This window comes from uncultured Nostoc sp., assembly GCF_964247315.1.
Lineage (GTDB): Bacteria > Cyanobacteriota > Cyanobacteriia > Cyanobacteriales > Nostocaceae > Nostoc.
Genome location: NZ_CAXTTT010000003.1, coordinates 1 through 115,343, shown reverse-complemented (window position 1 = coordinate 115,343; position 115,343 = coordinate 1). Strand labels below are relative to the sequence as shown.

The 115,343-nt window shown below is 41.2% G+C and carries 113 protein-coding genes and 4 pseudogenes (1 of these 117 running past the window's edge); 57 read left to right on the top strand and 60 right to left on the bottom strand.

Features of this window, described 5'->3' with window-relative positions:
- The 8 genes and pseudogenes from sir to ACFE93_RS02095 form a co-directional block, all read left to right on the top strand.
- Positions 1–1,062, top strand: the 3' portion of a protein-coding gene (gene sir / locus ACFE93_RS02130) for a sulfite reductase, ferredoxin dependent (RefSeq protein WP_375471800.1). It extends 855 nt beyond the left edge of the window; the window shows 1,062 of its 1,917 coding nt (coding positions 856–1,917); its start codon lies beyond the left edge, outside the window; its stop codon occupies positions 1,060–1,062.
- A gap of 112 nt (positions 1,063–1,174) precedes the next feature.
- Positions 1,175–1,819 (top strand): annotated as a pseudogene (locus tag ACFE93_RS02125) (Uma2 family endonuclease).
- 13 nt (positions 1,820–1,832) lie between these two features.
- Entirely contained in the window at positions 1,833–2,540 is a 708-nt protein-coding gene (locus ACFE93_RS02120) for a 16S rRNA (uracil(1498)-N(3))-methyltransferase (RefSeq protein WP_375471799.1), read from the top strand.
- A 68-nt stretch (positions 2,541–2,608) separates the two neighbouring features.
- Positions 2,609–3,673 carry a tol-pal system YbgF family protein gene (locus ACFE93_RS02115; protein WP_375471798.1) on the top strand — a complete coding sequence of 355 codons (1,065 nt, stop codon included), beginning with the start codon at positions 2,609–2,611 and terminating at the stop codon, positions 3,671–3,673.
- Positions 3,674–3,762: 89 nt separating this feature from the next.
- Positions 3,763–4,041 (top strand): VIT domain-containing protein, encoded by a 279-nt coding sequence (locus ACFE93_RS02110; protein ID WP_375471797.1) that lies wholly within the window; start codon positions 3,763–3,765, stop codon positions 4,039–4,041.
- Between the two features lie 86 nt (positions 4,042–4,127).
- Positions 4,128–5,132 carry a VWA domain-containing protein gene (locus ACFE93_RS02105; protein ID WP_375471796.1) on the top strand — a complete coding sequence of 335 codons (1,005 nt, stop codon included), beginning with the start codon at positions 4,128–4,130 and terminating at the stop codon, positions 5,130–5,132.
- A 3-nt stretch (positions 5,133–5,135) separates the two neighbouring features.
- The gene (locus tag ACFE93_RS02100) at positions 5,136–5,309 is read left to right on the top strand and encodes a hypothetical protein (protein WP_375471795.1); all 174 of its coding nucleotides are present in this window, start codon (positions 5,136–5,138) and stop codon (positions 5,307–5,309) included.
- A 57-nt stretch (positions 5,310–5,366) separates the two neighbouring features.
- Positions 5,367–5,618, top strand: coding sequence for an after-VIT domain-containing protein (locus ACFE93_RS02095; protein WP_375471794.1), 252 nt, complete (start codon positions 5,367–5,369; stop codon positions 5,616–5,618).
- 34 nt (positions 5,619–5,652) lie between these two features.
- On the opposite strand, the gene ACFE93_RS02090 is transcribed toward ACFE93_RS02095, so the two are convergent.
- Positions 5,653–6,216: a hypothetical protein gene (locus tag ACFE93_RS02090; RefSeq protein WP_375471793.1), complete on the bottom strand. Its 564-nt coding sequence runs from the start codon at positions 6,214–6,216 to the stop codon at positions 5,653–5,655.
- A 518-nt stretch (positions 6,217–6,734) separates the two neighbouring features.
- Between ACFE93_RS02090 and ACFE93_RS02085 the strand changes: the two genes are divergently transcribed.
- Positions 6,735–7,370, top strand: a complete 636-nt coding sequence (locus ACFE93_RS02085) for an esterase/lipase family protein (RefSeq protein WP_375471792.1) — start codon at positions 6,735–6,737, stop codon at positions 7,368–7,370.
- Between the two features lie 69 nt (positions 7,371–7,439).
- Here the strand turns inward: ACFE93_RS02085 and ACFE93_RS02080 are convergent, their stop codons facing one another.
- Positions 7,440–7,871, bottom strand: coding sequence for a VOC family protein (locus ACFE93_RS02080; RefSeq protein WP_375471791.1), 432 nt, complete (start codon positions 7,869–7,871; stop codon positions 7,440–7,442).
- A gap of 419 nt (positions 7,872–8,290) precedes the next feature.
- Between ACFE93_RS02080 and ACFE93_RS02075 the strand changes: the two genes are divergently transcribed.
- The 3 genes from ACFE93_RS02075 to ACFE93_RS02065 all read left to right on the top strand — a co-directional run bounded on the left by ACFE93_RS02075 (position 8,291) and on the right by ACFE93_RS02065 (position 12,818).
- Positions 8,291–9,085 carry a TIGR00297 family protein gene (locus ACFE93_RS02075; protein WP_375471790.1) on the top strand — a complete coding sequence of 265 codons (795 nt, stop codon included), beginning with the start codon at positions 8,291–8,293 and terminating at the stop codon, positions 9,083–9,085.
- A gap of 299 nt (positions 9,086–9,384) precedes the next feature.
- Positions 9,385–10,167, top strand: a complete 783-nt coding sequence (locus tag ACFE93_RS02070; RefSeq protein ID WP_375471789.1) for a peptidylprolyl isomerase — start codon at positions 9,385–9,387, stop codon at positions 10,165–10,167.
- Positions 10,116–12,818, top strand: coding sequence for a type I secretion system permease/ATPase (locus ACFE93_RS02065; RefSeq protein WP_375471788.1), 2,703 nt, complete (start codon positions 10,116–10,118; stop codon positions 12,816–12,818). The genes ACFE93_RS02070 and ACFE93_RS02065 overlap by 52 nt, the downstream gene beginning before the upstream one ends.
- Before the next feature lie 247 nt (positions 12,819–13,065).
- Here the strand turns inward: ACFE93_RS02065 and ACFE93_RS02060 are convergent, their stop codons facing one another.
- Positions 13,066–13,575 carry a CFI-box-CTERM domain-containing protein gene (locus ACFE93_RS02060; protein WP_375471787.1) on the bottom strand — a complete coding sequence of 170 codons (510 nt, stop codon included), beginning with the start codon at positions 13,573–13,575 and terminating at the stop codon, positions 13,066–13,068.
- 940 nt (positions 13,576–14,515) lie between these two features.
- On the opposite strand from ACFE93_RS02060, the gene ACFE93_RS02055 reads away from it, so the two are divergent.
- Together ACFE93_RS02055 and ACFE93_RS02050 are read left to right on the top strand one after the other, a co-directional pair.
- On the top strand, positions 14,516–16,126 hold the full coding sequence (locus ACFE93_RS02055; protein ID WP_375471786.1) for a S8 family peptidase: 1,611 nt from the start codon (positions 14,516–14,518) through the stop codon (positions 16,124–16,126).
- A 429-nt stretch (positions 16,127–16,555) separates the two neighbouring features.
- Entirely contained in the window at positions 16,556–16,750 is a 195-nt protein-coding gene (locus ACFE93_RS02050; RefSeq protein ID WP_375471785.1) for a hypothetical protein, read from the top strand.
- A 231-nt stretch (positions 16,751–16,981) separates the two neighbouring features.
- Here the strand turns inward: ACFE93_RS02050 and ACFE93_RS02045 are convergent, their stop codons facing one another.
- The 3 genes from ACFE93_RS02045 to ACFE93_RS02035 form a co-directional block, all read right to left on the bottom strand.
- Positions 16,982–18,490, bottom strand: coding sequence for an HlyD family efflux transporter periplasmic adaptor subunit (locus tag ACFE93_RS02045; RefSeq protein ID WP_375471784.1), 1,509 nt, complete (start codon positions 18,488–18,490; stop codon positions 16,982–16,984).
- Positions 18,491–18,546: 56 nt separating this feature from the next.
- Positions 18,547–19,422: an SDR family oxidoreductase gene (locus ACFE93_RS02040; protein WP_375471783.1), complete on the bottom strand. Its 876-nt coding sequence runs from the start codon at positions 19,420–19,422 to the stop codon at positions 18,547–18,549.
- Positions 19,423–19,650: 228 nt separating this feature from the next.
- Positions 19,651–20,028, bottom strand: coding sequence for a hypothetical protein (locus ACFE93_RS02035; protein ID WP_375471782.1), 378 nt, complete (start codon positions 20,026–20,028; stop codon positions 19,651–19,653).
- Between the two features lie 128 nt (positions 20,029–20,156).
- On the opposite strand from ACFE93_RS02035, the gene ACFE93_RS02030 reads away from it, so the two are divergent.
- Both ACFE93_RS02030 and ACFE93_RS02025 read left to right on the top strand, forming a co-directional pair.
- The gene (locus ACFE93_RS02030; RefSeq protein ID WP_335172959.1) at positions 20,157–20,345 is read left to right on the top strand and encodes a hypothetical protein; all 189 of its coding nucleotides are present in this window, start codon (positions 20,157–20,159) and stop codon (positions 20,343–20,345) included.
- Positions 20,346–20,372: 27 nt separating this feature from the next.
- On the top strand, positions 20,373–20,834 hold the full coding sequence (locus ACFE93_RS02025) for a pentapeptide repeat-containing protein (RefSeq protein ID WP_375471781.1): 462 nt from the start codon (positions 20,373–20,375) through the stop codon (positions 20,832–20,834).
- Between the two features lie 143 nt (positions 20,835–20,977).
- On the opposite strand, the gene ACFE93_RS02020 is transcribed toward ACFE93_RS02025, so the two are convergent.
- The 3 genes from ACFE93_RS02020 to ACFE93_RS02010 all read right to left on the bottom strand — a co-directional run bounded on the left by ACFE93_RS02020 (position 20,978) and on the right by ACFE93_RS02010 (position 24,250).
- Positions 20,978–22,066 (bottom strand): fatty acid desaturase family protein, encoded by a 1,089-nt coding sequence (locus ACFE93_RS02020; RefSeq protein WP_375471780.1) that lies wholly within the window; start codon positions 22,064–22,066, stop codon positions 20,978–20,980.
- Between the two features lie 426 nt (positions 22,067–22,492).
- Positions 22,493–23,395, bottom strand: a complete 903-nt coding sequence (locus ACFE93_RS02015; RefSeq protein WP_334719093.1) for a S1 RNA-binding domain-containing protein — start codon at positions 23,393–23,395, stop codon at positions 22,493–22,495.
- Between the two features lie 114 nt (positions 23,396–23,509).
- Entirely contained in the window at positions 23,510–24,250 is a 741-nt protein-coding gene (locus tag ACFE93_RS02010) for a dienelactone hydrolase family protein (protein ID WP_375471779.1), read from the bottom strand.
- Positions 24,251–24,526: 276 nt separating this feature from the next.
- Between ACFE93_RS02010 and ACFE93_RS02005 the strand changes: the two genes are divergently transcribed.
- A complete protein-coding gene (locus ACFE93_RS02005; RefSeq protein WP_375471778.1) occupies positions 24,527–25,510 on the top strand; it encodes a GntR family transcriptional regulator in 984 nt (327 codons plus the stop codon).
- Positions 25,511–25,565: 55 nt separating this feature from the next.
- On the top strand, positions 25,566–26,765 hold the full coding sequence (locus ACFE93_RS02000) for an FAD-dependent monooxygenase (protein ID WP_375471810.1): 1,200 nt from the start codon (positions 25,566–25,568) through the stop codon (positions 26,763–26,765).
- A gap of 14 nt (positions 26,766–26,779) precedes the next feature.
- Here the strand turns inward: ACFE93_RS02000 and ACFE93_RS01995 are convergent, their stop codons facing one another.
- From ACFE93_RS01995 to tig, 4 genes are all read right to left on the bottom strand, one after another.
- Complete coding sequence (locus ACFE93_RS01995; protein WP_375471777.1) at positions 26,780–27,700, bottom strand: alpha/beta fold hydrolase; 921 nt, start codon at positions 27,698–27,700, stop codon at positions 26,780–26,782.
- Between the two features lie 97 nt (positions 27,701–27,797).
- The gene (gene clpX / locus ACFE93_RS01990) at positions 27,798–29,138 is read right to left on the bottom strand and encodes an ATP-dependent protease ATP-binding subunit ClpX (RefSeq protein WP_292775233.1); all 1,341 of its coding nucleotides are present in this window, start codon (positions 29,136–29,138) and stop codon (positions 27,798–27,800) included.
- A 9-nt stretch (positions 29,139–29,147) separates the two neighbouring features.
- Entirely contained in the window at positions 29,148–29,846 is a 699-nt protein-coding gene (gene clpP, locus ACFE93_RS01985) for an ATP-dependent Clp endopeptidase proteolytic subunit ClpP (protein ID WP_104905916.1), read from the bottom strand.
- A 339-nt stretch (positions 29,847–30,185) separates the two neighbouring features.
- Positions 30,186–31,625, bottom strand: coding sequence for a trigger factor (gene tig, locus ACFE93_RS01980; RefSeq protein ID WP_375471776.1), 1,440 nt, complete (start codon positions 31,623–31,625; stop codon positions 30,186–30,188).
- A gap of 903 nt (positions 31,626–32,528) precedes the next feature.
- On the opposite strand from tig, the gene ACFE93_RS01975 reads away from it, so the two are divergent.
- From ACFE93_RS01975 to ACFE93_RS01960, 4 genes are all read left to right on the top strand, one after another.
- Positions 32,529–33,566, top strand: a complete 1,038-nt coding sequence (locus ACFE93_RS01975) for an aspartate-semialdehyde dehydrogenase (protein WP_375471775.1) — start codon at positions 32,529–32,531, stop codon at positions 33,564–33,566.
- A 134-nt stretch (positions 33,567–33,700) separates the two neighbouring features.
- On the top strand, positions 33,701–34,585 hold the full coding sequence (dapA, locus tag ACFE93_RS01970) for a 4-hydroxy-tetrahydrodipicolinate synthase (RefSeq protein WP_375471774.1): 885 nt from the start codon (positions 33,701–33,703) through the stop codon (positions 34,583–34,585).
- A 281-nt stretch (positions 34,586–34,866) separates the two neighbouring features.
- A complete protein-coding gene (locus ACFE93_RS01965; RefSeq protein ID WP_375471773.1) occupies positions 34,867–36,639 on the top strand; it encodes a ribonuclease J in 1,773 nt (590 codons plus the stop codon).
- 151 nt (positions 36,640–36,790) lie between these two features.
- Positions 36,791–37,351 carry a Uma2 family endonuclease gene (locus tag ACFE93_RS01960; protein WP_375471772.1) on the top strand — a complete coding sequence of 187 codons (561 nt, stop codon included), beginning with the start codon at positions 36,791–36,793 and terminating at the stop codon, positions 37,349–37,351.
- A 131-nt stretch (positions 37,352–37,482) separates the two neighbouring features.
- Here the strand turns inward: ACFE93_RS01960 and ACFE93_RS01955 are convergent, their stop codons facing one another.
- A complete protein-coding gene (locus ACFE93_RS01955; RefSeq protein WP_375471771.1) occupies positions 37,483–38,097 on the bottom strand; it encodes a hypothetical protein in 615 nt (204 codons plus the stop codon).
- 520 nt (positions 38,098–38,617) lie between these two features.
- On the opposite strand from ACFE93_RS01955, the gene ACFE93_RS01950 reads away from it, so the two are divergent.
- Positions 38,618–38,995, top strand: a complete 378-nt coding sequence (locus ACFE93_RS01950; RefSeq protein ID WP_375471770.1) for a Mo-dependent nitrogenase C-terminal domain-containing protein — start codon at positions 38,618–38,620, stop codon at positions 38,993–38,995.
- A 105-nt stretch (positions 38,996–39,100) separates the two neighbouring features.
- Here the strand turns inward: ACFE93_RS01950 and ACFE93_RS01945 are convergent, their stop codons facing one another.
- Positions 39,101–40,957 (bottom strand): caspase domain-containing protein, encoded by a 1,857-nt coding sequence (locus ACFE93_RS01945; protein WP_375471769.1) that lies wholly within the window; start codon positions 40,955–40,957, stop codon positions 39,101–39,103.
- Between the two features lie 202 nt (positions 40,958–41,159).
- Here ACFE93_RS01945 and ACFE93_RS01940 point away from each other — a divergent pair, with 202 nt between their 5' ends.
- The 3 genes from ACFE93_RS01940 to ACFE93_RS01930 all read left to right on the top strand — a co-directional run bounded on the left by ACFE93_RS01940 (position 41,160) and on the right by ACFE93_RS01930 (position 42,898).
- Entirely contained in the window at positions 41,160–41,651 is a 492-nt protein-coding gene (locus ACFE93_RS01940) for a hypothetical protein (RefSeq protein ID WP_375471768.1), read from the top strand.
- Positions 41,652–41,822: 171 nt separating this feature from the next.
- A complete protein-coding gene (rpmF, locus tag ACFE93_RS01935) occupies positions 41,823–41,996 on the top strand; it encodes a 50S ribosomal protein L32 (protein WP_094328804.1) in 174 nt (57 codons plus the stop codon).
- Between the two features lie 296 nt (positions 41,997–42,292).
- Positions 42,293–42,898, top strand: a complete 606-nt coding sequence (locus ACFE93_RS01930) for a sulfite oxidase-like oxidoreductase (RefSeq protein WP_375471809.1) — start codon at positions 42,293–42,295, stop codon at positions 42,896–42,898.
- Positions 42,899–42,961: 63 nt separating this feature from the next.
- Here ACFE93_RS01930 and ACFE93_RS01925 read toward each other — a convergent pair whose 3' ends face one another.
- The 3 genes from ACFE93_RS01925 to ACFE93_RS01915 all read right to left on the bottom strand — a co-directional run bounded on the left by ACFE93_RS01925 (position 42,962) and on the right by ACFE93_RS01915 (position 46,299).
- Positions 42,962–44,344 (bottom strand): aldehyde dehydrogenase, encoded by a 1,383-nt coding sequence (locus ACFE93_RS01925; protein WP_375471767.1) that lies wholly within the window; start codon positions 44,342–44,344, stop codon positions 42,962–42,964.
- Between the two features lie 195 nt (positions 44,345–44,539).
- On the bottom strand, positions 44,540–45,685 hold the full coding sequence (locus ACFE93_RS01920) for a response regulator (protein WP_375471766.1): 1,146 nt from the start codon (positions 45,683–45,685) through the stop codon (positions 44,540–44,542).
- 383 nt (positions 45,686–46,068) lie between these two features.
- Positions 46,069–46,299: a hypothetical protein gene (locus ACFE93_RS01915; RefSeq protein WP_375471765.1), complete on the bottom strand. Its 231-nt coding sequence runs from the start codon at positions 46,297–46,299 to the stop codon at positions 46,069–46,071.
- Positions 46,300–46,472: 173 nt separating this feature from the next.
- On the opposite strand from ACFE93_RS01915, the gene ACFE93_RS01910 reads away from it, so the two are divergent.
- Complete coding sequence (locus ACFE93_RS01910) at positions 46,473–48,809, top strand: NACHT domain-containing protein (protein ID WP_375471764.1); 2,337 nt, start codon at positions 46,473–46,475, stop codon at positions 48,807–48,809.
- A 157-nt stretch (positions 48,810–48,966) separates the two neighbouring features.
- Here ACFE93_RS01910 and ACFE93_RS01905 read toward each other — a convergent pair whose 3' ends face one another.
- From ACFE93_RS01905 to ACFE93_RS01870, 8 genes are all read right to left on the bottom strand, one after another.
- Entirely contained in the window at positions 48,967–49,341 is a 375-nt protein-coding gene (locus tag ACFE93_RS01905; RefSeq protein ID WP_375471763.1) for a type II toxin-antitoxin system VapC family toxin, read from the bottom strand.
- Positions 49,332–49,523, bottom strand: coding sequence for a hypothetical protein (locus ACFE93_RS01900; RefSeq protein ID WP_375471762.1), 192 nt, complete (start codon positions 49,521–49,523; stop codon positions 49,332–49,334). The genes ACFE93_RS01905 and ACFE93_RS01900 overlap by 10 nt, the downstream gene beginning before the upstream one ends.
- Before the next feature lie 137 nt (positions 49,524–49,660).
- Positions 49,661–51,376, bottom strand: a complete 1,716-nt coding sequence (gene ureC / locus ACFE93_RS01895) for an urease subunit alpha (RefSeq protein ID WP_375471761.1) — start codon at positions 51,374–51,376, stop codon at positions 49,661–49,663.
- 61 nt (positions 51,377–51,437) lie between these two features.
- Complete coding sequence (locus ACFE93_RS01890) at positions 51,438–51,743, bottom strand: urease subunit beta (RefSeq protein WP_292862504.1); 306 nt, start codon at positions 51,741–51,743, stop codon at positions 51,438–51,440.
- 98 nt (positions 51,744–51,841) lie between these two features.
- Positions 51,842–52,516 (bottom strand): hypothetical protein, encoded by a 675-nt coding sequence (locus ACFE93_RS01885; protein ID WP_292862506.1) that lies wholly within the window; start codon positions 52,514–52,516, stop codon positions 51,842–51,844.
- Between the two features lie 122 nt (positions 52,517–52,638).
- The gene (ureA, locus tag ACFE93_RS01880; RefSeq protein ID WP_292862508.1) at positions 52,639–52,941 is read right to left on the bottom strand and encodes an urease subunit gamma; all 303 of its coding nucleotides are present in this window, start codon (positions 52,939–52,941) and stop codon (positions 52,639–52,641) included.
- A 25-nt stretch (positions 52,942–52,966) separates the two neighbouring features.
- The gene (locus tag ACFE93_RS01875; RefSeq protein WP_375471760.1) at positions 52,967–53,806 is read right to left on the bottom strand and encodes an urease accessory protein UreD; all 840 of its coding nucleotides are present in this window, start codon (positions 53,804–53,806) and stop codon (positions 52,967–52,969) included.
- A 74-nt stretch (positions 53,807–53,880) separates the two neighbouring features.
- Complete coding sequence (locus ACFE93_RS01870; protein WP_292862514.1) at positions 53,881–54,660, bottom strand: class I SAM-dependent methyltransferase; 780 nt, start codon at positions 54,658–54,660, stop codon at positions 53,881–53,883.
- Between the two features lie 99 nt (positions 54,661–54,759).
- Between ACFE93_RS01870 and ACFE93_RS01865 the strand changes: the two genes are divergently transcribed.
- A complete protein-coding gene (locus ACFE93_RS01865; RefSeq protein ID WP_375471759.1) occupies positions 54,760–55,614 on the top strand; it encodes a ParA family protein in 855 nt (284 codons plus the stop codon).
- Between the two features lie 106 nt (positions 55,615–55,720).
- Here the strand turns inward: ACFE93_RS01865 and ACFE93_RS01860 are convergent.
- From ACFE93_RS01860 to groES, 4 genes and pseudogenes are all read right to left on the bottom strand, one after another.
- A pseudogene (locus ACFE93_RS01860) lies at positions 55,721–56,194 on the bottom strand (DUF4351 domain-containing protein); the annotation flags it as partial.
- Positions 56,195–56,311: 117 nt separating this feature from the next.
- The gene (locus tag ACFE93_RS01855; protein WP_375471758.1) at positions 56,312–56,626 is read right to left on the bottom strand and encodes a hypothetical protein; all 315 of its coding nucleotides are present in this window, start codon (positions 56,624–56,626) and stop codon (positions 56,312–56,314) included.
- Between the two features lie 201 nt (positions 56,627–56,827).
- Positions 56,828–58,462 (bottom strand): chaperonin GroEL, encoded by a 1,635-nt coding sequence (gene groL, locus ACFE93_RS01850; RefSeq protein WP_375471757.1) that lies wholly within the window; start codon positions 58,460–58,462, stop codon positions 56,828–56,830.
- A 127-nt stretch (positions 58,463–58,589) separates the two neighbouring features.
- Positions 58,590–58,901 carry a co-chaperone GroES gene (gene groES / locus ACFE93_RS01845; RefSeq protein ID WP_100898362.1) on the bottom strand — a complete coding sequence of 104 codons (312 nt, stop codon included), beginning with the start codon at positions 58,899–58,901 and terminating at the stop codon, positions 58,590–58,592.
- A gap of 291 nt (positions 58,902–59,192) precedes the next feature.
- Between groES and ACFE93_RS01840 the strand changes: the two genes are divergently transcribed.
- The 3 genes from ACFE93_RS01840 (at position 59,193) to ACFE93_RS01830 (ending at position 60,671) form a co-directional block, all read left to right on the top strand.
- On the top strand, positions 59,193–59,387 hold the full coding sequence (locus ACFE93_RS01840; protein ID WP_375471756.1) for a hypothetical protein: 195 nt from the start codon (positions 59,193–59,195) through the stop codon (positions 59,385–59,387).
- Between the two features lie 2 nt (positions 59,388–59,389).
- Entirely contained in the window at positions 59,390–59,665 is a 276-nt protein-coding gene (locus ACFE93_RS01835) for a ferredoxin (RefSeq protein ID WP_375471755.1), read from the top strand.
- A 328-nt stretch (positions 59,666–59,993) separates the two neighbouring features.
- Positions 59,994–60,671, top strand: coding sequence for a response regulator transcription factor (locus tag ACFE93_RS01830; protein ID WP_012407592.1), 678 nt, complete (start codon positions 59,994–59,996; stop codon positions 60,669–60,671).
- A 57-nt stretch (positions 60,672–60,728) separates the two neighbouring features.
- Here ACFE93_RS01830 and ACFE93_RS01825 read toward each other — a convergent pair whose 3' ends face one another.
- The 5 genes from ACFE93_RS01825 to ACFE93_RS01805 all read right to left on the bottom strand — a co-directional run bounded on the left by ACFE93_RS01825 (position 60,729) and on the right by ACFE93_RS01805 (position 63,583).
- Entirely contained in the window at positions 60,729–60,860 is a 132-nt protein-coding gene (locus ACFE93_RS01825; protein ID WP_375471754.1) for a hypothetical protein, read from the bottom strand.
- Between the two features lie 42 nt (positions 60,861–60,902).
- Positions 60,903–61,037, bottom strand: coding sequence for a hypothetical protein (locus ACFE93_RS01820; RefSeq protein ID WP_375471753.1), 135 nt, complete (start codon positions 61,035–61,037; stop codon positions 60,903–60,905).
- Positions 61,038–61,578: 541 nt separating this feature from the next.
- Positions 61,579–61,743: a hypothetical protein gene (locus ACFE93_RS01815; protein WP_375471752.1), complete on the bottom strand. Its 165-nt coding sequence runs from the start codon at positions 61,741–61,743 to the stop codon at positions 61,579–61,581.
- 83 nt (positions 61,744–61,826) lie between these two features.
- A complete protein-coding gene (asnS, locus tag ACFE93_RS01810; RefSeq protein WP_375471751.1) occupies positions 61,827–63,218 on the bottom strand; it encodes an asparagine--tRNA ligase in 1,392 nt (463 codons plus the stop codon).
- A gap of 2 nt (positions 63,219–63,220) precedes the next feature.
- Positions 63,221–63,583 carry a hypothetical protein gene (locus ACFE93_RS01805; protein ID WP_375471750.1) on the bottom strand — a complete coding sequence of 121 codons (363 nt, stop codon included), beginning with the start codon at positions 63,581–63,583 and terminating at the stop codon, positions 63,221–63,223.
- 104 nt (positions 63,584–63,687) lie between these two features.
- Here ACFE93_RS01805 and ACFE93_RS01800 point away from each other — a divergent pair, with 104 nt between their 5' ends.
- On the top strand, positions 63,688–63,963 hold the full coding sequence (locus ACFE93_RS01800; protein WP_375471749.1) for a DUF6439 family protein: 276 nt from the start codon (positions 63,688–63,690) through the stop codon (positions 63,961–63,963).
- 76 nt (positions 63,964–64,039) lie between these two features.
- Here the strand turns inward: ACFE93_RS01800 and ACFE93_RS01795 are convergent, their stop codons facing one another.
- Positions 64,040–64,489, bottom strand: a complete 450-nt coding sequence (locus tag ACFE93_RS01795; RefSeq protein ID WP_375471748.1) for an ATP-binding protein — start codon at positions 64,487–64,489, stop codon at positions 64,040–64,042.
- A 390-nt stretch (positions 64,490–64,879) separates the two neighbouring features.
- On the bottom strand, positions 64,880–66,286 hold the full coding sequence (gene rlmD, locus ACFE93_RS01790; protein WP_375471747.1) for a 23S rRNA (uracil(1939)-C(5))-methyltransferase RlmD: 1,407 nt from the start codon (positions 66,284–66,286) through the stop codon (positions 64,880–64,882).
- Positions 66,287–66,499: 213 nt separating this feature from the next.
- On the opposite strand from rlmD, the gene ACFE93_RS01785 reads away from it, so the two are divergent.
- Positions 66,500–66,985, top strand: a complete 486-nt coding sequence (locus ACFE93_RS01785) for an allophycocyanin (protein WP_375471746.1) — start codon at positions 66,500–66,502, stop codon at positions 66,983–66,985.
- 791 nt (positions 66,986–67,776) lie between these two features.
- On the opposite strand, the gene ACFE93_RS01780 is transcribed toward ACFE93_RS01785, so the two are convergent.
- Entirely contained in the window at positions 67,777–68,061 is a 285-nt protein-coding gene (locus ACFE93_RS01780; RefSeq protein WP_375471745.1) for a hypothetical protein, read from the bottom strand.
- Positions 68,062–68,285: 224 nt separating this feature from the next.
- On the opposite strand from ACFE93_RS01780, the gene ACFE93_RS01775 reads away from it, so the two are divergent.
- The 5 genes from ACFE93_RS01775 to purF all read left to right on the top strand — a co-directional run bounded on the left by ACFE93_RS01775 (position 68,286) and on the right by purF (position 73,326).
- Positions 68,286–68,600, top strand: a complete 315-nt coding sequence (locus ACFE93_RS01775) for a hypothetical protein (RefSeq protein ID WP_375471744.1) — start codon at positions 68,286–68,288, stop codon at positions 68,598–68,600.
- On the top strand, positions 68,587–68,808 hold the full coding sequence (locus ACFE93_RS01770; RefSeq protein ID WP_375471743.1) for a hypothetical protein: 222 nt from the start codon (positions 68,587–68,589) through the stop codon (positions 68,806–68,808). The genes ACFE93_RS01775 and ACFE93_RS01770 overlap by 14 nt, the downstream gene beginning before the upstream one ends.
- Complete coding sequence (locus ACFE93_RS01765; protein ID WP_375471742.1) at positions 68,789–68,980, top strand: type II toxin-antitoxin system death-on-curing family toxin; 192 nt, start codon at positions 68,789–68,791, stop codon at positions 68,978–68,980. The genes ACFE93_RS01770 and ACFE93_RS01765 overlap by 20 nt, the downstream gene beginning before the upstream one ends.
- A gap of 43 nt (positions 68,981–69,023) precedes the next feature.
- Entirely contained in the window at positions 69,024–71,474 is a 2,451-nt protein-coding gene (gene purL, locus ACFE93_RS01760; RefSeq protein WP_375471741.1) for a phosphoribosylformylglycinamidine synthase subunit PurL, read from the top strand.
- A 352-nt stretch (positions 71,475–71,826) separates the two neighbouring features.
- Complete coding sequence (purF, locus tag ACFE93_RS01755) at positions 71,827–73,326, top strand: amidophosphoribosyltransferase (RefSeq protein WP_375471740.1); 1,500 nt, start codon at positions 71,827–71,829, stop codon at positions 73,324–73,326.
- 73 nt (positions 73,327–73,399) lie between these two features.
- Here purF and lysS read toward each other — a convergent pair whose 3' ends face one another.
- Positions 73,400–74,938 (bottom strand): lysine--tRNA ligase, encoded by a 1,539-nt coding sequence (gene lysS / locus ACFE93_RS01750; protein WP_375471739.1) that lies wholly within the window; start codon positions 74,936–74,938, stop codon positions 73,400–73,402.
- Between the two features lie 83 nt (positions 74,939–75,021).
- Here lysS and ACFE93_RS01745 point away from each other — a divergent pair, with 83 nt between their 5' ends.
- The gene (locus tag ACFE93_RS01745; RefSeq protein ID WP_375471738.1) at positions 75,022–75,303 is read left to right on the top strand and encodes a hypothetical protein; all 282 of its coding nucleotides are present in this window, start codon (positions 75,022–75,024) and stop codon (positions 75,301–75,303) included.
- A gap of 232 nt (positions 75,304–75,535) precedes the next feature.
- Entirely contained in the window at positions 75,536–75,769 is a 234-nt protein-coding gene (locus ACFE93_RS01740; RefSeq protein WP_375471737.1) for an EF-hand domain-containing protein, read from the top strand.
- A 98-nt stretch (positions 75,770–75,867) separates the two neighbouring features.
- Here the strand turns inward: ACFE93_RS01740 and ACFE93_RS01735 are convergent, their stop codons facing one another.
- The 5 genes from ACFE93_RS01735 to ACFE93_RS01715 form a co-directional block, all read right to left on the bottom strand.
- A complete protein-coding gene (locus ACFE93_RS01735) occupies positions 75,868–76,293 on the bottom strand; it encodes a hypothetical protein (protein ID WP_375471736.1) in 426 nt (141 codons plus the stop codon).
- A 73-nt stretch (positions 76,294–76,366) separates the two neighbouring features.
- On the bottom strand, positions 76,367–77,488 hold the full coding sequence (locus ACFE93_RS01730) for a geranylgeranyl reductase family protein (protein WP_375471735.1): 1,122 nt from the start codon (positions 77,486–77,488) through the stop codon (positions 76,367–76,369).
- 193 nt (positions 77,489–77,681) lie between these two features.
- Positions 77,682–78,230: a ribosome recycling factor gene (gene frr / locus ACFE93_RS01725; RefSeq protein ID WP_375471734.1), complete on the bottom strand. Its 549-nt coding sequence runs from the start codon at positions 78,228–78,230 to the stop codon at positions 77,682–77,684.
- Positions 78,217–78,945 carry a UMP kinase gene (pyrH, locus tag ACFE93_RS01720; protein WP_094348577.1) on the bottom strand — a complete coding sequence of 243 codons (729 nt, stop codon included), beginning with the start codon at positions 78,943–78,945 and terminating at the stop codon, positions 78,217–78,219. The genes frr and pyrH overlap by 14 nt, the downstream gene beginning before the upstream one ends.
- Positions 78,946–79,016: 71 nt before the next feature.
- Positions 79,017–79,571, bottom strand: coding sequence for a thioredoxin family protein (locus ACFE93_RS01715; protein WP_375471733.1), 555 nt, complete (start codon positions 79,569–79,571; stop codon positions 79,017–79,019).
- Positions 79,572–80,039: 468 nt separating this feature from the next.
- Here ACFE93_RS01715 and ACFE93_RS01710 point away from each other — a divergent pair, with 468 nt between their 5' ends.
- On the top strand, positions 80,040–80,939 hold the full coding sequence (locus ACFE93_RS01710) for an alpha/beta fold hydrolase (protein ID WP_375471732.1): 900 nt from the start codon (positions 80,040–80,042) through the stop codon (positions 80,937–80,939).
- A 263-nt stretch (positions 80,940–81,202) separates the two neighbouring features.
- On the opposite strand, the gene ACFE93_RS01705 is transcribed toward ACFE93_RS01710, so the two are convergent.
- Positions 81,203–81,904: a diacylglycerol/polyprenol kinase family protein gene (locus tag ACFE93_RS01705; protein WP_375471731.1), complete on the bottom strand. Its 702-nt coding sequence runs from the start codon at positions 81,902–81,904 to the stop codon at positions 81,203–81,205.
- Between the two features lie 61 nt (positions 81,905–81,965).
- Here ACFE93_RS01705 and yidD point away from each other — a divergent pair, with 61 nt between their 5' ends.
- From yidD to ychF, 3 genes are all read left to right on the top strand, one after another.
- Positions 81,966–82,202, top strand: a complete 237-nt coding sequence (yidD, locus tag ACFE93_RS01700) for a membrane protein insertion efficiency factor YidD (RefSeq protein ID WP_375471730.1) — start codon at positions 81,966–81,968, stop codon at positions 82,200–82,202.
- 199 nt (positions 82,203–82,401) lie between these two features.
- Positions 82,402–82,629: a hypothetical protein gene (locus ACFE93_RS01695; protein ID WP_298904917.1), complete on the top strand. Its 228-nt coding sequence runs from the start codon at positions 82,402–82,404 to the stop codon at positions 82,627–82,629.
- Positions 82,630–82,674: 45 nt separating this feature from the next.
- Positions 82,675–83,766: a redox-regulated ATPase YchF gene (ychF, locus tag ACFE93_RS01690; protein WP_375471729.1), complete on the top strand. Its 1,092-nt coding sequence runs from the start codon at positions 82,675–82,677 to the stop codon at positions 83,764–83,766.
- A 38-nt stretch (positions 83,767–83,804) separates the two neighbouring features.
- Here ychF and ACFE93_RS01685 read toward each other — a convergent pair whose 3' ends face one another.
- Positions 83,805–83,930 carry a hypothetical protein gene (locus ACFE93_RS01685; protein ID WP_375471728.1) on the bottom strand — a complete coding sequence of 42 codons (126 nt, stop codon included), beginning with the start codon at positions 83,928–83,930 and terminating at the stop codon, positions 83,805–83,807.
- 262 nt (positions 83,931–84,192) lie between these two features.
- Between ACFE93_RS01685 and ACFE93_RS01680 the strand changes: the two genes are divergently transcribed.
- Together ACFE93_RS01680 and ACFE93_RS01675 are read left to right on the top strand one after the other, a co-directional pair.
- Positions 84,193–84,432, top strand: coding sequence for an AbrB/MazE/SpoVT family DNA-binding domain-containing protein (locus ACFE93_RS01680; protein ID WP_375471727.1), 240 nt, complete (start codon positions 84,193–84,195; stop codon positions 84,430–84,432).
- Positions 84,429–84,872, top strand: a complete 444-nt coding sequence (locus ACFE93_RS01675) for a type II toxin-antitoxin system PemK/MazF family toxin (RefSeq protein WP_375471726.1) — start codon at positions 84,429–84,431, stop codon at positions 84,870–84,872. Before ACFE93_RS01680 ends, ACFE93_RS01675 begins: the two co-directional genes overlap by 4 nt.
- Positions 84,873–84,985: 113 nt before the next feature.
- On the opposite strand, the gene ACFE93_RS01670 is transcribed toward ACFE93_RS01675, so the two are convergent.
- The 5 genes and pseudogenes from ACFE93_RS01670 to ACFE93_RS01650 form a co-directional block, all read right to left on the bottom strand.
- Positions 84,986–85,897: a hypothetical protein gene (locus tag ACFE93_RS01670; RefSeq protein WP_375471725.1), complete on the bottom strand. Its 912-nt coding sequence runs from the start codon at positions 85,895–85,897 to the stop codon at positions 84,986–84,988.
- A 144-nt stretch (positions 85,898–86,041) separates the two neighbouring features.
- Positions 86,042–88,324 carry a response regulator gene (locus tag ACFE93_RS01665; RefSeq protein WP_375471808.1) on the bottom strand — a complete coding sequence of 761 codons (2,283 nt, stop codon included), beginning with the start codon at positions 88,322–88,324 and terminating at the stop codon, positions 86,042–86,044.
- A gap of 5 nt (positions 88,325–88,329) precedes the next feature.
- Positions 88,330–88,776 carry a response regulator gene (locus tag ACFE93_RS01660; RefSeq protein WP_375471724.1) on the bottom strand — a complete coding sequence of 149 codons (447 nt, stop codon included), beginning with the start codon at positions 88,774–88,776 and terminating at the stop codon, positions 88,330–88,332.
- Positions 88,773–91,334, bottom strand: coding sequence for a GAF domain-containing protein (locus ACFE93_RS01655; protein WP_375471723.1), 2,562 nt, complete (start codon positions 91,332–91,334; stop codon positions 88,773–88,775). Before ACFE93_RS01655 ends, ACFE93_RS01660 begins: the two co-directional genes overlap by 4 nt.
- Before the next feature lie 139 nt (positions 91,335–91,473).
- Positions 91,474–91,776, bottom strand: a pseudogene (locus tag ACFE93_RS01650) (sensor histidine kinase); the annotation flags it as partial.
- Positions 91,777–92,235: 459 nt separating this feature from the next.
- On the opposite strand from ACFE93_RS01650, the gene ACFE93_RS01645 reads away from it, so the two are divergent.
- The gene (locus ACFE93_RS01645) at positions 92,236–94,725 is read left to right on the top strand and encodes a hypothetical protein (RefSeq protein WP_375471722.1); all 2,490 of its coding nucleotides are present in this window, start codon (positions 92,236–92,238) and stop codon (positions 94,723–94,725) included.
- A 398-nt stretch (positions 94,726–95,123) separates the two neighbouring features.
- Here the strand turns inward: ACFE93_RS01645 and ACFE93_RS01640 are convergent, their stop codons facing one another.
- The 3 genes from ACFE93_RS01640 to ACFE93_RS01630 all read right to left on the bottom strand — a co-directional run bounded on the left by ACFE93_RS01640 (position 95,124) and on the right by ACFE93_RS01630 (position 97,268).
- Positions 95,124–95,525 (bottom strand): hypothetical protein, encoded by a 402-nt coding sequence (locus tag ACFE93_RS01640; RefSeq protein WP_375471721.1) that lies wholly within the window; start codon positions 95,523–95,525, stop codon positions 95,124–95,126.
- Positions 95,526–96,160: 635 nt separating this feature from the next.
- Complete coding sequence (locus ACFE93_RS01635; protein WP_375471720.1) at positions 96,161–96,763, bottom strand: hypothetical protein; 603 nt, start codon at positions 96,761–96,763, stop codon at positions 96,161–96,163.
- A gap of 106 nt (positions 96,764–96,869) precedes the next feature.
- Positions 96,870–97,268, bottom strand: a complete 399-nt coding sequence (locus tag ACFE93_RS01630; protein ID WP_375471719.1) for a hypothetical protein — start codon at positions 97,266–97,268, stop codon at positions 96,870–96,872.
- 729 nt (positions 97,269–97,997) lie between these two features.
- Between ACFE93_RS01630 and ppk1 the strand changes: the two genes are divergently transcribed.
- A complete protein-coding gene (gene ppk1 / locus ACFE93_RS01625; RefSeq protein WP_375471718.1) occupies positions 97,998–100,169 on the top strand; it encodes a polyphosphate kinase 1 in 2,172 nt (723 codons plus the stop codon).
- A 201-nt stretch (positions 100,170–100,370) separates the two neighbouring features.
- Entirely contained in the window at positions 100,371–100,775 is a 405-nt protein-coding gene (locus tag ACFE93_RS01620; protein WP_375471807.1) for a response regulator transcription factor, read from the top strand.
- A gap of 141 nt (positions 100,776–100,916) precedes the next feature.
- On the opposite strand, the gene ACFE93_RS01615 is transcribed toward ACFE93_RS01620, so the two are convergent.
- Positions 100,917–101,090: a hypothetical protein gene (locus ACFE93_RS01615; protein ID WP_199784779.1), complete on the bottom strand. Its 174-nt coding sequence runs from the start codon at positions 101,088–101,090 to the stop codon at positions 100,917–100,919.
- Between the two features lie 543 nt (positions 101,091–101,633).
- On the opposite strand from ACFE93_RS01615, the gene ACFE93_RS01610 reads away from it, so the two are divergent.
- Positions 101,634–102,203, top strand: a complete 570-nt coding sequence (locus ACFE93_RS01610) for a DUF2854 domain-containing protein (RefSeq protein ID WP_375471717.1) — start codon at positions 101,634–101,636, stop codon at positions 102,201–102,203.
- A 579-nt stretch (positions 102,204–102,782) separates the two neighbouring features.
- Here ACFE93_RS01610 and ACFE93_RS01605 read toward each other — a convergent pair.
- On the bottom strand, positions 102,783–103,043 hold the full coding sequence (locus tag ACFE93_RS01605; protein WP_375471716.1) for a chlororespiratory reduction protein 7: 261 nt from the start codon (positions 103,041–103,043) through the stop codon (positions 102,783–102,785).
- A gap of 492 nt (positions 103,044–103,535) precedes the next feature.
- On the opposite strand from ACFE93_RS01605, the gene ACFE93_RS01600 reads away from it, so the two are divergent.
- Positions 103,536–103,736: a hypothetical protein gene (locus tag ACFE93_RS01600; RefSeq protein WP_375471715.1), complete on the top strand. Its 201-nt coding sequence runs from the start codon at positions 103,536–103,538 to the stop codon at positions 103,734–103,736.
- Positions 103,724–104,752, top strand: a complete 1,029-nt coding sequence (locus tag ACFE93_RS01595) for a diguanylate cyclase domain-containing protein (protein WP_375471714.1) — start codon at positions 103,724–103,726, stop codon at positions 104,750–104,752. The genes ACFE93_RS01600 and ACFE93_RS01595 overlap by 13 nt, the downstream gene beginning before the upstream one ends.
- 198 nt (positions 104,753–104,950) lie before the next feature.
- Here the strand turns inward: ACFE93_RS01595 and ACFE93_RS01590 are convergent, their stop codons facing one another.
- Entirely contained in the window at positions 104,951–106,156 is a 1,206-nt protein-coding gene (locus ACFE93_RS01590) for a histidine kinase (RefSeq protein ID WP_375471713.1), read from the bottom strand.
- A gap of 617 nt (positions 106,157–106,773) precedes the next feature.
- Here ACFE93_RS01590 and ACFE93_RS01585 point away from each other — a divergent pair.
- The 5 genes and pseudogenes from ACFE93_RS01585 (at position 106,774) to ACFE93_RS01565 (ending at position 111,563) form a co-directional block, all read left to right on the top strand.
- Entirely contained in the window at positions 106,774–106,947 is a 174-nt protein-coding gene (locus ACFE93_RS01585; protein ID WP_375471712.1) for a hypothetical protein, read from the top strand.
- A 51-nt stretch (positions 106,948–106,998) separates the two neighbouring features.
- On the top strand, positions 106,999–107,247 hold the full coding sequence (locus ACFE93_RS01580; RefSeq protein WP_375471711.1) for a hypothetical protein: 249 nt from the start codon (positions 106,999–107,001) through the stop codon (positions 107,245–107,247).
- Between the two features lie 504 nt (positions 107,248–107,751).
- Positions 107,752–109,149, top strand: coding sequence for an S-layer homology domain-containing protein (locus ACFE93_RS01575; protein WP_375471710.1), 1,398 nt, complete (start codon positions 107,752–107,754; stop codon positions 109,147–109,149).
- Positions 109,150–109,467: 318 nt separating this feature from the next.
- Positions 109,468–110,508 (top strand): SGNH/GDSL hydrolase family protein, encoded by a 1,041-nt coding sequence (locus ACFE93_RS01570; protein WP_375471709.1) that lies wholly within the window; start codon positions 109,468–109,470, stop codon positions 110,506–110,508.
- 11 nt (positions 110,509–110,519) lie between these two features.
- Positions 110,520–111,563 (top strand): annotated as a pseudogene (locus tag ACFE93_RS01565) (M42 family metallopeptidase).
- A 170-nt stretch (positions 111,564–111,733) separates the two neighbouring features.
- Here the strand turns inward: ACFE93_RS01565 and ACFE93_RS01560 are convergent.
- The 3 genes from ACFE93_RS01560 to ACFE93_RS01550 all read right to left on the bottom strand — a co-directional run.
- A complete protein-coding gene (locus ACFE93_RS01560) occupies positions 111,734–113,137 on the bottom strand; it encodes a hypothetical protein (RefSeq protein WP_375471708.1) in 1,404 nt (467 codons plus the stop codon).
- Positions 113,134–113,472 (bottom strand): hypothetical protein, encoded by a 339-nt coding sequence (locus tag ACFE93_RS01555; RefSeq protein WP_375471707.1) that lies wholly within the window; start codon positions 113,470–113,472, stop codon positions 113,134–113,136. Before ACFE93_RS01555 ends, ACFE93_RS01560 begins: the two co-directional genes overlap by 4 nt.
- Before the next feature lie 193 nt (positions 113,473–113,665).
- A partial coding sequence (locus tag ACFE93_RS01550; protein WP_375471706.1) for a CHAT domain-containing protein occupies positions 113,666–115,343 on the bottom strand: 1,678 nt, incomplete at its 5' end.

Sequence of the window (115,343 nt, the reverse complement as noted above, 5' to 3'; positions counted from 1 at the left end):
TTAGCAGACCCCATCGGTTATGTGGCGAAGAATGACGTTTACGACATAGTGAAAGCGATTGTTGCTACCCAGAGAGATTATGGCGATCGCACCGATCGTCGTCATGCCAGATTAAAATATCTAATCAACGATTGGGGTGTAGATAAATTCCGCACCCAAGTTGAAGAATATTTTGGTAAAGCAGTTGAAGCTTTCAAACCACTGCCAGAGTTTAAATATCACGACTTCCTCGGCTGGAATGAACAAGGTGATGGCAAGCTATTCTTAGGAATTTCCATTGACAATGGTCGAATCAAGGATGAAGGTTCGTTTCAACTGAAAACCGCCTTGCGGGAAATTGTCGAGCAGTTCAACTTACCCATCCGTCTGACACCCAACCACAACCTGATTTTTTACGATATCGAACCAGATAACAAGGAAGCTATTCAAGACATTCTCAGCCGTCACGGTGTCGGAGACGACCCTAGCAAAATCGAACCTTTAGTACGGTATGCAATGGCTTGTCCGGCTTTGCCTACTTGCGGTTTGGCAGTCACGGAATCAGAACGCGCAATACCGGGTATTTTGGAGCGGATTCGCGCTCTGTTGGATAAATTAGGTTTACAAAAAGAACATTTTGTGGTTAGGATGACAGGATGCCCCAACGGTTGCGCTCGTCCCTACTTAGCAGAATTGGGCTTTGTCGGTAGCGCTCCAGAATCTTACCAATTATGGTTAGGGGGTTCGCCAAATCAGACTCGACTGGCACAACCTTACATAGAAAAGCTGCATCATAATGACTTGGAAACCTTCTTAGAGCCGATTTTCGTTTACTTTAAGAAATCTCGGAAATCGAAGGAAAAGTTTGGTGATTTTTGCGATCGCGTTGGTTTTGATGCCATCCGCGAATTTGCTGCTACATACGAACCCCAAACAGCCGATGCTGCAAATAAATCACGCCATCGGGTGAATTTGAAAGAAGAGGTTTATAGCAAGTTGAAGGAAGTAGCAGAAAGTCAAGGTAAGCCGATGACTCAGTTAGTTACTGAAGCACTAGAGGCTTACTTCCAGAATCTTTCTTAAGCCGAAAAATTGAAGATAATAAAATCAAAGAGAGACACAGATAAATCCGTCTGTGTCTCTCTGGCATAAGTCCTAACACAGTTAGGTAACACATCCACAGGAAAACTGAACTATGGTAACGACAGCAAAATTTGCAGAAACTAGGGATGTGCTGCAAAACATTAGCTGGCAAACATTCAAAGCTATGCTGGCAGATATGGGATCTGAGCGAAATAAAAGGCTAGCTTATGACAACGGAATTGTAGAAATTATGACGCCGCAGATGCCACACGAGAACTCAAACCGTCTGATTGAAGGTTTTGTTCTTGTGCTGTGTGAAGAATTTGGTTTAGAAGTTAAAAGCGCTGGCTCGTTGACTATGACGCGCGATGATTTAGAGCAAGGAGCCGAGCCGGACAGTAGTTACTATATCCAAAATGAATTGTTAGTCCGCAACAAAGAAAATATTGACCCGAATACAGATCCACCACCAGATATAGTACTGTAAGTGGAATATTCTAGACCCAAGATAGACAAGTTGACCCTTTATGCTTCAATGGGAGTCCCAGAATTCTGGCGGTATAACGGAAATGTGATGAGAATCTACACCCTTAATAGTGAACAATACTCCCAAAGCGATCGCAGTCCAACTTTTGTGCCTGTGCTGGTGACAGAGATTCCCCGATTTATCCAAGAAAGCAAAAAAGTTGGACAAATAGCAGCAACTTGTGCTTTCCGCACCTGGGTTAGACAGGAGATATCTATAGCAGGGCAATAATTTATTCAGAAAAATGTCTCAACTGCAAAGAATTGCGATCGCACCTTCCCAACTCCAACAAGGGCAAATTTTGCTCACCAAAGAACAACAGCATTACTTAGGGCGTGTGTTGCGTTTGCGTGAAGGCGATCGCTTTATTGCAATGGATGGTAAAGGAAAATGGTGGTTAGCGCAGCTAGCAGGGGAACAAGCACGGGTTTTAGAACCACTTGTAGTAGAAACTGAATTACCTGTATCGATTACGCTGATGGTGGCGTTGCCCAAAGGCAATGGATTTGATGAAGTGGTACGGTGTTGTACAGAATTGGGAGTAGCTTGTATTGCACCAGTATTGAGCGATCGCACTTTGCTTCATCCTAGTCCTCAAAAGCTCGAACGCTGGCGGCGTATCGCTGCGGAAGCCGCCGAGCAATCAGAGCGCTCATTTGTGCCGACAATTTTAGAACCTATTGCTTTTAATACTGCTGTCAGCACTAATCAGACAAGTAACCGTTATATTTGTGAGGCTCGTGGAGAGTATCCCCATTTAAACAAAGTGCTGAGTAGCATCTCTGAGGAGATTATCATTGCTACTGGGCCGGAAGGGGGATGGACAACACAAGAAATTGAGAATGCGAAGTCAGCTAGATTTCAACCCGTTTCCCTTGGTCGCCGCATCCTGAGAGCAGTTACAGCCCCAGTAGTAGCATTATCCTTGATTACCGCAGCTTATGAAGTATAAATGATTTATAGCTCACGCAAAATTACTTTTGCGCGAGACATCACTCCAACATGTATTTAAAGTAAGTGATGATTGAGCAAGTTGCGATCGCCTTTGAGCATAAAGACTATCAAACAGCAGCTAAATTACTCAAACAGCTGCAAAAAGAATCACCCGAAAATCCTTGGGTACAATATTATCTCGGTCGGCTACATGAAGTAACTGAAAAGCACCAAGATGCAGAAAAAATTTATCGGCAACTGCTGCGAGATACAAGGAATGCCAAAATAGTAACGCTAGCACGTCAAGGTTTGCGACGGCTACAAGAAATTGAGCTAGAAGAAAGACAAAGAGCTATTTCCCAAGCAAAATCTGAACCAAATAACACTGAACTTGGCGTACTAGTTTTAGAGCCACTCAGTAACGAACTGAAAACAGAAGCGTCTCGAAAATTCGCCCAGATTATGCAGCTAGACCCCTACACTGCACGATTAATACTGCCGAGTCGTGGCTGGAGGTTATACCGCACTGGCCAAGTAGGAGAACTAAAATTTTATGGCAAACAGCTACAGCAGGCTAGTATTCCTTGCTTTTGGGCAACAATAATTCAAATTCAGCAAATTCAAGTTTATCAAGTCAAACATTTCCAAGCATCTACCCCACAAGCTACTGTTGTTTGTCGTAACGAGGTAAATCAACTCGGTTTTCTCACCTTTGACTGGTCAGAAGTCACAGCAAGAGTAGTAGGACTTTTGCCAATTTTTGAACAAGTTGTAGATGTTGATGCCCGCCGTAAACTGGAATGGAAAACTCAAACACAAGACTATGCCCAGTTTTGTGATTTACACATATCTGGTAGACGCTGCATTCTCCGACTTTATGATAACGGCTATGAATTTCAGCAAGGTTTAGAAATCATTCCCCAAGCTAGCCAAAATACAATCAGAATTAATTGGAATAGTTTATCGAGTTGGATTGACCAGCAACTACCTCAAGTCAAAATTTGGTCAGATTTCACGTCCTTTGCAGATACAACATTAGATCAAACAGAAATGCTGGGTCATATCAAGTCTCACATTGATCTGTTTCGTAGGGAACAGACTAATTGGGACTCAGCTTTTCATTTATATAGTGGATTAGTGTTTGTTAAATAATTCGTAATTCGTAATTCGTAATTCGTAATTCGTATTACCTACCTGAAGAACTAAGTTCACAAATCAAATCGAAGTGTTATATCGAATCTATGAATACAGTCAGTACTAAAAACCAACAGCTAGGAGGTTTGTACGTCCAATCTACTCAAGGAGAGCAGCTAGTTTTTCCACTCAAGCACACAGAAGTTATAGCAAAAATTGCGGGTAACTTGTCACGAGTTGAGGTAATCCAAAGCTTTGAAAATCCTTTCACGCAGCCTTTAGAAGCAGTGTATATCTTTCCGTTACCTGATAAGGCGGCGATAGATGATATGGAAATCCAAATAGGCGATCGCATCATCAAAGGTAATATTAAAAAACGTGAATAAGCCCAACAAATTTACGAAAAAGCGAAATAAGAAGGACGCAAGCCGACGATCGCGGCGGACATTTTGCCATATATTTAATTCCAGCTTTGGAATATTCCACTGATGAAATTGTCCCCAAAGATGTTGTATTTTTGGTGGATACTTCTGGTTCCCAATCTGGCGATCCGTTGCAAAAGTATCAGGAATTGATGCGGCGATTTATTAATGGGTTGAATCCCAACGATACTTTCACAATTATCGATTTTTCCGATAGAGTCAGGCAGTTATCGCCAACACCTCTGCCGAATACATCAGAAAATCGTGCCCAAGCGATCGCTTACATTAACAATTTACAAGCTGATGGCAGCACAGAAATGCTTAGTGGCATTCGTACAGCCATAAATTTCCCCACACCAACCGGAAGATTACGTAGTGTTGTACTTCTAACTGATGGCTACATTGGTAACGAAAATGAGATTTTGGCAGAAGTACAACAGCACCTACAACCAGGAAATCGCCTTTACAGTTTTGGCGCTGGTAGTTCAGTTAATCGTTTTTTACTAAATCGCATCGCCGAAATTGGTCGGGGAATATCTCGAATTATTCGTCATGATGAACCTATAGAAGAAGTTGCCGAAAAGTTTTATAAGCAAATTAACAATCCTGTACTCACGAATATTCAAATCTCTTGGCAAGGCGACACAGAATCGTCTGTGATTTACCCAAAGGTAGCGCCTGATTTATTCAGCCAACAACCATTAGTTTTGTTTGGTCGCAAACAGGATAGAGCTAGTGGTAATCTTCAAATATCCGGCATTGCTGCGGGCGGTAAGCACTACGAAAAAACGTTTCACCTTATATTTGAAGAAACAGGAAATCTTGCTGTAGCGCAGTTGTGGGGACGCGCTCGGATTAAAGATTTGATGAATCAAATGGTGAGTTTTGAAACTAAAGCTGGTGTAGAAGCAGTTACAGAAACAGCCTTAACTTATCAACTGCTTTCTCAATACACCGCTTTTGTGGCTGTCAGTGATGACGTGCGGGTTGAACTAGGAAGCAAATACGTGTCTATGCAGGTGCCAGTAGAAATGCCAGAAGCAGTTAGTTACTAAGGAGTGTTTGGCAGTCCTCCATCTGGTGGTTTTGCGGGTCAAATGGAATTCTTAAGCTTATCAGCACCAGCCTTAGCAGAAGCTCCAGATTTTCTTCGGCAAAAGCGATCGCCACAATCTCCAGTAGCTAAAGAAGTCGAGATATCTTTGAGCTTTGATTTCGAGGAGATGGAATAAGATGAAATATTAGACACAGCCATCAACCATCAGTTAGAGGTGATCGGCGTTACTGGCTTGGATAACACAGAAATTGCTGACTTAACCCAACACCTTCAACAACTAAACTTTCCTTCTGGCTTCAGTGGTGAAATTGTCTTTGAATTCACCGTCAATAAAGGTCGTGTACAACGGGTAGTTTTGGATGAGGAAACCTCGAACCTAAAAGATGCGATTGTAGTAGAAAAAATTAAGCGATCGCTCTTACTTTGGAGAGTTTCCTCATCTACAACTGGCAAAGTTATCTTAAACTTGCATCTTCACGTTTAATCTATCTAGACCGTAAATTTACGGTCTATATAAATTATTTAGGTGTTTTAATTTGGCGTGCCATGTCTAGATAAGCACTCATATTCGCCCCTGGACGACGACGACCATTAGAGCTAGTAGCCGAAGGGGCAAGATATTTTGGTGCAAAGGTTGTTTCAGTTGGCTGCTCTTTGAGTACTTTGGCTGCTGCGGCTTTTGCTTTTTTGCCCGGTTCAACTTTAAGACCCTCAGCAGTCTGGACTAGTTGAACATCGGCTGGTTTGGGATTCTTAGCTGATTTTTCCTTAGTCTTAGACTTAGCAGCCGCAGTTTTTGTTCCATTCAACGAATCTGGCTTAGATGGAGTTGGTGCTTCTGATGAAATTGTCTCTGCTACTTTCTTAGCATTCGATGCAACTGTCGAAGTAACTGTCTCTGCTACTTTCTTTGCGTTCGATGCTACCTCTTTAGCAGCATCTTTGGCAGCATCTTTTGCTTCGTCCAATTCTAAGAAGTAGCCGTTGCTTTTCTTCTTCCCTGGTAACAGTCCAGTAATGAAACCCAGAATACCGCCAAGGAAACCCTGAATACCTGAAATTAACCTTTTGATAAAATCCATTACAATTACTCCTGCCTTTTACCTTTTATATTTTGAACTCGACCGTAATTGTTAAAAATTACGACAGAATGTTACATTATCTAATTGGCGTCACTTCGCTCTGGTGACAACCCTTATAGCCTTGTGCTTAATTAACATTGTAGTAAAACCACAGGGCAAATGTTCTATTGCAAGCATTTGCAACCTGCACACACCGAGAATTAATTATTAAATTTTACTGTAGCTAAGAGCAAGATTCTGAAAGCAAGCTTTACAATAATTAACATTTCTTTGTTTGGTAAATACCCAATTGAAGTTAAACAAGCAGTTTACTTTCAACCAGTGGAAAGAGTGTCATAGTCGAATGGCAGATGGCTAGATTAATTTGTAAAACTTTATACAGATTATCTTTGAAAGCATTTCAGTTTTGTTTGCAACAATATCTTTTAAAGAATCCGAAAAGCAATAGCTTCAGTTTGTAGAGCAGTATGTACCTACAAAAGTGAAATACACTCTTTAATTAAGTTTAGATTTTGTAAATGAACATTGAAAATCAACAACGCAATCCCGTTTTGTTAATACACGGCATTGACGACACAGAAGCAGTTTTCTATAAAATGGCGGCTCAATTAAAACTACAGGGTTGGTCTGTATATTCCCTGGATCTCGTACCTAATAATGGTAATGTGGGTCTCGATCGATTGGCAAAACAAGTAGCCGATTATGTTACAGCGACCTTTGCACCAGAACAACGCCTAGATTTAGTAGGCTTCAGCATGGGAGGAATTGTCAGCCGTTACTATGTTCAGCGATTGGGAGGAATTAACCGCGTGCAGCGATTTATTACCATCTCTTCGCCCCATTATGGAACTGTGGTTGCTTATGGTTCCCGCCGTCCTGGTTGCCTACAAATGCGCCCCGACAGCATTTTTCTCAAGGATTTAAATTCTGATGTTGTAATGTTGGGGCAGCTAGATTTTACGTCTATCTGGACACCTTATGATTTAATGATTGTCCCAGCAAATAGTTCACAAATGCCTGTAGGAAGCCAAGTAATAGTACCAGTTACTCTACACCCTTGGATGCTGACAGACTCTAGGAGTTTAGCGGTAGTCACAGCAGCTTTAGCAAAGCCTATTATGCTACCCTTGCTGAATCTAAAATCCAGTCAGTAGCTATAATGCTTGCTACGCTTAATTTATTCATCTTTAATTACGAATTACGAATTACGAATTACGAATTTATTAAGTCCTATCCCCAATTTGCGTATGTTCGTAACTGCCAAAAATCGCCTCTGGGTGACGATAATACTTGAACTCCATGAGGTTATAAAAAGGATCTTCTAAAAAGAAAGTACGATGCTCAAGAGGAGAACCAACAAAGCGATTTTTGGTTTCTTCGCGAAAAAGTAGCTGTTGTTGTTGTGCCCTTTTTAGTAAGTCTTGCCAGTCACGTTCTTGGGTAAAAATTAGTCCAAAGTGTCTGGGATAGATAGTTTGTTGCGGTGTCAAAGATTCTTTTGTGAAATGAGCCACTAATTGATGACCGTAGAGATTGAGAATCAGGGCATGGTGGTTTTCACGACCAGGAATGCAACCTAAACCATCTACATAATATACTTTTGTTTGGGCAATGTCATTTACAGGGAAAGCTAAATGGAATAAAGTTTGGCTCATAGCTTGTGTGAAAAAGACTAGTGGTTGATGCTATCTACAATTTATGCTATTAAGTTTTGATTGTGGTTAACTTGAACACAGTTTTTATTGATATTAAATTATATTCTTTATGCTTATGACTAAGATTGGGGACTCAGTAATACTTCAGCCACTGTACTCTGCGGTTACGGAGAAGAGTTTACCTAACTCAAAAGAAGTTTTGCATTTTGTTTAATGCACGTTCTTTAGTCAATATTACAGTGTATGTCTAAGACATCATTGATGGTTTGACACTCAGCTTTGAGAGCTATGCCTACGCAATTTAGTTGATAATACAAACATATTACTTTATTTAGAGAGGTTTCAAAAATAAAGCACTAAGCATCACAAATTAGTTATTCTGTTGATATTCAGACAAAATTACTCATGATTAATTGCTGATGTCAACCTCAATTGATTCTGTAAATCCCTGGTTAGTAGCAGTAGTATTAAACACAATTTTATTGGGTTTAGCTTGGATTGCTCCGAAAAAGCTACTTACCCCTGCTGGATTATTCCACGCCTGGTTCTTGGCCATCTTAATTTGGGTAACATTAGGCTGGCAAGGATATGTAGTAGTAATGTTTTATTTTTTGGTTGGTTCTGGCGTTACCCGCATCGGTATGGCGCAGAAGGAGGCAGAAGGAATTGCCGAAAAGCGTTCTGGGGCAAGAGGCCCAGAAAATGTCTGGGGTTCGGCTTTGACTGGGGCCCTGTGTGCCTTGGGAGTAGGAATAATAAATTCGGGATTCCTCGTACCTACTTCCCAGTCTCTAATCCCTAATCCCCAGTCCCTATTATTGTTAGCCTATGTAGCAAGTTTCAGTACAAAGCTGGCTGACACCACTGCTAGTGAAGTCGGTAAAGCTTATGGTAAAAGCACCTTTTTGATTACTACATTCCAACCAGTGCCTCGTGGTACAGAAGGGGCGGTAAGCTTGGAGGGAACTTTAGCTGGGATTGTGGCTTCTGTAGCGATCGCATTTGTGGGTTGGGGAGTTGGCTTAATCGATCTATTGGGAGTAGCTTGGTGTGTGCTGGCAGTTTTCATTGCTACCAACTTAGAAAGTGTGATTGGCGCAACACTGCAATCTAAGTATACCTGGCTGACCAATGAAGTAGTAAATATTTTTAATACATTAATTGGTGCGATCGCATCTGTGCTACTTGCTTGGACATGGATAACTTTCATTTAATTAGACCGAGAAGAAACAATTACTCTGTTTAGGTGGGGCATTGGGCATTGGTAGAAAATAACTAATTTGCTTTGCTACTGTGCCACCACTAATGTTTTCAATCCTGATTTTGTCCCCGCTATAGTGTAAAAGTGATCGTGGCAAATTATTTTATTTATTAGCTATATAATTTTTTGACCATTTAGATGTAATTAGTTCATGGAATCTTTATTGTATTTATCCATTAATGACTAGATGATTTCTATATGATTTAATTTAAAAGTCCTATAAGTGTTTAACAATTTTCACATAATTAGTTCATGGAATCTTTATCATTTTTGACAATTAATGACCAAATAATTTCTATAGAGCAAGCAGTAAAGTACCTGCAAGCCTCTGGAAAATTGGGACAGTTCATTGGGGATATTCTCCGGCAGTACGTGATTGAGGAAGAAATCCGAACACGAGATGATATTGAAATTGGTACTGCAATAACTGAACAGTCAATAATTGACTTTAGGCTGAAAAATCAACTCACTGACCCCCAAAGTTTTCAAGAATGGTTAAAGACAAATAATACAGATTACAGTACCTTTCACACATCGGTCACTTTTGGTTACAAGTTAGAAAAGCTGAAAGCTGTAGTCACGGAAGCAAAACTCTCAGAATATTTTATTGAGCGCAAAATTTTCTTGGATCGGGTGGTACTTTCCCGGATTGTTGTTGATAATCGAGAATTGGCAGACGAACTCCAAACCCAAATTGAAGAAGGAGGTAGTTTTGAGCAACTAGCTAAAGAGTATTCCCTTTCAGATGACCGAATTGTGAATGGCATGATGGGAATCGTCAGCCGAGGTAGTATGCCGGATATATTACGGGCAGCTATTGATGTGGCCAGTCCTGGACAATTGATCGGGCCAATAGAAATCGTTGGCAAAGACTCTCCCCAAGGAAAAGGGCCTTATGGTTTGTTTCGAGTAGAACAATTTCTACCAGCGTCTTTAGAAGATACTCAACTACAGCAAGCACTACAAAATGAGTTGTTTGAAAAATGGCTAGCAGAGAAAATTCAAAAACTGACAGTCAAGTTACAAGTGAGTTAAAAATTCTGGATAATGAATCTTTACGATTAAAAGTGCTAGCTTCTTTGCCTTGGAATCAGCCACCGCTATGCTGGCTGACTCCCGAACAACAATCCCGATTGGAAAATGAGTGTCAAACGCGCCAGTATCGTCTTGGAGAAAAAATTTGGTCAAACGATATCGGTGGCTATCAATTTTTAATTGTGGCTGGGAAAGTCCGCTTGCGAGAAGAAGGCGTTGGCAAACCAATAGCCGCCCTAGATGTGGGGGATTGGTTTGGCGACTTCCAAAAGCTATCTGCGGATTTTAAAGCTGTAGCTGCTAGTAAAGAAGTAGTAGTAGTTTGTTGGGATACTGCACTGTGGACAGAATTTTCTCACCCACAAATTCAGGAATTTTGGCAAGTGTTACCAGTGGACATGGAGGGACAAAGGGAGACATTTTCCTTCTCTGCCACTCCTTCAGTAACATCAGCCTCAGACGGGACTTCCAGCCCTCATAGCCTCCAACCCCAAAGAGGACTCCCAGCCGCCAATCTGATCGCTTCAATTTATCCGTTTGTTGCCAGCTGGAACACTGCTGCTGCCTGTTTAACAATGGTGGCGCAACAGTTAGAAAATTCTGTGCAACTGGAATGGGTGCAGCGCCAACTCAGAGGACAACGCCCAAAACAGGTTGTCGAAGCAGCCGAAAAGTTAGGGTTAGTGATGCGGCGGTTACAAGTGAGTTGGGGTGAATTGCGACAGTTGTCATTTCCGGCTTTATTGCTATGGAGTTCTGACTCACCCCAGAGTCCATCCTGGGTAGTGGCTTATGGCGTTAAGGGCGATCGCTTAATCATCGCTAACCCTCTAAACCCCGAACGGACTTGTGAAAGCTTGCCGCAGTCGATAGTTGAGGCATGTTGGGATGGACGATTGTGGCAAGTAGAACTCATATCCCAGCAAGAAAAATTTAACCTGAGTTGGTTTACCCCAGCAGTTTGGAAGTATAAAGGATTGCTCACAGAAGTATTGTTAGCATCTTTTACCTTGCAGCTTTTGGGGTTAACAACACCGCTAATTACCCAAGTCGTCATTGATAAAGTGATGGTGCAGGGTAGTTTGCCAACTCTTGATGTGATGGCGCTGGCACTTTTATGCGTAGCCATATTTGAATCTATACTGGGCATTCTGCGCCTATTTATCTTTACCCATACAGCTCGTCGTCTGGATTTGAGTTTATCAGCACAGCTATTTCGCCATCTGATGCGTTTGCCTTTGGCTTATTTTGAGTCGCGACGCGTCGGAGACACAGTAGCAAGAGTCCAGGAACTCGAACAAATTCGTCAGTTTCTCACAGGTACAGCATTAACTGTGATTTTGGATAGCATCTTTGCTGTGGTGTACCTGGCATTGATGTTTTATTATAATATCCCACTCACCTTTGTGGCTTTAGCAGTACTGCCGCTATTTGCCACATTAACGATAGTTGCAACACCAATTCTGCGTAACTGGCTCAACGAAACTTTTAACCGCAGTGCCGATAGTCAATCGTTTCTAGTAGAGACAATCACAGGAATTCACTCCGTTAAAGCCCACGCAGCCGAACCAGTAGCCCGCGATCGCTGGGAAGGCTTATTTGCCCGCTTCATTCGCACAAGCTTTAAAGCTTCTACCACCTCCAATATCAGCAGCAACATTGGTGACTTTCTCACGAATTTATCCACCATGCTGATTCTCTGGTTTGGAGCCAAGTTAGTCATCGAACAAAAGCTCACAATCGGACAGCTTGTTGCATTTCAAATGCTGTCTGGTAGAGTCACAGGCCCGCTTTTGCGCTTAGTACAGTTGTGGCAAAACCTTCAACAAGTGCTACTTTCTGTAGATCGCATTGGTGATATTCTCAACGTCTCCCCAGAAGCTGAACTGGGAACTGGCTTAGTTTTGCCACCCCTGAAAGGACAAGTCACCTTCGAGCAAGTATTTTTCCGCTACCGACCTAATTTTGAAGCAATTCTGCGGGGAATCTCTTTCAGTGCCGAACCAGGGCAGTTTGTTGGCATTGTCGGACGTAGCGGTTCTGGGAAAAGTACTCTATCTAAGTTATTGCAACGCCTCTATCAAATTGAATCAGGACGCATCCTGATTGATGGTTTTGATATAAAAAGTGCCGATTTAGCCTCACTGCGGCAACAAGTTAGTGTAGTTCTCCAAGAAGACTTTTTATTTAATGGTTCTATTTTGGAAAATATCACTCTCGGTAGTCCTGACATTACCGCAGAGCAAGTAGTAGAAGCGGCAAGATTAGCCGTGGCCCACGACTTCATCAGTCAATTACCTTATGGTTATGAAACCAATGTTGGCGAACGCGGTACAGCTTTATCTGGTGGACAGAGACAACGTATTGCCCTAGCAAGGCTATTTCTTTCCCAAGCGCCGATTTTAGTTTTGGATGAAGCTACTAGCGCCTTGGATAGTGAAACTGAACAACAAGTACTGCAAAACCTGCAAAAAATTTCCGCCAACCGTACCGTGTTCCTGATTGCTCATCGCTTTGCTCCCCTCAAACGTGCTGACTTGATTTTGGTATTGGAGCAAGGCGTGATTGCCGAACGTGGTACTCACTCACAATTGTTGCAACAAAAGGGTTTGTATTGGTCGCTATATCAACGGCAGCAAGCAAACATTTAATAGATTTAACTAACTCAAAGCTTATGGCTAAATAAAAGATTAACGTTTGCAAAGCGGCTTAAGGATAGCCTTTGGCGAATGGAGCACAACTTCATTCGCCATTTTAATTTTGCTGATTTCAATAATTACCCTTGCTATAGTCTGGGTGGTGTAAATACTTTCAAATTCTCACACAAAGCCCGAAACATTAATTATTACGTAAAGCCTTTAATAGCAAGGGTTCCAGAATATTATCTCATAAGATTAATTAAAGAGCGTTAGATATTACAAATGTTCTTAAAACAAACTCAATTGGTTTTACAAGTAAAAATAAAATAAGAATCTTAAGTAGTTTTGACCTTCTAATAACATTTGCAATTCCAGGTGAATATCTATAATAAAATTTGATTATTGTTTTACCCGTGGATGAAGTAAGAAGAATATTATCTCTAAATACATAGAAAGAATGAAGAATATCTTCGTCAGCATCACAAGCTGTAACAATAAAACAATCACCTTTACTGCTTGATGCTCTGCTAGTTGTATGTGAACCTAAATTTACGGAACTTTGTTTATCCTTATTATATTTCAAAGGATTTCCACATTTATCACAGTAATTTGAACCAGGCTTGAATATAAATGACGTACCACACTTTTTGCAACGATATTTTACCTCTAAGGAAGCATAATAAGCCTTTATATTACAACCACAGTGAGAACAATATTCAGCATTATATCGAATTTCTTTTCGACACTTAGGACAGTTATGTTTAGACATAAAATTATTAAGTATATTATCTAATAATAAATGAATGCATTAACTTTGGTCACTTCTCGCTTTTTTTGAAGAGAGAAAGGCACGCGGTTAGGCAATCGCTGGTAAGCGTGGGAAGGCGGGGTTATTATTCAATATCTTGTTTAGAAAGAAGGAATTTATAAATAGAATTTTTATCTGCTTTAATGCGTGTTTCGGCGGTTATGATTTCAATTCTGCCTTTTAGATTTAAATCATGCACAATAAGGTCTGCATCTGAGTAAATTTTATCAGCAAACCTGACAATTTCACTTGCGGGGTTTTGATTTCCTTGTTTTATTGATAACAGCTTTACTTAGTAAGTAACTCAGGCATTGCATAGTGGTTGGTTGCACTTGCACTACAAGACAGATTAGGTATTGCAAAATTATTATCCTCGTTGGCAGAGAGTTAATAGAGTGACGCGCTATTAGGCGATTGACGAGGCGATCCTTAACCCTTAACCCTGCCTCTCACTGGGTTGAAAAACCGTTCAGTTAAGAAAATCGTCGGTTGGGTAGAACGAAGTGAAACCCAACAAAGTCACGCAAGTGTTGGGTTTCTTTCCTCAAACGCCACTTGCTTCAACGGGGGGAACCCCGTAATCCAGTGGCTCCCCAACCTACGTAGAAGTTGAGTTTTAGGCTTAACTAAACTGTATTGAGTCATCACGTCCTATTATTATTTTTGGATTAGTCTCCATTAATACACCTCCAATATTTAAGATTTACTCGAGAATTTTACTCTTAATGAAAACTGTAATTTTCAGAGTGTTTTTTGGTAATAGAATTAGCATTTTGTTCTGAAATTTCATAGTAATTATTGACAATGAAGCTTCTTATCACATTGATTGAAATCTTCTGATTGTCAAGGTTTCAAGGCTTCAAACTGTCAAAAATCGGTTGCTATCTTTGAGAAAAAACTTATGCACATTGATGATGTTAATAACAATATATTGTCAAATAAACGGCTCAATGTCACTTCAATCTCCTCATTAGATAGCTTGAATACGAAAGATGACTACGGCCTCAACTTCAGCAGACGTAGTAGCTATAAATCAGCCGATGCTGATGTGCAGTTGCTAAACAAAGAGAAATCTGAAAATAGCAGTAACCCTAGTAATACTTTTAGCACTCAAAATTATAACCCCACTAATGGCTATGGTTTGATTAATGGAGCAGCAGCAGTGGCTAGAGCTATTAATCAGAAAACCTTTGCTGATGTTCCCGATCTTGGTGGCAATAATTGGGGAGCAGACCTGGTTAAAGCACCGGAAGTTTGGGCACATGGATACACAGGTAAAGGCGTTGTTGTCGCTGTTGTAGATACTGGAGTTGACTACAACCACGAGGATTTAAAAAATAATATCTGGACGAATAGCAAGGAAATTGCGGGTAATGGTATAGATGATGATGGCAATGGCTATGTTGATGATACTTACGGTTGGAACTTTGCCGATCAAAACAACAACACTTTAGATGACAACGGTCATGGTACTCATGTTTCCGGCACGATCGCAGGAGAAAATAATAACTACGGTGTCACTGGTATTGCCTACGATGCCAAAATTATGCCTGTCAAAGCTTTAGATAGCTCTGGCTCTGGTTCCTATAGTTCCATATCTAAAGGTATTCGCTACGCTGTAGATAATGGAGCTAATGTGATTAACCTCAGTTTAGGAGGCTCATCTTCTAATCGCACTCTAGAGTCAGCCATTGACTATGCCAGCAGTAAAGGAGTGATTGTCGTCATGGCAGCAGGTAATGATGGTGGCTCATCACCAGAATATCCCGCCCGCTATGCATCCAAGTCGGGAATTGCCGTTGGGGCAGTAGATAAGAATAATAATTTGGCCGACTTCTCTAACCGCTCTGGAACAAATCCAATCGCTTACGTCACCGCTCCAGGAGTCAAGATTTATTCATCAGTTCCGAATAATCAGTATGCAACTTATAGCGGCACATCTATGGCTGCTCCCCACGTTGCTGGCATTGTTGCCCTGATGCTTAGTGCTAACCCCAACCTGACTGATGCCCAAGTACGTCAGATTGTCACAGAAACCGCAGGAAACAGTACGCAAACTACAAACTCTAGTTTGAATCTTTCTAATGTCAGTTCTCTAGCAAGTCAGGTGATTGCAGAAACCGCAGTAAATAAGACACAAACTAAAAGCTCTAGTTTTAATAGTTCCAATTTTGGGTCTCGAATCGGTCAGGCAATTACAGAAACAGGAAAATCTCTAACACCAGAAACTACCACTAGTTGGAATAATTCTGATTTTAGCACTGCGATCGCTCAGGCGATGCCTATGACGGGCTACACCCACGCAGAAACTACAAGATACCTGACATCAGCCGCAGATAGTTCTGGATTAGCCAATCCAGAATTATGGTCGCAATTCCAAAACTATGACAATAATTTGAGCAGCATCAACGTGAATAGCAATGAGGATGAGAATAATCTCGATTTTGGCAAACAACTAGAGGAAATCCAAAAACAAATAGATCAGTATAGAAAATTCTTGGGTATGACTTGAAAATTACAGCGATTTGCAGTTAATATTCCTTGGTTAAGAAAATCAACCAACTCGCTCATCAGTCGTGAATGAATGTAGGGGTTTAGCAAGCTAAATCCTTACGTTTTTAGGCGTGGGTTATGCGATACATAAGTTGGAATGAGGTTTTTGTAATAGAGCGGCGTTGTAAGCATTGCAACAAGTTTTTAATTTAGGACTTACGCACAGGTTACGCAAAATCAAACCACAGAGAACGCAGAGAACACAGAGGAATAAGAGTTAGAGAGGTTTTTTGCGTAAGTCCTATAATCAATTCCACATCAGTGCTGACAAAATCTAAAGACAATGTTAAGCTTTACAGAACTTCATGAAATTTCAACTGAGCAGTTAACAGCTAGTTGATGCTAATCGTCAAGCAGGACTTTCCTCTTAATTGGAAACGTAATTAGTATGCCGAAGGACTACAACAATTGGCACCTTGAAACAGATAGAGGCTATCAACAGCAAAAAGCGCTTAAACGATACAGATACCTTAAAACTTTGAAAAAGTCTGAACTGACTTTAGATGATGAAATGTTAATTGAAAACTTTACTACTGCATTTCAATTGTGGTTTTTCCCTGGAACAGTGCGAACACTGGAGTGACTTGCTACCATTAATAACTTGGCAACTTTGGCTGAAGCCTGATATTGTGACTGACAACCTTCTCCCCTAGCAAAAGTCAGAGGTTAAAATGACCCCAAGACGGGTTTCCCAGGCAATGGGTGTATAGATTGTCAACTCAATGCTGTTGGGTCATTTTATCATAGGTTAGTCTAAACTCCAGTTGTGAAGATGAAGGAGATAACGGAGCGATCGCCGATTTAGCAGACTTTCCTACCTAACGGAAAATGCCTCATTGAACCGCCGTGTCACAGGCTCAGTGATGAATGTCAAAATTGACTTTTTACGAGTGACGATTTCACCTGTAGCAGCCATCCCTGGTGTAAATTCTACTTCTTGACCTCGAACATTCACTGCGTGTTTATTTAGCTTAATTCTCGTCGGAAAAACTAAACCCAATTCTTTATCAGCAATTGCATTTGGACTGACTTGCATAACTTCGCCATCCACAATCCCAAATTCTTGGAAAGGAAAAGTCGCCATTTTCACTTTTGCCTTCATTCCTTGACGAATAAATCCAATATCGCGGTTGAGAACTTTTACCTCTAGAAGCATTTCTTCCCCTTCAGGCAAAATTGACAGCAATTCTTCACCCGATTGTACTGGCCCTTTGGTGGCTTTGACTTTATAAATTGTACCGGCTACGGGAGCCTGAATCGTTTCTAAAGCTTGTTGTTTCCTCGCCTGCTCTAATTGACCTTGTACAGTTGTCAGTTCTTCTTTACGCTTATTAAACTGCGTCAAAATTTCGCTTTGGCGTTCTGATGCTACACGCTGGGCCTGACTGCGTGCAGCGTTGTAAGCTTGTTCTGCTTGGCGAATTTCCTGGACTTGGGCAGCAATATCTTTTTCTAATGATGTGGCTTTATCTTGAGCCTCTGTGATTCTATTCTGGGCGTTGATGACTTCATCTTGCGCTCTAGTGATTTCTGTCTTTGCACGAGTTAATCTTTCTTGGGCATCCAGGTAATCGACACGAGGTACAGCGCCAGGAGTAATTAGAGTGCGTAGGCTTTTTTCCCTTTCTTGAGCAAGGGCTAAATTACTTTCAATTTTAATTCGGATGCTATCTGCATTCACAAGGTTGGTTTGAGCATTCCCAAAGCTACTTTTGGCATTAACTAAATTGTCTTGCAATCGAGTCAAGCGGACTTTAGCTTGATCGATGAGTGCTATTTGGCGATTTGCTTCTGCTTCCGCCGCTGCTTGACGTGCTTGGTAGTCTTGCAGGCGGGAGTTTAAAAGTTCATCTTGCAGTTTCGTCCCAGTAGTTTTAACTCCGGTGCGTTCTGCATCCAAACGTTGTAAATCGTCTTGAATCAATCTGGTAGATTTGGCTAGACGAGAAACATCGGTTATTTGCAAGTCTGGATCTTTTTGAATCAGAATTTGACCTTTAGTAACGCGATCGCCTTCTTGTACTTTAACAGCAACAATTGACCCTCCACCCAAAGATGTCACAGGTCTTACCTGTGTAGAAGCAATTAATTCTCCTGGTGCTGTTGCGACTTCATCTATTTGCGAGAAGTACGCCCAGGCGATCGCCCCAAAGACGATGGCGCTCATCGTTCCCGCTAATAATCTAGTGTACAGGGGTGGCAATTCCTGTACCGCCTTCCCTAACTCATAAGTAAGTTGTTCCTCCGGTTGGGCGAATCGTTCTTTTGTCTGACGTGCTTGAGCAGCATTTACCATATATTTTTGTCCTTTGTCATTTGTCATTTGTCATTTGTCATTTGTCCTTGATTATTCACGAATGACCAATGACTAATGACTATTCAAACTGCTAAATAGCGCCGCAAAAAACTTTCTAATGTTTCCAACTGGAAGTTAAAAATTGCCTCTAAATTGGCAATTTCATCTTTTGTACAGAAAAATTCATTTGCTAGCAATGTACGAAAAGTTCCCAAAGCTTTTTGGGTTTGGGGATTAAATAAACCTAATGCACTCTGTAACCCATCAATGAGAAATAGGGGTGAGTTAATTATTACTGGTTCTTTGGCGAAAATCCGACTAAAAATTCGGGGAATATCTTCTCTTAATAAAATCTCTGGCCCTCCGACGGGTAAAATCTGGTTGCGAGCGCCTTCAACAGTCACAGAATCCACAACTATCCTTGCCAAATCATCGGTACTGACAATTGAAGTACGGTTTTTGCGATCGCCAACCAGCAAATACAATCCCGTTTCCCGAAATCGTTCTACTAGTGGTAGCAAGTTAGATGCTAATCCAGCTGGGCGCAAAATAGTGTAATTTAAGCCACTAGCTGCTAAATATCGCTCTACTGCTCGTTTGGCTTTGAAAACAGGAGCATCTTCATAACCGCGATCGGCTCCCAGTACAGAAATAAAGACAAAATGCTCTACACCATTGGCTTTCGCCTGGTCGATGAGTTCAATATTAGCGCGGTAATCTAAAGATAAGGCATCGCTATCGGAACCGTGGGCGCTGATAATATACCGTACACCCTGACTAGCTTTCTGGATATCTTTTTCCTCTAGCAAGTCACCAATGAAAATTTCTGCACCCCGGTGTTCTAACTCGCTGTAGCGCGAATTAAGGCGGACAAATGCCCGCACAGACTGTTCTCGTTGTCGTAGGAGTCGCACAACTCTGCGGCCAATTCCTCCCGTTGCTCCAGTTACTAGAAACATATAAATACCTAAATTGAATAGTTACAGCGTTTATAGTTGTCAAAATGCTCGATATATGCTCAAAATTCATTAAGCAATACTTAAAGAGAGATATGAGCATATTTTTATACTTTGTTACCATGCTCAAGATATAGTCATGCCAATAAGTCATACCTTATTTATTTTAATACTCTAAAAATGATCCCCCACATCCTTGTAGATGCAGGGGATAGAGTAATAGGATTAGTTTTACTGGCTCAACAAGTCAATAGCTTGTTCAAGCGACATCTTAGCCTTGTGCAAATTTAGCAGATTTTCCTGGTCATATCGGTCAGGATAGCTCATTTTCCTGCCCTCTAAAGTTATCCGAATTAGTGCTGCTTGCTCATCTGTGGGTGAATTCATCTCATCTATAGCAGAATTGATGACTTGGATAGCGTTAAAATTAGGGAATTTTATCCCTTTACCTTGCTTCATTTGTTGCAGCGCTAAAAGTGGAAATGCCATCAGAGTTACGATGTAGGAGGTTTTGTATCCTGCATTACCAGTAGGTTTTACACCGTATCTGCGACACAAGTCGCGTAATTCTTTAATAGTTTTGATTTCAAGTTCAGAACGCGTGAACATAAAATAGTAGTGTCCATTTTTGATATTGGATATTGGTGGTTGTACTTCCGGCAAGTTGTAGCAACCACCAAAAATCAATTTATTGTTTTGGCACCAAGTAAATCAAGCCTTATTTATATTTCTCAATAATGCCTAATCCTAAAGGGAATCCACAAAATTTACAACCAATCAAATCAAATAGAGAAGAATCATTAACAGAAAGGATTAACTTACGCATTACCAAGACTATGAAGGAAGAACTATCCACCAAGGATGATCCTCCAGAATTTTGTCGTCGTGCGATCGAGGAAGCATTAGAGAAAGATAAAGAGAAGTAATCTCAAAGGGAATGAAGGGGTTGAAGGATGAATGCCGAAGAGTTGTTGCAGCGATATGCTGCTGGGGAGAGAGATTTTACTGGAGTTAAGCTGCCAAGAGTTCGCTTGCTGGACGTGAATCTTAGCAGGGCTATTTTCAGGGAAGCCGATCTCAGTAACGCTAGTCTGGATTGGACTGATCTTAGTTATGCCGACTTGAGCTATGTCAACTTGAAGGGAGCGCGTCTCGGTGAAGCCGCTTTGACAGGAGCTAATTTGGAAGGGGCTGATTTGAGTGGAGTTGTTTGCGGTCAAACTGGTTTCTTTGATGCTAATCTCAGTCATGCCAACTTGAGAAGAGCTATTTTGACGGAAACATCTTTTGACGATACCAACCTCAGCCATGCCGATTTTAGAGGAGCTAGTTATTTTAGTATTAATCGTTGCAAGAGAGCTACTTTTAATGAAACCATTATGCCTGATGGAAGCATTAGAAGCGATGGTATTTGAGGTGAGAATAGCTTATAAAATAAACGTTTCATAGGCAACTACAAGTACAACTTTACAAAAAATATCCCCCACATCTTTGTTTATGTAGGGGAGTACTCCAATTTAAGAGTTATGAATTAAAAATATTTTCGCAATAAACCTTTTTAATTGTCGCTTGTCGGACAAGGAACAGACTTTTCTCCTGACCAATCTGTAAGAGTATTTTCATCTTTATAATGCCGGGGAGTTTTCAACAGCAAATACCAAGCCTCTCCAGCATCCAATAAATTAAAGGTTTCAGAATAGTGATTTTCTAACAAATCCCTAACCAGAACATAATAGTCAGAGTTCATTCCTGGAAAAATATGATGTTCAGTGTGGTGAGAAAAATTTAAATGCAACAGGTCAAATATTTTATAAACCCGGATAGACATACTATTTATCAGTGGATCATTAACGCTGGTCATCCGACAAAGTAAATGATTTGTATAAATATAAAAAATTACTCCAGCATAACCAATTGCAATCGGTAAAAAGTAACCGAGTATAAGTTTTATGGGTTCAAATTGGAGATAGATTATGATACTCAGATGAATCATTATCATCATCAATAATTCCCGTGCGATCGCTCGACGATCTTTAGCACTAACTGTAAATGCAGCAGGAACATAATCGACGGATTCATGATTGAAAAACAGCACAGATGTCAGATTACGAAAAGTATGTACTCCCCAGGCAGAAGTCAATCCCACTATGAACCATATAGGATTGACTTCAGTTGAAGGCACAAATAAGTCTTGAATCCATTTTCCCCAGGTTGCAGACTGTTCATATAAGTAATTGCGATCTGGGTCGCCTAAATCATTAGTGTGATTATGATGTACTCGGTTATGAACTGCTTTCCATAACGTTGGTGGCATCCACAACATTGTTAGCCCTAAAAAGCTAAGGATATAGATTAATCGGGGGTTTTTAATTACGCTACCATGCATCAAATCGTGGGTGCTAAATAGTAAGACAACCACGCTATTGCCCATAATGATGCTTAAAGGTAGATAAAGCCATAAAAGATATGGCGACCAAGAATCTAACCGCGCCGCTATCATCCAGCCTAGAATCAAAATTGCCAGATTAATGAACAAGATAATTAACTTACTTGGATCGGCGATAAATGCTTCAGGTGGCATCAGAGAACGTAATTCTTTCGCATATATTTTCTGGTGAATAAGTGTCTGATCGGTACTAACATTCATAAATAATTGTCACGTAGAGAATTTAGCTGAGTGAAGTTTTGCGGTAAATCCTAGCGTTTTTTAAATCGGATGATTCAATTCACAATAGGTAAAAGCTCTAAATATACCACACAATATTTTTACAATAGACCTATTGGAGAATTTTGGCATCGTCCACAAGTAAGCCTCAGAATAAATTCTGAGGCTTACAATTTGAAGCTGGCTAAAATTATTGTTTTAACCGCATTTTCAGCCAGAGGGAAGAGGTCTAATCTATGAAAAGCTTTCTTAATTTGCAATCCCCCCACATCTTGGTGGATGCAGGGGGATAAAATAACCCACTATTTGGATTATTGATCAATTTTTGGGCGCTATTCACCGATTAATCCTACCTACCGCAGATGCGATTGCACTATTTATACTTTGTGCAAGCAGCCCACCTCAAAACTATTCAGATGCTTTGTTATTAGCTCTATTAGCACGCGCCTCAGCTGAAGCCATCACCTCATCAAAATTCTCTAGCACTTCTCCAGGGAAGTTTTCCAAAACTCTGGTAGAAAGAGCAACCCGCCCTTTACCCTCATCCAAGTCAATAATTACAGCTTTAATTGGCTGACCAACTTGAAATACTTTTTCTAAAGAATCAATAAATTTCTGGCTTACCTGCTTGATATGAAGTAGGGCGCTCATGCCACTTAAATCAACAAACACACCAAAAGGTTTGATACCAGTAACTTTGCCTTCCACCAGTTGACCTAGTTCTAATAAGCTGAAGTTGCTAGAACGAGTTGCTAAACGCTGGGAAAGGATGAGTTTGTTGGTGTTTTTATTAATTTCCAAAAAGCCTACAGTCAGATTTTGACCTTTGAGTGCTTCTAAATTATCACGCTCTGCCAGGTGCGATCGCGGGATAAATCCCCGCAAAGAAAGAATATCGACGGTTACACCACCTTTATTCACACCCATAACCCGTACTTGCACAGTCTGAGCATTTTCCTGCATTTCGGTCAATCGTTCCCAGATGTGCTGAATTTCTAACTGCTTTCGAGAAAGGGTGACTTGACCTTCTGCATCCTGATCTCGGATAATCAAAAATTGCATTTCCTCTTGCAATGGCAGCACCTCCGATAAATCGGTAACTGCTCTCAAAGAAGCCTCATCGCGCGGCAGAAAAGCTGACGACTTGCCACCAATATCAACATAGGCTCCATCATGGTCAAGTTGGAAAACTTTGCCATTTACAAGCTGTCCCTTTTGAAATTGGTAGTCGTGTTTTTCTAGTGCTTTAGCAAAATCGTCCATTGTAAAGGGCGAATTGGCTGTTTGAGAAAGTTTCGATTCGGAATTCATGACTTTTGAAGATTAGTTGTTATTTGATATGGTGCAACTGAAGTTTATATTGTCATTTGTCCTTTGTTATTTACTAATGACCAATGACTAATGACGAACTTGGCTGTGTATGCTTCAGTTTAGTTGACCAAAGAGTTGTTTTACTTGCTCCCAAGCATCAGCCGCAGCTTTAGGATTATAACTGGCGCGATGGTCACAGAAAAATCCGTGATCAGCTCCATCGTAGCGAAACACATGATGAGGAATTTTATATTTTTCTAACTCTGCTGCAATTTCATTTACTTGTTCGGCTGGGATGCTAGTATCTTCCTTGCCAAAGAAGGCATAGAGAGTACCTGATATTTCTCTGGTACGGGTGACAGTAGGAGCGCCACCTCCCGGCGTGCGGGTGGTAATTCCAGCACCGTAAAAGGAAGCCGTAGCTTTAATATCTGATAAGGTGGCTGCAAGATATGCAACGTGACCGCCAAAGCAGAAGCCAATACAGCCAAAACTATCTTTTTTCACTTGAGGCAGATTTTTCAGGTAGTCAATTGCTAATTGAATATCGCTCAATAACTCTGAGGCTTGAGTTTGCATGGCGTAGCCTCTGCCCGTTTCAATATCTTTAGGTGTATATCCGGTTTCAAAGCCAGGAGCAGTACGTTGAAAAAGTGCAGGTGCGATCGCTACATACCCAAGTTTGGCAATCTGTTCTGTAACATCCCGAATGTGAGTGTTGATACCAAAAATTTCCTGTAATACCACGACTCCTGGATAAGATCCAGGTTCTTTTGGCTCTGCTAGATAAGCAGACACTTGAATATTATCTTGCAAAAGATTAACCGTTGTGGTGATTATTGCTTGCTCTGTCATAATAATTCTTACCAGTGCTATGTGATTAGCTGTGTGTTTATTTGATATAACTATGCCAGTATGCCTAGCTTTTTTCTAATTAAATTATTAATTACCAATAGTGAGCGCATTAGAAATTTGTATCAGAAAAACTTTATATGTAAATAAACATATTTAAGATGTAGCAAATGTAGCTGGTCACAAAAGGAGGCTGAGTTAAAAGTGTTGAGTATAAAAGCAACACTTAATAGTCAAAACTCAGCACTCATTAGCACTTAGTATTCAGGAGGTTTGGTGATGATTCAATTCCGTATTCAGCCAGACAGCGAAATTCCCGCATCAACCCAGCTGTTTAATCAAATCCGATTTGCGATCGCTTCTCGGCAATATCCCCCAGCTTACAAATTACCAAGCACACGGGCGCTGGCAATGCAAACCGGGTTACACCGGAATACCATAAGTAAGGTTTACCGTCAACTAGAAGAAGACGGATTTGTTGAAAGTATGGCTGGTTCGGGTATTTATGTTCGTGCCCAAGGTCATGAAGGCGGTAGTAGGCTGCAATCACCAATTCTCAAGCAAAATCCTCATGCCTATCAAGTTGTCCAGCAAGCACTTGACGAGCTGCTCTCCCAAGGATGTTCGTTAAATCAAGCCAGAGAGCTATTTTTAGCGGAAATTGACTGGCGCTTGCGTTGTAGTGCGCGGGTACTGGTTGCAGTTCCATCTTATGACATCGGTGCTGGTGAATTGATGGTGTATGAATTAGAACGATCGCTAAAAATCCCAGTCCAGTTGGTAGCAATGGAAGAATTAACAGCTGTATTAGATAAAACTACCTCTGCGACAGTAGTCACAAGTCGATATTTTATCAGTAATGTAGAAGCGATCGCTGCTCCAAAAGCTGCACGGGTAATTCCTCTAGATATCTACGACTACAGCAAGGAACTCAACCTATTAAAAACTCTACCAAAAGAAAACTGTGTTGGGATAGTTAGCCTTAGTTCCGGGATTGCACGAGCCGCAGAAGTCATCCTCCACGGTTTGCGGGGTGATGAACTACTGGTGATGACTTCGCAACCAAAAGATGCTTATAAACTACACGCTATGGTTAAGCGGGCTGAGGTTATCATCAGCGACCAAGCCAGTTATGCGGCAGTGCAAGCAGCCGTGCAAGCATCTGATGAAGATATTATTCGTCCACCAAAGGTGATTAAGGTTGAAAATTATATCGGCGCTAACTCGATTAACTTGCTAAAACGAGAACTGGGTTTAAGTTAATCTCAAGATTAATTCTACCAACATCTTTGAGAGCAACTGATACAGGAGGAATGGGATAGTGCAGATTGTGATTGTGGGTGCAGGCCCAACAGGTGTAACCCTTGCCCTGCTCCTTGTAAAACGTGGTATTGCTGTAACCTTAATTGAAGCAGCAAAAGACTTTCATCGTGTATTTCGCGGTGAAGGATTAATGCCCAGTGGCTTAGAAGCTTTAGAGGAAATGGGTGTATCGGCGTTGTTGGAGGATATTCCCCATCGACAACTCGACGCGTGGGAATTCATTATCGGGGACAAGCAGTTGTTTCGAGTTGATGAACCAATGGGGGCAACCCAAGCCTGTACACTGGTTTCACAACCACCACTGCTCAAAGCACTGATTTCGGAAGCTCAAACCAATGATGGGTTTAAATTTATCCAGGGTGTTCCTGTCAAAGATTTACTGTGGAGTAATCAACGTGTCGCAGGTGTAGTACTGAACGATGGGAGAGAATTTGCTGCTGACTTAGTGATTGGGGCAGATGGTCGAAATTCCCTTGTGCGACAACGTGTAGGATTGGAATTGGTACGCCAGCCTAAAAATATTGATATTCTCTGGTTTAAACTTGCCGCCAGCCCTGAGTTTGCAAAGAATAATGTGTTTCGTACTATTTTAAATGGCGATCGCGCATTTACCATCTTTCACGGGGCAGAGTCAGGAAAATTGCATCTGGCTTGGGTGATGTTCGCAACCGAAAATACTGACTCCAAGCAGACCAACTGGGCAGAGATTTTTGCCTCACTATCACCCTCATGGCTAGCAGAGCATTTTCGTAATCATGCAGACACTATCGAATCCCCCATTCGGCTTTCTGTTGTGGTTGGTTATTGTCCCCAATGGCACGCACCAGGGGTACTACTTCTGGGTGACGCTGCACACCCAATGTCTCCTGTCCGCGTTCAAGGAATTAATCTCGCATTCCGTGATGTGATTGTCGCTGCTAATCATCTTGTACCGTTGTTGGACAAAGAAGGGGGACACCAGGATATTGACACAGCACTGTCGCACATCCAAGCAGAACGTGAGCCAGAAATAATCCGCGCCCAGCAACTCCAGTTAGAAGAAGCTAAACAAGGCAAACTACTGCGAAAAAATGCACTGCTGCGTTCGCTGTTGATTCAACTTGCTCCCTTGCTCCGTAAAACAATTAAAAAGTCTTGGTTAAAGCGACAATATAAAATGCGTCAAGGTATCACACAGGTACACTTAACTGTTTAAAAAACCGCTATCAGTTATCCGACTTGTGGTTTTGGCGTGTTAATTTGCAAAAACTCTTGTACCCGTTGCAGATAAGTTGGTACATCTTCCAACATTGGGAAATGTGCTGTATTGGGAATCATCACAAATTCCACTTTGTCACTTAGTGCAGCTGCTTGACGCCCCATTTCGGCTGGAATAATCTTGTCATACTCCCCCGCTACAAGTAGAGTTGGCACTGTCAGCTTGGCAAACTCAAGGGGCATCACTTCAGCTTGAGCCTTACTGACTGAAGTAAAAATTGTCCCTATCGCTGCATCGTAATCTGCTTCGAGAAAATCTTCTAAAAAAGCTTGCCGCTCAGAATGTGGTATGGAACTATATAAAAATCTCGCCATAAACATCTGGTCAACAAATGGAATTTTGCTTAACCATTTGGGACGGAATTTAACTACATAGCCACCAAATTTATGAAAGGCACTAAAAGATTTTTCATCGTACTCAAAAATGCCGCTACAAGTTAAAATTCCTCGTTCTACTCGTTCGGGATAGCGGTTAAAAAATAAAGTGGCAACAGAAGCGCCCATCGAATGAGCATGGATATAAACACGCTGAATATGCAACCCATCTAGCAAAGCTGCCAAATCATCAGCGTATTCCTCTAATTCATAGGTTAACTCTTTGATTGCCTCTGATTCTTCCTGTGGTGACTCGGATTCAGCAACAGCTTCACTGGCTTGGGCGATGGTTGGCTTCCCACGAGAACGGCCAAATCCTCGCAAATCGTAGAGTAAACAATCAAATTGCTCTGATAATGCATTAGCAGTATTTTGCCAATATCTAGCCGAACCAGCCCAACCGTGCAGGAAAACCATCACCGGTTTTACCAAAGAACTGGATGGTTTTTTCACCCATTCGTAGTAATGCTCAACGCCACGAACATTAATATAAGGCATTAGTCGTTTGTCCTTTGTCAGTTGTCATTAGTCCCTGGTACACGGTTATTATTCCTTATTTTTTGACCAATGACTAATGACTGATGACTAATGACTATTAAGCTGATTCTGGCTTCGGTAGTGAAGACGGATGTATTATCAGTTCAGCAGTCGATCGCTTCTCGACCATCTCCCGTGTTACTGTACAGCGTGTCACATCCTTACGGGATGGTAACTCATACATTACATCCAGCATCAATTCTTCAACAATACCGCGTAATGCTCTCGCACCAGTTTTACGGCGGTAAGCTTCTTGAGCGATCGCTCGTAAAGCATCTGCTTTAAAATCTAACTGAACATTATCCATCTTCAGCAGTTTTTGGTACTGCTTCACTAAGGCGCTGCGTGGTTGAGTAAGAATCGCCATCAGCGCTTCTTCATCTAGCGGATCTACAACTGCTACCATTGGCATCCGCCCAATAAACTCTGGAATCAGGCCAAATTTTACTAAATCATCCGGTTCTAGATGGCGAAGAGTGTCTGCTGCTCGTTTTTCCTTCGATTGCCCTTCTCCCGGTTGCACAAAGCCGATTGCTTTTTTGCCAACTCTCTGATCTACAATTTTTTCTAAGCCTACGAAAGCACCACCACAGACGAACAAAATATTACTTGTATCAATCTGGATGCAGTCTTGATAAGGATGCTTGCGCCCTCCTTGGGGTGGTACATTGGCGATCGTTCCTTCCAACATTTTCAGCAAGGCTTGCTGCACGCCTTCGCCAGAAACATCGCGGGTAATTGACGTGTTCTCGCTCTTACGAGCAATTTTGTCAATTTCGTCAATGTAAATGATTCCCCGTTGCGCTTCCTCTATATCCAAATCTGCTACTTGTAACAGTCGCAGCAAGATATTCTCCACATCTTCTCCCACATACCCTGCTTCCGTCAGCGTCGTTGCATCGGCGACGGCAAAGGGTACATCCAGGATTTTCGCTAGAGTTTGCGCTAAGAGAGTTTTACCGCAACCAGTCGGGCCAATTAATAAAATGTTGGACTTTTGCAGTTCTATGGCATCATCCGCTCCAGGTTTGCCACTAGCTTTAGACTGAATGACTGCCAGCCGCTTGTAGTGATTGTAAACGGCTACTGACAGCACTTTCTTCGCTTCGTCTTGACCAATAACGTGTTCGTCTAGATACTTTTTAATCTCTCTTGGCTTGGGTATTTGATTAAACGAAATACTAGCAGAGTGGGTACGCCGTTTTTCAGGTGGCTCTGCTCTTGGTGCTGGTTGTGCTGCCGCACCATTAGTATCGAGTAACTCCTCGTCTAGTATTTCATTACACAAGTCAACGCATTCATCGCAGATGTAGACTCCCGGCCCTGCGATTAATTTACGCACCTGCTCTTGGGACTTGCCACAAAATGAACATTTTAAATGGGAGTCGTACTTAGACATACCAGCCTCTTATTTCAGAATGGTGACGTTTTCCCCTGCTACGGGAAGATTTTGCCTGGAAATGACCTGATCAATCAAACCGTAGTTTTTTGCCTCTTCTGCCGACATAAAAAAGTCGCGCTCAGTATCTGCTTCAATTCTTTCCAAGGGTTGACCAGTATGGTGAGCCATTAACTGATTCAACTTAGCCTTAACGTAAAGAATTTCTCTGGCTTGAATTTCAATGTCAATAGCTTGACCTTGAGCGCCACCAAGTGGTTGGTGAATCATAATCCGGGAGTCGGGCAGAGACATTCGCTTACCGGCAGCCCCTGCTGTCAACAAAAATGCCCCCATGCTCGCGGCTAATCCAAAACAGATGGTAACAACATCAGGGCGAATTTGCTGTATTGTATCATAGATTGCCATCCCTGCGTAGACGGAGCCGCCAGGAGAATTAACATACAGTTGGATGTCTTTTTCTGAGTCTTCAGCGTCTAGGAATAACAACTGAGCAACAATTGAGTTGGCTACGGCATCGTCTATTGGCGTTCCTAAAAAGATAATCCGCTCTCGCAGCAAGCGGGAGTAGATGTCGAAAGCTCTTTCTCCCATGCCAGATTGCTCTATCACCATCGGCACGATGTTGCTAGGGCTGCTCAACTGGGAGTTAATGTTTATTCGACTTAAGTTGCTGATTGGGGAATTTCCCGACTGCGATTCAAGCATACAAGCTTTCTTTGACGATTATTTAGGACAAATGTTTCAGCAGCGGATGCTGCCTTTTCAACGAATGGAATTTTTATAAGCTACGTGTTAACCATTATGCCTCATATAATTTCCTCTCGTGTAACACAGTATCAAGCTCGAGTGATAACAGGTGTCACTATTTGCCGAAAATTCATTAATTCTTTAATTCTTTTGACTTCATCCCTGAGTTATGGGGCATTGGGCATGAGGCATGGGGCATTGGTTCTTTCTCCCTCTAATTCCTCATCTCCCTTAGCTTACCCATTTCACCAGAACTTTAACTCAGAACTGGTGAACTCATGGCTGTGGGATTTTTTATTATCCTTCTGTAACTTCTGTAGAAGTTTCGCTGTTTCCTTCCTCAGTCTGAGGTGCATCACCATCAGCATCTGATTCTGCGTCTTCTGTTTCCTCCACAGGACTCAAAGAACCTTCGGGTACAAGTTCAACTGAGGAGTGTTCTAAGAGCCAATCGATAATTTTTTCGGTTAACAGTTCGTTTTCCACGATTGACCGCAGTTTATCTTCATCGACGTCTTGTTCCTCTGGGTATTGCTCCAAAAGTTCTGTGACTCTGGCTGCGATTTCTTGTGGTGTTACCTCGATAGATTCGCGTTTCCCGATTTCCCGCAAGGATAAGGAGCGTTTGATGCGTTCAATTGCTTCAGTACGCGATCGCTCCCGCAATTGCGAAATAATATCTTGAGTAAACAACTTTTTCACATCCAATCCCTGCTGAGACAGCCGAATTGCTGTTTGCGTTAGCATTGCGTCCACTTCTTGCTCAATTAAAGTTGCCGGTAAGTCAACTTCTACGTGCTTGAGCAGTTCCGTTAACAAGGCTTCCTGCTTATTTGTTTTTGTTTTGTCGTCTGCCTCTTTTTGATATCGCTCTACCAAAGAAGCGCGTAACTCCTCTAAGGTTTCAAAATCGCTGATTTCTTGGGCGAAATCATCATTTACTTCTGGTAGCTCCTTTTCTTTGATTTCTTTGAGCGTTACGGTGAAAGTTGCCGCTTTTCCAGCTAAATCTTCATTAGCATACGGATCTGGGAACTGCGCCGCAATTTCTTTAGTTTCTTCAGGATTCATCCCCACTATTCCCGAAATAAAGCCTGGAATAAACTTATCTTCCTGCAACTCAACTTGAAAATCAGTTGCTTCGGCTCCGGGAATCGGTTCTAGTTCAGCTATTTCGTCCTCGCCCTCAACTCTGGCGAATGAACCTTTAAAATCGACTACGGCAATATCGCCGATTTGGGCTGCACGTCCTTCTACAGGAATCAATGTCGCCAATTCTTGACGTTCCTTATCCAGTGTATTCTCCACTTGCTCTGGATCTAACTTGACTTCTTCAGCCTTGGCTTGTAAATCAGTGTACTGCACTAGATTTACTTCTGGTTCTACATCCACAGCAGCCGAAATCGTCAGGGGTTTTCCAGGTTCATAATTATTAATCAGATCCTCAAAAGAGGAGCGCAATTGCGGCTGACCAATTGCTGGGATGGCTTCTTGTTTGACTGCTTGCTCAATGCCATCTTGAATTAGTTCTTCCAGCGCCGCTGCCTTAATTCGAGTTGTACCCAGCCGTTGTAGTAATATCGGCCGAGGCACCTTGCCTTTACGAAACCCAGGAATATTGGCAGTACTCGCTAAGTTTTTAATGACCTGTTCGTAAGTTTGCTTGGTAATTTCCGGCGTAATCTCTATTTCCAGGCCAATTTGGCTGGCGGGAAGTTTTTCCTGGGTAACTTTCATGCTTCGTCTCTAGTTTTCTGGTATTTTATACTCCGAGTACACACAAAACGCAATCAAATAATTGTTTGCGTTTGTAGCTTGATGTCTCTTAGGGGTAATGGGAGTTTGCCAAAAGGTCTTGTGACATCCAAGGATGGATGTTTGTCCTGGGGCAAAGATCCAGTTTACTGCCAATTATCAAGGACTTGACATTTTACCTTCATAACAATTTGGTTAATGGGGCATTGGTATCAGAGGGAAGGTGATAGGCGATCGGGAATAAATCTGTAACCTGTACCCTGTAACCTATACTCTGTTCCTTTCCTTACTCTCGACTCACTCACTCTAAAACTTGGGAATTAATTATTCAGTGGGCTAATGCCGTGATATCCTGGTTCTCAAAGAGTGGTTAATATCCCAAGGTTAAAGTTATAGTATTGAGTTTAGCTATTATCTAGCTATTATTAAGTTATGTGTGGTACGAGAGCGCATCTGTTACTTAACCGCATAGGTCAATTTTAAGTTGTGCTGGCTTTATGCATTTAGATCCTAGTATATTCATCATCTTGGTGAGCAAGTTTGCAATCAATACATTTGTTTCTTTACAGGTAGGATGCTTAGTTAAACGCCTAAGTGCAGAGATATCTCCGTTCTTCTGATAAATGGCGGTTTGTTGTATAATACATATTGATAGTTAAAATAATTAAAAAAATAAACAACCGTTCTTTTAAAATGCAACATCACTTAACTTATTAAAAAGATAAAAAAATAAATGTATTAAATATATAAAAATAGACTAAATTAAAGAAAAAAATAAACCTATTAAAAATGTATTTCTAGACTGCGATCGCTATTTAAATATAACTAAATTGTCAATTATTCCAAGAAATTGCAGATTTAAATCTCTTAAAGGAGGAAACAAGTTTGTCGAAATCCTATCGTTTAGCTATTTTGGGAGCGACTGGTGCAGTAGGCACAGAGTTGCTGGAATTATTAGAAAGTCGTAATTTTCCGGTTGCTGGCTTGAAGTTATTGGCATCAGAGCGGAGTGTCGGGCGATCGCTGCGGTTTAAAGGTGAAAATATACCAATAGAATCAGTGAGCGATCGCGCCTTTGAAAATGTGGATATAGTACTAGCTAGTGCGGGTGGTTCTACATCCAAAACTTGGGCAGCAATTGCTGTCGAAAAGGGCGCAGTGGTAATTGATAACTCCAGTGCCTTTCGGATGAACCCGGAAGTTCCCTTAGTAGTACCAGAGGTGAATCCCCAAGCCGCAGCGAATCACCAAGGCATTATCGCTAACCCCAACTGCACAACAATTTTAATGGCTGTGGCAGTATGGCCACTGCATAAAGTTAAACCAGTGCAACGCATCGTTGCTGCAACCTACCAATCTGCTAGTGGTGCTGGGGCTAGAGCAATGGCAGAAGTCAAAACCCAAACAAGCGCTATACTACAAGGACAGCCACCAGTTGCCGAAATATTGCCTTATCCATTGGCATTTAATTTATTCCCGCATAACTCCCCATTAAACGATTTGGGTTATTGTGAGGAAGAAATGAAAATGGTCAACGAAACCCGAAAAATATTTGGTACGCAGCAAATCAGAATCACTGCAACCTGTATACGGGTTCCCGTACTCCGCGCTCACTCAGAATCCATTAATTTAGAATTTGAGACTCCCTTTAGTGCGAAGGAAGCCAGAGAAATTTTAAATTCCTCCCCTGGAGTAAAATTGGTTGAAGATTGGGGAACTAATCATTTTCCGATGCCCATTGAAGCAACAGGTCAAGATGAAGTTTTAGTGGGAAGAATTCGCCAGGATATTTCTCATCCTTGCGGCTTGGAATTATGGTTATGTGGCGACCAAATTCGCAAAGGCGCAGCATTGAATGCAGTACAAATCGCTGAGTTGTTGGTAGAGAAAAATCTATTCAAACCATTAGCTATTAGTCATTAGTCATTGGTCATTGGTAAAGTGACAAATGACTAATAACAAAGGAAAAATGACACTTGAAAGCAATTTGCAGATAGGTTATTACAATAGAGAACCACCAAGATATAAAAACATGGGTAATCAGGAGTGAAAAAAGGGTGGGAGATTTTGGCAATGTTTTAACCGCTATGATTACGCCATTTAAAGCAGATGGTAGTGTCAACTATGATGTAGCGGCAGAACTGGCGGCGCATCTAGCTAACAACGGTACAGATACATTGGTGATGTGCGGCACAACCGGAGAATCCCCGACGCTAAGTTGGGATGAAGAATACCAGTTGTTTGTCGAGGTATTGCAGTCCGTGGCCGGAAAAGCCAAGGTAATCGCAGGTTGCGGATCGAATTCCACCAAAGAAGCGATCGCAGCCACCCAAAAAGCGTCTAAGATAGGAGTACATGGTTCCTTACAAGTTGTTCCTTATTACAACAAACCGCCGCAAGCGGGACTGGAAGCGCACTTTAAGGCAATAGCACAGGCCTGTCCCGACTTACCGTTGTTGTTATATAATGTCCCCGGTCGTACCGGACAAAACCTTCAGCCAGAAACAGTTGCCCGGTTAGCTGAGGTTAGCAATATTGTCGGGATTAAAGAATCCACTGGTAATATACATCAGGCAAGCGAAATTCGTCGCTTGACACCAAAAGAATTCTACATCTATTCTGGTGATGATTACATGACTTTGCCCTTGTTAGCGATCGGGGCAAAAGGTGTGGTAAGTGTGGCTTCTCATCTGGTAGGAAACCAACTACAGCAGATGATTCAAGCTTTTAGTGCGGGAAAAATCGAGGTAGCCAGCGAGATTCATCTCCAACTATTTCCGTTGTTTAAAGCTCTATTTCTCACTTCAAATCCCATTCCAGTGAAAAAAGCATTGAAACTTCAAGGTTGGGAGGTTGGTTCAACTCGTCCGCCGCTATGTGAAGCTGATTTAGAAGTCAGTCAAAAGTTAGAAGCGGTTCTGAAAGAACTTAGTTTAATCTAGCCACCAGCTATTTAAATGGTGGTAGTATTCTCCTTGCCAAAGATACATATAAACAACGATCGTAATTGTTCATAAGTTGCAATTTAAAAACCTGTGCTAGGACTGATAGATATACTATAAATCCTTGAGTTTTACAGTTGATTTTATTGAATAAAAAATTGAAATCTTCAATTAAAACTTGATTGCTTTGGGACTGACTTAAGAGACAGATGATGTTGTCTTAAATACAAGGAAAGTTAACTATCAACTTAATTAACCACAAGTAACAATCTAAGGAGAAAATGGCTAAAAACGAAGCTAATAATTCCGCCTTGAAAATTATTCCTTTGGGCGGTTTGCATGAAATTGGTAAAAATACCTGTCTTTTTGAGTATGACGATGAAATTATCCTGTTAGATGCAGGATTGGCTTTTCCCACAGAGGCGATGCATGGAGTCAACATTGTTTTACCAGATATGACCTATCTGCGGGAAAATCGCCACAAAATTAAAGGGATGATTGTTACTCACGGTCATGAAGACCATATTGGCGGGATTGCTTTTCATCTCAAGCAATTTGATATCCCGGTGATTTATGGCCCCAGACTAGCAATGGCAATGCTAGAGGGTAAATTAGAAGAAGCAGGAGTCCGCGATCGCACAGAAATCAGAACAGTTCTACCACGTGATGTAGTGCGGATTGGCAAAAACTTTTTAGTTGAATATATCCGTAATACCCACTCCATCGCTGATAGTTTTACTGTTGCCATTCATACTCCCCTGGGTGTAGTTATTCACACAGGGGATTTTAAAATTGACCATACCCCAGTGGATGGTGAAAAGTTTGACTTGCAACGCCTAGCAGAACATGGTGAAAAAGGCGTTCTTTGTTTGCTAAGTGATTCCACTAACTCAGAAGTACCAGGATTTACGCCTTCAGAACGTTCAGTTTATCCCAATCTGGAGAGAGTATTTAGTCAAGCTACTGGGCGATTATTTGTTACTACCTTTGCTTCTAGCGTCCATCGCATCAACATGATTTTGGATATCGCCAAGAAGCAGAACCGTGTAGTGACAGTTGTCGGGCGTTCCATGCTGAACTTGATTGCTCATGCCCGCAATTTAGGTTACATCAAGTGTGAAGATAATCTGCTGCAACCATTGCACGCTGTCCGCAATCTACCCGATGAAAGAGTACTGATTTTAACTACAGGTTCTCAGGGTGAATTGATGGCAGCAATGACCCGCATTGCCAACAAAGAACATCCTCACATTAAAATCCGCGAAGGAGATACCGTAGTATTCTCTGCTAACCCAATTCCCGGAAATACGATCGCTGTAGTCAACACCATTGATAAGTTAATGATTCAAGGTGCAAAAGTGGTCTATGGTCGGGATAAAGGGATTCACGTCTCCGGTCACGGCTGTCAGGAAGAACAAAAACTGATGATTGCCTTAACTCGACCCAAGTTCTTTGTGCCATTTCACGGCGAACATCGAATGCTGGTGAAGCACGCAGAAACCGCTCAGAGTATGGGCATTCCCGCAGAAAACATGATAATTATCCAGAATGGTGATATTGTCGAACTGACTGAAGATGCCATCGGCGTCGCTGGTAAAGTGCCATCTGGTATTGAATTGGTGGATACTACTAGTTCGGGTATGGTAAGTGCCAAAGTGCTGCAAGAACGGCAACGCATGGCTTCAGAAGGCATTATCACGATCGCAGCTGCCATTGATTGGAATGGTAAACTGTTAGCAAAACCAGAAACTCACCTCCGGGGTGTAGTTACAAGTGTAGAGCGATCGCTTTTACAAACCTGGGTAAAACAACGTATTGAAGAAATCCTCTCTGTGCGTTGGTCAGAATTTGCTCCTAGCGAAGGTGAAGCAGCAGATATAGACTGGGGTGGATTGCAAGGAACTTTAGAACGAGAATTGCAACGTTCGATCCGTCGAGAATTGCAATGTCAGCCATCTGTGACTTTGTTGATGCAAATCCCTGATGAGCCGCCTGTAAAAGTTGCCGATGGCAGAAGACGGCGGACTCGGACTGCTGCTCAGGTAGCATCGTAGGCTAATATCTCAATTTAACGTAGAAGCGCAAAGACGCAAAGTTTTTCTGAAGGTCTTTGCGCTTTGGCGTGAAATACAGTTTCTGAGTATAAGTATAGAAGCCGCAGCAGGTTGTATTTGCTTATAGTTATAGTTATTGGAGGCGATCGCTATGACTAAAACACCAATAAAAATTAGTACTCTTGAGGAATATATCAATTTTGATGATGGCACTGACAAGCGCTATGAAATTGAGGATAAGGTGCTGGTAGAAATGCCTCGTGGTACTGGCAAACATGAGGCGATTATCACCCTACTGTTAGTTCGTTTTTTTTTAGAAATTCAAAAAATGGGATTGCCTTTACAACCGCGCCCTAACGGTACCGAGGTGCTGACCAATAAACAACTTAGAAGACCTGATGTTTGTGTAATTACTAATGAACAGGCAAAAAGTATTGAGAGTACCTCAGCTATTCTTAAGACTGCCCCACCCCTTTTAGTTGAGGTAGTTAGTCTTGAATCTATTGACCGAGACTATGACCAAAAAACCTCTGAGTATGCGGCGATGGGTGTGGTCGAGTATTGGATTGTTGATCCTCTGGAAAATAAAATAACTGTGTGTTTGCTAAATCAGAGCAGTTACAAACAAACTATGTTTATCGAAGACCAACGGGTTGTTTCTCAAACTTTCCCAGAATTAACTCTGACAGCCCAGCAGGTGTTTTCACCTTAAGGTTGTTTGGTTCCTTTGCGTGAAATCAAAAAAATACTGGTTGCGTTCGTCGAAGACGTTGCCGAAGGCATCGCCTAAATTTTGCAATGTTCAACCCAGTAGAGCGATCTAACTTGTTAGGTTGCTTTGCCTCAAGCAACTGCAACCAATATCTCCTCATTTTTATCGGCTGCTGAAAGATACAAATTTCTCCACCGCTCGAAGTCTTCAAAACACCATTCATTTCTTGCAAACAGTGTTTCAGGATCTATCTGTAGTAAAATGCTGGCTCCTTCACTGACTAGTTCACAGGATATAAGGCCCAATGACTCCTCTGTTGACAACAGAGTTGGAGCAAGAGTTTGATCTCCGAACATGAGCTTTTCAACAATCTCATCGGCATTCGCAAACTTTCTTCTCGATAGCTCCTGCGACAAACGTTTCTCGATCTCAACAGATGTTTTTTCTAGTGATGCTGTTCTATCTTCAATCCCTGGATAGGCTTGACGAGTAAGCCTTAACTCAGACCGCAATTGGGCGATTACCCGATCTGCTTCTAGCTTAGATCCAAAAGTCTCTTGGTGTGTTTCGATAACATCTTCAAGGATTTCATTAATCTCTTCAGGATCAATCTCAAAAAAGCGGAAAATACCGCAGCCATAGGGGAAAAGATAAACTACAAGGATACTAAGTGCCTTTTCACGTTGAAGGCGTGCGTACAGTGTACTGCCAGAAGGGATTGCGCTGTAGAGTACAGAAACACCCATAAGTAAGCTCACCTGATTTTAACGCTTCAGACTATATCACTCTCAAATTACCACTGCCAACCTAAGTTTTGTGAAATGCCATCGATTCTACTCGATCAAAAATCACTACTTCTACGGCATTCAGCCAGCGATCAACAGGACACACTTACGTGAGAAAGTGGGAACACGGAGAGGAAAAATGCCTTCTAGGGTATTACTGATGTTTATACTTAGCAAAAATTCTTTTGGAAAGACCTTATATTAAGTTCTGTAAATGTTACACTAAAGCCTATCCAATGACGGATGTCTTTATTAAAATCTAAACTATGTCAAGTTATGAACAAGATCGTAATATTACACTACCGATCCCCAGAAATTTGCGATTAACTTGACGTAGTAATAAAGTAGGTTCTGACTTAAGTGGCTAATCAGGTATTACATTATATCGCAGTCAGAACGCGATTTTTCCGGGAAAGTTCGTTGCCACGTTGTATATATTCATCAAAAAGGTGAATAGCCTCAATAATACAGAGGGTTAACCATGAAGGTATTCGACAATACCACAAAAAAGATTTTTCTGGCTAGCTGGGTATCAATCAATCAAGCAGAGACTAGTGACCATAAAGTAACCCAGTTAAACCATTCTGCTTCCAAGCCTTACTGGGATATTCTCCAACCCCTACGGCAACGAGTAGAAAACATTCAAATTTGCGATCGCCAACTAGCTCACCGCTTGTGCAAACTGATTCCGTCTCAGTGCCCCTTTGAGCGTGATGTCAAATTATTTGGGAAAACCTTGTTTCACATTCCACCCATGTGCAAGCTCAACCCCTTATATGAAGAAGTGGTTGGTTTACGTTTCCGAGCGCTGTGCTATCTAGCCGACGAATGTGGCGAAGATGTGTCACAGTACTGCTAAGTGCTGTACGCTGGGGTAAAAGTGAGGAGTGAGGAGTAATAAGTGCTGAATTAAAAATATAACTCCTAACTCCTGACTCCTGACTGTTTTTTTACTATTTTTTTACTATTTCTTTTGCCATTTTTGGATGGCATCCTGAGCATCTTCGTAAGCGCCTGTCTCCTCTGGCACTAAAGCTGCGGTCGCAATTGCGGCATTACGTTCTCCTTCAGTAGCGCGACGCTTTGCCAGGTCTAAAATTTTTTCACTCCAGTTATTGATTGATTTTTGGGCAGTATCGAAGCCTGGTTGACCGACTGGTACTTTCTTGGCAACTTCGATTGCCCGATTGTAGGTAGATGCCTGTTCGGGCTTAATTAAGGCATTGGCTGCATCTAAAAGAGTTTTGTTACTCACATACTGCTTACCCTCTAAGCGCCACAGGTTAATTGCTGCTTGTGCTTTCGCGTAGGGGGCTTCATCTTTGGTGATTAATCGAGCAGCAGCAATAGCGCTGGCATACTGTCTTTGTTTAGCACGACCCTCTGCTAAATCTAAAATCATCTGGCTCCAAATCTTAATATTCTCCTGAGCTTGTTCGTACAGTGGTTCACCCGGTTGAATTTTCCGGGCTGTAGCGATCGCCATGCTCAAATCGCTCGCCTGAGTTTGTCTGAGCGACATTTTCGCCAGGTCTAATACTGCTTGATTTCGCTTTTTTGACTGGGAACTAAAGGCTATTTGAGCGCTAGATTGGTTGTTGAGTCTAACTGGTGGAGTGCGATCGCTTGGTAAATTCTCGACAACCTGGCGATCGCTAACAGTAGCATTAGGTGATGTACTTGATATTTGCTTAATTCTAAAAGTTTCTTGATTACGCAGAAAAACTACGGCGATTAAACCTGCTACCAGCAAGCTGCCTCCGCCCCATAAGATAAACTGTTTCCAAAAAGGGATGCTTGGCTGATTCGCTGGCAATCGAGACACGTAACCTTTGGAAGAATTAGGAATAAATCTTCCTTTGGTATTCACTCCCAAAGAAGTTTCCGCCATTGGCTGGGAAACTAAGCTGCCTCCTGCCTCCGGGACTTTTTGATTTTTCACCAGTTGGGAGGAGTTCACACTAGCTTCTCCCCGTCTGCCCCGATCTGCTGAAGTTTTAGAGGAATCGTCAAGGGGAGGAGCGGCAAGGGCAACAGCAAAAGATTCTTCTGGATAAATCACCGCTTCTGCTTGAAAATCACTTTCTATTGCCAATTTTGGCAAGATTACTTGCTGCCTTGATGGGATGATAGTGGCAGGGTTTTGGATAGGACGCCAGTGGTGATGACATAACTTTGGTACAATCAGGCTCAGGTAGCTTTCTAAATCTGCCAAGTAGCTGCCATTACCAGAACGTAAAGCTTCTAACAAAGCTGCTGTAAAGAATCCGTGACCTAGTTCGCTACTCTCATGGGAAAATTGTTCTGGTTGGCAAGAAAGAATTGTCGCTAGTTGTAGTTCTTGGGCTAGTTCTATTGTTTCTTCACCAACCGGAGCATCCGCTTGAGTGCCAAAAGCGCGGTTAATATCCAGTAGTAGCAATACATTCAGGTTAGCAAGTTGCAGACTTTGCATTAGCGATCGCAATTCTATGCCAGTCTCTTGCACGAGTTCCGGGTTGCCCTCTGCTGGCATTAAGTAATCTTTACCTTTGTAATTGACTCCATAACCGCTAAAGAATAACCACAGATAGTCTTCCGGTTGCCAACTTGTTGCTGCCAAATCCTCAAGTAGCAGCAAAATATTCTCCTTCGTCGGGTAAGTCGATCTATCGCCAATCGGCGGCGAAGTATCTGTCATCACTAAACAATGCTTGGGGAGAAAACCTGCCTCTGTCACCAAAAAATCTTCTAGTGCCTCAGCATCTGCTTGGGCACAACTTAAAGGTTGAAATAACTGATATTGATTGATACCAATCGCGATCGCCCAGTAATTTGCCATCCCGCTCTTTGTCAGTTATTGTTGTTTGCTGGTCTTAAAATTGCGGTTGGCTTTGCCAAAAAAACAAAGCTAACCAATGTCTTATAGTCTAGGTGATTCTGATTGAATCTTAAGTTAAAATGTAATTTTTATCACTTTAATTAGCAGGAAAATACCTTTACCTAATTTCAATAACAGATCATTACTAAGGAGATAGAAGGTCATGAGCAAAATTTCTGCTCACCTACCATCATCGCTCGTTCCCTTTTCAGTTATTAGCCAATTTGCCAGAAGAATCCGGATAATTCCTTTAGCAGTTTTGCTCATATCTACTGTTCCTGCGTGGTTTTTGATGGAAGCGATCGCACCGCAGGTTGTGCGAGCTTACACCGCTAGAGTCGATCTAGCTATTGACCGCTTGCCAGAAGAAAACTATGAAACCGTTCTCAGGAGGGCGGAAGCGGCCGCTAGGGCAGCTGCTCAAAGGAGCTTCGACCAAGATATCTTGGTGACAGATGTTTCCATCATTGTATCCGTACAAAATTATGGCGCGATCGCACCAGTCCTGACATTAGATGTCAGTCGTCCTCAATGGCGATCGCGCCCTGATGCTCAAATTTGGGCTACTTACTTCAAAACTGCGCGATCTCTACTTTTCTTTGAAAATAACTCTAATCAAGTTCCAGCAGCTAGCGCTGTGTCAACGCCAAAATGAAGAGTTGAACTAGAAGTCCGAGCTAAAGCTTTCTTGGCTCGGAACCTTGGGGGACTCGCGTCCTGGCGTCAGTCTTAACTCAACTTACTTATTCCTGACTCAACTGTTGTCTTTGGCGTCAGTGGATGGCCTAGAATAAGAAGGTTGTCAAAAATCGCGATATCTGCTGACATGGCTGTTCCTAAGAAGAAAACTTCCAAATCAAAACGAGATAAACGTCGAGCTACCTGGAGGCATAAAGCCGTCGTTGAAGCTCAGAAAGCCCTATCTCTGGGTAAGTCAATTTTGACTGGACGTTCTACATTTGTTTATCCAGCTGCTGAAGAAGAGGAAGAAGAATCATAATTTCTCAGTCAGGAAAAGCACGAACAGCACCGATAGATTTGATTGCCAAACTCAACAATCAAACTTCCGATCGCTGGATAAATGCTTTTTATTAGCTTTCCTGATTGCATTATGAATCATACACACTCTACATAAGCTCATTAGATTGAAAAAAATTGGTAGTGAGTAATTGGAAATATCCATTACCCATTACCTATCATTCAAGAGTTTATATAAAGAGTAAAACATCTGATACTGTTGGCAACTCAGCAAAAAAAGCTTATAAACATCTTGAGAAAACTTATTTTTCTCTAACTATGCTAGGAAAATTTTTTCAGAAACCAGGCAAAGAAGAAAGCGATCGCGTCCCTCCTGGTCAACATTTAGCTAAAGGTTTCCCAGTATTAACTTACGGTGAAACTCCCCAAGTCAGCACTGAGGAATGGGAGTTTCGAGTTTGGGGTTTAGCAAAATCTGCTACCTTTAGTTGGTCAGATTTTATGGCGCTACCTCAACACGAATTCACAGCTGACTTCCACTGTGTAACGCGCTGGTCTAAACTTGATGTCAAATGGACTGGTATTAAAGTTACAGATTTTATGGGTCTGATTAAATTAGACCCGAAAGTAGCCCACATTATGGAACACTGCTATGGCGGCTACACTACCAATATTTCTGTAGAAGATTTTCTGCGCGAAGAAAACTTCTTTGCTTTTAAAGTCTTTGGTGAAGACCTTCCATCTGAACACGGTGGGCCGATGCGTCTAGTTGTACCCCACCTCTACGCTTGGAAAAGTGCTAAGTGGATTAATGGTTTGGAATTTTTAGCTGCTGAAGAACTTGGTTTTTGGGAACGCAATGGCTACCATCGCCGTGGTGAACCTTGGGCTGAAGAGCGTTACAGCAAAGCTTTTGGGTTTTAATAATTAATAGTTAAGAGTTAGGAGTAGAGACGCGATTAATCGCGTCTCTACTCCTAACTTTTTTTAACCCAGAAGTTTCTTTATGAATGGCAATTTGCCCTGATATGGAGCGTATCGCCATTTTAAATCGAGCCAGAAGGAGTTTTGCAATACACTTTTCTTATGGGAAAAGGTGTCAAAGCTAGCTTTACCGTGATAGTTACCGATACCGCTATCTCCCACTCCACCAAATGGTAAAGACGAGACACCAACCTGCATAACTGTGTCGTTAATACAGACTCCACCAGAGGAAGTTTCCTGCAAAACTTGCTTTTGCAGGTTTTTGTCTTGAGAAAATAAGTACAACGCCAAGGGTTTGGGTCTAGAGTTAATCAAAGCGATCGCTTCTGCAATGTCAGTATATTCAATCATGGGTAAAATGGGCCCAAAGATTTCTTCCTGCATTACAGAATCTTCTAATGAGACATTATCAATCAGTGTTGGGGCGATATAACGCTCTGAAGGTTGATTTTCTCCACCGATGATAACTTCACCGTCCTTGAGAAAACTCACCAATCTATCAAAGTGTTTTTGACTGATAATCCGGGCATAATCAGGACTGTTTACAGGATTCTCACCATAAAATTCTTCTAAAGATTTTTCCAGACCATCTATTAAATCTTTCTTGACTGTTTTATTAACTAAAAGATAGTCGGGGGCGATACAAGTTTGTCCAGCATTAATAAATTTGCCCCAAGTAATTCGTCTGACAGTGTGTTCAAGATTAATGTCAGTATCTACAATGCAAGGACTTTTGCCACCCAATTCTAAAGTCACGGGTGTGAGATATTTTGCTGCTGCTGCCATGATGATTTTGCCGACGGCTGTACCACCAGTAAAAAAGATATGGTCAAACTTTTCTGCTAGTAGTTTTTGACTTGCTTCCACGCCTCCTTCAATCACTGCAAGATAAGCAGGGTCAAAATTTTTGGCAATAATTTTAGCAATGACATCAGACGTATGAGAAGCAATTTCTGAAGGTTTGATAATTGCACAATTACCGGCTGCGATCGCACCTATTAACGGTGAGATAATTAACTGAAATGGATAGTTCCAAGGCCCAATAATTAAGACAACCCCTAACGGTTCTGGATAAATTTTCGCTGAGTAGGAAAAGAAATCCCAGGAAACCGCTGCTTTTTGGGGTTTAGTCCAGTTTTGAAGATGTTTGATGGCGTAATCAATATCCTTAATTACGCTGATTTCTGTAAGGTAAGTTTCTACTTCTGGTTTATGTAAATCCGCTTGTAATGCCTCGACTATTGACTGTTCATGCTCAATGATTGCTTGCTTAAGATTTTTCAGTTGTTCAATACGAAAAGTTACATCTTTAGTTTTGCCCGTTTGAAAAAACTCTCGCTGAGTCTGGATAATATTGCCAATGTTAGATAATTCAGTGGTAATCATTGTTTTGTCCTATCAAAAAGTATTTATTTAATATTAATGCTGTTATCTCAGCATATTTGATTCGTCAATTCTTAGCGTTTGATTTTCCAATTGAATTTTTTAGCTTAAATTATCGGTAGATAGTAGTAAGGTTATAAATTATGAATTACCAGGATAAAAAACTCTACAATTCCTAATTTATAATTAATAATTTCCTCATGTTTTAGTGGGTAGAAGCACAATAAATACACTACCTTTGCCCAACTCAGAATTAAGCAGAATAATGCCTTGATGTGCTTCGACAATTCGACGAGCAAGATACAGTCCTAAGCCACTACCAGAACTCTTATGACTGCCTTGGCGAAATCGTTCAAAGATGGTGGCTTGTTCTTCAGGGGGAATACCTAGACCAGTATCCGCTATCTCAATTCTAATGTACTCAACGGAATTGGATTTTTCAGAGAACTGAGATTGATTACTTTTGTCGAACTGGCGTTGAGAAGTAAAACGAATAGTAATAGACCCAGCTTCGGTAAATTTGATCGCATTTCCGATGAGGTTGGTAAATAGACGATGCAGTTCCAAGCGATCGCCCATCACTGTGTTTATGATTGACTCTTCAGTAACGTCCAAATTTAGGGACAGTGTTTTATCTTGAGCTAAGGGTGACAATTCTCCAGTCACTTCATCTAGCAACTGACCCAGATTAACTGGTTGAAACGCTAAACTTTTGCGACCCGCTTCAAAACGGTAAACTTCCAATAAAGTATTCACCATAGAAAGCAGGTTGATATTGCTACGGGCCATGATGGCGATTACTTCCTGCATTTGCGTTGATAATGTTCCCAATGCACCTTGCTGAAATAGCATCAACATCCGATCGGCGGCTACCAAGGGAGTGCGTAAATCGTGGGTGAGGCGGGAGACAAAATCTTCTCGCTGACGGGCAATTTCATCACGTTCATCCATACTATGCTTCAAACGTAAGAGCGATCGCACTCGTGCCAGCAATTCATCTACTGTTACAGGTTTGCGGATAAAATCATCAGCACCCAAGTCTAATCCGTGGGCGACGTTGGGCGCATCGTGGGCAGTGATCAGCAATATAGGGATGTATTGCGGCAATTTCATTTCACCACGAATGTGCTTGGTGACTTCGTACCCATCCATACCTGGCATCATCAGATCCAGCAGAACCAAGTCACAAGGAGAAGCTTTCAATTCTGCCAAGGCTGAAATCCCATTTTCTGCGGTGCTAATGGTGTAACCTTCTTCCTCCAAAATAGTTTTGATCAAAAACACGTTATCAGGAGAGTCATCGACAACCAGAATTTTGTCAGAGCGAGAAGATTGTGAAGTCATATAGATGCAAGGTATGGGGTAAAAGTAAATTTTTGTAAGACTAGCTGTATTTGTAACAATTTGTCTGCCAAGTTTTTTAGTAAGCCTCCCTACCTAAGAAGTATTTTTTACTATTAAATTATGGCTGGTAAAATTTTAGCTTTGGATACAGCAAATGGTGGAATGACTTATATAGTCTTTGATGTATCGGTTTTCGTAGGGAACTAGAGATATAATTGCGTAGGCGATCGCTCAAGAGTTAAGTGTGCCTTCTGAGTTACTTAGGACAACATACTTCTTATGGTAGAGCGAACTTTCCCGTATTTAGGATAAACCCTGTTCAGCATTCTGCACAATTTGTTTTCAAAATTAGAGCATAGAGGAAACCGTTGCCTCCTTCACAACTAGCTACTTGTGTCTGAATTGTTCTCTTTTGCTAGCTCCGGCAGAGATTTTAGAGATGTTTTAAGCAAAATCCAATCCAGATAGAGTACAAAAATCTGCATTTTCAGAAAATGGTTAAGGCGTTGGAAGCTTTTATCCGTCAACAGCCATGCCCAGATTTTTTCCAGTAGTAGCTTTAGGATGACTTCAATAGACTTGTTGATAACTAGGGGGATTAGTGTTTCTAGCATTGCGTTGCGATCGCCTCAGTTGCTTGAGTGAGTTCAATGTCGCAATTTTCTTTTGTGGTTATTTATTTGACTTGTAGTGACTTAGATTGACTTGTCTTGACATATCTTGACTAGCCGCCAATCTCTTGAAACGCAAGCTAGACTGAACTTTAAGGCGATTTCACATTAGGTATATGTCGTTACCAACAGACTTCCTGACACAACTAGAGCAATACAGCGAATTGTCAAATCGAGAAAAGGCAGTCTTTTTGGAAATCTTTGGTAATGGCAAGAGTCGAGTTCAAGCTACACAAACGTTCAACATCTCTAATAGCAATCTCAGCAGTTGTCTAACGGGGATTTACAAGAAGTTTTGTATTAGTGGTAATGGGCCTGTGAAAGAAACCCGCTTGCGGGAATATCTCGAAAAGCGATATATACAGCAGAAACCTTCGGATAACTCAACTGCCGATATTGCAGAGGATGACGTTGATGCCCTAGTTCAAGAAATCCGCGAGAAGGTGAAACTCAGCGTCAAAGAAAAGTGTGGAACTATGCGGGTGCTGGATATGCCCCAGCCAATTGAATTAACTGGAGAGCGAGGCATCTATACCAACGTCAACATTCTGGAGAAAATCACAGGACGCAGGCGACTGGATATCCCTGAACTGTTGCAAAACTGCGATCCAGAACATTTTGATCACTTTGGACTCAGCCGAGTAACTGAGAAGCGAATATCAGGATTGGAAGTGGTGCAACGCTACAGTAAGCTAATGGTTTTAGGAAAACCTGGAGCAGGTAAGACCACATTTTTGAAGTATTTGGCGATGCAGTGTATTGAGGGGCAGTATTTGACAAACCGAGTTCCCTTATTTATCTCCCTCAAGGACTTTGCAGAAGCGCCTAAACAGCCAGATGTATTGAAATATATTGCTCAACAATTATCAAGTTGTGGAGTGAATAATGCCAACCTTAGAGCAGATCAACTATTGAAAGAAGGTAAGACATTAGTATTACTAGATGGGTTGGATGAAGTTCGTGAAGAGGATACGAAGCGTGTCTTACGGCAAATTCTGAATCTTTCTGAGCAGTTTCATACTAATCAGTTCATGATTACCTGTCGAATTGCTGCCAAAGAATACACCTTTGAACGATTCACTGAGGTGGAAATGGCGGATTTTGACCAAGAGCAAATTGCCATTTTTGCCGAAAACTGGTTTCGGTTAAGTGACCCAATGAAAAGCCAACGCTTCATCCAAAAACTTAAGGAGAACAAGCCAGTTCTTGAACTTGCAACCAATCCATTGCTGTTGACCCTGCTGTGTCTGGTATTTGGGGAAAGCGCAGATTTTCCAGCAAATCGCTCAGAACTTTATAAAGAAGGGCTGGATGTCTTGCTAAAAAAATGGGATGCCAAACGTAATATTGAGCGGGATCAAATTTATAAAAACTTGTCATTACAGCGTAAGGAAGACTTGCTGAGTCAAATTGCCCTAACTACTTTTGAGCAGAAGAATTATTTCTTCAAGCAAAAAATAGTTGAGGCACACATTGCTGACTTTATCAGCAACTTACGCGATGCTGACCTAGATCCTGAAGTTTTAAGATTGGATAGCGAAGCTGGCTTGAAGTCAATAGAAGCTCAACATGGATTATTGGTAGAAAGAGCAAAGGGAATCTATTCTTTTTCACACTTGACGTTTCAGGAGTATTTTGCCGCTAGAGAGATTGTTGCTAATTCTGCTTGGGAAAACTTAGTAGAACATATTACGGAGAGCCGCTGGCGGGAGGTCTTTTTGCTCACGGTGGGCATGATGCGGAAGGCGGATGATTTGCTGCGATTGATGAAGCAAAAGATTGACGCAATAGTAGAGGCTGATGAGAAATTACAACAATTTTTGTGGAGAGTGCATCAAAAATCTTTGTCAGTGAAATCTACTCATAAACCAGCAGCAGTAAGGGCTTTCTACTTTGAACATGCTCTTTTCTTTAGCTACTCTGTATTGGATTCTTTGGAATATGCTTTCGCCTGTCACCTTGGATTCAACTTTCGTGAACTTGGTTTGAAGGAGCCAGAGCTTGACTTTGACTATGATGTTGATTTGGAGCCAGAGCTTGAGTTTGACTATGTATTTACCGATATTCTTTATTTTGACGATGCTGCTCAAGATGAATTATTTGCTTACGCTCTTGCTCTTCCAGTTAATATAGAACCTAAATTCCGGCAATCACTTCAAAATCTTAAAGAGCAAATCCCTTACTTAGAGAGACAAGAAAAATGGAAGCAGGGCCAAGTAAACAAACTTAAAGTATGGGAGAATAACTTGAGGAGTTTGTTTATGAAGTATCGAAACATATTTTATGAAGATGAATTTAGCGATAAACAATATGAACTAATATGGGATTACTACAATGCAAATGAATTACTACTAGACTGCATAAATAGTGATTGTTACATAAGCCGTGAAGCCAGGCGACAAATTGAGGAGACTTTGCTTTTGCCAATGAATAAATTAAAAAATAAAAATTAGCGATTTAGGACAATGAGGAGATTCTCTTGTCACTATAAGTAGATGTGTAATCAAGATGGATAAGGCGTATAACATCTACTTAAAACAAGCACTAATACGCACTCTCAACCCATAACAAGCGATCGCATCCTCAAGCTCAAGCAAGCGGTCGCACCCATTACACAATTTGCACTGACTGAGTATTAATTTCTGTTAAATTAACCAATCTTACATCATTTGTAAACAATGTTGCATTTAGAGATTTTGCAGTTGCTGCAATTATTGCGTCAGGAAGCCTGAGTTTGTATTGTTTGCGAAATGCAATTGTTAAATTTTTAATATTACTATCAATACCAATGATTGTAATTTTATTTAAAAAATCAATAATTTGTATTTCTTCTTCTAAACTGAGACTCGGATAAGAGAGCAATTCAATCTCAGTAATCACTGAAATAAAATATTGTCCTGATAGTAGTGGATTTACCAAGCGACCACCCAAAAAATACAAGACTACATTTGTATCTAAAAAAATTAAAGGTTGTGTTAACTCCACTCATCCCTAATTTGCTGCTGATATTCCAAAGGGTCTTGAGTTAGTTGAATTACACCAGCATAGTGGTTTAAATTAAACTCTTGTTTTTGTTGTGATTGATGAGCTTCTAATATCTTCTCAATTTGCTGCCAGTCCTGATAATCAATCAACACTGCTACCGGACACATCGCTTCATCAGTCACAATTTTTTTCTTAAAAGGTAGCATGATTTTCTACATCAGATGCAACGTTTAACTATTTGATCGTAACTCTAAAACAAAAAATTTATCAGGGCAATATTACTCTCATCCTTAAAAGCGAGAAGTTGCTCGGTCATGAATTAGAACAAAAAGTACCTCTGTGCCATTGGCAAAACTGTCGCAGGTTCACAAATTAGCAACTCACCATCGGCCCTGACTTGGTATGTTTCTGGATCAACTTCAATGTAGGGTAGTGCATCATTCAGCTTCATATCTCGCTTACTCAATTGGCGTGTTCCAGAAACTGCAACTGCTGCCTTTTGTAAACCTAGCTGGTTGGGAATTTCTTTCTCTAAAGCTGCTTGGGAAACAAAAGTTAATGATGTAGCATGACGTGCCCCTGCAAAACTACCAAACATCGGTCGCATATACACTGGTTGCGGTGTGGGAATACTGGCGTTAGCATCGCCCATTTGCGACCATGCAATCATTCCGCCTTTAATCACTATCTCTGGCTTCACGCCAAAAAATGCAGGACGCCACAAACATAAATCTGCTAATTTTCCCTCTTCCACTGAACCCACATATTCAGCAATTCCATGAGCGATCGCTGGGTTAATCGTATACTTAGCAACATATCTTTTTGCACGAAAGTTATCTGCTTTTTGCTCTGTTCCTTGTGGGCTAAGAGTTCCCCGTTGCACCTTCATTTTGTGAGATGTCTGCCAAGTACGAATTATCACTTCGCCTACTCGTCCCATTGCCTGGGAATCGGAAGAAATCATGCTAAATGCGCCTAAGTCGTGCAAAATGTCTTCAGCAGCAATGGTTTCCCGGCGGATGCGAGACTCCGCAAAGGCAACATCTTCGGCGATCGCTGGGTCGAGGTGATGGCATACCATCAACATATCCAGGTGTTCGTCTAAGGTGTTGAGAGTATAAGGACGTGTGGGGTTAGTGGAAGATGGCAGAACATTGGCTTGGCTGCAAACTTTGATAATATCTGGTGCGTGTCCTCCGCCTGCACCTTCAGTATGGTAGGTGTGAATAGTACGATTCTTGAAAGCAGCGATCGTATCTTCAACAAATCCGGCTTCATTCAGGGTATCAGTATGAATCGCTACTTGGACGTCATATTCATCGGCAACACTGAGGCAAGTATCAATTGCTGCGGGTGTGGTTCCCCAGTCTTCATGGAGTTTTAACCCCATTGCACCGGCGGCTACTTGTTCTACAAGTCCTTGGGGTTGACTGGCGTTACCTTTACCCAAAAATCCTAAGTTGACAGGAAAAGCATCAGCAGCTTGCAGCATTCGGTAAATATTCCAAGGGCCGGGAGTGCAGGTAGTGGCGTTTGTACCCGTAGCTGGGCCAGTACCGCCGCCGATCATAGTGGTAATACCGGAAGCGATCGCCACTTCAATTTGTTGGGGACAAATAAAATGGATATGGGCATCGATACCACCAGCAGTGAGAATCATGCCTTCCCCTGCTAAGGCTTCGGTTCCCGGCCCAATAATAATATCTACATTATTTTGAATATAAGGATTTCCAGCTTTACCAATTTTGAAAATCTTGCCATCTTTAATCCCGATATCTGCTTTGACAATACCCCACCAATCAAGGATTAAAGCATTAGTAATTACTAAATCTACAGCGCCATCAGCATTAGAAATGGGGGATTGTCCCATTCCATCTCGAATAACTTTACCGCCGCCAAATTTCACTTCATCGCCGTAGGTAGTGAAATCTTGTTCAACTTCAATAAATAATTCTGTGTCTGCAAGTCGGATGCGATCGCCTACTGTTGGGCCGTAGGTTTCGGCGTAGGCGCGGCGATCCATTCTGTAAGGCATATAAAATCCTTTTTTAAACGCAAAGGGACGCAGAGGTTAGCGCAGAGTTATGCGGAGGTTTTTAGAGGTTTCCGTTAATTTGGGCGTTGAAGCCGTAGACTTGGCGAATACCAGCGAGGGGGACTAATGTTATTTCTTTTTCGTCGCCTGGTTCAAAGCGGACTGCGGTTCCTGCGGGGATATCCAGGCGCATTCCTCGCGCTTGTTCTCTGTCAAAGTTTAAAGCGGTGTTGACTTCATAAAAGTGATAGTGGGAACCTACTTGTATGGGGCGATCGCCTGTATTTGACACTTGCAATTTTACAGTTGGACGACCAACATTTAGTTCAATTTCACCTGCTGGTGTAATGATTTCTCCTGGTATCATGTTCAATCCAATATTTCATTTAAGTAAGACTTATGCACACTCTATGAATTCTTGATGTTCTTCTCTTCGAGACGCTCCGCGTTGGCGGTTCAATAAATTCATGTTTTTGAATATTTTTGTGTAAGTTTAACAGTATTCTTGCGTAAGTCATGATTAACTTTTAAAAAGCTTGCTTGTTGACGTTTAAGGTTTTTAAAAGTTTTAAGAATATCATCTTCAAATTGGAATGGAAAGTCAAATTTTGATTTCCATAAATATTCAATTTGCTGTTCTTGCCACCGCAGATGTTCCATTTTCCAAGAATTATGATAATCCAAAAATTTTAGATAACTTTCTGGTAGTATTTCGCCTTCGATTAAGTGTGTCTTTGTCATCAAAAGCTCTTTAATTTTTTCATGGCGGGGAAAAGCATCTTTTTCTATCCAAAAAATCCATAATTTAATTTCTGCTTCGTTTTTGAAGGGGAAAATTGTATAACCATTTTTTTCTCCTACTTGAATAGATTCTAAGATACGTTTTTGACCACGCATTTCTCTTAACTTTTCTGCTAAATCTGTATAGGTACGTCTACCTTCCCAGATCAGAAAAGCAAGCGGACCATATAATTCTTCTAGCTGCTGCTCAGTATATTTTAACGATGCAGTTGTCTGCTGATTTTCTCTGTCTCTGTTCCCAGACATAATGTGATTAACTATTCCGGCTACAACGGCAAAGGCAGTAGTTATGGCAGTGGTTATAATAGTTGCTGTAAAGCCAGTGTTTCCTGTATTCATTACCTTTATGCTTGATGATAGTCAAGCAGTACACTTCTGACAATGTGTTAAATTATATACTTGAAATTAATCAATGTCTATAAAAGACTTTCGTCTTAAAAGTAACACAGCATGAAGTAAATTTAATGAATTGGATTATGTACTGTCACTAACTTTGTACCATCAGGAAAAGTTGCTTCAACTTGCACTTCATGCACCATTTCTGGTATCCCTTCCATGACATCATCCCGCGTTAAGAGAGTTGTGCCATAACTCATCAATTCAGCTACAGTTTGCCCATCTCTTGCACCTTCTAAAATGGCAGCAGAAATATAAGCGATCGCTTCAGGATAATTCAGTTTCAAACCCCTTCCTTTACGTCTTTCTGCTAATAAAGCAGCTGTAAAAATCAATAGCTTATCTTTTTCCTGCGGCGTAAGTTGCATTCGTACTTCCTCCTCTGTGGTTCGTTCAAACCTGCCACACTCTTGGTATACAATTACCACGATTCAAAAAAGAAACTCGCAGCAACTGCCAAACATCAATAAACCAGTTTCTCACCTCAGATGTAGAAACACCGCGATATCGACACAATAATGCATGTTGTAATCTGGTAACACCTGCTTCTCCTTCTCCATGCCATAAATTTCGCGTTTTTTCGACAATTTCTGTGGAAACTGCACCACCAACCCAAACTAGACTACCTACGATTGGTTTTCCTGCCAAGCCGTGGGGACTGTGAAAAGTTTCTTCGCTACCCCGTAACCATTGCCGATCGATCCATAAGGGAATACCTTGTTGCCAAATTTCGGTGTGCGATCGCCATTCCCCTTGTAAGAATTTTTCTCCTCTAGCACTGCGACCAAATCGGGTAATTTCCCAGCCTAACCAACTGGCCTCGGTTGCTAATTCTATCCGTAAATCTTGCCGATAAATCGCGTCGTTAAATAAAATTGTCTCTTGCGGCAACCACTCTAAACAAGCACCAGCATCAACTTGCATTTGGATAGTTTGTCTAGCTTGTAAGCCATTGCTGCGGTATATCTTGCTTGCAGCAGCTGTAGTGATTAAGGCTTGGGCTTGGGGTTGGAGGTGGATGTTGGAGGATAAGCGATCGCCTCCCACCATTCCCCCGGCTGTATGTAAAATTACGCTATGACAAACTTTTTCCCCTTCTGGGTAAAATGGGCGTTGTACCTTCAGGGGCGCTTGTTGGTGATTGTAAATTAATTGGGTTTTACCCTGGCGATCGGCATAGACTAAATTAAGTTTGCCATGCCAACCTTCTGATATTTGCGGATTGTAGATCATTTATAAATTGAAGATTAAAGTTCAGAGACCTTATATTTATTTAATGCATTCTCTGCTACTTTACTTGCAATTTATCATTGTTTTTGACCAAGGTGTACGCTAGTGCGATAGACCATATAGACAAAACCGTTTTCATCACGAAAGCGCTGATATAATTCTTGAAAATTATCAATAAGCTGTTCGTATGCCCAACCTTCACGAGGGAGGTAAGAAACACTCATTGCTCGTCCAATAAGTCCAGTTAAATCTAACTGTTGCCTATAAGTAAAATTATATTCACGGATATTAAGAAAATGGGGAGTTACTAATAGTGGCTCTACCGATTGCATTCGAGATTCTGCTGGGTGATTATTAGATGCTTCGCGGACTATTCGGCTATATTCTGTAGTTAAAGCATCTTCTCGATCGCGATTATTCCACACCACAGCCAAACGTGCTGATGGTTTTAAAATGCGGTGAAATTCCAATAAAGTTGATTCGGGATTGAACCAGTGGAAAGCTTGAAAACAAGTAACTAAATCAACTAAATTATCAGGTAGTTGGGTAAATTCGGCTGTTCCATTACGAAACTCTATCAAAGGATATGGTTGGGCAGCTTCTCGCATTGCTGCATTCGGTTCTATAGCGATGACATTAACTCCGCGTTCAGCTAACAATCTTGAAGCAATTCCTGTACCTGCACCAATATCTGCTGCTACGAGTTGTGAATTTTCATCTAATCCTTCCAAGATAATATCAATTGCATCTGCGGGGTAACTTGGTCGATATTTTACATAATCCTCTGCTCTGTCAGAAAATCGGTTGAGTGGGTTTAAGGTATGTAAAGGGATTGTTCCAGAATTCATTTCGCTCATAGGTTTTTATGTAGAAGTAGAAATTAATCTGTTAGTTGGCAATATTTTCAGGGAAACATAGAGATGTAGCTCATGAAATGAGTCAATCTACCAGAAATTATGACAGCTAAAGTGATAAGCATTTGCAACCTTAAGGGTGGAGTTGGCAAAACTACCATCGTCATGGCATTAGCAGAATATTTAGCAGGAGATACTATGTATGGTAAACGAGTGCTAGTTATTGATCTTGATCCTCAGTGTAATTTAACGAATATTTTAATGTCAGAAGATATGTGGTTTAGCCAATTTGAAAGGAATAAGTTGACTTTACCTTATTTATTTAAACAACCTAAAGATTTTCTGGATCATCTTAAAAACGAAGACTTTATAGCTAAACGAGATATTTCTAATATAAAAGCTAAATTCCAATCTTTACACCTTATACCTAGTAGCCCTATACTATTTGAAATTCAAGAAGAATTACCTGAAGGATTTTATTATAATCTAGGATTAAAACCGATTGATTTACTTAAAGAAGTGATAAACAGTTTATCCAAAAAATACGATTATGTTTTGATTGATTGCCCACCAACAATTAACAAAACAATTAAAAGTGCATTTTTAGCAAGTAATTTTTGTATTTTGCCTTGCACACCTAACCGTATGTCAATTGGTGGATTAAGATTAATCCTAAGACATATTAAAAAGTTGAATAATGAAAATGGGCATAACTTAAAATCTTTAGGAACTTTAATCTCTAGATTTAATATATCTAGAGCTAATGAAAATCAATTAGTTGAGTTGATTATGACTAGCTCTGAGTTTCCATCAATATTTAGAACTAAAATTGCTGAAAGAGCACAATTAGCCAAAAATTTAGATTTTCAAGAGAAGTTGACATATAAGCAAAAATATGGTGATTTGTATGACTCTTTAAAAGATTTCGCTCAAGAAGTGATTCAGAGAGTTAAGTAAATAAATGGATATATCACAAATTACAAACTTATTAAGGGCGATTGCAGAAGTTGTAGAATCTGATCCAAAACTTACTAAGATTGTAAAAAAATGTCTAACTAACAGTTTAAACGCTCAAAAAAGTAAAGATATAGATCATTTTTATTAATTCCTCTACTGCTCTAACCAAGCAACCAACCAAATCAGCCACTTCGGAAAAATCAAGTAACTCTTCGCCTAAATTTTCTAACTGTTCAGCAGATAAATTCTGAACCTGCTCAAATAATGATGCATCAATATCACCAAAACGCCGTCTAAGCTGACGACTAATCAATTTAAACGCTTCTTTTTAAACGATATCTTGATAAATTACAGACTCTTTCATAATATCCTCACGTAAAAATTGACGAACCAAACCCTTGTCAAACCGCAAACCTGCCAGAATTTCTACACAATCCGCGATATTTTGTCGCTCCTCCCTATCTGGAATTGTAGCGACTTGTTCAGCCACTTGTGTCAGTAAAGTTTGCGGCGAGTCAGTTCGAGTCAAACTTGCTAAAGGTAACAGTGAAGGATTAACTAAAAATAGTGTTGAATCTTGCTACTATAAACGAACTACGCAAAGGAAATTACTTGAGTTTAGAAAAATTATAAAAAGCAGCTAATATTTGAGAAAAACAGCTACTTTTACAGAGCAAAAACAGTAATAAATAAGCTGTTAAAACTTAGTAAAATTGTATAAAAATAAGGTGTCAACATCCAAAAATCTTACCCAATGGTGGATAGAGTAGTTTAACAATCGTATTGTTCTTTCCACTTCGGGATGTATATAGGGACTTATTGATAATTGTTGTCTAAATTTACTTGTAATAGATGTTAATTCCCAAGCATCACTATATCTCAAATACCCAAGCTGATCTCGTATATACGAACTTAGGCTTTTATCATTATCAACTGCATCACTAAAATCTTCTAGTCTTTGCTCGATATTTTTCCTAGCATAACTTGCTTGTGTTTCTAAAATGTAATTCATGGTGAATGTCATTAAATATTCATATTATAACTGTTATTTTTATACTGTTTATTCATTAGCAGAATATTTGTACTACTTTTTTTGCGCCCTTTGTGTCCTAGCCTCCGGCAACAGCTTCACCAAAGGCAAGGTGATTCAAACAAAAAAACAGCCGCCTCCACCAGGAAGCAGCTGTTTTTACAAATAACGAACTACAAAGTATTAGTAATCGAAGTCTCCGCCACCAGCGCCAGCGCCAGCAGGAGCGCTATCTTTAGGCTCAGGCTTGTCAACTATAATACATTCGGTTGTCAACACCATACCAGCGATGGAAGCAGCGTTTTGCAGAGCAGAACGAGTCACCTTAGCAGGGTCAACAATACCGGCGGCTAACAAATCGACGAATTCGTTTGTTGCAGCGTTGTAGCCAACACTAAATTCTTTCTCTTTCACGCGTTCAGCGATCACTGCACCATTCTGACCAGCGTTTTCAGCAATCCGCTTTAGAGGTGCGGGTAAGGCGCGAACCACAATCAAAGCACCAATCAACTCTTCATCTTTAAGATTGCTCTTCGCCCAAGTTTCCAAGTCGGGAGCAAGGTGAGCCAGAGTTGTACCACCGCCAGGAACGATGCCTTCTTCCACAGCAGCTTTGGTGGCGTTGATAGCGTCTTCTAGGCGCAACTTCTTGTCTTTCATTTCGGTTTCGGTCGCTGCACCTACTTTCACTACAGCGACACCACCAGAGAGTTTAGCAAGACGCTCTTGCAGTTTCTCTTTGTCGTAAGAAGATTCGGTTTCATCGATTTGACGACGAATCTGTTCGACACGAGCCTTAACAGCCGCTTCGTTACCCTCAGCAACAATTGTGGTGCTGTCCTTGGTGATGGTGATCCGACGAGCTTTACCCAGGCTATCCAGCTTGGTGTTATCTAGCTTCAAACCAGCATCTTCGGTAACTAGTTGACCACCAGTTAAAACAGCGATGTCTTCTAGTAGTGCTTTGCGGCGATCGCCAAAGCCAGGAGCCTTAACAGCAGCCACGTTGAGTACACCGCGCAGACGGTTTACTACTAAGGTTGCTAAAGCTTCTTTCTCGATATCTTCGGCGATAATCACCAAAGGACGACCAGCACGAGCTACTTGCTCTAACACTGGTACAAGGTCTTGTACTAAAGCAATTTTCTTATCGGTCAGCAGTAGGAAAGGTTCATCAAAAACTGCTTCCATCCGTTCAGCATCGGTAGCGAAATAAGGAGAGATGTAGCCTTTGTCAAAGCGCATCCCTTCAGTGATTTCCAACTCGGTGAACATAGATTTCCCTTCTTCTAGGGAAATTACGCCTTCTTTGCCCACCTTGTCCATTGCTTGGGCAATCATCTGACCAACTTCTTCGTCATTACCAGCTGAGATTGCACCAACTTGGGCAATGGCTTTGGAATCTTCCACTGGACGGGCGTGTTCAGCAATTTTTTCTACGAGGAAGCCAGTAGCTTTGTCAATACCGCGCTTCAGCGAAATTGCGTTAGCACCAGCTGCAACGTTTCGCAAGCCTTCTTTAACGATCGCATGAGCTAAAACGGTAGCGGTGGTAGTACCATCGCCCGCAGCATCATTGGTCTTAGAAGCAGCTTGACGAATCAGAGCTACACCAGTGTTTTCAATGTGGTCTTCTAATTCGATTTCTTTGGCGATCGTTACACCGTCATTAACAATTTGCGGTGCGCCAAATTTCTTTTCTAGGACTACGTTACGACCTTTGGGGCCAAGGGTAACAGCTACAGCCTCAGCCAGGATGTCAATGCCTCGTTCTAAGGCGCGACGGGCGTTTTCGTTGTAGATAATGCGCTTTGCCATAGGTGTCTAAATTCCGGGAGTAAGTCAATTTTTTTTGAATTGGGCATTGGGCATGGGGCATGGGGCATGGGGTATTGTCTTTATCTTTGACATTCCCTGTTTCCTGTTCCCTATTCCCTTTTCCCCACTAGATAACAACTGCTAAAATATCTTTTTCAGAAAGCAGTACATATTCTTCAGTGCCGAGCTTGATGTCAGTGCCAGCGTACTTAGAGTACAGCACTTTATCGCCGACTTTAATTTCCAATTCCTGACGGTTTCCATCGTCATTACGCTTGCCAGGGCCAAGGGCAACTACTTCCCCTACTTGGGGCTTTTCCTTGGCGGTATCGGGCAAATACAGACCACCTGCGGTCTTTTCCTCAGAGGCGTTCACTTTTACGAAAACGCGATCGCCTAAAGGTTTAACTGTAGAAACGCTTAGAGATAAAGCTGCCATAATTATTTTCTCCAGTTTAGCACTCTCAACTCCTGAGTGCTAATTTACCGAAAAGTAGGGTCCAATGGCAAGAATCTCTTGAGTACGGGTTCCCGAACTAGAGGGTCATATATCTACTTAAGTATAAATGCTTAATTATTTATACCTTGCGGGTTTTGTTCTGTAAGTTACGAAGAGAGTAGAAAGTGGGGAGTTAAGAGTTAGAGAATTCTTCCCCATTCCCTACTCCCCAGTCAACTTTATTTGCAAAGCTTGCAAATTGTTATAGAACTGTAATCAGGGAGCCGCTCGATGAGTAACAATACAGTGACAGCGATCCAGTCCAGGCATCAAATTCCCAAAAACACTAAGTCTTGGGAACATAAGACCCTAAGTAATTGTGTAGAAAATTTAGGACTTATAAAAATTCAGGGACACATTTTTATTTGCGCTGACCAGACAATTGCCGCTCAAAACGAGCTAGTCTGGAATTCTGGGATTACTTAAAAATGCGACTTCAAGAGTTAAAGCTTGAGAAGCCGCAACAGAGTTATCCCATTCCCGTCTATCAAACTAAAGCCAACTGCTTGCGTGTTTGTTGTTCTAGACCCATAATGGTGGTTTACCCTGATGGTGTCTGGTATAGCCAAGCAAACCCGGAAGTTACCCTGCGGATTATCCGAGAACGCTTAATAGGCATAATGGCGGTTGAAGAATATGCGTTTTCAACCAATCTTTTGCCAGAAACTTCCCTAGTTTTTTGTGAACACCTCATAGAGGTTTAACAATAAAAGGATATGGTATAGCAGTAAGCTTTAAGAAAGTGCGGGTTGGTTTTGAGGTAGGGTCATCTTTAAGCCAATACTTACTTGTAAGTCCGAAAGATTATTATTTAATCAGTGTTTTTTACCCCGCCCCTTTCAAAGCGATATATAATAGCGCATTATAGATACTACTGCTATACGTATCCTTGCTGGACTTTTGCTATCGAGCTACTAGTCTATTGAAAGTGCTCGGCATTTTTGAGACTTCGAGACAGCAAAGGCAAGTTAAGTAGGAAAAAGGACAACATCTCGAATAACCCACCATAGAGGATAAATATTCAAGACTTTGATGGACCGAAGCGCGACAAGTGCCACTGCTATGAAAGAACCCAGCATGAAAGATCACAAACGACTTCTATTGATTGATGATGACCCTAACCTCATCTTGCTGGTGAAGGATTACTTAGAATTCCGGGGATATGAAGTCATCACCGCTGAGAATGGACGTGAAGCTCTGGAAATTTTAGAGCAAGATGTTCCAGACATGATCATCTGCGATGTGATGATGCCGGAAATGGACGGATATACTTTTGTGGAACAAGTCCGGCAAAACGAACGCACCAGCTGGATTCCGGTTCTTTTCCTTTCAGCTAAGGGACAAAGTGCAGACCGAGTTAAAGGTCTGAACAAAGGTGCTGATGTTTATATGGTCAAGCCCTTTGAACCAGAAGAACTCGTAGCGCAAGTTGAATCCTCGCTGAAACAAACTATCCGTTGGAAAGAACACCAAGCAAAAGGAGGCGAAAACGGTTCCCGTATCCAGGTTCCCTTCGATGTGCAATTAACCCCAACCGAACTGAAAGTAGTCCAGTTTGTTGCTAGGGGTTTAGCTAACCGGGAAATTGCTGAAGAACTAAATGTTAGTCAGCGCACGGTTGAAAGCCATGTGTCCAATATGTTGGGTAAAACCAATCTCCACAACCGCACTGAACTAGCGCGGTGGGCGATTGAAAATCAAATGGCTTAAATATCAGTAACGAGTACTGAGTGCTGAGTGCTGAGTGTTTTTGACTCAGCACTCAATTTACCAACCATCTTCTTCAGGGCTGGATTGGTGCAAAAGTTCTAAATCCAGTTCATCTAAGTAAGTCAAGGCACTTTCAATCTGGGAAACAGTGCCCCGTAGTTCCAGATCGAAGCAGCTATATTGTGGCACGTTTGCGCTTACCTAAGTATCAGCAATAATGACTGTGATACCCTAGTGAGAAACCAGTCGTGAAATGACTGGTTCCTCATGCAAGTCTTTAGGAATGCAAACCTGGATGCGAGTTTGGGTGCGTCTATTATCTAAAATATTAGTATTAGATTTTACTTGTTTATTTGGAATTGCCATTCTAGCTTCCTACTCGATTTCTGGGATGAGGGTTTTACTTTGCACAATTCTTTTAACACTAGTGTCACTTATCTCACGCAGGCAGGCAAGAAAGTATTTGCCTTTGCAAACCATTAATCTAGATGTAGTAAATGTGAAGAATTGATCATAATTCAGTAGTTATGAGGTTAATTTTTATTTGATAGAGGTTTTCGAGTAGATTTAATATAGCCAATCTGTAGGGTTACAACAATTGTTGTAACCCTAATTTATTGTGTATGAGATTTAATACTGAAGTGAGAACTGCTATATATGTTGCTTTGTCAAAATTTTAGGGAACTCTATTAATAGAACCTTATAGGTTTAACCCTCTGTTTAGATATCAATAAAAATCGATTTTTTAGGATATTTACTTTTGTGTAATGACCTATTGTATAAATCCCCATTGTCCAAAACCTGTTCGCAACCAAATGGGATTGGGTACTATTACTGTTGATGATAGGAATAATAGGGATTTAAAAGACTGTATTAGATATAGATACCATTACTCGTCAGTTTTTTCTCAATTTCCTTGGCTCATTTCCACTGACTCGCTAAACTGAAGCCATAATTCCCAGTTATTACCGCTATGCTTCATTAATAGGAAGTCGATAAAATCACTGACTTCCCGAACTAAAGATTCTGGCATTGGCCGGATTTTACCAATGGTTTGGTCTTGTATGCTCATGATAAATGTTTTCAGTTGGATTTCTCTTTATCCACAAAAGTCAAAAACCTGGCAATTATAAATAGCCAGGTCTAAAATTTAAACTAAAACTCTGCACTTTGCGGTGTACGCGGAAAGGGAATCACATCGCGAATATTTCCCATACCTGTTATAAATTGCACGAGTCGTTCAAAACCCAACCCAAAACCCGCATGGGGAACAGTACCATAACGACGCAAATCTAGATACCACCACAAATCCTCTGGGTTTAATCCTTGCGCTAATACACGCCGTTCTAAAACTTCTAAACGTTCTTCTCTTTGCGAACCGCCGACAATTTCGCCAATTTTAGGTGCGAGAATATCCATTGCGCGGACGGTTTTTTCATCGTCGTTCAAACGCATATAAAAAGCTTTAATTTGCGCTGGATAATCTGTAACGATCGCAGGCTTTTTAAATAATTGTTCAGCTAAGTAGCGTTCGTGTTCTGATTGTAAATCTAAACCCCAACTCACAGGATATTCAAATTTGACATCAGCTTTTTCTAAAAGTGCGATCGCTTCTGTATAAGTTAAGCGTTCAAATTGATTATTAATTATATTTTCGGCTGTTGCCAACACAGATTTATCAATGCGTTCATTAAAAAATTCCATATCTTCTGGGCAAGTTTCCAACACATATTTAAAAATGTGTTTGAGAAACGCCTCAGCTAAATCCATATCGCCTTCTAAGTCACAAAAAGCCATTTCTGGCTCAACCATCCAAAATTCTGCTAGGTGGCGCGAGGTGTTGGAATTTTCTGCACGGAAGGTAGGGCCAAATGTGTAGACGTTGCTAAACGCCATCGCCATAACTTCCGCTTCCAACTGGCCGCTAACTGTTAAATATGTGGGTTTAGCAAAAAAGTCTTGGCTGTAATCTACTGCTTGGTTTTCTGTGCGGGGAATATTCTTTAAATCCAAACTGGTAACGCTAAACAGTTCACCCGCGCCTTCGCAATCGCTAGCAGTGATTATGGGGGTGTGTACCCACAGAAAGCCTCTTTCGTGGAAAAATTGGTGAATTGCTGTAGAACAAGCATTTCTGACGCGAAAAACTGCACCAAAGGAATTCGTACGCGATCGCAAATGTCCAATCGTTCGCAGAAACTCAAAGGAATGGCGTTTCTTTTGCAGGGGATATGTATCGGGATCGGCTTCTCCGTAAACTTTCACCGTCTCGGCTTTCAACTCAATTCGCTGTCCTTTACCCAGAGAAGCCACTAGTACTCCTGTCGACTCGACAGCAGCACCCGTATTCAATTTTTTCAATATAGCTTCGTAATCTGGCAAATCCTGATTAATCACGACTTGCAAATTAGCTAGTGATGAGCCGTCATTGACTTCAATAAAAGCAAACCCTTTGGATTCGCGCTTTGTCCGCACCCAGCCTTGCACTTGGAGGGACTCATCAGGTTGGCCACTTCGCAATATTTCTGCAATTCGTCGATTTACCATATTTATCCAGCATAAGACTTTAATATCCAGCCTATGATAACGCCCATTCCACCAAAGCGGACGACTTGCCAGAAAGGTTTTTTGAGGCTACGCCAAGAAAATAACTGGCTTTCTAAGTTAAGTTCTAGCATTTCCAACTGCCGTTGAATTTGCCGTAACTCTGCTTTGATTTCTGGTGTCTGAGATTTATTGTGCTTTAGTCGATCACGGCGCTGTTGCCATTGTGCCTGTTGCTGGCGATCGCGCTGTACTTGCTCATACCGTTCTCTCAAGGATAGGAGCGATCGCTCTACTTCTTCTAGTTCTTGTTCAAAATCTGGTTCGGGAGTTTCCCCTGGCGGTTGTGATTGTTTAGACGGCTTCATGTACAAATAGTAAACTAAGATTAAATGCGACCTGCCAATAGTCAAAATTAAAACTACGAGTTTTTGACTCAGCACTCAGCACTCATCACTCAGCACTCATAATTATGTCTCAATCTACTCAGCTGCCTAAAACCAGTCAACTGAATGAACTTACTACTCTAGAACTAGCTCAAGCCCTTATGGAAAGGCTGACTATTTCCCCTAACGATTGGCATCGCCTCAAGTCTAACCGCAATTCCCGCGCTAATGAACAAGTGGCAGCAGCGATTGTGTATCTTTTAAAGAATCAGCCAGAAGAGGCTCAAGCTAGATTACAACAGGCAGTTGGTTGGTTAGATCGCTCTATTTCTGCCCCTCCCTGTCCGAGTCACGGCAAGTAGGGAGTAGGGAGTAGGAGAAAAAATCAATCAACTAATAGCTTTTCTTACTCCCCACTCACTATTCCCTACTCCCCTTTTATCGTCGCAGAGATAATCCCCGGCGATTTTCCATTTGTTTACAAAGCCTCAATTCTGTGCCTTTGCGGTTCCACTCTACGCGATCAAATATTTGATGCAGAAGACATAAACCACGACCATTTTCTGACTCATCTGGTGGAAGATAGTCTGTTGGTTCTTCATCACTAGTAGATGAAGGAATAAAGCCACTACCCTGGTCTGATATTATCCACCAATATTGATTATCTATTACGGAAAAACGAACTACAACTGTTTTACTCGGATCGAGATTATTACCATGTTTAGCTGCGTTGACTAGGGCTTCTTGAAGTCCTAGCCGCAGTTCCGCTTGTAATTTTGCTGGAATTTCTGCCAACAATAAGTCTAATATGGGACAAAGGTAGAGGGTTGAGGCAAAACTAATAGTGCCCCAATAACGTCCAACTGGACGGAGTGAAATAGTAATCACAAGAGAAACCCCATAGCTTTCAGTTAGCTAGACATCAGTTTGCTATTACAGTCACCCTGATAAAACTTGAGGTGGTCATGCTGCCTTCAAACTTGCGTCTTTAAAACTAAATTTTGAAAATGCTAGGGAGCATTAGTTCTATAGTCTGAATTGGGATTGTTTCGGTATATATCGGCTGGAATAAGTTTGATAATCAAGTCAGCAAATTAAAAATATGCTGTTAATTTTAGAGAGTATTGGCATACTCTAATTAGTTACCGATTTATAATTCACACAACCTTCTTCATGTTTTTAAGAACCTATGCTACTTGAATGTATTCAAACAAAATGAATTTTTATTTTTCGCTTAATTCAATTTTAGCATCTTTAGTATGCAGTAAACTAAAAATTTCAAATTTCAGTTTTTTTGAAGGAATTAGTACCCTTGTCAAAATGTGATAGCACAAGAAAGGCGGCAGCTTCAATATGAGCAGTTTGAGGAAAAAAATCAGCAGGTTGTACCCGTGTGATGGTATATTGCCCATCTTGACAAAGCAATTTCAGGTCGCGGGCGAGGGTAGCTACTTTACAGCTGACGTAAACGATCCGAGATGGTTTCAATTGCCGTAAAGTATCTATGACTGCCCGATCGCACCCCTTACGTGGCGGATCGAGTATTACTACTTCTGGTATTGTGCCCATTTGGGGAAGCAATTTCTCTACTGCCCCAACTTGGAATGTCACATTATCAATTTCGTTGCGGTGGGCATTCAAAATAGCTTGTTCTACTGCTGCTGGTTGCACTTCTAATCCTGTAGCAATACGAACTTTTTTGGCAAGGGGTAAAGTTAAAGTCCCTACACCACAGTAGGCATCAACCAGGAACTCATGCCCTTGAAGATTGAGTTCTGATTGAATTACCTGCAATAGTGCCTCTGCCGTTTCTGTATATACTTGGAAAAATGTATCTGGGCGTACTTGAAATTCCAGTCCAGCAAAATATTCACGCAGGTGGGGTACTCCAGCGATGCAACGGGTTTCTGATCCAAAGATAGCATTTGTGCGATCGCGATTGCGATTGAGCGACACTCCTACTAACTGCGGATAACGCTTTAACCATTCCTGGGCTTGGGTTTCAATTCCTGATAAATTCCAGTCCTTCACCACCAAAGTCAGCAACATTTCCCCTGTGTGTCGGCCAATGCGTAAACCAAGATGGCGAATTTGTCCTTGATGACGCTGTTCGTCATAGATTCGCCAACCTCGTTGTTGGATATCCTGCTTAACTTCGGCAAGTAAGGGATTTAATCGCGCATCTTGGACTGGACATTGATTTAAATTAATTAATTGGTGACTACCTTTTTGATAGTAACCAGCTTGTACCTGTCCTGTTGCCGATGTGCCCAAAGGATATGTAGATTTGTTACGGTAGCCGAAAGCAGAAGGGGCAGCGAGTACCGGATCTACTGGTGGTTGGATAAAACCACCAATGCGTTCCAAAGCTTGGATAACTTGATTTTGCTTGGCTAATAGCTGGTAATCATAATTAATATGCTGCCACTGGCAACCACCGCACTTATCCGCCACAATACAACCTGGTCGGATCCGGTGGAGAGATGGCTCCAATAGCTGCTGGAGCTTCCCGTGGGCGTATTTTGGTTTAACATGAACTAAGCGGACAATGGCGCGATCGCCTGGGACAGTATCTGGGACAAACACTACACGCTCATCAGCACGTCCTACACCATCGCCTGTATCATTCAGATTAGCGATCGTCACTTCAATTAATTCACCCTGTTGCCAAATTATTTTTGTCATTTGTCATTGGTCATTAGTCATTGGTCATTAGTCATTGGTCATTGGTCATTTGTTATTGGGCACTGGGCACTGGGCATTGGGCATTGGGCATTGTCTTTACTCCCCACTCTCCCCAAACAGATAAATTCAATACATAAGTAACTCCGATCCCTTCACTTGTGTACCTCCGACTCGCTAAACTAACAGATAATATTTCAGGTGATTTCAATAATCATGACTGTAATTAGCCAAGTTATTCTCAAAGCCGACGACGAACTGCGTTATCCCAGCAGTGGCGAACTTAAAAATATCAAAGACTTTCTGCAAACCGGCGTACAACGGACGCGGATTGTGGCTACCTTAGCTGAAAACGAAAAAAAGATAGTTCAGGAAGCAACCAAACAACTTTGGCAGAAACGTCCTGACTTTATCTCCCCTGGAGGTAATGCTTATGGTGAACGCCAACGCTCTTTATGTATTCGTGATTTTGGCTGGTACTTACGCCTAATTACCTATGGTGTACTTGCCGGTGACAAAGAGCCAATTGAAAAAATCGGTTTGATTGGTGTGCGGGAAATGTACAATTCATTGGGCGTTCCCGTGCCTGGAATGGTAGAAGCGATCAATTCCCTCAAAACAGCCTCCCTTAGCTTACTGAGTGCAGAAGACGCTGCTGAAGCATCACCTTACTTTGATTACATCATTCAAGCGATGTCTTAATACAAAGTGTGTGCTGGTTCTAGGAATATACTTTCGGTCTACTAGAGTGAGTGCGAGGTATTAGCACTCGATAGGCATAAAATCCCCAATTTGATCATACCTTCCCCACATTTGGTAGTGGCTGTGGCAAAAACTCTGTCAAGTTACCAACCAGTTGTGGGGAAATTTTATGGATATGGGCATGGGGTACAAGTCGCTTAGGGCAAGTGGGCATCTAACTAATGACTAATGACTAATGACAAAGACAAATACAAAAAACCGACAGTCCTTGATTAAGGCTGTCGGCTATTAAGTGTGTTCCCTATTAATGACTCGGCTAGAGTTCAGTTGTCATTAATTATGCCTAGTTACCGATCGCTGGTAGACGATCCTAATCATCGATATGTGTGATTCTCGTCACATGATTGTTACATCTAAACTGCATATACCCGAATAATCTCTGAGTAGACACTAGATTCACGTAAGTAAAGGAGCTAGAAATTTCACCAAGATTAAAAAATCAAGTTATCTTTAAAGATTAAAGCATTTTGTGTGCTAACGATCTTCATCTTGTCTACCTCGTTGTCGGAATAATCCTGTTGACTGCATTTTGAGGTTTTACTACCCCTCCATCCAAGAAACAAGTTTGCTTGTAAGAAAGGCTACACAAGCATCTTCTGCCAAGATTTACCAAGATGGAAATACAAGTATTTAGTTAGAGTTTAAATTGAAAAGCGATCGCGCTTCAATTTACAGGAAGTAAAAGTGCGTAGCTTGCCGCCGTAGGCATCGTGTTTTGCAATATAAATTAATTAGCATCCCAAAATACTTTTAACGCCATTTACCAACATAGCTACTAATTGAACTGATGCGCTGGCTGCATAAATTGTATTCAACATTGCTCCTACTGCTGCTGATATTGTCTCCATACTAGCTCCTGCTATAAGCATTGTTATTACTGTACTTGAAATATAAAGAATCCCAGTCGCAGCTATACCTGAACCAGCTAAAATTGCGCCAACCATAGCAATAATAATAGTCCATTCCAATGGATTAGGACTATGACAAACCTGAATAAAGATTATAGGAAAATTCATTTTACTACTTCAATAATATTGCACTTATTTAATTTTAATTTTACAAACAAGCGTTTATTTGTAATAATAGTAAAATGACTCAAATTATCAATCTTCAGTTTAATTGACTAGGAAATTAAGTGTTTTTGCAGTTGCCTTCATTGAGTAAATCACAATAGCGCGATAAGCTAGAGTTAGCAACAAAACTGATTCATAACTGGCAAAAAACCTAGCTTAGGGTAACGATGGCAACAGAACAAAAGCACAGCACTTATTTATCAGAAGCCGAAAGCCGTTTGCGTCAACTTTCTATTGAAAAGTTGCGAGTAGCAGTTGCGTTTCTGACTTATTTGCAAGAAACAGAAGAAAACGAAGTTACTGAGAAACTATTATTAAATATTCCTGATTTTGCCAAATATTTGCGCGAAATTGAACAAAGCGAAGACAAATTAGAAAATACTCCTTCAAATCAGATTGCCTCAGATGAAGAGGTATGGCAGGCTTATTTAGCTTCTAAACAGAAATGGGAGGAGGTTTACCGTCGCCTTGCAGACTCCTAGATTTCTTTCTATTTCTCAAGTCTTAGACATTCACCAAGATGAGATAAACAGCTTTGGTGGAACATCTGGTGTCAGAGACGAAGGTTTGCTAGATTCAGCATTGGCACAACCTCAAGCTACATTTTGGCGGCGAACTTCTCCATCCTACAATTCACGAGCAAGCAGCAGCATACCTGTACCATTTAGCGATGAACCATCCGTTTATTGATGGCAACAAACGCACTGCATTTGCGGTTATGGATACCTTCATAACCTTAAACGGCTACAGTTTGAACTTATCCCAAGAGCCAGCTTACAACTTGGTGATTCAAGTAGTTCAGAAAGAAATATCCAAAGAAGAATTATCTGCATTTCTGGAACTGTACTTACAAGGCAAGTAAATCGATAGAATAATGCTCTGTCCCCCCAGAGTGCATTACTTCCATGACTGCAACCTCAAAACCAGCCTTTTCCCCCCAAGAAATTGCTGCTGAAGGTCTTAAACCAGAAGAATACGCAGAAATTGTCCGTCGGCTAGGCCGTCATCCCAATAAAGCTGAACTGGGAATGTTTGGCGTGATGTGGTCTGAGCATTGCTGTTATAAAAATTCTCGACCTCTACTTAAACAATTTCCCACTGATGGCCCCCGCATCCTCGTAGGGCCTGGTGAAAATGCTGGTGTTGTAGACTTGGGTGATGGACTCCAACTAGCTTTTAAGATAGAATCTCACAACCATCCCTCAGCGGTCGAACCCTTTCAAGGAGCTGCAACGGGAGTCGGAGGCATTCTCAGAGATATTTTTACAATGGGTGCGCGTCCCATTGCCCTATTAAACTCGCTGCGCTTTGGTTCCCTAGAAGATGCTAAAACCCAACGGCTATTCACTGGTGTCGTATCAGGAATATCTCATTATGGTAACTGTGTGGGAGTACCTACCGTTGGCGGCGAAGTTTACTTTGACTCTGCTTACTCTGGAAATCCTCTGGTGAACGTTATGGCACTAGGATTGATGGAAACATCAGAAATCGTCAAATCTGGAGCATCTGGCTTAGGCAATCCTGTGTTGTACGTTGGTTCCACCACTGGGCGCGACGGTATGGGAGGCGCCAGTTTTGCGAGTGCAGAATTGAGCGAGCAATCCATAGACGATCGCCCTGCTGTGCAAGTGGGCGATCCCTTTTTGGAAAAGTCGTTAATTGAAGCTTGTCTGGAGGCATTTAAGACGGGTGCAGTTGTCGCCGCCCAAGATATGGGAGCAGCGGGAATTACCTGTTCTACTTCAGAGATGGCAGCAAAAGGCGCTGTGGGAATTGAACTAGATTTAGATAAGATTCCCGTCAGAGAAACGGGGATGGTTCCTTACGAATACCTGCTTTCGGAATCTCAAGAACGAATGCTGTTTGTTGCTCATAAAGGGCGCGAGCAAGAATTAATTGATATTTTCCATCGGTGGGGACTTCAAGCCGTTGTCGCTGGTACAGTCATCGCCGACCCGATTGTACGGATTCTCTTTCAAGGTGAAGTAGCAGCAGAAATTCCCGCTGAAGCTTTGGCAGAGAATACCCCACTGTATAACCGGGAGTTGTTGGCAGATGCACCAGAATATGCACGTCAAGCTTGGGAATGGACTGCTGATTCCTTACCTCCTTCTACAACTGCTGGAATAGAACTCCAAGGAGGACTGCAAAGTTGGAATAATATTCTCTTAACTTTGCTCGATACACCGACGATCGCTTCTAAAAATTGGGTATATCGTCAGTATGACCATCAAGTACAAAATAATACAGTTATGCTGCCAGGTGGTGCAGATGCAGCTGTTATCCGTTTGCGCCCCCTTGAAGAGGATGGGGGACGGGAGAGCGAGGGAGCAGAGGAGCAGAGAAGAATTCCCAATGTCCAATGCGGTGTTGCTGCCACGGTAGATTGCAATCCTCGTTATGTTTATCTTCACCCTTACGAAGGAGCTAAGGCAGTGGTGGCAGAAGCTGCACGCAATCTTAGCTGTGTGGGTGCAGAACCTATAGCAGTAACGGATAACTTGAATTTTGGCTCTCCAGAAAAACCCATTGGTTACTGGCAATTGGCAGAAGCCTGTCGCGGGTTAGCGGAAGGTTGCCGAGAATTGGCGACACCAGTCACGGGCGGAAATGTCTCTTTGTACAATGAAACTCTTGATTCTCAAGGTATCCCCCAACCAATTTATCCCACTCCTGTTGTCGGTATGGTGGGCTTGATTCCCGATATAAGCAAAATTTGTGGTCAAGGTTGGCAAGCATCCGGTGATGTGATTTATCTTCTCGGATTGCCTCTGACATCTAAAATCAGTTTGGGAGCATCTGAATATTTAGCCACTATCCACGATACTATTGCCGGAAAACCACCACGGGTAGATTTTGACTTGGAACGCCACGTCCAGAAAGTTTGTCGTGAAGGAATTCGTAATGGTTGGGTACGTTCAGCCCACGATTCTGCTGAGGGAGGAGTGGCGATCACTCTAGCAGAATGTTGTCTTGCTGGCAATCTTGGTGCCGAAATCAATTTAGAAATACTACCAACACAGTTAAACCACGGCAGTTGCTCCACTTGGGGAGACCCCAAGACCGGACTGCCTCGCCTCGACGAGGTGTTGTTTGCCGAAGGTGGTGCCAGAATTTTAGCTTCTGTAGCATCAGCACAACAAGAAATTTGGGAATCATATTTACAGGAACATCTGGGTCAAAATTGGCAAAAACTGGGTGTAGTTGGTAATTTTGAGACGGGTTTGGGGGTTTTCACCACTGATAACCAAACCTTAATCAAAGTTAGTATCGAAGATATGAACGATCGCTATTCCCATGCGATCGCTAGACGTCTCACCATCCATACCACTACTCCTGAAGAAGTTAAGAGTTGAAAGTGAGGAGCTAGGAATAAAAAGCATAACTCCTTACGCCTAACTCTTCACTCTTTTACTAGCGTCTCTGAGCAAATTTACGGTACTGTTTTAATGGATGGTTAAAGATTTGTTAAGAATTCCGCAGCCATCCATATAATCCCAGTGACTGACTACCAATTTGAGATTTTAAATTTTAGATTTTGGATTAGGGGCGTTGCTTCTAGTTCATATCTTGCTCTTACTGGGCAAAACAAATCTAAAATAGCCATTCTCAAATCCTAAGCCGCATCCTTACTACGATGCGATCGAGCCAAAATCGTCAATCTCAAATCCAAGATTGATTGACCCCCCCACCAGGAGCAAAGCTAGCATGATTTCTATTCATTCTGTCATTTCGGATGAATACCCCGACCAGACCAACAACCCAATTAATAGTCATGAAAATCAGCCTGACAAGCCAGAAGAAGCTTGTGGTGTTTTTGGCATCTACGCCCCAGGAGAAAACGTTGCTAAACTGACATACTTTGGATTGTATGCCCTTCAACATCGGGGTCAAGAATCAGCTGGTATTGCTACCTTTGAGGGAACACAAGTACATCTTTACAAAGATATGGGCTTGGTGTCTCAAGTTTTCAATGAATCTGTGTTGGATCGATTGCCCGGTCGCCTTGCTGTTGGTCACACTCGTTATTCCACCACAGGTTCTAGCCGCAAAGTTAATGCCCAACCCGCAGTACTGGAAACCTCTTTAGGTTCATTAGCTTTAGCACATAATGGTAATTTAGTCAATACCGTGCAACTACGTCAAGAGTTGCTTGAGAATAAATGTAACTTAGTCACGACAACAGACTCAGAAATGATCGCTTTTGCGATCGCCGAAGCCATAGATACGGGCGCTGATTGGCTAGAAGGTGCAATTCAGGCATTTCACCGTTGCCAAGGAGCCTTTAGTTTAGTTATTGGTACTCCCGTCGGCGTTATAGGTGTCCGTGACCCCAATGGCATTCGCCCTCTAGTAATCGGCACTTTGGCTGGTAATCCAGTCCGTTACGTTTTGGCTTCCGAGACTTGTGGTTTAGACATCATTGGAGCCGAATACCTGCGAGATGTAGAACCAGGTGAATTAGTTTGGATTACTGAAGAAGGTTTAGCTTCTTATCATTGGAGTCAAAAATCCGAGCGGAAATTGTGTATCTTTGAGATGATTTACTTTGCTCGCCCTGATAGCGTCATGCATAACGAGAGTTTGTACAGCTATCGAATGCGATTAGGACACCAGTTAGCTAAAGAATCTGTTGTAGATGCGGATATTGTCTTTGGTGTTCCTGATTCTGGTATACCTGCTGCTATTGGATTTTCCCAAGTGTCTGGTGTCGCTTACGGCGAAGGACTGATTAAAAATCGCTATGTTGGGCGAACCTTCATTCAACCAACCCAAATGATGCGGGAATCAGGTCTGCGGATGAAACTCAACCCCCTCAAAGATGTGCTGGCAGGGAAACGAGTGATTATTGTAGATGACTCGATTGTACGCGGTACTACCAGCCGTAAACTAGTCAAAACTTTGCGTGACGCAGGAGCAGTAGAGGTACACATGCGAATTTCTTCTCCGCCTGTAACTCATCCTTGCTTCTATGGCATCGATACCGATTCTCAAGATCAGCTGATTGCTGCTACCAAGTCAGTAGCAGAAATTGCCAAACAACTGGAAGTAGACAGCCTAGCCTATCTGAGTTGGGAGGGAATGCTAGAAGCCACACGAGAAGACACCGATAGTTTCTGTTCTGCCTGCTTCACTGGAGATTATCCCGTAGCGATTCCTGAGCAAGTGAAACGTTCTAAGCTGATCTTAGAAAAAGTAGTGGTCTAAGGACTGAGGGAATTAGAGAGATGAGGAGGAATTAAAATCTTCCCCAGTACCCAGTCCCTAGTCCCCAGTTCAATTACGAATTGTTACTACTGGCTTCATCTGGGGATGATTCTGATTTTTCTGGCTTGAGTAAGGGGAATGCGATCGCATCCCGAATACTGGCACAATCAGTTAATAACATCACTAACCGATCAATCCCAATCCCTAAACCACCTGTAGGTGGCATACCGTATTCCAAAGCGGTGAGAAAGTCTTCATCTACACCTTGGGCTTCTAAGTCACCAGCAGCTTTCCGCGCCGCTTGAGCTTCTAAGCGTTCTCTTTGCTCAATGGGATCGGTAAGTTCTGAGAAGCTATTCCCAGTTTCTCGCCCGACTATAAATAACTCAAATCGTTCTACCAAACCAGGCACAGAACGATGAGGTTTTGCTAGGGGCGAAATTTCTACAGGGTAATCAATTACAAAGGTAGGTTGAATTAAATTAGCTTCTACTTTCTCTTCAAAGGCTAAATTTAATAACTTACCAATTGATTGGGCTTCATCTATACCAGGAATAGCAGCATTTTTACTTGCTGTTTTTGCTTCTTCCAAACTTTGGAAAGAATTAAAATCCAAACCCGTAAATTCTTTAACTAAATCGTGCATTGTTACCCGCCGCCAAGGTGGTGTTAAATCTATCGATTCCCCTTGGTAGGTGATTTCCAATGTGCCGATTACCTCTTGGGCAACAGTGGTAATAATCCCTTCAGTCAACGCCATCATATCGTTGTAGTCGGCGTAGGCTTGGTAAATTTCAATCGTCGTAAATTCGGGATTGTGTCGAGTCGAAATTCCCTCATTGCGGAAAACTCGCCCCAATTCAAACACCTTTTCAAAACCACCCACAATCAGCCGTTTGAGATGAAGTTCTGTAGCAATTCGCAAATACAACTCCATTTCTAAAGTGTTGTGGTAAGTGATAAATGGACGTGCATCTGCACCCCCAGTCTCACTTTGCAAAACCGGTGTTTCAATTTCCAGAAAATCTCGCTGTTCCAAATAACGGCGAATACCAGCAGTAATTTGAGCGCGACGGCGGAAAGTTTGCCGTACTTCTGGGTTAACAATCAAGTCAACGTAGCGCTGACGATAGCGCTTGGCAACATCCGTTAATCCATGCCACTTGTCGGGTAGCGGCAATAGGGATTTAGTGAGGATAGTATATTGTTTAACGTAGACAGATAACTCGCCCTTTTCAGTCCGTTTAATAGTACCTTTGGCTCCTAATATGTCACCTGCATCTGTGAGTTGTTTCAGGTGATTGAAGGCATCGGCATCAATATCTGTCATACCTTCTTGGATGCGATTTTTATCTAAATAAAGCTGAATTGTACCGGTTTCATCTTGCAAGGTGAAGAAAGCCAATTTACCGAAAACGCGACGCGCCATAATGCGTCCGGCTATGGCAACTTCTAAATCAACTTCTTCACCACTGACTAAATCGGCAAACTTTTCTTGTAACTGCGCTGCATGATGGGTAGATTCCCAACGATAAGCGTAAGGATTAGTCCCTAGCTGCTTGAGTTGTTCTACTTTCTCCAGCCTCGCGGCTCGGATATCTTCTTCCGACATGGTAACGAACTAAATAGGGCAAGATTAATTATAGATGCTGCCAAAGTTGAGAGTGAGAGATAATCGCCTAAAAGTGATGTGCGATGGCTAAAGAAAATCCAATGACACAAACTAGAGTGCGCCTGTGGACTGTAAACGAATATCACCGGATGTTTGAAATCGGTATTATTACAGCAGAGGATGAACGGGTAAAACTGATTGATGGGCAAGTTATCTCGATGAGTGCCAAAAATCCCCTTCATGCAGCCACAACAATGTGTGCATTTAATTATCTCAAGCGTTGGCGCAGCCCGCCGCAGGCATCGCTAGTAGAAGTTGTCTTAGGTGCAAAATCCCATTCAGTTGAGCTAATACTCCGAACCTAAGCCAGATATCGCTGTTGTCCGCATCGATTTGTGAAAGTATATCGATTGACAGTTTTCAGTAGTATATTTTACTGTATACCCAGCGTGTTGAAAATATATAGTGCGCGATCAAGTCTCTTATAAAAAAAACATTGGCAAGTATAAAAAATTCATTAAATTTTCCTTAACTATCCTTGCGTCTTTGTCAAGATTTTGAGATATTAAATTGAATAATTAATTCAGATAGAAACTTATGACAACCGAGCAAGAGCTTCAATCTCTTTTTAAGAAATTAGATCGCGATCAAGACGGCAAAGTCTCCATTAATGAGCTTTTTTTAAGTCCTGGCTTAAGTGCAATCATCTCATCAAAAACAAATACTAGTAGCCCCCAGGAGTTACTAGTAAAGTATGATTCAGACGAAGACGGTAGTATTACCTTTGAAGAGTTAAAGGAAGCAGTTGAGAAAGCAAATAATTTAAACTAGCAGTTAAAAAATCAACGCCACACTCACCCCAAAATCCCTCTCTAGGCAGACTATTGAGGGATTTGCCTTTGTTTCCATAAGTTTTACAAATCAAACCTTTACTTACCTCCGATTTTTAGCAAATGCCTAGATGAAACAGCCTTCATTTTCAAGTTAGTAAATTGCACGATCGCTTTTACCAAATCTTGCTGCTCTGGTTGCAAATTTAGTTTTTCTAACGCTTGATTGATATTATTACCAGCCCGGAGATTGTGAGTAAGTTGGGCACGTTGCGATGAGGTTAACACTGCCTCAATTTCCCTGTTTCTTCTCTGACGCACAGCCTGGAGTTCTTGGCGTTGTAAAGGAGTCAGGTTAATCTCCGACGAACTGGAGTAGTTTGTCGTTTTGGTCGTTTGGGCAAAAATAACACCAGAAGGAGTATTGATTTGAACGGGTGCAGCTAAGGCAATTCCCGGCATGAAGAGGACAAGAGCAAGAATATTAGCGAACATAGACAGCCGTTTTGTCAAGTAAATTGCCATATTGAGAAATGCCTAGTACACTGTGGTAGAAGTTTGCCTACCTTTAACAAATTACTTAAGCAACTTGTCTTAATTAACCTCCAAAACCAGGAATTAAACGCTTGAGGGCACGATCGGCAACGTCGCCATAGCGAAGTTCTCCACACAGAATCTTACCCATGATTTTCGCACCAGAGGGGCGCTTAACACCAACTTTGTAGCCGATCCCTGGAAAGCGATAGAATGCTCCACCTAATTTTTGCGCCCAAGCCATCTCAGTACCCCATTGTTCATTGATGGCTTCGCTATATTTTTCTAAAGCGTTAGTATCACCCGAAAGAGCTTCATTAATAGCTCCTGCTGCAATCAAACCGCTAAAAATTGACGGACGAATGCCTTCTGCTGTCATCGGATCGACTACACAAGCCGCTTCCCCAGCTAAAACCGCATTTTGGGTATGTAACTTTTGGTTGCCATCCCACAAGCAAAGAGGATAACCATATTGCTTACCAGTTTTGATATCTACATTAAACGATCGCCCATACTCATCTAAAATTTTCTTAAAATCCTGGGGTTCGCCGCCGAGAAATGTACCGACACCGATGGAATAACCATCAGCTTTTGGAAAGTTCCAAATGTAGCCGTTTTTTACCAAGCCAAACTCGAAGTGAATTGTGGATTTATCCTTGACATTTGCGGCAACTTCTGCCTCTAAGGCTCCTGCTAAACGGCGTTTACGGTCTTTAAAGCCTAGCCATTTTGCCATTGGCCCTTTGGCACCATCAGCCGCGATTAAGTAGCGACCTGTAACTGGGCCATTAGCTGTGTTAACTTGCCAAGAGTCACTTTGAAACTCAATACCAGTTACTTCCGTATTATCTCGTAGTTCGGCTCCTTGCTTCTGTGCTTGTTGCACTAGGAAATGGTCAAAAATATCTCGTCGCACCATCCAGATTGGTTCTTTGGTGGCGATTTTTGCTTCCACGGGGTCGCCCAATTTCCAGGTAAAGCGAACAGAGTCGGCTTTTACAGAAATTACTGGGCTAAAATCAAAGTCAAACCATTGAGCGATCGCTGGAGATACGCCACCACCACAAGGTTTATACCTTGGTAGAGATTCTTTTTCCAACACTAATACTGAGCGACCTTGCTTGGCTAAATGATATGCAGCTGTTCCACCAGCTGGCCCAGCGCCGACGATGATGCAGTCGTACATATTGAATTTTTGCTCCAGAAGTAGTTTATTTTCTATTGAGTAGGGGCAATTTATGAATTGTTCCTACTTTCATTATTCATGTCCACTTACTTACTCGAACAATTTTTCTAGGATTTATGCAATAAATAAGAAATGATAAAGGCTGAAGAATTTATCCATTATCCTTCAGCCTTTATGCTTAAGACTTGAGACTTTAAACAGTCGTAATGTCTTTTTCTTTTTCTGCCAATAGCGAGTCTATTTTGGCATTATACTCGTTTGTCAGTTTTTGCAAGTTGTCTTGTTGGTCTTTTGATTCATCTTTGGAGATTTCAGAGGCTTTCTCCTGTTTGCGAATGGCGTCTATGGCATCGCGCCGAATGTTGCGAATAGCAACACGACCCTCTTCAGCATATTTGGATGCCATTTTGACGAATTCTTTACGACGCTCGCTTGTTAAGGGCGGAATATTCAACCGGATTACAGAACCGTCGTTACTGGGTGTTAAACCCACATCTGAGAGGGAAATAGCCTTCTCAATGATGTTTAGGGTGTTGCGCTCGTAGGGTTGAATTAAGATCGTCGTAGCATCCGGTGTGCTAATATTTGCCAGTGATTTCAAGGAAGTAGGCGAACCGTAATAGTCCACCAATACCTTATCTAATAGACTCGCATTGGCGCGACCAGTGCGAATCGAGTTAAAAGATCGTTGAGTTGCCTCAACGGTTTTTTGCATCGTACTTTCAGCTTCAGCTAATTTCACAAGAACCTCCCACAAGGGTGCCGATGGATTCTCCCAAGACTGCTCGGTGGATATTTCCTCGCACCGTTAGGTCAAATACCAGAATTGGGATATTATTTTCTTTACACAAGGCGATCGCAGTACTATCCATCACCCGCAAATCTTGGGCTAAAACGTGCGCGTAGGTTAAGCTATTGTAACGCTTGGCGTCAGGATAAATATGAGGATCGGCATCATATACCCCATCTACTTTGGTGGCTTTAAAAATCACCTCAGCATCGATTTCTGCTGCTCTTAATGCCGCAGTCGTATCTGTAGTAAAAAAGGGATTTCCAGAACCAGCACCAAAAATTACCACCCGCCCTTTTTCAAGATGACGGATGGCACGACGACGAATATATGGTTCTGCTAATTCTTGCATAGCGATCGCGGTTTGCACTCGCGTCTGTACTCCTATGCGTTCTAGCGAATCTTGCAGCGTCATGGCATTCATTACCGTGGCAATCATCCCGATATAGTCAGCGGTTGCCCTGTCCATCCCCGCCGACGCTGCTTTGACGCCACGAAAAATATTGCCGCCGCCAACAACTATGGCGATTTGAGTACCAGTGGCTATCACCTCTGCTAATTCTTGTGCTATTCCTTTGACCACTTCTGGATCAATGCCATAGCCCATGTTGCCCATTAAGGCTTCACCGCTCAGTTTGAGTAAAACCCGTCGGTAATTCGTTCCCATGAAGTTACGCTTTATCAAAAAAGTTGCAATTGCCTCCAATTTAAGATAGCAGTTACAGGGACTATCTATGTCTAGTTACGCCAAATCAATGTAGTCCCGACTGGTTCTGTTTGTGGTATGGCTATTTTTTGACCTTGAAGCAGAGAAGCGATCGCAGTTCTCAAATAATCCTCTCCCACTGATAATGGCTCTTGGGGATGATTATCAATTTTACCTTTGTAACGGACTATACCATTTGTGTCTATGAGAAAGGCCGTTGGTGTTTTTGTTGCGCCGAAACTACCGGTCACATCTTGCGTTGAGTCCCACAGGTAGGGGAAGTTCAACTGGTGACATCGGGCAAAAGCTTTCATTGTTTCAAAGCTTAACCTAGTGTCGTAGTCAACATTACTACCATTGAGTCCAATTAGTGTGAAGCCTTTTAGGGCAAATTCGGCTTGAATGTTTTTTAGCCTACCTAAATACCGCTCTACATAAGGGCAGTGGTTACATAGAGAAATAACGCCGACTGCTCGGAACTTTTCAAGATAACGCCTGAGATGGTGTACTTGACCATCAATTCCTGGCAATTCAAAATCTGGTGCGTAGCTCCCAACGGGAGTATCAATTGTTTCTAGTAGATTCATAATTTCTGGCTCGCAGAACTAGGAACAAGAAAAATATTGTTAAATTCAGCCTCAGTTTCCAGTTGCAAACCACCCCTTAGCCGATGCCTCATATTCGCTAATCTTATAGACCAAACTTGCGATCGTTAATTGTGAAACTACTGAATCTAGCACTGATGCTAATTCACTCACATCTAAAAAATAGCCAAAATATTACTCATATTAGATAAATTATGATTTCTAATACTGACATAATCTCAGTTGTGAGTAAGTTACCTCTATCAACAAAATGAAAACTCTCTATAGTGGATAAAATTATCAGCTTAATGCTAGTATTATCAGCCTAGAAGCTTTTGTGGTATATGTATAGGCTATCACTAGAGCAAAGGGTTTATTTTGAAAATCTGATAAATTTTATGCAAATTAAAAACAATTTTACTTGTGCCTTGCTGCTTAAAAGCTTTTAGCATTCTTTACATCAAATTTACCATGACAACCTCAAGTTCAAAAACAGCACTTAACTCTACAAAAACCTGGATTTGGCAAGATTTCTCTATTTGCTATCAAACCCAAGGAACTACTGGGCCAGCTGTTGTCCTGGTACATGGATTTGGTGCTTCTTGGTGGCACTGGCGAAAAAATATTCCTGTCTTAGCAGAAAATTGCCGTGTTTATGCGATCGATTTGATTGGTTTTGGTGCTTCCGCAAAACCTCAACCTGGTGAAAAAATTAGCTACACATTAGAAACCTGGGGACAGCAAGTAGCAGATTTTTGCCGTGAAGTTGTCGGTGAGCCAGCTTTTTTAGTTGGAAATTCCATTGGCTGTATTGTAGCCATGCAAGCAGCAGTAAGTAACCCAGATATTGCCTTGGGAGTTGCTTTGCTCAACTGTTCTTTACGGCTGTTGCACGATCGCAAACGGGTAACTTTACCTTTATCTCGTCGTTACGGAGCGCCTTTGCTGCAACGGGTACTATCTATTAAACCAGTTGGCGATTTCTTTTTCAATCAACTCGCCAAACCGAAAACAGTGCGAAAAATTCTGCTGCAAGCTTATGCGAATGCTGAGATGGTGACAGATGAGTTAGTAGATATTCTTACTTCACCAGCAAGCGATCCGGGTGCTGGTGCTGTGTTTCTTGCATTTACTTCTTATTCTACAGGGCCTCTACCAGAAGACCTTTTGCCACTGTTAGCTTGTCCGGCGATTATCTTGTGGGGAACGGCCGATCCGTGGGAACCAATTAAATTAGGTAGAGAATTAGCTAACTTTCCGCAAGTAGAAAAGTTTATTCCTTTAGAGGGAGTGGGGCATTGTCCGCAGGATGAAGCGCCGGAGTTAGTCAATCCGATTTTACTCGATTGGATTTGGGAGCGATCGCGGTAATAAACTCGGCTCAATTTTTACGTAATGGGTGGTATTGAATATAATCAAAAAGATTTATTTTTTGTGGATTGAGTCGATACAAAAAATGGTAATAGGACTATAGTCTTAATTAAATTAAGAGTTTTACTTAGCGATAAAGCCCTCTCTAACAGGAGGGCTTTATTATAGTTAGGACTTACGCAAAAACTTTCTCAAACTATCATTTCTCCGTGTCCTTTGCGCCTCTGCGGTTTGTTATTCCGTAACTATTGCGTAAGTCCTAACTAACTCAAAACTAGCTGACTTAAAAAGAATGCAAGTGCTGCACTGCCCAAGGGAACTGTTAAATTGTCAATACCCAAAAATGAAACAGCCTCTAAAGCAGTAGCTATAAATGCCACTACTAGTGATATCGCCCAAGTTTGCCAACTGTTTCCTTGAGTTCCAACTAAAATCAAACTACTGACGACATAGCTAACGAGCATCATAGCTAGGGAGCCTTCCCAACTTTTTTCTGTCCCAAAAACTTTATACTTATGTTTACCAAAGCGTTGCCCAATTAAAGCTGCTAATCCATCTCCCCAAGTCATTACCAAAATTCCGAGTGCTGCATACTGGGGTTGTTGCAAGTACCAAAACCAAGCAACTAAAATACCGAAACTGACAGAGTAAAAAAATGTCCCTAAACTTTGCCGTCCAACACTATTAATACCAGGAAGAATGGGCAATCGGTAGGACAATAAGGTGATTGCACTCGCTAAAATAGAAGCTGTAATCCCTACACTGGCGGGAATATCGAGCCACCAGGCGATTAAAATCACATTACCAGTGCCAATATGAACTATCTTCCGCACGATTTCTGGCTTGTCGGCAAAGCGGTTTACCACCCATGCAATCAGGAGGATGAGTAACACCCAAATTGCAGCCGACGCAATTTGCACCCAGAAAACCGGAATTGAGGTGAAATCAGAAAATGTAATTAACAAAGATGCAACAAAATGAAAATTTTTACCCCTGTTACTAATTTATAAGATTTGGGTAGCTGCAATGAAATTATTATTTATTTGGCTGATTCGGGGCTACCGGATATTTATCTCGCCATTGTTTCTTCCGACTTGTCGCTTTCAACCAACTTGTTCGATGTATGCTATTGAAGCTATTGAACGATTTGGAGTGTTACGTGGTAGCTGGATGGCAACTCGGCGAATTTTGCGCTGTCATCCATTTCATCCAGGTGGTTATGATCCAGTGCCAGAGGTGGTAGAAAAGGTAAAGGAGGAGTAGTTTAGTAGAGTTTTGCGTATGGTGGCGAATTGAGGAGTGGAATTTAAACGCAGAGGGGCGCAGAGAATTTGCTAGGAATAATGACAAGAGCGGTAAATTATTAAAGGATGTGTTCGTGGGTATAGTTATTTGGGGAGATGTCAATAGATGAGGTTCTCATCTAGCGTGAAAAGGTTAAATAATTTAATTTAGACTTCCCATGATTAATCCCACTGCGATTTCTATACCGGAACCACAAATTCCTACTCCTGGCCCAAGTCCGCTACCGAGTCCCAATCCTGAGCCGAATCCGCTACCGAGTCCTGAACCTGTACCGGGGCCAGCTATTCCTCAACCGTTACCTGGTCCTGTACCAGAACCAGTACCTGCTCCCATTCCTCAGACAGTTCCAGCACCAATTCCCCAAACCATACCGGAACCTGTTTAGATTACCTTGGTAATGTAATCCAAAATCCCAAATCTAAAATCCAAAATGCTAAGAGCCGGAATTGTCGGACTTCCCAACGTCGGAAAATCTACTTTATTTAATGCTGTAGTTGCTAATGCCAAAGCAGAAGCAGCTAACTTCCCTTTTTGCACGATTGAACCGAATGTCGGCGTTGTCGCAGTACCGGATGAACGGTTAAATGTTCTTGCTAAGATTGCCAGTTCGGCACAAATTATCCCAGCGCGGGTTGAATTTGTAGATATTGCCGGTTTAGTTAAAGGTGCAAGTCAGGGTGAGGGACTAGGAAATCAATTCCTGTCCCACATCCGGGAAGTTGATGCGATCGTCCATGTGGTACGTTGTTTTGAAAATGACGATATTATCCACGTTGCTGGTTCTGTTGATCCAGCGCGAGATATTGAAATCATTAATATAGAACTCGGTTTATCAGATTTAGCACAAATTGAGCGGCGAATTGACCGCACTCGCAAACAAGCTCGTACTAGCAAAGATGCACAGTTTGAAATCACAGTTTTAGAAAAATTAGCTGCGGCTTTAAATGAAGGAAAATCGGTGCGTCAGGTAAGCTTGAATGAAGAAGAAACAGTAATTATTAAAGGACTGGAACTGCTGACTTATAAACCGATTATCTACGCCGCCAATGTATCTGAAGATGAGTTGGCAACTGGTAATGATTTTGTGGAAACAGTGCGGCAAATTGCAGCTACAGAAAATGCCCAAGTTGTGATAGTTTCGGCTCAAGTTGAAGCAGAATTAGTGGAATTACCAGAGTCAGATAAAGCTGATTTCCTCGCGTCTTTAGGTGTGGGAGAAGGCGGTTTGAAATCATTGATTCGGGCAACTTATATGCTTTTAGGTTTGCGGACATATTTCACCTGCGGCCCCAAAGAAACCCGCGCTTGGACAATTAATGCTGGAATGTCTGCACCTCAAGCTGCTGGTGTAATCCACAGTGATTTTGAAAGGGGATTTATTCGCGCCGAAACAGTCGCTTATAAAGATTTGGTAACAACTGGTTCGATGAATGCTGCAAAGGAGAAAGGGTTGGTTCGCAGTGAAGGGAAAGAATATGTTGTGCAGGAAGGGGATGTAATGTTGTTCCGATTTAATGTTTAGGGGTAATTAATGAGTGGCCGTTATCGATAAGATAATGGTCAACTTACACCAAGTTGCGATCGCCCTAAATAAATTGACAAATTATTCAATGCGTGCATAATTGCTAGGCGATCGCAAATAAACCAGCAATCCTCAAAACCGCCAAGGCTTATGCTTGCAGTCATTCCAAGCTCAAGGTAGAAATGCGTAGGTGTAGCCCGTTGCAGGTAGGGCGTATCTGTGGTAACAACTGTCCTACTCGTTGCGCTAAAAGAAGGAGGACGATCGTTCTCCTTTTATCGATTGCCTTGCTAGGAGACGTTGACACCCGCTAATAAAACATGTATCTTCAAAGTATATACGTCAGACAAACTTTTAAAAGTGTTTCACTCCGAAAATCTAAAAATTCGGGCGTGTAAATCGCTAACAAAATTTTTGGAGATAGTTATGACCGCAGTTGTTGCTAAATGGGGAAATAGTTTAGCTATTCGGATTCCAAGAGCGGTAGCTGAACAAGCACATGTAACCGAAGGGACAAATATAGACCTTAGTGTGGAAGGTAATAATATTATAATTACACCACAAAAAAGAAAAAAGTATACCCTTGATGAGTTGCTCGAAGGTATGACTCCTGATAAATTCCATCCGGAATTTGAAACTGGAAAGGCTGTGGGGAATGAAGATTGATAGTTAATCCATACTTTCCGAAAAGAGGAGATATTATCAAATTAGAATTTGGAGCTACAGAGCAGTTTACGGTTGATTCGATTCAGCGTGCATTTACCCTCTACGCATCAGGAATGTCATTTGATGACATTGCTAGGACAATGAACAATGAACTACAACAGCAAGGGCGGGAGCAAATGGGCTACCGCCCTGTTCTGGTTATATCTCCAATTAAATACAATCAAATGGCTTCTTTAGTTTTAGCGTGTCCTATAACCAGCAAAGCAAAAGGGCTTAGTTTTGAAGTTCCACTTGTTGAGGGAATGCAAACAAAAGGAGTTGTGTTATCTGACCAAATTAAAACACTCGATTGGAAAGCTAGAAAGGTAAAATTTGTTGAAAGCGTTTCACAAGATTTAATAGAAGAAGTACAGGCAAAGCTTGAAACATTAATTTTATAAAACTAATTTTATTTAAATTTAAAAGTGCGATCGCACCCTCAACAAGCTAAAAGTGGGTAGGCAGAGAGAATGTCCGTCCTCAAGTTTTTACACAAGTTATTAAAGGACATAGTTCAGCTACTTCCACCTAAAATGTATACATAGGAACCCAAATTCTCATCATCTGTACCAATTACTACACCACCTTCTGCACCAGAAACAAGTTCTACACCTTCAATTTTGTGATAATCAGAGCGGTAGAGAGGAACAAATTGAGAATTTTGCCGCCATATAATTTTGTTATCACGCAATCCTAAGTAACCGGCGACATACACAGCTGACTGAAATGGGCCATCATCTCCGGCATCACTTGCTGAAGTGATGTACACAATTCCTACGGGATCTACCTTAATATCTGAAATATGACGAACATTTCCAGATGGAAACGGTACTTTCAGATTGGCAGAACCTGCGAGAGTAATTTGATATTTAGCTAAGTCAAATATTCCCCAAAAAATAGTTGCTGCTTGTTCTCCTTCACCTCGATGTCCCCAAATAGCAACTAATTTACCATCTATATTTTGTAATCCAAATGCTTCAAAGTTATTTCCTTGAAGAATTTCTGGTAGATTGAATTCTTTCAGCACTGAAATGGTCTTATTGGCAGGCTCTAACCTGATGTAATAAGCTTTTCCAGAACTAGTTAAAGCGATAAATGAAAATTTTGTTTTTTCTGGAACAGATGTTAAAGCTTCTAAATCGATGGGTAATTCTATGTTACTCGGCCAGTTCAATGGAAAATATTCAGGTTGCCTTTTACCCTTAATACGAATAATTGCTAAACGACCTTGGTTTTTTTGTTTGTTGTCATGGACAATCAGAAAATCGAGTGTATTGCTTTGTTGCTCTATCAAAGCTATACCACTGATACCAAAAGGGATGCCACCGCGAACCGGACGCCAATCTTGTGCCCAAACTTGCAGGGATATCAGTAACAATGCACCTAAGACTACTATATTGATGATTAACTTAAGAAACCGAGGCATATTGATTTAGCCAAGCTGTGAGTATCGATAAAAGGGGTGTGTTAACGGATGCTCAATCATATCAAATCCAAGGAATTTGCACCCACATCAATAAAGCAGCGTTTTGTACTCACAGCTATCAGAATACTTACGTAATTATTTGACTTACGATAGTACTTTCTGTAAAGAAAGCAATAATTCGTTGACAGTATAGGGCTTCGACAAAAATGTATTGACACCAATAGCTGCTACTGCACTGAGCTTATTGTCAGACATAAGTCCACTGCTGGCGATAATTCTGACTTGGGGGTTGATTTTTTGCAAGGTACGGATGGCAGTTAAACCATCCAGTGAGGGCAGCATAATATCCATGAGGACGGCACTAATTTTGTCTCTATTTTGAGCATATAGCGCGATCGCTTCAATGCCATCACTGGCAACTAAAATTTTGTAGTTGTGAGCTTCTAGTAATGTTATTGTAATCTCTTGAATGGCGGCTTCATCATCCACAACCAAAATCAATTCTCCATGTCCTGTCTGTGGTGGCAAATCTTCGGGGCTGAGTGTTTCTATTCCCCCCACTGCTGGCAAGTAAACCTTAAAGCTAGTGCCACTTTCCGGCCCACTATACACGTTCACAAAACCTCCGTGACTTTTAACGATTCCTAATACTGTGGAAAGTCCTAAACCAGTGCCTTGCCCGACATCTTTTGTAGTAAAGAATGGCTCGAAAATTCTATCTAGCATGTCTTTAGGAATCCCAACTCCAGTATCGGAGACAGTAGTCACTATGTAAGGTCCCTCTTTGGCTTCTAGGTTCATGCGCGCATAATTTGCGTCAATCAACATATTTTCGGCAGAGATACTCAAAGTACCGCCATTGGACATAGCATCGCGGGCGTTAACGCAGAGGTTCATCAGCACTTGATGCAGTTGGGTACTATCTCCAGAAATCATCCACAAATCTTGCGGTACATTAGTGCTAATTTCTATCGATTTGGGAAAGGTTTCTTTAAGAATCTTGGCAATTTCCACAATTATATGTTTGAGTTGCAAAGTGATGTGCTTCCCTTCTACACCTCGCGCAAAAGACAGCACCTGTTTGACTAAATTAGCACCGCGTCTAGCGTTAATTTCTAAAATTTCTAGTAGATGACGAGTCCGCTCATCTGCATCGGGAAATTTCAGTGGTAGCAGTTGCGCTCCTGCCAAGATCGGTGTCAAGATATTGTTGAGGTCGTGAGCAATACCACTAGCTAAAGTGCCAATACTTTCCAGGCGTTGAGCGCGAAATAATTGGGCTTCTAGGTGCTTTTTCTCGGTAATATCTGTGTCAACGGTGAGAATTGATTTGGGTTTCCCTTGTTCATCGCAAACCAGACTCCAGCGACTAGCCACAAGGACTTCTTTGTTCATTTTAGTAAGTTTTGTTAACTCACCCTGCCACTTACCTTTACTAATAGCTTGCAATAGAGCCGCTTCAATTTCCGGTGAAGGTTCGTCATACAAAAGTTCGCTAGCATTTTTACCCCAAGCCTCTTTAGCTTGCCAGCCGTAAAGTGTTTCTGCGCCTTTGTTCCAGAAAATAATTTGATTGTTTAAATCTCGGACGCAAATGGCATCTGTGGTGACATCTAGTAATGCTGCTTGTTCGCGAATTTTTTCTTCTGCCAATTTGCGTTCGCGTAGCGCAGCTTGGCGATCGCTAATATCTATACTGGCGCATGTTACCCCGACAATTTCTTGGGTTTCATTCCGTAGTGGCTCGACAGTTAAATCGTAATATCGCGTTGTATCATTGATGGTAATTGATACTTCCTCTCGCGTTCCTATGCCTGTGGTTAATACTCCACGTTTAATTGTAATGAGATGTTGAGCATCTTCTACTGGGATGATATCTAAGTCTTGTTTGCCCAATATTTTTTCAACTGTCAATCCAGATGGGGGATTGTAAACCCAGGTGTACCGTAAATCTTTATCCTGGTTGTAGACAAAAATTGGAGAGTTTTTGAGAGCAACCCGAAATCGCTCCTCACTCTGCCGCAGTGCGTTGTCTGCCCGTTGACGTTCGATGGCGTAACGCATAGAACGCACTAGCAAGTCGCCAGTTACTTGCCCCTTCACTAAATAATCCTGCGCTCCTTGTTGCATTGCACTAGTTGCCAGGGTTTCATCATTTATACCCGTCAGCACAATGATTGGAGTTGCTTTTGCCTGATTGTGAGCGATAACAAAGGTTTGTAATCCCTGGCTATCTGGCAGCGAGAGGTCTAATAAAATAACATCAAAAATTTCGTTTGTTAGGTAGTTGACTGCTTCATAAAGCCGTTCAACGGGCATTAACTCAACTACAACTGTAGTAACTTCTTTGAATAACTCTTGTAACAATAAGACATCACCAGAGTTGTCTTCTACTAACAAGACTTTAATAATATTTTCACCTGCCATTTCCACTACTCCGGTGGCAGTTTTACGATCGCAAACCAAAAATTTTCTATTGATTGTACAATTTTAACGAATTGATCGAAATCTACTGGCTTAGTTATGTAACAGTTTGCAGATAAATTATAAGCTTTGAGGATGTCTTCTTGAGCTTGGGAAGTCGTGAGGACGACTACAGGAATTCTTTTGAGGTTTTCATCTCCTTTAATTTCTGCCAGTACTTCCCGCCCATCTTTTCTGGGCAGGTTAAAATCGAGCAACACAATATCTGGATGGGCTGCTTTGACATATTTTTCCTGTTTTCGCAAGAATGCCATTGCCTCCACACCATCTTCGACCACATTCAGATGAATCGAAATTTTGCTATCTTCCAAGGCGATACGTGTAAGTTGGGCATCGCCAGGATTGTCCTCTACCAACAAAACCTGAATAGGCATAATCGCTGTTATGGTAGTCACGATTGCTTAAGAGCTCTATCTGGAATTGTGAAGTAGAAAGTCGAGCCTTGACCCGGTTTCGACTCAACCCAAATACGACCGCCGTGGCGTTCTATAATTTTCTTACAAATTGCCAGACCAATTCCAGTACCAGGATACTTGTCTCTAGCTTGCAAGCGCTGAAAAATTATAAAGATACGTTCAGCATATTGGGATTCCAAACCAATTGCATTATCGCGCACCCAGAACAGCCATTCATCTACCGACGGGATAGAATTTAAATCTTCCCCATCTGCATTTGCATCTCTCTTCTCTACTCCGATGTGAATTCGTGGCTGCTGATTCTGGCAAAATTTGATCGCGTTGGCGATCAGGTTTTGAAATACTTGTGTCAGTTGGGTAGCATCAGCTATCACTTCAGGTAGAGTATCGTAGGTGACAACTGCCTTTCGATCTGCGATCGCAACTTGAAGATTAATAAGCACCTGTTCTAAGACAACACTACAATCAACTGGCACAAAAGGTTGTCCACGGGTGCTGACGCGGGAATAGTTTAACAAATCGTTGATTAGGGTCTGCATCCGACGGGCCCCATCTACTGCATAGGTAATAAACTGATCCGCATTGACATCCAGTTTGTTTTTGTATTTCCGCTCCAGCAGTTGTAAATAACTAGTTACCATCCGCAACGGCTCTTGTAAATCATGAGAAGCTACGTAGGCAAACTGTTCTAATTCTGCATTAGAACGAGTCAGTTCCTGACTTTGCTGGGTTTCTTTTGCTAATAGTTGTGCCTGAGATAAAGCAATCCCAATTTGGTTAGCTAATTGTTGTAACAAATCCGTCTCAAACTGATTCCACTGTCGAGGTGCACCGCACTGATGAGCTAGCAATAAGCCCCAAATACTATCCCTGACAAGAATCGGCACTACAAGATTAGCCCTGACTGCAAACTGCTGAAGAAATTCTCGATGGCATGGTTGGATATGAGCAGCTTCAATATCTTCCATGACACTTACTCTTCCCTGGCGATATCTTTCTATATATTCTTCTTTAAAGCAACGGTCAAAAATATTTTCCCCTAGAATTACCGGCCAACCAGGCAGCACTGCCTCTTGTACCACTGTTCCCGAACCGTCAGTTTCCAGTCGAAAAATTAATACACGGTCAGCTTGTAGTAGTTTTTGTACCTCTGTGACAGTGGTTTGCAGAATTTCGTCTATTTGTAAAGATTCTCGAATTTTCAGGGTGATTTCGGCAAATAGTTGCGATCGCAGATTTTGCCGCTTTAATTCTTCATCTGCCTGCTTGCGATCTGTGATATCAGTATAAGAACCAACCATCCGCACTATATCACCCAATGCGTCCCAAAGTGCCTGTCCTCGATCTAGAATCCATTTATAGCTGCCGTCTTGGCACAGGACTCGATATTCACAGACGTAAAACGGTGTTTTCTTGGCAAAGTGGTCTTGGAAAGCTTGAAGTACCCAATCTCGCTCATCGGGATGGATTCGTTTTGTCCATTCGTCCCAACGGTTGGAAACTTCGTGGTCTTTATAGCCGAGCATTTCCTTCCATCGAGTTGAGAAGAACACTTCATTAGTCTTGAGGTTCCAATCCCAAATACCATCATTATTACCATGTAATGCTAATTGCCAACGTTCTTCACTTTCTCGTAGTGCTTCTGCTGTTTTCCGTCGTTCAGTAACATCTTGAAAATAAACAGACAAGCCGTCTTTTGCTGGATAGGCATGGACTTTAAGCCACTGCTGCTGTGGCAGATACAACTCCTCAAATTCGACACTAACCTGCTCTAAGATTGCCCTGCGATATTCACAATCAAATGTTGTGCCGATAATTTCTGGAAACATCTCCCAGATGTTTTTACCCAAAAGCTGATTACGAGTTTTTTGTAATAGCCGTTCTGCTTGACCATTAATATAGGTGAATTGCCACTTTTGATCTAGGGCAAAAAAACCATCAGTGATACTTTCGAGAAGATTGGCGATGCGGGTTTTGGTGGCTTCAGATTGGGCGCGGGCTGCTTGCTCGTGTGCCACTAGTTTCTCAGTAACTTTAGATACCTCACTTACATGACGCCTGAGTTCTAGTTGGTCGATTACCAGGCGACTCAAACCCACTAACGCCTCCACTTGTTTTTGACTTAGTTGTCGTGGAACTTGGTCAATTGCACATAGAGTTCCCAACATATCTCCCTTTAGAGTAATTAAGGGTACACCTGCATAAAACCGTATATATGGATAGCCAGTTACTACCGGATTACTTGCCAACTTCTCATCAGCTAGGGTATCAGAAATCACTACAACATGACGCTGCTCTTGGCAAAGATAAGATAATCCAACACTCCGTGGCATTTCTGATACATTTAAACCTACTTTTGCCTTAAACCACTGACGGTTTTCATCAATAAAATTTACCAAGGATATGGGAGTGCCACAAATAAAAGCCGCTAACTGAGCAAGGTTGTCATAAGCTTCTTCGGGTTCTGTGTCAAGAATCTGATACTGGCGGAGGGCTTCTAACCTCACCGCTTCTGTATCAATATTTCCAGCTTCCATTAACTTTTTTTAATGTGATATTCAATTCCCAGCCTGACTACTTTATGAATAGATTAACCTTTTTTAACATTAGTTAACCATCTGTCTGCTTTTGGTTATTCAGGGGAGTCTTTGAAAGTTTTTTGAAAAACCTACATTACCATTCTAGGTCGATGTGGTCATCTTCTACGGTGTCGGTATTGTCACGAAAACTGGCTTCTACATTATTAATGCGAAATTTATCTGCATCAGCATTAATTGGCTCAAATATGAATGTAAAGGCACAAGGACTGGTTGTTAGACAACGCTCCACTATTTCCACTACATGGTTAAGGGTATCGTCAATCCGCTCAATCAGTGTACTAGGGACGTATAAATAAACGCCACTGGCAAACAGTAGTAGTAACACGGCTGTGACGGTAGTGTACCAAATTGCAAGACGACGGCGAGTAGCTTGAAACATAGTTATGAGTTATAAATCTTCGTACTTTTTAACTAAATATGCCAATAACGATATTTTGTAAATTTCTATAGTAGTCAAGAGCAATAGTACCCAAAAAGATAAATCAATTTTTATTGAATGCAGTAATTTTACTGCTGTTTATTATATGTTAAAGCGTTTACAGTCTTGTTGCAGTATATTTACTAAGGTTATTTCAAAAATGAAGTAGATATTAAACGTTAACCCTAATTTCAATAAAGGCAGGTTTTAATAATAGAAACTTAAAATTAATTAGGGTTTAGATGAGTTACGTTTTTTAATTTTAAATATATTTATATCAGATAAGCTTAGTAAAAACTTGCATTTTTTTACTAATAAAATATTATTTTTTCTAATTTTATTATTTAAAAAATGTATGAGATTAATGTTCTGGAAATTTAATTATCAATAAATTTCAGTGGATCTATCAAATAATTAATAATGAATAAAAGAGCCTATAAAATTTTAAAGAATTATTTATTAGCACCATTTGTCATAATAAAACTTATACTTTTAATTCATACATTTGCTCTTGCTTCAGACTTAGAGATTAAAAGTAATTCTCAATTATCAGAATTATCTTCAAGAGATGAAGTAGAGTTACAGCAAGATTTTATTAATTTGGAAAATCAGACAAAAGTAGTAGATTTAGAACAAAAAACTAGTAAATTTAAACCTTCTTTTCCTGAGAAATCGGTGCAAAGTGAGGTTATGCCTAACTTTCCTAAAGTTACTTCAAACTCCCCTCAGGAGATTAATGTTTGGGAGCTTACCAACAAGCAGACACTCACAGTATCTAAAACCCCAAAAAACTTGCCCCTAGTTGCAGAATTAGACCAGAAACCATTAATAAAAAAGCCTCAAGAAACTCTGCCAACTGATCCAAATTACAAGATACCGCCGAGAATTGCTCCTAATAAGAGAATTAACCCATTTACAACTACTCTCCCACTGAATGGTATACCTATTAGCCACTTAACAGAATGGGAAACATTTGGAGGTAGTAGCTTTGGAGACGATCGCAACGTCACATTTGATGTTAATGGAATTTTTAAACTCAATAGCCGAATTCAGGAGAGTTTAACTAGAAATAACATTTATACAGTAGAGCAAAAAGGCACTTACTTACAACTACAAACGGTTAGACAATCTAGAGAAGTGACAGTTCTTAGAAAAGAACCACAAACTCTATTTGGCACACAAATCCAAATGAGCTTAACAGCTTCCTGTCTTTTTCCAGGAACTTCTTCTGATAAGCAATGTACATACACCCCTGGTTTAGTAACTGACAGAAATAGTATTGATCCTAACTTTTTCGTTCCAACCCGCATTGTTCAAACTGCTAATGTGGGGGATGTCGTGACTCCAGAATCCTTAGCAGTTATGAGTTTACCTGGCTTTCAAATGGGAGCCAATGGTCAAAAAGTTGGTGTAGATTTCTACTTTCCCAATGCTGGCGCTTTGCCTGGTAACACCCAAGGAAACACACCTTTTTACACTAGACAAGAAAATATTCAAAATACGCCAGCAACTTTTTATTCGACAGTTAGACAAGTTGTCAGAGCAAATGATAAAAAAGCTGTTATTGGTCGGACAATTCGCGGTTATGGGTTCATCTTAAATGACGAAAACACACTACTTAACTCAGCTTTGCAACTAGGTAATTTTATTTTGCCTGATGCTAATCCGCGACTGAAAGGAGGGGCAAATGCAGTAAATTCAAGGATCAATAAAAATTTATTTTTAGCTGCGAATAATGCTAGACTCCCTGCAAATAGTTTTACATTTTATCATGCTGGTATTGGACAAGCAAAAAGCCCAGCAGCAAATATAACAAGTTTGAATCAAGTTCCTAGTGCAAGTTTTAATAGTATCTGGTTTGGGATTTCACCAGTAATACTCCGCAGTATTGACCCAGTTGTTCGTTATGAACCTACTGGGCCTCGTAGGATGTTGGCACAAGCGGGTGCTGAAGGGGGAGTAAACTCAAATGTTGGTTTGGTGTCTATTGTAAATGGTGCAGTTTATTCTCCCTCTACTTTGCAAAATTTTTACACGCAAATTTATCTAGAAGATTTTCTACAAAATGTAAATTTTGCTAACGGCAGCAGACTCACAGAAAAAACGGTTTATTACCCACATATTAGCTTTAGTGGAAATATTACAAGTTCAGCAGATATTTTGAGATATTATGCAGGTGTGATTAGTGGAGACAAAATTAAAGCTTATCTTGGTGGAGATTTTACTCATAGTACATCAAGCGGTTGGACTTATTCGGCAGGAGGCATTGGCTATATCAACCCAGATCGTGATTACTATAGTCAATTAACAGGTAGTGTTACAAAAAAAATACCTTTAAGTCGGACTAGCAATCTCGTTTTATCAACTGGGTTGAATTATGCTATTGACCAAGAAACTAGAATTGGTCGATTTTTAAGTATTACTCCTGCCAGTTCGTTCACACTAGGAGCGAGGGCTAATATCGGCCCTATTTCTTTCGGGTTAGTTCAGTATTTTGGTGATATTTTACCTAATTCAATTGAAAATACGCTCTTAGCTGACTTTGAAATTAAATTTAGTAATAATTTTCGCTTGTCGGCGTATTATACGCCCATTAATGAAAGTACTAGTCGTTCTCGGTATGGAGCTAGCGCACAATGGAGAATGGGCAAACAATACAATAGTCCAACACTAAGTCTGTCTTGGACTAATAATGAATATGATTATGGCAGAGACTCGGCTGGAAATAACTTTAATGTCAGTGATAACGTTTTCACAGTGCTGTTTAAATTTGGAAATCCACCTAATCCTTTTGACCAACAAACTGCTGAACGGTTAAGGCGGGGAATTAATGAGGGGGTTGAACAGTTACAAATACAACGCAACAGACAAAACGTAGAAGAACAAAGACCCCAACCAGCAGTACCCTAGTACCGCAAGGCGGAAGTCAAAAGTCAAAAGTCAAAAGTCAAAAGTATTATGGAATAAGCTCTTTAGGGATTTTAAATGGTTGCTCTATTTACACCGTGGCGTACTAGTACCGCTTCTCTATGAGCGCTGCGCGAATGTGTAATTCGTAATTCGTAATCATATTACAATACGGTTTAGTTAAGAAGAATCGTAGGTTGGGTTGAGGAACGAAACCCAACAATTAACGCTTAATGTTGAGTTTCACTTCGTTCAACCCAACCTACGCAGCTACTGGATATTTACAGGAGATGTAAATTATTAGGTTTTTTTGTAAAAATGGGATGCACCCAATTAAATAAGCTTCTTGTGATCAAAAGTTAACTATTTCCAGGCTTTGTTAGCCAAGCTGATGATTGCAGCTAAAGCTTAATAAGCTCGTCGCCACTGATAGTCCCGATTTTGATTGTGGTATTGGAACTGAACTGATTAATCTGTGCAGTGCCAAGTGCTGTATCTGGCGTGCCTACGATTTGAGCAGTTGCGGGATTTCCCAAGTTAGTTATGGTAATTGCACCGGCAGAACCTAGCGCATAAGCTGAATTGGCAATGCCATTAGCAGCATTAGGAGCATTAAAAGCAGCGGCGGCGGCGTCATTTTTGCCAGTTGCAGCAGACTGGGCTACTCCAGTGACGACACCAGACTCAATTGTAAATGCTACTGCTCCAGCAGCACCGCCTTCTCCAGCTAGAGCTATAGAAGCTATGCCAAAGATGCTAGTAAAAACAGTAAACAATACTGCTAGTTGATGTCTAAAATTCATACTTGTTATTCATTGTTAGTTAATTAAGCAAAATACTTAGATTAGCCATAGCAATTTACCTATAAATTGCGAACTGCTCATTTATAGGAATACTATATGGTCATCTTGTTTTTTACTAATCCAATGAATATAGCTGATAACAATCTGGTGATTTCACCTAATTTGTCAAGAAATATATAAGTTTTTCTTAGTAATTATGAAGGTGTTATAAAAACAAATAAATAATATTCGGCTAATTCAAATCTTTATGTTAAGTAGATAGACAAAAATATTTACAGTCATTGTGAGCAAAGCGTTCGCGGAGCGTCTCGTTGGCGCAGCCTCTCGTTGAGAAGAGAAGTAATCCCAGCCGCAAGCGAATTGCTTCATTCCGCTACCCTGCGGGAACGCCAAGGGCGAACCTGCATTCGCAATGACATTGTGTAATTAATTAGACTTCTTGCAAAAATCCTTGAATCACCCCTCCCCAACCCTCCCCTTGTGAAGGGGAGGGAGCAATATTTCAAGTTTCCCCCCTTTATAAGGGGGGTCTATTCGACTTATGCAAGAGGTCTATTCTGTCCGACTACTTAAAGGATGTTTGAAAAATAGTGACTGAGGTATCCAAAACTTTAGATCCTCCTAAATCCTCCTTTTTAAGGAGGACAAGTTGGTAAACTACCGCTACGAGCAACATCGTCTGTTTGAAATTGCTTAATTAAAGTATTATTATTAGGAGTTTTCAACTCTACTCTTACGTTTCCTGTAGATATAGAACCAATAATGAATTGTCCACAACTATTAGATTTAATTGTAAAAGCACTGCTGCTGCCATTAGGATAAATGAATTTTAATACATAACGCCCTGAAGGAGCAGGAGGAGCGGCTGGAGGGTCTAAATTTTCAAGATAAAATTTGCCATCACTAGTAGCCGCAAGTGTAACCAAGTTAGGATCAAGGCTTATTTTTATTCCCTCTGACATTCTATTAATAGAACTTTTAACTAACCAATTTTGTCCTAAATCAGGATTAGATTCATTTTGATAAATAGGATTATTGCTGGAGGCTAAAGCCAAGGGTGACATTGATAAGTTAGAAATAGTTGCCAAGAAGCCTAGTCCGGCTAAAGTTAGATTTTTTTTCCAATTCATAATTTTGTATTTTTTAGAATTACTGTTTAGAGATTTTTTGAGTATGATGCTAGACAAATAAACAAAGGCTGCAAAAGCAGCCTTTATGTATTTATTTCCAGGCTTCAAGCTACTGGAGTATGTTTGCAAACTTGGTATGCACCTTTAAGATAGCCTTTTGATTTACTTTGACTATCTAAATGTGTCTTAGCTCAGATAATGATTAGGTTGTAACCTATGGAATGGTCACGACCTCAGTGTCATCGGCAGCACCAATCTTAATAGTTCCAACGTCAGCAGTCAAGGTATTAGCTTCGCTAGTGCTGTTTGTAGAAGCTGTACCTGTGATACTAGCACTTGCTGGAGTTCCTATCTGATCCAAAGTAATTAAACCACCAGAACCTAGAGCATAGGCAGCGTTTGGAACAGCAGTAGCACCCTGAAATGCGGCGGCGGCGGCATCATTTTTACCGACGGCAGCAGCTACTGCAACACCTGTTACAGCAGTACCACTGATTGTAAATGCAGCAGCACCAGCAGCACCACCTTCACCAGCCATAGCGCCAGAAGCTAGACCAAAAACACTAGTAGCAGTAGCAACTAAAGCGATCGCAAGTTTTGTGTTGAGTTTCATAACTAAAAAGCTCCTTTCTTCATTTAAGAAAATAATCGAAATTTATACAGCAGAAGTGCTGACAAAATCTGTGAAATGCCCTTTAACCCGAAGTTTTTAGGTGTTCAATCTTTTGTTGATGTAACCAATTTATTCCTGCTTTATAGATATCGAGAGCAGAGAATTTACGGGAGTTTGGTATCAATATTTATAGATCAATAAAAAACAGATTATGTGTATATACTGATGTAAATGCTATTCAACCCATGTACAAACTTCGGGGTTTCTCCCATTTACTTTTACCTAGTTAATGTCTGTATGGCAGTTGTGGCAAAGCTTAACAAGGTTTGTATTTTGAAAAACCAAATCTAAAAAACACCACAAGTACGACTTTAGACTGCCTCTAATACCAAAATTCTCTGTAAACTGGGCTTGATAATTAGTCAGAAATTTTTAGAAATGCCCATACCATATCAACTCCAAGCGCTATAAAACAGGCAAGACGCCCATCCCACAAGAAATAGTTTGATATTTTTTAGTTGGAAGTCACATAGTAATTATCATGTGGATGCAATAGCATTGTAGGGTAGCACTACCCTACGAAAAATCTGTATTTTACACAATTAGAACCGACTAGAATAGGTCGCTATGGCTAACCATTGCCTCAGCGTTACGCTCAAGCCCCATTTAACTTACTATATTTATTGTCCCCCAGTTCAATGGGCTACTTCTGCCTGCCTTTAGGTCATTATGGCAAAATCAAAGAAAAGCTCTACCCCCATCAATCTCAGCGATCCACAATATTATCTTAACCGGGAGTTAAGCTGGTTAGAATTTAATGCCAGAGTATTACATGAAGCCTGTGACGATCGCACCCCACTTCTAGAACGCCTCAAGTTTTTGGGAATATTTAACTCTAATTTGGATGAGTTTTTCATGGTGCGCGTTGCTGGTTTAAAACAACAAGTAGAGGCAAAAGTTAGCCTGTTAACTCCCGATGGTCGCACACCACAACAACAGCTAGATGATATTCGGTCTACCCTCACTCCCCACTTTCAGAAACAGCATCAACATTTTGAGGAAGTACTTCGTCCTCTACTAGTAAGTCATGGCATTTATATTCTGAATTACATAGATTTGAATCAAAAGCAGCGGACTCATCTCAACAGCTATTTTGAGGAACAAGTTTTTCCAGTTTTGACTCCTCTGGCTGTCGATCCTAGTCATCCGTTTCCTTTTATTTCTAATCTCAGTCTGAATCTGGCTGTTGTGGTCAAGAACCCAGATACCGAAGAAGAATTCTTTGCCAGAATCAAAGTCCCTAGTGTTCTACCACGATTTTTACCGATACCGCCTGAGTTGGGAGATCAGAACAGCGAAAAACCTGCCCATTGGACTGGAGTACCCTTAGAACAGGCGATCGCTCATAACTTGGAATCTCTATTTCCAGGGATGAACATTCAAGAATATCATCCGTTCCGCATTACTCGTGATGCCGATTTGGTCTTAGAAGAAGATGAAGCAGATGATTTGTTGTTAGCGATCGAACAGGAATTGCGAAAACGGCGCCTGGGTGGTAGTCCAGTCCGGCTAGAAATTCAATCCCAAACTCCTGAAATCGTGCGATCGCGATTATTGCATGATTTGGAATTAACAGAAAATGATGTTTACGAGGTGGATGGTCTTTTGGGACTGCGGGATTTAATGTACTTTATGTCCTTACCATTGCCGGAACTCAAAGATCCACCACGCCAATCTGTTGTACCGTTACGCCTGCAAAGGCTGAGAGAACCGAGTTTAGACCCAGATGCGCTGGAGACGGACGAAGGAAAAGACTTTTTTGCTGTAATTCGAGAAAAAGATTTACTAGTACACCATCCCTATCAATCCTTTTCGGCTACAGTAGTGCGCTTTATTACCCATGCTGCCTACGATCCGAATGTGTTAGCCATTAAGATGACCCTTTACCGGACTTCTGGTGACTCGCCCATCGTCAACGCCTTAATTGCCGCTGCTGAAAATGGCAAGCAGGTATCTGTGCTGGTGGAATTAAAGGCGCGATTTGATGAGGAGAATAATATTTACTGGGCAAAACGACTAGAAAGAGTTGGAGTTCATGTCGTCTATGGTTTAGTCGGGCTAAAAACCCATAGTAAAACCGTCATGGTAGTACGACGCGAAAAAGACCGGATACGTCGCTACGTGCATATTGGCACAGGTAACTATAACCAGAAAACGGCACGACTGTATACAGATTTGGGATTGTTTAGTTGCCGTGAAGAATTGGGTGCTGACATTACAGATTTATTTAATTTCTTAACAGGATATTCCCTGCAAAAATCTTATCGACAGTTGCTGGTTGCGCCTGTGAATATGCGCGATCGCTTTTTAGCACTAATTCACCGCGAAATCGAAAATGTTCAAAATGGATTTTCTGGACGCATTGTTGCCAAAATGAATGCCCTAGTCGATCCAGAAATTATTGCCACTTTATACGAAGCTTCCCGCGCCGGAGTGCAAATCGACTTAATTGTTAGGGGTGTTTGTTGTTTACGTCCAGGAATCAAAGACATTAGTGAAAACATTCGCATTATCAGTATTGTTGGTCGCTTTTTAGAACACTCTCGGATTTATTATTTTCATAACAATACACAGGAGGAAATTTATATCGGCAGTGCTGACTGGATGCGCCGCAACCTGGATCGCCGAGTCGAAGTAATTACCCCAGTAAAAGACCCAGATATTGCTAAAGATTTGCAAGAAATTATGGGAATTATGCTCGCAGATAATCGCCAAGCTTGGGAATTACAAGCTGATGGTACTTACATTCAACGGCGTCCTTATGATGATTCTCCAGAAGCTAATTCACAAAAAATTCTCATGAACATGGCATTACGCTCAACTGGTGTAGTCCCAACCTGATTGATTAAAAAATAAGTTCTTATACCTTGACAACTAGCTCAACTTAGTTTTTTTTGGAAAAATTGAATTTTTTGAGCAGTTGTCTAAGTTGTTTATCATCATAGGTTCACACAAGTTATTCAACCATAGGATAGAGTCAGTGCTGGCACTTGTTCTCATAAACTGGAAAGGTTATTCTAAATAAATTTGTCTTTCCCCTCAATGTTAATGTTATCCTGCGAGCTTTCTACCTTGCGTGTTTTAGTAGTTGATGACCACGAACTGACTCGCTTAACCTTACAGTTGGTTTTTTCTTGCCAGGAAAATATTCAAGTAGTAGGTTTAGCCAGTAATGGTGAAGAAGCTATAGAAATGGTTAAACGTTGCCATCCTGATGTAATTGTTCTAGATTTACAAATGCCAGTCATGGATGGGTGGAGTGCGTCTAGTCACATTAAAGCTATATCTCCGAATACCCAGATACTTGCTTACTCATCAGTGGAAGACGTAAATTTTCACGGTTCAAAGGCAATGTCTAGCTTTGATGACGTTTGCAAGAAAGATGTACCTACAAGCGAACTTATTGCCTTAGTTAGGCAGCTGGGTCAGCGTGCCGGAGATGGTTAAGTGGCAGGATAAATGATGCAGTGATTATTGCTTCGCCAACTCAGGCTTAGTTCAATTCTGGGGATTTAAAGACATGATACTACTGAATAACGTCGGTCTAGCCTGAAGTTGAGGTTAAACCGACGTAATTTTTGATAAATTCTACTCTACCGGAATGGTGCGTCTAAATTCATCAATTAGTTCATCCAGTTCTTCCAAAGCCTGATTTACGTCAATTCTCAAAGTTCCGAGGTTTGGTTGTTCCAGTAAGCTTAATAGGTAATCGCGTTTACTTTGAACTGCTACAATTCGTTCTTTTATAGTCTGTAGATCCATTATTTTTTTCCTATCTTTAACTACCTTTAAATTTAAAGTTAACTCAAAATCTAATATTCTGGGACACTATACGCCCTCAGTAGTCAATTTAGTACAGCTAACCCTGAAGTTCGTAGCGAATGGATTCAAACAAACTTTGCGCTCCTCTGCGCTATACTCTGCGTCCCTCTGCGTTTAAACTCAAACCCTCAATTGGTCACGAATTTACGAAACTGTGTACTTAGAGCCACTTGCTTTCCCTGCGAGATGCTGCACGAATGTAGACTAAGGAAAAATTGAGTGTTTGAAAATCACAAAGACAAAGGTGAGTAAAGTCTCGTTTAAACGAAGCCAGTGCTTTGGGCGGCAATGCCTGAATTGTTCGCTCTTGGCGTGTTCCCTTCCGGCTATTTAGCAACTGGCATGGGGTTTATAACCGCCTTAATATGGCAATTTAGGATTAGTTAAATACAGGCGCCTGGGGATGATGTTCTTTCCTAATTTGTTGCTCATAGCCGATGATAATAAAACTAAGGTATTCAGACTTTATACTAATTTAAGCTCATGCTACGCCAAATCTCTTTAGGAACACTCGGTCTAACTATCGGTGGCATATTAACCATCATTGGCTTCGTCGCCTATGCTAATAATAATGCCACACTCAATCTTGTCGGATTTTTTTACGGGATTCCTCTATTATTGGGAGGGCTGGCACTAAAAGCTAATGAACTTAAGCCAGTACCATTTACCCAAACTACGTCACCGTCAGCATTGATACTGCGCCAGCAGCAAGCAACTGATACGCAAAATAAAATTCGCAAAGACATCACCCGATATTGCTACGGTCAAGATGCTCATCTAGATACAACACTTTCTTTTCTGGGTTTGAGTCCCACTGACCAGGAACGGCCAACAGTCACAGGGTTACGAGAAACAGAAGTTAATGGGAACTATATCCTAATTTTAGAATTTGATTCACCATTAATACCAATTGATGTATGGCAAAAAAAGCATGAAAAAATGACCAATTATTTTGGCCCTGGATTGGAAGTTCAAATAACGCAGCCATCTGAAAATACAATTGAGCTAGCGCTAATCAATACTCAAAAAGAATCACTAGTCAGTAGTCAATAGTCAACCCCTTCGGGGAAGTCAAAAGTCAAAAGTCAAAAGTCAAACATTTTGAACCCCATAAATAAATAATGGGGCTTGTAACAAGGACGCTGTATTTCTTGCGCTGTGCGTCTCGAAATACATTTTTTATTTTTCCATAAATAAATTTAGGGGTTTGTACCTTTTTCTTTGTGGTAAAGAGCAAAAATTATCGATTGAGCTAGCGCTAATCAATACTCAAAAAGAATCACTAGTCAGTAGTCAAAAGCAAAAATTATCGTTACCCAAACTTCATTCCTTTATGACTTGTTGTCACCCATATTTTTACAACAGTCAACATAATTAATAATTCATAATTACAATTAGTGCTAACTCCTGTACTCTCCATTCTCTTGTTGACCACTAAATTCTTGATGAGTATGTGGCCTACTGTACAGTGTCTTTAACTATGAATTATGAATTAAGTAATTATTCTTTTTGGAATTCCTTTAACCACGATTTATATCCCCGACTTCTTCAAGAAGTCGGGAATCTGGGCAGCAACTTTTACTTAAAAATCTTAAAATTTTTTGGGCTTCTCTTAAGTACTTAACCAAAAACTTACTTTTCTAAACGAACTGCGTACCACTGTAAATATTGCCCAGGGCTAATATCTAATTTGCAGCTAGTGTCAAGTAAATATTGTGCTTGAGCTTCCACAGTATCAAATTTTTGCAAGTCAGGCGGCAAATCTGGAATTATGAGTTGTTGAAGAGTCGTTTTGAGTTTTTCTAATAATTCTGATGGTGTCATAAATTGTTCTGGTTGATTTGTTTCGAGAACAACAAAATTATCCTGCTGATACATTAATGAGTCTGGCATTTTAAAGATTTAGCGAATGTCAATAGGTTTATAGCACTCATTTGTCTAAAAACGACTGATAAAAATTTATAGTCCGTTAAAACAGAATTGAGTATGATCTACAAAACTGTAGTTCTGGGGGGTTTATGGCTAGAACGAAATTGTTATAGAGTCACTTGCAAATAAAGCTTTAAACTAAGTTTAATCTCAATCTTATGTAATTATACTAAATCTCAGCAAGCCTTGTCGAATAGACTATAGAAATTTCAGTTAGGTGATATTAGTATTTAGTATTAACTATCTTCTGAGGATACTTTGGCAATTGCCTTGCTCAGGATCGCTAGGTTTCTCAACTAACTACACAACTAAAAAATTAAGGTGTGTATTTGTAATTTTAAAAAAAATCGTAATTTGACTTTAACAATAGGGAAATATAAAAGTAACACTTCCTCCCATAATCATCGCTGAACAAAAAGGTAGCAATTGCCTTCGTGTTCCAATTACAGATTGTCTATGCAACTTATTTATCTACCGCTTGCTTGGCCCAACAACATTGAGCAGTCTATTGTCAAAAAACAGTTGATTGTGAAGCCAGACATACCTTTGCCGCAAATCCTGGCATTGATGAAAACAGCGATCGCCCCCATGCGATCAAGTTGCACACCCTTTTTCAGGATAGTCTCGCAAGTGGAAGGCAACTCATGTCAGGCATAAACCCATCTTCTGTTCATACTAAGCAACAGCCACTGATTCTGGTGGCTGATGATGACAAAGATATCCGAGCATTCTTGCGTAAATTTATGGAACAAGAAGATTATCGAGTGGTCGAGGTCAATGATGGTAAGCAATGTTTAGATGCTTACCAGACTATCAAACCGGATATAGTTTTGCTAGATGCTCTAATGCCTGTGATGGATGGCTTTACCTGCTGTAGGTACTTGCGCCAGATTGCCAAGAATAATTTAAAATCAGCCGTTGCAACCTTTGATACTGACTCAGACATTAACAATACTGTGATCTCTCAGATGTGGGAGCGCACTCCCATATTGATGATCACATGCTTGGACGATGAGGAATCCGTAAACCATGCTTTTAAAGTAGGAGCAACTGATTATGTCACTAAGCCAATTCACTGGCCTGTATTACGCCAGCGGTTGCACGGACTGCTAAAGCAAGCGCAAGTATACAAACAATTAGAGGCAGCACACCAAGCTTTGCATCACCTTGCCAATGTAGATGGCTTAACTGAGTTGGCTAATCGTCGCCGCTTTGACGATTATCTCAATACTCAGTGGATTAATCTCGCACAAAAAGAATCTCCCTTGTCAATGATTTTGTGTGATATCGACTTTTTTAAGTTTTATAATGATAAATATGGCCATCCGGCAGGGGATGTATGTTTACAAAAGGTGGGTGCTGTCTTAAGCCTTAAGGCACAAAAACATCAGGATTTAGTAGCGCGTTATGGTGGCGAAGAATTTGCTGTGATTATGCCATACACTCCTGCATCTGGCGCACTTTACGTTGCCGCCACGATCCAAGCGGGAATCAAAGATTTGCAAATTGTTCATGACGATTCTGCGGTGAGTCAGCACGTCACTCTCAGTATGGGCGTGGCAACTGTTGTCCCGACTTGGGAATCTTCACCTTCAGAGTTGATCGTGCTGGCAGATAAAGCACTCTACCAAGCAAAGGCCGGAGGACGCGATCGCTTTGTCTCAAGTTCTTAATTGTCATTAGTCATTAAGTATTGCTAGTTTTTTTACCAATGCCCAATGCCCTTCAAGAGTGCTGAGTGCTGAGTGCTGAGTGCTGAGTGGGGAATCTCACTTCTTTACTCGCTTGCCGAGGAACTCGAAACGGGCTAAACGCCCCGCTGACGCTAACGAAACTGTTTTGCCCCATGCCAAATGCTCCATACTCAATACCTAAGAAGGATAAACTGGCAGTGTGAAGTGAAACCATGCTCCGTTATTGGGGGCAGAATCCACCCAAATTTGTCCATAGTGTGCCAGAACGATGCGTTGGCATAAACAAAGGCCAATGCCGTAACCTTCTGTACCTTCATCCCGTTGCAGGCGGAAGTGGTTTTCAAAGATGCGATTGCGATTCTCTACAGGAATACCAGGCCCAGTATCGCCAATACTAAACTGAACTTTTTGGGTAGTGCGGTGCAATCCGGCGATGCTAATCTTGCCACCTTCTGGGGTGTATTTGATGGCATTATCCAACAGATTTACTAGCACTTGTCGGATGCGTTGTGGGTCAGCATATACATAAGGTAAGTCATTGGGAATATCTGTTTCGACCTCTTGGGATTTGGCCGTGTAGCGATCGCACAATTCTTCTAGTACATCTAAGCACAGTTTACCTAGCTGTACCTTTTGTGGTAGTATACGAAATTCTGTATCTTTGCCACGACCTACCTGCAAAAGGTCGGCAATCATCCGATCAATGATCTTAGTTTGATTACGGGCTTGTTTTAATAGATGCGCTGTCAAGGATGGTTTGAGGCGCTGAAATTGGCCTGTCTCTAAATTATAGTTAGATTGGAGAGTTTCGATGGCGATCGCGGCAGCAGTTAGCGGATTACGGAGATCGTGTGCCAGCATCCCAATCACCCGATCTTTAAACTGTAGCTGCTCTTGGAGGTTATCTTTTTCCTGTTTCAAGCGAAAAATCTCGTCTGAGAGTCGGATGAGTTCGGCAGAAACAGCAACTGAACGGATAGTGGATTTGGGTGATGTTGCCCTAACAGTATCGTCTATCCGTTCTTGTAAGTCTTCCTGTAATTTCAAATAGGCGTCTACAGCGGCTTGCCAGCGAGGCCACCAGTTTTTCAATTGCGCTATGATATTACTTCCAGCCAAAACCTGTCGTGGTTCCGGGTGAATTTTGATTAAAGCTGGCGTTGCTACCAACTTAAAGTGTTCTGCTAAGTAAGGTTGTTGACCAACATCAATAGTTTGAAGTTCAAAACTATACTCAGCCTGTAATTCTTTTAAGTAAGCACGTATTCGCTGTACCTGTTGACGGGACTTGGGGCGTCCATCGACAAACAGTAACAGCTGGAGTGGAGCCTCAGAATAAGTAGGCTGATCCTGGGAAACTTGCATGTAATCGTGTTTCAGCACTGGTAACAACCCGGTGACGCTTTACAGAAAGTAAAAAGGACGGACGGTTGTCGATGGTCGTTGTTTTTTCTTCTTAATATCTATTTTAGATTTTCATACTCCTATCCGATCTGGGTTTTTGACATCAGACATATCTTTTTCAGCTTTTTACTCCCTTTTGGTTAACTTTATCTCCAAGAAACACCCAAGCCCCTTGAATATAAGTCTTAATTTGCCCTGAATCAAAAATTTTCCCAAAGTCAGCAGGTGAAAGGTTTAATACTATGTCAAATCGGCTAGTGCAGCACCATGTTAATTTGAGTACTCGCTTTGAGCAAGCGATCGCCCAACAAAACACAGATGCTCATTGTATCTAATCTATCAGGAAGCTGTTAACTGTTCAGACCAAGTTTATAGAGGGTTTTCTCAACCGCCAGTGCGTTTTATGAAGTGTCTTTTTTGCTTCTAGCCAATCATTAACTAGGATTGGGACAAACAGCCAAAGCCAAAGCCAACTCTGTACTACTTCTATAACTTGCGAAGCGCACCTTCCAGCTTTCCTAAAATAACCACAGCCCTATCCAAGAATAACAGGGGATGGGTTGATTGAGGGAAAGTTTTGGATAACTATAGAGGCGATGCCTACGGCGGTAAACTTCGCACTTTTAGAGGAAGCACTCACTGCTTTCGAGGCTATTAATAAACTCTTGACTACAGCACAAGTAGCACTTTTTCCAGAAAATCAATTTAGAGATAGGGAAACTGCTGCGACACTTGACTGCTTTACCTATTACCCCACTTGCCAAGAATAACGAACTTACGCTAAGTTCCTAGAATTGTTTAACACTGGCATTTTTCAGCTATTGTCTGACTCACATTACCATCGTCAAATGAATAATTTTCAGAATCGATTGTCAGCCAGTGTTAGTTCACTCGATCTATTTTCCTTTTTGGGCGAGGCCAAGGGGAGCTTTATTCCTAGTCTATCACTTCAGTTGTTTGGCGATCGCATTACAACTAGTGCATCTGGAAGTAGATTCAAGGTTTTGCTAGCTAAACTGTTTTTTGACCAGTTATCAATTAGTTATCTGCTCTACAACTTGGATGTTTAGATAACTCTCTGAAAAATTGGTTCACAATCTAGTATCGATCGGTTTGTAGTCGGTGGCTCTAGTCCTCATCTAAATCCTAAAGTCCTTACGACAAACTACCAACACATAAAACTCTTATATAGCAAGGATTTCAGGTTTATTTATGTTTTTTCCCAAAAATGTTAGTTTTCCAGAATTTTAGGGAACTCTATAAATAAGCATAGGAATTATCAAAACCTAATGGCTGTAAAACGAAGACGATACGGTAGCTTTTGCTACCGTTTACTCATTTTTGGAGATATGATCGCCAACATAGACATTTACGAAGAAGACGTAGTGAGTCGGTAGTGTCTTTTGGTGATGTATAGAGTCAGAAGAAAGCAGGAGAGACGAGGGGATAACGGAGAATTATTGAACAAGTCTTTCCCTTGTTTACCTTGTCTATTTTCCATGCCCCATACCCCATTCCCATTTAATGGACAGTCTGCGCTAGGGTAGGAATTGAAACTCAATTTGTGATTTCCTGTGCTTCCCTGTAAACATCCAGCTGTATTTTTAATTTGGGCTGTTCTACTTACTTCGTTAACAGCCTGTGCTAATAGTCCAGTCGCTAAAAACCTTGAAGAATCTTTGGCGGCAGATCCGAAACTGCAAAGCGATGGAGTTGTGTTTAGAGAATCTCAAGGTAATCAACCGCAAGCACAGCAAAATCAATTAGCAGTTCAGTTACCATCTGATTTTCCTAAAGATATACCCTTATATTCCAATGCCAAACTACAGGAAGTTACACCTGCTAGCGGCTCAGAAAACAAAATCTCAACTCGTTGGTTAAGTTCTGACCCCAGTAATTTTATTGCTAGTTTTTATCGCAGCCAGTTTCAAACAAATAACTGGCAGATTTTACAACAGCCAACAGATGATGCGGGAGGTGCTTTTGAGGCACGCCGTAATGATTTGCTGTTGAAGGTTTCCATTCAGCCTCAATCAGTTACTAATGCCACACCCAATCAACCCCAAACAGCCACTGAATTACTGATTGATTACGTACCGAATAGTACTGCAACGGCACAACCTACCTCAACTACAAATCCTAACGAAACTACTAACGCTGTTCCTCAACCGGGCAATTCACAGTTCATTGGCCCAATACCACCCGCAAACTTGGCAGCACAGACACCAAGCACAGCTAATAATCAAACAATCCCTACTGCCACGACACATAAATCTCAGGTATTTAACGATCTGAATAAGGTATCGCAAGAATTGCGGCAACATATCCAAGACTTGGCTGCATTAGGTGTTTTATCTATAGAAGCAAAGACAACTAAGAGCAACTCTACTAACACAACTAACCAGTTTGAACCCGGTAAAATCCTTACACATCGAGAATACGCCCGTTGGCTAATTGCTGCTAACAATGCTGTATATGCCAACAATCCAGCTAAACAGATTCGTTTGGCATCAGAAAGTACTCAACCAGCTTTTAGTGATGTGTCGGCAAAAGACCCTGATTTTCCAGCAATTCAGGGATTAGCCGAAGCTGGATTAATTCCTAGTTCTTTGTCTGGGGATTCTACAGTAGTTTTGTTTCGTCCTGATGCACCTCTAACGCGAGAACAGTTATTGCTATGGAAATTACCTCTGGATACTCGCCAAGCTTTACCCTCTGCTAACTTAGATGCGGTTAAACAAACCTGGGGTTTTCAAGACGCAGCACGAATTGACCCTAAGGCTTTAAGAGCAGTGTTAGCTGATTACCAGAATGGCGAACAATCGAATATTCGGCGGGTGTTTGGTTATACGACTCTGTTTCAACCCAAAAAACCAGTAACTCGTGCTGAGGCTGCTACGGCTTTGTGGTATTTCGGCAGCCAGGGTGAGGGTGTATCGGCTACTGAGGCTTTGAAATTAAAGCAAAGTTAAAGCTATGTCTACGACGGTCTACCTGATTTAGTTGCGGTTAGTCCACCATCAGCATAAAAGTGGGCAATTCCGCCCTTTAATATATAAATTTCGCTATTTCTTTGTAATATACCTATTTTTCATCAATAAAATGTAAATCTAAGTGTTTTAAGCGTTTTTACCTGTGTTTGATGAATTTTTGAGGCATAGTTAAGTAAAACAACGTAAATTAACTCAATAGACGTACTTAGTTTGGAAGTATCTCAAAAAAGTAAGTTCTCAGACTATCGCCCTTTCATTGCTTTTAAACAAATTAAAAAGACCACAGGTAAAACAAATATGAAAAAACAAGCTGTAGCAGCAGGATTTGTTCTATTCTCTTTCATGTTGCCGACCAAAGCCTCGGCTGTGAGCTTTGATCGGCTTTATGTATTTGGCGATAGTCTTTCGGATACAGGCAATATATATAATGCTACGGGTAAAACATACCCTCAAAGCCCACCTTACTTTGAAGGACGTTTTTCAGATGGGCCGATCTGGGTAGATTATCTCGGAGATCAGCTAGGATTAAAGCCCACTTTATTCACTACTATTCCTTCTACACCTCCTACCCAAGGGATAAACTTCGCTTTCGGTGGTGCTAGCTCTGGGTTAGATAATGCTGTCCTTCCCAATGTCGGATTACCGGGAGTGCTCAAACAAGTCCTTGGTTTTGCTGGAACTCTGCAAGCAAATAATCAAACTGCTGATCCAGATGCACTTTATACATTGTGGGGAGGCGCGAATGATTTCTTTTTTCTCAACCCTGAAGACTCGACCACGCCAATCAGTAATATATCTCTGGCATTGAATACTCTAGTAGGAGTCGGCGCGAAAAATATTTTGGTGTTTAACTTGCCAGATTTGGGACAGCTACCAGCAGCTAAAATCAACGATCGCAACCCTACAACCCTTAGTAAATCGACTAGTGAGTTTAACTTGGGTTTAGCAGAAAGTGTGAGCGCTTTGAGTCAAAACCCGAATCTCAACATCGTCTCTATTGACACTTATTCTTTATTTAATCAGGCAAGCGCATTGGGTTTTACGAATGTAACCGAGTCTTGTCTATCTAGACCAGATATATGTAACCCAGGTAACAACAAGTTTCTTATCTGGGACGGTTTCCACCCAACGACCGCTGCTCATAAGGTGATCGCAGATACTGCACTGGCGGCGATTGATGCTAAGTCTGTTCCTGAACCTTCGATCAACTTGGGAATTTTAGCCCTTAGTGCTTTTGGTGCGGTAGGAGTGCTGAAGCGTCAACAAAAAAGATCGGTACTTATGACAGCAGGTCGGGTTGTTGATGCACAATTGTCTCATACAACAGTTGAAAACTAAACTACTAATTGATGTGGGATTACGATCGCTTATTTGAAATTATTGAAGAATTGGTCATGCACCATTCCCCTAGTGGTGCAGAAACTGAGATTAACCAGTTGTTAATGCAACGATTTGCAGCGCTGGGTGTAGAAGTCTGGTGCGATCGCGCCGATAATATTATTGCCAAGATTCCAGGGAAAAATCCAGACGGAGCGATCGCGATTACAGCACACAAAGATTAAATTGGTGCAATTGTCAAGAGTAGTGGTGATGAAGGTCGTGTCAAAGTCAGTAAACTTGGGGGTTCTTTCCCGTGGGTTTACGGCGAAGGCGTTGTCGATTTACTAGGAGATAACGAAACTATCAACGGTATTCTCAGCTTTGGTTCTCGCCACGTTTCTCACGAATCACCCCAAAAAGTGCAGCAGGAAGATACTACTGTTAAGTGGGAAAATGCCTGGATTGAAACGAAGCTGACATCTGCTGAATTAGAAGCAGCTGGTATTCGACCTGGAACTAGAATGGTGGTTGGCAAACATCGCAAGCGTCCAATTCGGTTAAAGGATCATATTGCTGGTTACACTTTGGATAACAAAGCTTCTGTTGCGATTTTGCTAGCTTTGGCTGAAAATCTGAAACAGCCAGTAGTCGATGTTTATTTAGTAGCGTCGGCGAAAGAAGAAGTGGGAGCAATTGGGGCGCTATTTTTTACCCAAAATCAGCGTTTGGATGCCTTGATTGCTTTAGAAATTTGTCCATTATCTGAAGAATATCCGATTAAAGATGGCGAAAGTCCTGTACTTTTATCTCAAGATGCTTATGGAATATATGATGAGGGGCTAAATGGACAACTGCGCCAATCTGCCAAGCAACTTGATATATCAGTGCAGCTAACGATACTGAGTCAGTTTGGTAGTGATGCTTCAATTGCGATGAAATTTGGTCATGTTGGGCGTGCTGCTTGTTTGGCATTTCCTACCCAAAATACCCACGGTTATGAAATTGCTCATTTAGGAGCGATCGCCAATTGTATTGATTTGTTAAAAGCTTTTTGCGAAACTGAGTTTGAGTGATAGTTCGAGGCTTTCACTCGAAGGAGCGATCGCATATCAACCGAAAATTGCGTGAATTTTTCTAGTTGTCGAAAATGCGCGTAGGCGTAGCCCGTCGTAGACATCGCACAGCAAGATTATTCTTACTGTTGATGTAGCGTGAGTAGGATAACTTGCTCTAATGCCTACTTCTATTTATTTCTTTCTGGTTTCGGTTGAGTAAGCCACCACGCCGCTATAGCAAAGATCGCCGTAGCTAAAACACTCCAAAGTAAAGATGACACCAAGGGGTGAACTGGGTACTTGAAATTTATCTGTGGTGCAAAGGGTTTATCTATGTGTTGGGTGACAATACCAGAAACTATTGCACCGCCACCAAGGGCTATACCTAGTACTTGGATAGTGCGTTCTAAAGAGCGATCGCGTTCGGCTTGTTCTATTTCTACTATGCCACGAATTGAGTCTATGGCTTTACTCAATAATTCCGAACCGTGGCGGAAATAACCTAAATCTGCATTGATTTGTTGTTGAAAGAAGAGGCAATTTCTTTGACTGAAGATTTCTAGAAACTTGATGCTTTCACCTGTTATATCATGAATCTGCTGCAATCTCTCGGCGTAGTTATAGGCATTAATCGCAATAGTATTTTGATATTCTTCTAGATTTCGCAGCAGACGGGTGTATGTTAACGATGATTGGGGTAAAGCTTTTAGTAGGTCTTTTAAATAGGTTAAATTTACTGTTTCGCTAGCTTGAGTATTATCTAATTTAGGTATTTTTTCAATAATTGTTTCAACAGAGCGATAGGCTAAATCTAGTTGTTTGTAAATTTCTCTACTATCTTTGTAAGCTTTGACAGCTTTAGCGCGGAAGAAAAATAAATCTAATAATTCTTGATAGGATTGATTAAATTTATCATCTGCTTGTTCGTCGGCAAATAACCAAATTAAAACGTGCTGATAGTTAGATAGTTGACTAAATAAACCATATTCAAATATGGGACTGCTAAATAATTCACCTTGGCGATTCAATTGCGGTAGAAGATAGTTATCAGGAAATAGAGATTTTAAACACTCGTTTGCTATTTGTTGGATAATTTTTTTGTTTGCACCTGTTAACCAACCAGTAATTAGCAGAGTTTGACCGATAAATAAAGGATTATCTTTAACAGTAAGACAGTTGTCTGGATTTAATTTACGTAGAAATGAGATATCTACATCATCTGTATCATTATTATTTTCTCTTTCTGGACGACGTAGATTTAGCCATAAACTGTAGCTGTCGTAAAGTCGTAAAGGATGAGCAAAACCTTTAATTAGTAAGTTTTGATTTTGGTCTAGGGTAATACCGTCAAAAGAGACAGCATAGTTCTCATCGATAACTTCTGTATCTTTGAGTAAATCTACACGAGGGCTATTTGGTTCTTTATTTACATCAATACGCTGGTAGAGATGTAAATCTTGGTGTAAGGTTATGTCAACTATTTCATCACCAGTGTTCCAAAGAAAGTTTTTATCTGTTGGTGTTCCGTCAATATTGGCGCTTTTATAAAGTTGAAAGGCGAATAAATGAATATTAGGTGCATAGATTTTCATGGTTTATGAGACTGATTTATTTTTCTTTGGTGCAGTTTTTTAAGTTCGTCTTGCACAACTCTGTAACGATTTTCCTGAGTATTTTCTTGAACTTCTGGCTTGGTTTTACTAACTTTCTCTATTTCTCGTTCTTCAATTAGTACAGCGTCTCTAACATCTTCATATTCAATGTACCAATGGCGAATTGCTTCGGAAAATAAATCTGGTGATTGGGCTTCTAATTCGGCAAGTTCTTTTTGTAGTTCTGGAATGGCTGTAATGGCTTCTGATGAGAAAACATAATCTTGATTTCGCACAACTTGGGTAAATGCTTGAATGAGTTTATCGGCTTCCATTGGTTTATTTTTGTGTTGATTGCATGTTATTGTATTTGATTTTGATGGGTAATGAGCAATTGCCTATTGTTTATTAGACCTCTTGCAAAAATCCTTGAATTACCCCTCCCTAACCCTCCCCTTGTGAAGGGGAGGGAACAAGATTTCTTATTTCCCCCCTTTCTAAGGGGGGATTAAGGGGGGTCTATTCGACTTATGCAAGAGGTCTATTGCCTAAAACAGGTGATATAGCACAAAATGCTGCCCAGAATTCTGGCTTTTTAAATGGCTGTTGTTCTGGTTTGTATTGCTTATCTAAATAATCTATAATTTGCTGTTTTTTTACTAGTTCCATTTTATCTAGACCTTGAAGCCAATATATTATTTGTGTTTGATTAGCTTGACGTAGCCATTGCTGAGTATGATTAAGTGCCAAGGGCATATTATATTGATAATTAGGCAAAAGCTCATAAAATTTAATCATTAATAAAGCTGTGTGAAAATCACTCACTGCCCATAAGCTACTAATAATATTGGCTGCACCAGCACGAATAAAGCCACTTGCCAAACCTATATATTCATCGCTGTCGTTATTAAAATCAATAAAGCCTGTCTCGCAAGCAGAAAGACAAACAAGACGGCAGTTATTTAAGTCGAATTGAAAGATATCTTCTAGGGTGAGGCATTTATCTAAATCTATTATTTTTTCGTCATCAACTCGTAGGTAGCGAGATGAGTTGCTATAAGCAGGAATTTTAGAAATCACTGCATCGGCTAGCTGTAAGCCTGATTTGAGAGGCAAACTAAAATTAAAATATCCATGACAAGAAAAGTGTAGCCATTGAGAATTGGCGAGATTTTGATTTGTTGGTTGTGCTGTTAATGCTGTTTTGGTGGCTTGGTGATGTTTGAGAATTTGGTGGGGTTGAAAGTTTGCGGCAATTGTCTCAACTTCGATATCGGTAAAGTCTAAATCATTTGTAGGATTTTGAATAGCAAAAAGGTGACTTTGTTGATTTAACTGTGAATCATTTAATTTTTTAGCTTTGAATTGAGTAAACCTCAACAGTTGACAACTAGGTGCATAACTCACACCACCAGGAAATTTATCAAATAAATACTCTGGTGTTGAGGAGTCGTTAGCAGATAGGGGAATAGCGTGGAAAGATAAGAGGTGTAAATGACGATGGGGAATGAGAATTAACTTGTGGCAATGAGAGGGAACGAGGGAAGTTATTTGATTAAGATGGAGGATTTTAGTTAGCTGAATAAGTAGATCGCTTAATTGAGAACGCCACTTTGGTTTATCGCTACCGTAAAGCTGGAGGTAATTATTAATCCAATTTTCCAGATTTTCTAAGTCTTGTTGCTTGGATTGCCAGATTATCAACTTGTTGTGAGTGATGATGAAAGCGCGAAAACAATCAGTGAAGATGTACCACTGAATGATTGCAGTTTCGTTGTCTAAAAGGTTTTGAATTTCTGTAAAACGGATGCTGTTAACAATTGAAGATAGATTTTCTTGACTTGCTGATGCTGCTTTGATTAACAATTCTACTAAATTGCGGGTTTTGCTACGTTCAATATATTCTATTGCCTCAGTGTCTTTTGCCAATGCTAGGCAAACTTCTACCATGCGTCTATAAAGTTGGTTCCATTCTTCTGCTTGTTTGCGCTTGGCTTCTTCGCCAGAAACAATTTCACCCCGCAAAGCTTCCACTGTTTCTATTGCCGCAACAAAAGTATCGTAAGCTAAGTCAAACTGGTTTTCGTCTTGGTATAACCTGCCGAGATTTGACAAAGTTGTTGCATGGTATTGAGCAAAGGCGCTGTTGGTATATACTTCGAGTGCTTGCTTATAAGCAGCGATCGCTTCTTCTATATTCTCGGCT

What these genes read in the sequence shown, in the direction of transcription:
- ACFE93_RS01930 (WP_375471809.1), top strand. Translation starts at nt 42,293, where the DNA reads ATGCTAGGAAAATTTTTTCAGAAACCAGGCAAAGAAGAAAGCGATCGC.
- ACFE93_RS02035 (WP_375471782.1), bottom strand. Translation starts at nt 20,028, where the DNA reads ATGTTCACGCGTTCTGAACTTGAAATCAAAACTATTAAAGAATTACGC.
- ACFE93_RS01805 (WP_375471750.1), bottom strand. Translation starts at nt 63,583, where the DNA reads ATGAAGCCGTCTAAACAATCACAACCGCCAGGGGAAACTCCCGAACCA.
- ACFE93_RS01655 (WP_375471723.1), bottom strand. Translation starts at nt 91,334, where the DNA reads ATGGAAGCTGGAAATATTGATACAGAAGCGGTGAGGTTAGAAGCCCTC.
- rpmF (WP_094328804.1), top strand. Translation starts at nt 41,823, where the DNA reads ATGGCTGTTCCTAAGAAGAAAACTTCCAAATCAAAACGAGATAAACGT.
- ACFE93_RS01855 (WP_375471758.1), bottom strand. Translation starts at nt 56,626, where the DNA reads ATGAATTACATTTTAGAAACACAAGCAAGTTATGCTAGGAAAAATATC.
- ACFE93_RS01745 (WP_375471738.1), top strand. Translation starts at nt 75,022, where the DNA reads ATGGCTAAAGAAAATCCAATGACACAAACTAGAGTGCGCCTGTGGACT.
- ACFE93_RS01890 (WP_292862504.1), bottom strand. Translation starts at nt 51,743, where the DNA reads ATGATACCAGGAGAAATCATTACACCAGCAGGTGAAATTGAACTAAAT.
- ACFE93_RS01600 (WP_375471715.1), top strand. Translation starts at nt 103,536, where the DNA reads ATGCAACTTATTTATCTACCGCTTGCTTGGCCCAACAACATTGAGCAG.
- ACFE93_RS01710 (WP_375471732.1), top strand. Translation starts at nt 80,040, where the DNA reads ATGACAACCTCAAGTTCAAAAACAGCACTTAACTCTACAAAAACCTGG.
- ACFE93_RS01910 (WP_375471764.1), top strand. Translation starts at nt 46,473, where the DNA reads ATGTCGTTACCAACAGACTTCCTGACACAACTAGAGCAATACAGCGAA.
- ACFE93_RS02065 (WP_375471788.1), top strand. Translation starts at nt 10,116, where the DNA reads ATGGCTAGCAGAGAAAATTCAAAAACTGACAGTCAAGTTACAAGTGAG.
- clpX (WP_292775233.1), bottom strand. Translation starts at nt 29,138, where the DNA reads ATGTCTAAGTACGACTCCCATTTAAAATGTTCATTTTGTGGCAAGTCC.
- ACFE93_RS02060 (WP_375471787.1), bottom strand. Translation starts at nt 13,575, where the DNA reads ATGTCTAAACATAACTGTCCTAAGTGTCGAAAAGAAATTCGATATAAT.
- pyrH (WP_094348577.1), bottom strand. Translation starts at nt 78,945, where the DNA reads ATGGGAACGAATTACCGACGGGTTTTACTCAAACTGAGCGGTGAAGCC.
- asnS (WP_375471751.1), bottom strand. Translation starts at nt 63,218, where the DNA reads ATGGTAAATCGACGAATTGCAGAAATATTGCGAAGTGGCCAACCTGAT.
- ACFE93_RS01630 (WP_375471719.1), bottom strand. Translation starts at nt 97,268, where the DNA reads ATGAAACTCAACACAAAACTTGCGATCGCTTTAGTTGCTACTGCTACT.
- ACFE93_RS01885 (WP_292862506.1), bottom strand. Translation starts at nt 52,516, where the DNA reads ATGAATACAGGAAACACTGGCTTTACAGCAACTATTATAACCACTGCC.
- ACFE93_RS02080 (WP_375471791.1), bottom strand. Translation starts at nt 7,871, where the DNA reads ATGAGCCAAACTTTATTCCATTTAGCTTTCCCTGTAAATGACATTGCC.
- ACFE93_RS01945 (WP_375471769.1), bottom strand. Translation starts at nt 40,957, where the DNA reads ATGGCAAATTACTGGGCGATCGCGATTGGTATCAATCAATATCAGTTA.
- ACFE93_RS02040 (WP_375471783.1), bottom strand. Translation starts at nt 19,422, where the DNA reads ATGTTTCTAGTAACTGGAGCAACGGGAGGAATTGGCCGCAGAGTTGTG.
- ACFE93_RS02045 (WP_375471784.1), bottom strand. Translation starts at nt 18,490, where the DNA reads ATGACAAATGACAAAGGACAAAAATATATGGTAAATGCTGCTCAAGCA.
- ppk1 (WP_375471718.1), top strand. Translation starts at nt 97,998, where the DNA reads ATGGCAAAATCAAAGAAAAGCTCTACCCCCATCAATCTCAGCGATCCA.
- ACFE93_RS02025 (WP_375471781.1), top strand. Translation starts at nt 20,373, where the DNA reads ATGAATGCCGAAGAGTTGTTGCAGCGATATGCTGCTGGGGAGAGAGAT.
- purL (WP_375471741.1), top strand. Translation starts at nt 69,024, where the DNA reads ATGACTGCAACCTCAAAACCAGCCTTTTCCCCCCAAGAAATTGCTGCT.
- ACFE93_RS01645 (WP_375471722.1), top strand. Translation starts at nt 92,236, where the DNA reads ATGAATAAAAGAGCCTATAAAATTTTAAAGAATTATTTATTAGCACCA.
- ACFE93_RS01815 (WP_375471752.1), bottom strand. Translation starts at nt 61,743, where the DNA reads ATGAGCATACAAGACCAAACCATTGGTAAAATCCGGCCAATGCCAGAA.
- ACFE93_RS01615 (WP_199784779.1), bottom strand. Translation starts at nt 101,090, where the DNA reads ATGGATCTACAGACTATAAAAGAACGAATTGTAGCAGTTCAAAGTAAA.
- tig (WP_375471776.1), bottom strand. Translation starts at nt 31,625, where the DNA reads ATGAAAGTTACCCAGGAAAAACTTCCCGCCAGCCAAATTGGCCTGGAA.
- ACFE93_RS02110 (WP_375471797.1), top strand. Translation starts at nt 3,763, where the DNA reads ATGAATACAGTCAGTACTAAAAACCAACAGCTAGGAGGTTTGTACGTC.
- ACFE93_RS02010 (WP_375471779.1), bottom strand. Translation starts at nt 24,250, where the DNA reads ATGACAGAGCAAGCAATAATCACCACAACGGTTAATCTTTTGCAAGAT.
- clpP (WP_104905916.1), bottom strand. Translation starts at nt 29,846, where the DNA reads ATGCTTGAATCGCAGTCGGGAAATTCCCCAATCAGCAACTTAAGTCGA.
- ACFE93_RS02055 (WP_375471786.1), top strand. Translation starts at nt 14,516, where the DNA reads ATGCACATTGATGATGTTAATAACAATATATTGTCAAATAAACGGCTC.
- yidD (WP_375471730.1), top strand. Translation starts at nt 81,966, where the DNA reads ATGAAATTATTATTTATTTGGCTGATTCGGGGCTACCGGATATTTATC.
- ACFE93_RS01835 (WP_375471755.1), top strand. Translation starts at nt 59,390, where the DNA reads ATGCGACTTCAAGAGTTAAAGCTTGAGAAGCCGCAACAGAGTTATCCC.
- ACFE93_RS01715 (WP_375471733.1), bottom strand. Translation starts at nt 79,571, where the DNA reads ATGAATCTACTAGAAACAATTGATACTCCCGTTGGGAGCTACGCACCA.
- ACFE93_RS01995 (WP_375471777.1), bottom strand. Translation starts at nt 27,700, where the DNA reads ATGCCTTATATTAATGTTCGTGGCGTTGAGCATTACTACGAATGGGTG.
- ACFE93_RS01800 (WP_375471749.1), top strand. Translation starts at nt 63,688, where the DNA reads ATGTCTCAATCTACTCAGCTGCCTAAAACCAGTCAACTGAATGAACTT.
- ACFE93_RS01570 (WP_375471709.1), top strand. Translation starts at nt 109,468, where the DNA reads ATGAAAAAACAAGCTGTAGCAGCAGGATTTGTTCTATTCTCTTTCATG.
- ACFE93_RS01670 (WP_375471725.1), bottom strand. Translation starts at nt 85,897, where the DNA reads ATGCCTCGGTTTCTTAAGTTAATCATCAATATAGTAGTCTTAGGTGCA.
- rlmD (WP_375471747.1), bottom strand. Translation starts at nt 66,286, where the DNA reads ATGACAAAAATAATTTGGCAACAGGGTGAATTAATTGAAGTGACGATC.
- ACFE93_RS01915 (WP_375471765.1), bottom strand. Translation starts at nt 46,299, where the DNA reads ATGCTAGAAACACTAATCCCCCTAGTTATCAACAAGTCTATTGAAGTC.
- ACFE93_RS01585 (WP_375471712.1), top strand. Translation starts at nt 106,774, where the DNA reads ATGCCTACGGCGGTAAACTTCGCACTTTTAGAGGAAGCACTCACTGCT.
- ACFE93_RS01875 (WP_375471760.1), bottom strand. Translation starts at nt 53,806, where the DNA reads ATGATCTACAATCCGCAAATATCAGAAGGTTGGCATGGCAAACTTAAT.
- ACFE93_RS01735 (WP_375471736.1), bottom strand. Translation starts at nt 76,293, where the DNA reads ATGGCAATTTACTTGACAAAACGGCTGTCTATGTTCGCTAATATTCTT.
- ACFE93_RS01865 (WP_375471759.1), top strand. Translation starts at nt 54,760, where the DNA reads ATGACAGCTAAAGTGATAAGCATTTGCAACCTTAAGGGTGGAGTTGGC.
- ACFE93_RS01740 (WP_375471737.1), top strand. Translation starts at nt 75,536, where the DNA reads ATGACAACCGAGCAAGAGCTTCAATCTCTTTTTAAGAAATTAGATCGC.
- ACFE93_RS01960 (WP_375471772.1), top strand. Translation starts at nt 36,791, where the DNA reads ATGACTAAAACACCAATAAAAATTAGTACTCTTGAGGAATATATCAAT.
- ACFE93_RS01775 (WP_375471744.1), top strand. Translation starts at nt 68,286, where the DNA reads ATGGCAACAGAACAAAAGCACAGCACTTATTTATCAGAAGCCGAAAGC.
- ACFE93_RS02090 (WP_375471793.1), bottom strand. Translation starts at nt 6,216, where the DNA reads ATGGATTTTATCAAAAGGTTAATTTCAGGTATTCAGGGTTTCCTTGGC.
- ACFE93_RS01920 (WP_375471766.1), bottom strand. Translation starts at nt 45,685, where the DNA reads ATGACTTCACAATCTTCTCGCTCTGACAAAATTCTGGTTGTCGATGAC.
- ACFE93_RS02075 (WP_375471790.1), top strand. Translation starts at nt 8,291, where the DNA reads ATGTCAACCTCAATTGATTCTGTAAATCCCTGGTTAGTAGCAGTAGTA.
- purF (WP_375471740.1), top strand. Translation starts at nt 71,827, where the DNA reads ATGATTTCTATTCATTCTGTCATTTCGGATGAATACCCCGACCAGACC.
- ACFE93_RS01595 (WP_375471714.1), top strand. Translation starts at nt 103,724, where the DNA reads ATGTCAGGCATAAACCCATCTTCTGTTCATACTAAGCAACAGCCACTG.
- ACFE93_RS01610 (WP_375471717.1), top strand. Translation starts at nt 101,634, where the DNA reads ATGCTACGCCAAATCTCTTTAGGAACACTCGGTCTAACTATCGGTGGC.
- ACFE93_RS02005 (WP_375471778.1), top strand. Translation starts at nt 24,527, where the DNA reads ATGATTCAATTCCGTATTCAGCCAGACAGCGAAATTCCCGCATCAACC.
- ACFE93_RS02115 (WP_375471798.1), top strand. Translation starts at nt 2,609, where the DNA reads ATGATTGAGCAAGTTGCGATCGCCTTTGAGCATAAAGACTATCAAACA.
- ACFE93_RS01950 (WP_375471770.1), top strand. Translation starts at nt 38,618, where the DNA reads ATGAAGGTATTCGACAATACCACAAAAAAGATTTTTCTGGCTAGCTGG.
- groL (WP_375471757.1), bottom strand. Translation starts at nt 58,462, where the DNA reads ATGGCAAAGCGCATTATCTACAACGAAAACGCCCGTCGCGCCTTAGAA.
- ACFE93_RS02030 (WP_335172959.1), top strand. Translation starts at nt 20,157, where the DNA reads ATGCCTAATCCTAAAGGGAATCCACAAAATTTACAACCAATCAAATCA.
- ACFE93_RS01965 (WP_375471773.1), top strand. Translation starts at nt 34,867, where the DNA reads ATGGCTAAAAACGAAGCTAATAATTCCGCCTTGAAAATTATTCCTTTG.
- ACFE93_RS02020 (WP_375471780.1), bottom strand. Translation starts at nt 22,066, where the DNA reads ATGAATGTTAGTACCGATCAGACACTTATTCACCAGAAAATATATGCG.
- ACFE93_RS01955 (WP_375471771.1), bottom strand. Translation starts at nt 38,097, where the DNA reads ATGGGTGTTTCTGTACTCTACAGCGCAATCCCTTCTGGCAGTACACTG.
- ACFE93_RS01730 (WP_375471735.1), bottom strand. Translation starts at nt 77,488, where the DNA reads ATGTACGACTGCATCATCGTCGGCGCTGGGCCAGCTGGTGGAACAGCT.
- ACFE93_RS01680 (WP_375471727.1), top strand. Translation starts at nt 84,193, where the DNA reads ATGACCGCAGTTGTTGCTAAATGGGGAAATAGTTTAGCTATTCGGATT.
- ychF (WP_375471729.1), top strand. Translation starts at nt 82,675, where the DNA reads ATGCTAAGAGCCGGAATTGTCGGACTTCCCAACGTCGGAAAATCTACT.
- ACFE93_RS01620 (WP_375471807.1), top strand. Translation starts at nt 100,371, where the DNA reads ATGTTAATGTTATCCTGCGAGCTTTCTACCTTGCGTGTTTTAGTAGTT.
- ACFE93_RS02120 (WP_375471799.1), top strand. Translation starts at nt 1,833, where the DNA reads ATGTCTCAACTGCAAAGAATTGCGATCGCACCTTCCCAACTCCAACAA.
- ACFE93_RS01870 (WP_292862514.1), bottom strand. Translation starts at nt 54,660, where the DNA reads ATGAGCGAAATGAATTCTGGAACAATCCCTTTACATACCTTAAACCCA.
- ACFE93_RS01605 (WP_375471716.1), bottom strand. Translation starts at nt 103,043, where the DNA reads ATGCCAGACTCATTAATGTATCAGCAGGATAATTTTGTTGTTCTCGAA.
- lysS (WP_375471739.1), bottom strand. Translation starts at nt 74,938, where the DNA reads ATGTCGGAAGAAGATATCCGAGCCGCGAGGCTGGAGAAAGTAGAACAA.
- ACFE93_RS02070 (WP_375471789.1), top strand. Translation starts at nt 9,385, where the DNA reads ATGGAATCTTTATCATTTTTGACAATTAATGACCAAATAATTTCTATA.
- ureA (WP_292862508.1), bottom strand. Translation starts at nt 52,941, where the DNA reads ATGCAACTTACGCCGCAGGAAAAAGATAAGCTATTGATTTTTACAGCT.
- ACFE93_RS01925 (WP_375471767.1), bottom strand. Translation starts at nt 44,344, where the DNA reads ATGATTACCACTGAATTATCTAACATTGGCAATATTATCCAGACTCAG.
- ACFE93_RS01820 (WP_375471753.1), bottom strand. Translation starts at nt 61,037, where the DNA reads ATGGCAATTCCAAATAAACAAGTAAAATCTAATACTAATATTTTAGAT.
- ACFE93_RS02085 (WP_375471792.1), top strand. Translation starts at nt 6,735, where the DNA reads ATGAACATTGAAAATCAACAACGCAATCCCGTTTTGTTAATACACGGC.
- ACFE93_RS01640 (WP_375471721.1), bottom strand. Translation starts at nt 95,525, where the DNA reads ATGAATTTTAGACATCAACTAGCAGTATTGTTTACTGTTTTTACTAGC.
- ACFE93_RS01560 (WP_375471708.1), bottom strand. Translation starts at nt 113,137, where the DNA reads ATGAAAATCTATGCACCTAATATTCATTTATTCGCCTTTCAACTTTAT.
- ACFE93_RS01555 (WP_375471707.1), bottom strand. Translation starts at nt 113,472, where the DNA reads ATGGAAGCCGATAAACTCATTCAAGCATTTACCCAAGTTGTGCGAAAT.
- ACFE93_RS01780 (WP_375471745.1), bottom strand. Translation starts at nt 68,061, where the DNA reads ATGAATTTTCCTATAATCTTTATTCAGGTTTGTCATAGTCCTAATCCA.
- ACFE93_RS01940 (WP_375471768.1), top strand. Translation starts at nt 41,160, where the DNA reads ATGAGCAAAATTTCTGCTCACCTACCATCATCGCTCGTTCCCTTTTCA.
- ACFE93_RS01695 (WP_298904917.1), top strand. Translation starts at nt 82,402, where the DNA reads ATGATTAATCCCACTGCGATTTCTATACCGGAACCACAAATTCCTACT.
- ACFE93_RS01665 (WP_375471808.1), bottom strand. Translation starts at nt 88,324, where the DNA reads ATGGCAGGTGAAAATATTATTAAAGTCTTGTTAGTAGAAGACAACTCT.
- groES (WP_100898362.1), bottom strand. Translation starts at nt 58,901, where the DNA reads ATGGCAGCTTTATCTCTAAGCGTTTCTACAGTTAAACCTTTAGGCGAT.
- ACFE93_RS01785 (WP_375471746.1), top strand. Translation starts at nt 66,500, where the DNA reads ATGACTGTAATTAGCCAAGTTATTCTCAAAGCCGACGACGAACTGCGT.
- ACFE93_RS02050 (WP_375471785.1), top strand. Translation starts at nt 16,556, where the DNA reads ATGCCGAAGGACTACAACAATTGGCACCTTGAAACAGATAGAGGCTAT.
- ACFE93_RS01765 (WP_375471742.1), top strand. Translation starts at nt 68,789, where the DNA reads ATGAACCATCCGTTTATTGATGGCAACAAACGCACTGCATTTGCGGTT.
- ACFE93_RS01840 (WP_375471756.1), top strand. Translation starts at nt 59,193, where the DNA reads ATGAGTAACAATACAGTGACAGCGATCCAGTCCAGGCATCAAATTCCC.
- ACFE93_RS02015 (WP_334719093.1), bottom strand. Translation starts at nt 23,395, where the DNA reads ATGAATTCCGAATCGAAACTTTCTCAAACAGCCAATTCGCCCTTTACA.
- ureC (WP_375471761.1), bottom strand. Translation starts at nt 51,376, where the DNA reads ATGCCTTACAGAATGGATCGCCGCGCCTACGCCGAAACCTACGGCCCA.
- ACFE93_RS01685 (WP_375471728.1), bottom strand. Translation starts at nt 83,930, where the DNA reads ATGACTGCAAGCATAAGCCTTGGCGGTTTTGAGGATTGCTGGTTTATT.
- ACFE93_RS01830 (WP_012407592.1), top strand. Translation starts at nt 59,994, where the DNA reads ATGGACCGAAGCGCGACAAGTGCCACTGCTATGAAAGAACCCAGCATG.